The following is a 113,816-nucleotide window of genomic DNA, read 5'->3' as shown; positions in this document are numbered from 1 at the left end:
ATACGGCCTGAGTTTGTGAAAGATGAAGTGAATATTCTCTTATCACACAACCCAGATGTACATCATTTGATGAGTGAAGAAGAGGGAATCGACCTTGTTCTGAGCGGTCATACGCATGGAGGTCAGATCCGAATCGGAAAATTTGGTCCGTATGAAAAAGGAAGAACAGGTCAGGTCAAAGGCGCGTTTTTTCTCATTAGTAATGGCTATGGAACAACAAAGATTCCAATGCGTCTCGGGGCAGAACCAGAAACCCATCTGATCTATTTAATGCCTGTAAAAACGCGATGACTTGCTGCACCCTCAATATTTTCCATAAAAGTCACCGTAAGCATAGCTTCATGCTTGTCTTCCGTCTTGACACAGTGTAAACTGAATACAAAATTAAGAACCTATGACTCATCATCTCATATACTACAGTATGATGTGTGTTTAGAAGAGGCAGGAGGGAACGTTATGCGACTGGAGCGTCTGAATTATAATAAAATCAAAATTTTTCTCACACTAGATGACCTGACAGACCGGGGTCTTACGAAAGAAGACCTTTGGAAAGATTCGTTCAAAGTCCATCAGCTGTTTAAAGACATGATGAACGAGGCGAATCAGGAGCTCGGTTTTGAAGCGAGTGGACCGATTGCTGTTGAAGTATTTTCTCTTCAGGCGCAGGGGATGGTCGTCATTGTCACAAAGAGTCAGCAGGAAGATGCTGATGATGATGAGTTTGATGAAGATTACATTGAGATGCAAGTCAAGCTCGACGAGAGTAATCATGTGCTCTATCAATTTGCCTCGTTTGAAGATGTGATTCAACTGTCCCATAGTTTAAGTCGTATTGGGCTTTTAGGGGGTACAGTTTACCATTATGAAGGTCAATATTTTCTCAGCTTAGATGATTTTGAAGAACTGTCTGCTGATACAGTCATTTCCATTTTAGCGGAGTTTGGTTCTCCTACGACATTAACGATTCATCGGCTAAAAGAATATGGAAAAGTGATCATGCAAGATGATGCAGTGAAAACGATTCAAATGTATTTTTAATCACTTTTTTCTATTATATTTAATACTGTTGTGATGAAACAACAGTATTTTTTATATCCTTTTTTATATTTATAAACACTGATATTTTATTTTGATAAAAAACGTTTTTTACCTTTGCTTTACCAGTACGAAGGTGTATACTATTGCTTGAAAGGGAGCAGTAGATCATGAAAGATTTCTAGGGGGTTTATTTTAATGGCAGCCGATCAAAACGCCGCTCATAACGCAGAAGATAAGCTAGATGTTTTAAAGTCAACTCAAACCGTCATACATAAAGCGCTAGACAAATTAGGGTATCCGCAAGAAGTGTATGAATTGCTGAAGGAGCCAATTCGTCTATTAACGGTCAAAATTCCAGTACGGATGGATGATGGATCAGTGAAAATTTTCACTGGTTACCGTGCACAGCACAATGATGCTGTCGGACCGACAAAAGGCGGCATTCGTTTCCACCCAAACGTTACTGAAAAAGAAGTAAAAGCGCTTTCAATTTGGATGAGTTTAAAATGTGGTATTGTGGATCTTCCTTATGGCGGAGGAAAAGGCGGTATTATCTGTGATCCAAGAGAAATGTCATTTAGAGAGCTTGAAAAGCTAAGCCGCGGCTATGTTCGCGCAATCAGTCAAATCGTTGGTCCAACAAAAGATGTACCAGCACCAGATGTGTTTACAAACTCTCAAATTATGGCATGGATGATGGACGAATATTCTAGAATTGATGAATTTAACTCGCCAGGATTTATTACAGGAAAACCAATTGTTCTTGGAGGGTCACACGGACGTGATACTGCAACTGCAAAAGGTGTGACGATCTGCATCAAAGAAGCGGCGAAGAAAAAAGGAATTGACATCAACGGGGCTCGTGTTGTCGTACAGGGATTCGGAAATGCAGGAAGCTACTTGGCTAAATTCATGTATGATGCCGGAGCAAAAATCGTAGGGATTTCAGATGCTTATGGCGGATTATACGATGAAGATGGTCTTGATATTGACTACTTGCTAGACCGGCGTGACAGCTTTGGAACCGTGACTAAATTATTTAACGATACCATTACAAACCAAGAGCTGCTTGAGCTTGATTGTGATATCTTAGTACCTGCAGCCATTGAGAACCAAATCACTGAAGATAACGCGGCAAACATTAAAGCCAAAATTGTCGTAGAAGCAGCAAATGGTCCAACGACACTTGAAGGAACAAAAATTCTTTCAGATCGTGGAGTACTGCTTGTCCCAGACGTACTTGCGAGTGCGGGTGGTGTAACGGTTTCTTACTTTGAATGGGTGCAGAATAACCAAGGGTTCTACTGGACTGAAGAGGAAGTCGAAACTCGTTTAGAAGATATGATGGTGAAATCATTTAATAATATTTATGAAATGGCGCAAAACCGTCGCATCGATATGCGTCTTGCTGCATATATGGTCGGCGTACGTAAAATGGCTGAAGCTTCTCGATTCAGAGGCTGGATTTAAGCGGCTTATTTGCATCGCGCCTTAAAATCTCCTATCCTTAAATAGGAGATTTTTTTATGGAATGGAACAAATCATCAAACAGCTAGCAGTTGTTATTGTATTGAAACGACAGGAGTGGAACAAATGAAACAAGAAAAAGCGATCATAATAGGAGGCGGCCCATGCGGGCTATCAGCTGCCATCGCGTTCAAGCAAATCGGAATTGATGCACTTGTCATTGAAAAGGGGAATGTCGTCAACAGTATTTATCATTACCCAACACATCAAACCTTTTTCAGTACAAGTGAAAAGCTTGAGATTGGTGATGTCGCTTTTATTACTGAAAATCGCAAGCCCGTTCGTATCCAGGCGCTTTCTTATTACCGAGAAGTAGTCAGACGAAAAAGCCTGCGTGTGCATGCCTTTGAAAAAGTAACCGCTGTGACGAAAAAAGATGGCTGTTTTACCGTGAGCACATCAAAAGACGACTATTCATGTGATTACGTCGTGATTGCTACTGGTTACTATGATCATCCAAACTATATGAACGTCAAAGGAGAAGACCTTCCTCATGTGTATCATTATTTTAAAGAAGGACACCCTTACTTTGATAAAGATGTGACGGTGATCGGCGGGAAAAACTCAAGTGTCGATGCAGCGCTAGAACTTGTGAAATGCGGAAGCAGAGTCACTGTGCTGTATCGAGGAACTGAATATTCGTCTAGCATCAAACCTTGGATTTTACCAGAGTTTGAAGCGCTTGTGCGGAATGGAACCATCCGAATGGAGTTTGGAGCGCAGGTGAAGGAAATCACAGAAGAAGAGGTGATTTTTACAAACCAGCAAGATCAAACGGAGCGAGTGAAAAGTGATTATGTTTTTGCCATGACAGGCTATCATCCAGATCATTCTTTCTTAGAAAAAATGGGTGTGACAATTGATCAAGAATCAGGCCGTCCAGCATTTGATGAACAGACGATGGAGACAAACGTAGAAGGTATTTTCATTGCAGGAGTCATTGCAGCTGGAAATAATGCCAATGAAATTTTCATTGAAAATGGAAGGTTTCATGGGGGGCTTATTGCAGAAGAAATCAACAAAAGAATGAACGGATAAAAAAAGAACTGGATCCTTACAAGGGATTCGGTTCTTTTTGATATAAAATGGGATTATATAGAAGAATATTTTCATAAAAATGGGCTCGAGTCATATAAAAAAAGGGTAAATCATGGTACGATAATGAAGGATAATGTAGGGAAAGAGGTCTGGTTATGATCGCAATCATCTCAGCAGGTTTAGCTCCCGGCATCGCACTTTTAAGTTATTTTTATTTGAAAGATCAGTACGACAATGAGCCGGTTCACATGGTCATCAGATCTTTTATGCTAGGTGTCATACTTGTGTTTCCAACCATGTTTATTCAATATGTCCTTCAAGAGGAAAATATCGCAACGAACCCTATCTTGATTTCATTTGTGACGTCGGGCTTTTTAGAGGAATCATTAAAATGGTTTATTTTAATGGTCAGCGTCTATGCGCATGCCCAGTTTGACGAACACTATGATGGGATTGTGTATGGAACAAGTGTCTCACTTGGTTTTGCAACATTAGAAAATATTCTTTACTTGGTCGGACATGGGGTTGAATATGCGTTTACCCGTGCTTTATTACCCGTCTCAAGTCATGCTTTATTCGGTGTTGTGATGGGGTTTTATATTGGGAAAGCCCGTTTCTCTGCAAAAAAAGAGCAAGTGAAATGGTTGATCCTATCTTTAACGCTGCCAGTACTTTTTCACGGCTTATATGATTTTATTCTTCTTGGTATGAGAAATTGGGGATATATTATGCTGCCATTCATGATTTTTTTATGGTGGTTTGGCCTGCGGAAAGCAAAAAAGGCCCGTTCAGTGAAAATGGTGCAAATTTAATGTGGAAAACGTCCTATCAGTTGATAGGGCGTTTTTTTTGTCTTTTCATCCAATTCACTCCTGTGATGAATGTATAAAAATAGGGATCGGAAGAAATATATATTCAAACATCAAAAGTACAGGAGGATCAAATATGGACAAAGCTCGTTTCATGAAACAAATCGTCCTTATCTTCTCAATTGTTCTACTCGCAGCTTCACTGATGTCAGCTGAAAAAAGTGAAGCCTTCACCAGTCAAGTCATCCAGCGAGGTGCAACAGGAGAAGATGTAGTCGAGCTGCAAGCACGGCTCCAATATAATGGCTTTTACAATGGCAAAATTGATGGTGTATATGGCTGGGGGACGTACTGGGCCGTTCGCAACTTTCAAAGCCGATATGGTGTAAAGAAGGTCGATGGACTTGTAGGTAAACAAACAAAAAGCCTATTAGTTCAAAAGACAAAATACTATAAAGACTTTGTTCAGCAGCAGCTGCAAAAGGGGAATGAGTTTACCCATTATGGCGGGAAACCTCTTGATCAGCAAACAAAAGCTTCTGCGAAAAGAAGCTCACAAAAAAAGACAGCTCAAGGGGCAAAAGAGAATCAAAAAAGTCAAAGCGGAGGAAGCGGGACATCTGGAAAGACTGGGAATCAGTCAGGCAATCAGCAAGCAAACCAAACACCGAAACAAACGGCAGCCAACATGCCAGGTGGTTTTTCTAGTAATGATATTCAGCTCTTATCACAAGCTGTTTATAGCGAAGCAAGAGGCGAGCCATATGAAGGTCAGGTGGCGATCGCTGCCGTTATCTTAAATCGATTGAACAACCCGACTTTTCCAAATACGATCGCAGGTGTTATTTTTGAACCGCTTGCATTTACAGCTGTGGCGGATGGTCAATTTTATATGTCGCCAAATGACACTGCTAAAAAGGCTGTGTTTGATGCCATTAACGGCTGGGACCCGTCTGAGAGCGCCGTCTATTACTTTAATCCTGATACAGCAACAAGTCCATGGATTTGGGGAAGACCACAAATTAAACGAATCGGGAAACATATTTTCTGCGAATAAAAAGAGGTGTAAATAAATGATCAGAGGAATATTGATTGCCATTTTAGGAATTGCTGTCATCTCAACAGGTTATTGGGGCTATAAAGAGCATCAAGAAAAAGACGCAGTGCTGCTGCACGCAGAGAACAACTATCAAAGGGCTTTTCACGATTTAACGTACCAAGTGGATCAGCTGCACGACAAACTTGGGGCAACGCTTGCGATGAACAGCCAAACGTCGATTTCACCAGCACTTGCAGATGTATGGAGAATGTCATCAGAAGCACATAACAATGTGAGTCAGCTTCCACTCACATTAATGCCTTTTAACAAAACGGAAGAATTTTTGGCGAATGTCGGAGACTTTAGCTACAAATCATCAGTCAAATCCTTATCAGATGAACCATTAAACAAAAATACGCATAAAACCATTACGTCTTTATATCATCAAGCGGCTGATATCCAAAACGAACTGAGACAAGTACAGCACCTTGTCCTCAATAAAAATTTAAAATGGATGGATGTTGAAATGGCGCTTGCTGATGGCGACCGAAAGAATGATAACACCATCATTGACGGGTTGAAAACAGTCGAGAGAAATGCAGATGCATTTGCGGATGTCAATCTCGGTCCGACAAATGTGTCGACAGAATCAGAAACACATGGCTACAATCATTTAAAAGGGAAAAAGATCTCAAAGAAAGAAGCGATACGCATTGCCCAGCAATTCGCACCTGATCATAATCAACATTTTAAGGTCAGAAAAAGCGGAAGCAAAACCAATCGAGATGTGTACAGCTTATCGATGTCAGATCCTGATAGTAAAGCGAATTTCTATTTAGACTTGACTGAAAAAGGAGGGCACCCAGTCTACCTTCTTCAAAATCGAGACGTAAAAAAACAGAAAATCAGTTTAAATGATGCATCAGAAAAAGCACTCAGCTTCTTAAAGAAGCAAGGATTTGATGCAGAGTCGTTCCATTTAGATGAAAGCGCGCAATTTGATAATATCGGTGTATTTACCTATGTACCTCTTCAAAAAAATGTACTGCTTTATCCAGACAGTATACGCATGAAGGTCGCATTAGATGATGGTGAGGTGGTTGGATTTTCAGCGAAAGACTATTTAACGAATCATAAAACAAGAGACATAAAAGCACCTAAAATCTCACAAAAAGAAGCGAAGAAAACATTGAATCAGCATGTAAAAATCGAAGATTCTCATGTAGCGATTGTTCAAAATGATATGTCAGAGGAAGTTTTGTGCTATGAGTTCCTCGGAACTATTAAGAACGATACGTACCGAATGTTCATTAATGCGGATACTGGAAAAGAAGAACGAGTAGATAAACTAAAAAACGCAGAACCTATATATAAAGACCTATAGAAAAGGAAGTGAGGAAAAGGCGACTAAGCCTTTTCCTTTTGTTTTATACATGGTTTAATATAGGAGAGGATATGATTTCACAGATGAAAAGAGTGATGAGGAATGTTACAAATAGGGGATGCAATCACAATTGAATACGTCAATGAGAACAAAGAAGTGAAAATTGCAAAATCGAAAGTTTTGGAAAATAATAACGATGATATTTGCATTAATTATCCAGCTGATAAAGAAACGGGCCGCACGATCTATTTAAACCAGCAAACAGAAATCACCGTTTTCTTTTTCGATGAAAATCAAATTCCATACAAATGTACAAGCGAAGTCATCGGAAAGAGGAAAGAAGATATTCCGATGATTGTCATTTCCATTCCGCCAAAAGAAGAAATGATTCGGCTTCAGCGCAGAGAATACCTGAGAGTCGATACAATGGTCAAAGCGGCGATCACGCCAACGGATGAAGAAGCCTTTGACACGTTTATTGTCAATATGAGTGCTGGCGGCTTAGCAATTGCTGTTCCTGAAGGTGTCTCATTGAAAGAATACGGAGAAGTGGTCACAGAGTTTGAACTTCCGCTGAAAGAGCCTGTGAAAATTAAAGCGGTTGCAGAGATGAATCGAGTATATCAAGATGAGCAGACTGGCAAAACAAGAGCGATCATGGAGTTTTCTGAGATTACAAATGACCACCAGCAGCACATTATGAAGTACTGCTTCCAGCAGCAGCTTTTAACACGGGTAAAAAAAGCATAAGAATAAAGGATGTTAAAAGCTTCCATACTAGAGGTGAAAGAATCTAGCGTGGAGGCTTTTTGTATGAAGACAATGGAAAGATGGTTATTGAAAGCGGTGCTCATTCAGCTTGTCTTATTATTAGCCGTTCAGATCACACTTCATTTGACAAAAGGAGAACTCTTTTTGTCAAAAGTCGTGCAATACGAGGGTGTAAATAACATGAGCATTGAAGATTGGATCGAAACGTTTAAGCAGAAGGATTGATAGAAAATTCCCCCGTTTGAGCGGTGATCGTGTTACAATTCATAAGGGAGATTCAATCAAGGAGAGGTATTATGAAAAAGAAATTATCTATCGCAATTGACGGTCCTGCTGCAGCAGGAAAAAGCACTGTGGCAAAAATTGTCGCAGCAAAAAAATCATATATTTATATCGATACAGGTGCCATGTACCGCGCGATTACACTTGCGGCACTTAATCATGGTGTAGACCTTGAGGACGAAACAGCACTTGATGCATTACTAAAAAAAACTGTGATTGATCTGGTCTCAACGGACGAGGGACAAAAAGTTCATCTAGACAATACCGATGTCACAGAGGATATTCGCACAGACCGCGTGAGCAACCAAGTATCGGTTGTCGCAAAGCACAGAGCTGTTCGGGAAGAAATGGTCCGCAGGCAGCAAGAGCTTGGTCAAAAAGGCGGTGTCGTTATGGACGGAAGAGACATAGGTACGCACGTTCTTCCAGATGCCGAAGTGAAAATTTTCTTGCTTGCATCAGTAGAAGAAAGAGCAAAACGCCGTTTTGAAGAGAATCAGAAAAAAGGCTACGATGTCAATTACGATCAGCTGATCGAAGAGATTGCAAGACGTGACAAACTTGATTCTGAGCGCGAAGTTTCGCCACTTAAGAAAGCGGATGACGCCATTGAAATTGACACAACTTCTCTTTCCATTCAAGAGGTAGCAGGTAAAATTTTAGATGCAGCAGACCGCGTGGAGAAACAGTAAGAAATTTTAGAAAACTTTAATAAGTTAGAGGTTTATCTCTTGACAAACAAGGTCTTTTATTAGAAGTTTATACTAATACTATTTTTATTGATCATTCAAGCAATTATGTTGATTTGAATGTTTCTTTAATACATATTCGGCTGGTAATCATCATGCTTAAGACACATATTCGCCCAGTCGTTTTAACTAAGCTGTGTAGGTTTGGACCAAGGAGGTTATCGAAATGACAGAGGAAATGAATCAAATCGATGTTCAGGTACCAGAGGTTGGAGATGTAGTGAAAGGGATTGTTTCTAAAGTTGAGGACAAGCATGTCAATGTAGATATCGTCAATGTGAAACAGCCTGGGATCATCCCAATCAGTGAATTATCAAGTCTTCACGTTGAAAAAGCATCAGATGTCGTGAAAGATGGCGACGAGTTAGAGCTTAAAGTAACAAAAGTCGAAGACGATGCTTTGATTTTATCGAAACGTGCTGTTGATGCAGACCGCGCTTGGGAAGACCTAGAGAAAAAGTTTGAGACAAAAGAAGTATTTGAAGCTGAAGTAAAAGACGTTGTAAAAGGTGGTCTTGTCGTAGATATTGGTGTGCGTGGATTTATTCCTGCATCTCTTGTAGAAGCGCACTATGTAGAGGACTTCTCAGACTACAAAGGTAAAACACTCTCACTTGTCGTGGTCGAACTTGACCGCGAAAAAAATCGTGTGATTCTCTCGCACCGTGCAGTAGTGGAGCAAGAGCAATTAGACAAAAAGCAAGACTTTCTGCAAAAGCTTGAAGTAGGCAGTGTGATTGATGGTAAAGTGCAGCGCCTTACTGATTTTGGTGCATTTGTAGACATTGGCGGCATTGATGGATTGGTTCACATTTCTCAACTATCCCATGCGCATGTTGAAAAGCCATCTGACGTAGTGGAAGAAGGCCAGGAAGTCCAGGTCAAAGTACTTGCTGTTGATCGTGATAACGAACGTATCTCACTATCTATTAAAGAAACATTACCAGGACCTTGGAGCCAGATTGGCGAAAAGGTAAAACAAGGTGATGTGCTTGAAGGAACTGTGCAACGTCTTGTGAGCTTTGGTGCATTTGTTGAAATTCTGCCAGGCGTCGAAGGACTTGTGCATATTTCCCAAATCTCTCATAAACATATCGGTACACCGCAAGAAGTCCTTGAAGAAGGGCAGACTGTGAAAGTGAAAGTGCTTGATGTGAATGAAGATGAAGAGCGCATTTCGTTAAGCATCCGTGATTTAGAAGAAAATCCTGAAAAACAAATCGAAGAGAATTATCGTCAATATCAGGCGAAAGAAGAAAACACAAGCGGATTCCAGCTTGGTGACCTGATCGGCGATAAGCTTAATAAATTAAAATAATTTGGTGATCAAAATTGACGAGAGCAGAAAGAAAGAAGCAGCATATTGAACATGCCTTGTCCACTGGACAGCATGCAGCAACAGGTTTAAAAGATGTTTCCTTCGTTCACGTCGGTCTACCAGATCTTGCGACATCACAAATTGATACACATACGACAATTGGCGGACTGACTTTCGGTTCGCCAATTTTTATCAATGCAATGACTGGCGGGGGCGGAAAGTCGACCTATGAGATCAACCGCTCTTTATCGATCGCAGCGAAGGAAACGAATATTCCGGTGGCAGTTGGATCACAAATGGCTGCACTGAAAGATAAAGAAGAAAGACGTACGTATGAAGTTGTTCGAAAAGTCAATCCGGATGGAATTGTGTTTGCGAACTTAGGCAGTGAAGCAACGATTAAGCAAGCGAAGGAAGCAGTCGAGATGCTGGAGGCCAATATGCTCCAGATTCATTTAAATGTGATCCAAGAGATCGTCATGCCTGAAGGAGACCGTGATTTCAGGGGGGCGCTTGAGCGCATCGCAGCCATCGCTGAATCAGTTGGTGTGCCTGTTGTCGTAAAAGAAGTCGGATTTGGCATGAGCAAGGAAACGGCAAAAAAGTTATTTCATGCTGGAGTTGCGGCCGTTGATGTAGGAGGATTTGGTGGTACGAACTTTTCAAAGATCGAAAATCTTCGCCGCCAAAAAGCGCTTCATTATTTTGACCAGTGGGGAATTCCAACAGCAGCGAGTCTTGCTGAAGTACATACAAGTTTTCCAGATCAAACGGTTTTAGCCTCCGGAGGTATACAAGACGCCCTTGATGTAACAAAATCAATTGCTCTTGGCGCATCCGCTGCTGGTCTAGCTGGCTTTTTCTTAAAATCACTGACTGGCGGAGGGGAGAGCGGCCTCATCGCTGATATCATAGATCTTCAAGAAGATGTGAAGATAATGATGACAGTGCTTGGCGTGAAGACCATTGAAGAACTGAGAAAAACCCAGGTTGTCATTTCCGGGGAAACAAGTCATTGGCTCAAAGAAAGAGGCATCGACACAACGTACTATAGTTTAAGATCAAAGAAGAAAAAGGACTAAAATCAAGTTTAGCCCCTAAACATCTAAGGCATGTGGTCATCACATGCCTTTTTTATTGATTTCTTCTTCGTGCGCTATCTGGACCTTCTAATGCTGTTGCCCCTTTATGATGAATGGATTGATCACGGTCAGATTCCACTCTTTTTGATGCCTTTAAGCGTTTTTCCTGTCTATCTTTTCCCATCATGCATCCCTCCTCAATTATTAGAGTGTCACCTCTTGTTTATTTTCATACAATGTCCAAAGCGATCCCTTACGTTTAAAAATTGGGGATTTTCCCATAATGTAATTGAGGTGATGAGACGTTGGAGGCTTTGTACTATTATTGGTCCATATGGTTCGTTTGGATTATGGTGACATTTATTATGGAAAAAAGCTCATGGCGCAGTATGCTAGGCGTTTGTGTCCTCGTCCATATTATATGTAGTCATTTCATGGTATCCATGTTTGATATGAGCCTCAATGCGGGGTACTTGATGACCTTTTTATATGCATGTGCAGGTTTCGTTATATTCCGGTCTGGCCATCAAATGATGAGAATCATGCAATTAGGCTCTATGGTGAGCGCATATGCCTTTTTTATGATTTTTGCATTATATGACCCGGTTTGGTTCACGCTAATAAAAGTGGATTGGGTCGTATTTGCCTTGCTGATCTTGATGTCTTTGACATATGGACATCATTTCACAGAACGAGTCACCCTATGGATGATGTCTGTATGTCTTGGCGAAGCCCTTTATGCGCTGACGATTCACCGCCTGACATCATCGATTGTCATAGGAGATCTCTCTTTTCTGTCCCTTGTTGTTCAAGGGTCCATCTTCCTATTAGGTGTCGATCAGCTTGAAAAGCTCTTGAACGCCCGTTCATCAAGAAAACCAGTAAAAGGGGCTGCAAAATCAACATGACGGATTATACGTTTCCTGTGATTATTGGTGTCATCTTTGGGATGGCGGCCAGACTTTATATGTTAAGAACAGATTACCGGCAATACCCCACGTATATTCATGGACAAGTGATTCATATTGCGCTTGGTTTTATCGCTTCAGGACTTGGTGCGATCATTATGCCTGCACTCATTCAGGAGGAATTTACGGCGATTACCTTTCTCACGCTGGCGGCCACGCAATTCCGAGATGTCCGCAATATGGAAAGAAATACGTTAACTCAAATGGATTCATATGAGCTAGTCTCAAGAGGCAGTACATATATAGAAGGCATTGCCATTGCCTTTGAAAGCCGGAATTATATTGCGATTCTCACGGCACTGATTACGACCACAGCCTGTATTTTCTTCTCGCTCGTTATTGGGACAGTGGTCGGTATTCTTTGTTTTTTCTTGGCAAAGCTATTAATGTCTGGCAGCCAATTAAAGGATATTGTCAATATACAAAAAGGAGAGCTTCGCTTTGATGGGGCAGGGCTTTATGTGAATGATATTTACATCATGAATATCGGACTGCCCGAAAAGCAAAAGCTCATTTTAGAGCATGGGATGGGCTTTATTTTGACGCCGAAAAATTTCAACTCAGCCACAACGATTGCCAATCTTGGGCAGCGGCAAGCCATTTTATTTGATTTATCCAACGTACTTGGTGTGTATCGCGACTCTGGTGAACCATCGCTCTGTCCGCTCGCAAAACGTGATCTAAATAACGGCACACTTGGCGTGTTCATTTTACCGCAATGGTATCGTGAAGATTTGGCTGTCCGTGTATTGGAAGAAGTGCCTATTTTAGAAAATGCCATCAGAATGCCGACAGAGTTCATAAAAAAGAAAGTGAGGTAATAGAGCATGGCGAACACCATTGAACAATTTATACTCGCTGTGGCTACAACAAATAAAGAGCGGGTCATGGGCGGAACAGCCGTTTTTTTCTGTGAAAATAAAGAAGAACTCGACATGTACGCCATGAATTTAGAGGCCATTTTAGATGGAATTGCACACGGAATTGGAGAAGATCTTTACTTGATTGTCAAACATTTTTAAGTTATTCATTGTGGTCTGATTAAAAATTGATATAATATATAAGTTGAACCCTTCATGTTTGAAGGGTTTATTTCATAAAACTGAATGAAAATTTTAAATCCCGGTTGAAACATGATGATGAACATATTGAATCGCGGCTGGATTGAAAGGAAGGGTACTATGGGTAAACCTGTCGTAGCCATTGTTGGAAGGCCCAACGTTGGAAAATCTACAATTTTTAATCGAATCGCAGGCGAAAGAATATCGATTGTAGAAGACACACCTGGTGTAACAAGAGATCGAATCTATAGCTCTGCTGAATGGTTAAATTATGACTTTAACTTAATAGATACTGGTGGAATTGATATTGGAGATGAGCCATTTTTAGCTCAAATTCGCCATCAGGCAGAAATTGCAATGGATGAAGCGGATGTCATTATCTTTATGGTGAATGGCCGAGATGGTGTTACATCTGCGGACGAAGAAGTCGCAAAAATTTTATATCGGACGAAAAAGCCAGTTGTACTTGCTGTCAATAAACTGGACAACCCTGAAATGAGAAGTGACGTGTATGACTTTTATGCACTAGGGTTTGGCGAACCGTATCCGATTTCTGGAACGCACGGATTAGGTCTAGGTGATTTACTTGATGCTGTCGCAGAACACTTCAAAAACTTACCGGATACACAGTATGCGGAAGAAGTTGTTCAGTTCTGCTTAATTGGCCGCCCGAATGTAGGGAAATCTTCTTTAGTGAATGCAATGCTTGGAGAAGACCGGGTCATTGTGAGCAACATCGCTGGTACGACAAGAGATGCTGTGGATACGATGTTTACGTACAATCAGCGTGACTTTGTCATTGTCGATACAGCAGGTATGAGGAAAAAAGGAAAAGTATATGAAACAACAGAGAAATACAGTGTGCTTCGTGCATTAAAAGCCATTGATCGTTCTGATGTTGTCGCTGTTGTTCTAGACGGTGAAGAAGGCATTATTGAGCAGGATAAACGTATTGCAGGCTATGCACACGAAGCTGGTAAAGCTGTTGTGATCGTTGTGAACAAATGGGACGCTGTTGAAAAAGATGAGCGTACAATGAAGGAATTTGAGCAAAACATTCGCGAGCATTTTCAATTCCTGGATTATGCACCTGTCTTGTTTATGTCTGCTCTCACGAAAAAGAGAATTCATACGTTAATGCCATCCATTATTACAGCTAGTGAAAATCATGCGATGCGCGTTCAAACGAATATTTTGAACGATATCATCATGGATGCAGTGGCAATGAATCCAACACCGACTCATAATGGACAGCGTCTGAAAATTTACTATGCGACACAGGTGGCTATTAAGCCTCCGTCCTTTGTGGTGTTTGTAAATGATCCAGAGCTTATGCACTTTTCTTATGAACGTTTCCTAGAAAACCGCATTCGAGATGCATTTGGTTTTGAAGGAACACCGATTAAAATATTTGCGAGAGCGAGAAAATAAAAAGGGTGAGCAGGATGAAGAAAATTTCAGTACTTGGAGCAGGCAGCTGGGGAACAGCTCTTGCGCTTGTATTAGCTGATAATCATCATGATGTACACATGTGGGGACATAGACAAGAGCTTATTGATCAAATCAATGAGAAACATGAAAATCATGATTACTTGCCTAATGTCGAACTGCCAGCGTCTATTCAGGCGACGACAGATATGAAGCAGGCGTTAGAGGGGACAGACGCTATTATTGTCGCTGTGCCAACAAAGGCCATTCGCGAAGTATTAAAGCAGGCAAATGAGCTGATCACATCGAAAGTGCCGTTTGTCCATGTAAGTAAAGGGATTGAACCAGATACACTTCTTAGAATTTCTCAAATGATTGAACAAGAAGTACCTGCTGAGAAAAGAGAAGCTGTTGTTGTCTTATCAGGGCCGAGCCATGCCGAAGAAGTAGGCTTGCGTCATCCGACAACTGTCACTGTCTCATCAGAAAATATTGAAGCGGCTCAATTTGTTCAAGATTTGTTCATGAACAACAACTTTAGAGTATACACAAACCCTGATGTGATTGGTGTAGAAATAGGCGGAGCACTGAAAAATATCATTGCTCTTGCGGCAGGGATCACAGACGGACTTGGATATGGTGACAATGCGAAAGCGGCGCTCATCACTAGAGGACTCGCTGAAATCGCACGTCTCGGTACAAAAATGGGAGGAAATCCTCTGACATTTGCCGGATTAACAGGCGTGGGAGATTTGATCGTGACATGTACAAGTGTTCATTCGCGTAACTGGCGCTGCGGAAATCTGCTTGGTAAAGGGTATAAGCTTGAAGAAGTGCTTGAAAAAATGGGGATGGTTGTTGAAGGCGTCCGTACAACAAAAGGCGCTTATCAGCTCTCCAAAGAATACAAGGTCAGCATGCCGATTACAGAGGCGCTTTACCACGTCTTATTTGAAGGGAAAAAGGTCGACGATGCTGTAGAATCATTGATGGCACGTGTGAAAACACATGAAATGGAAGACCTTGTGAACATGTTTGAAAACCAAACAAAATAAATGGAAGACTGAACTTAGGCATGTAGAGGATGCAAGAAGGGGAAGACTTGCATAACATAGCAATGAAGTTTGAATAGAGCTTTGCCTCTACAGAATGAGGAAAAATAGTCGATTTAATGACTGAAGCAGAGTCCCCCTCTTTGCTTCAGTTTTTTATGCGCTTTTTTCTGAATGATTGGAAAAATGATTGATATTTACCTTATTTTTGGTTTAGAATGAAATATAAACGCTTACAATTTGTTCGTTTTGAAGGGGGACAGGCACGATGAGTTTTGCTTTAATCAAGATGTGGTTTGCGCTTGGTTCCATGGGGCTCATGTTTTTAGCCGTAGTAACCATTTATTTCAGTCGATTTAAGCTGAAAAGCCGGTTTCTTAAAATAACAGCCTCGACCGTCGCATACAGCTTGATGCTTATATCAGGTATCATTGTGTTTTTAGTTGTATTTAGCGGGCCGGTCAATGAATAAAGAAAAAGGAAGAATGTGATGATCAAAGCAAAAGTCAGTGTCACGTTGTTAGCACTTATTTTACTAACAGGATGTCTGTATCCAGAAAATCGCAAAACTGAAAACCGTGTGCCATATGAAGAACAGCTGCAAAGCGTTCAGACAGCGATTGAGGAATTTCAAAAAGCAACAAATGGCCTTTTGCCGATTGAAACGAAAGAAGCAGATACGCCGGTTTATCAGAAGTACGTCATCGACTTTAAGCGCTTGTCACCAAGATATTTACACGATGTACCGTCTACATCTTTTGAAGGCGGGGGAGAATATATGTATGTCCTCACAGACGTCGAAAAAAAACCAACGGTGAAACTGCTTGATGTCAAAATGACGCAAACCATCAGTGAATTACGGCTTAGAATCAAAATATATCAAGATGAACATACATATCCGCCATATGGCAAAGTAGTATCAAGCAATTTATATACGTTAAATGAAAAAAAGCTAGGCTTAAAATCGCCGCCTACGGTCATGAGTCCGGTGACGGGGAATTCCCTCCCGTTACTGATTTCATCAAATGGCGAAATCTATGTGGACTACCGCAGTGATTTTGCTCATATTTTGAAGAATACGAAACAAAAGCTCAAACCAGGTGAAAACATTCAAGATATCTATTGGCAGGAAACCCCGTTTGTACCCGCGTTTTCTGTCCCATATACCATCAACAAAAAAGGTGAGCCTGACTTTTTAGAAAAAAAGACGTCATAAACAAGAATGAACCTTTTTCCTCTGCATATAAATGAGGAGAAAGGTTTTTTTATGGCTAAACATACTCTCAAAACAAAAAAGGTGTCATATTCAAATAGGACAACGTCATACACATATATTGTCCAGACACCTTTCAAGCACAGTTTGATTGAAGAATAGAGTATTTTATTTGAAAACGAGGATAGCAAGTCCGGGAGGGGATCACTTGGAAAAAGTCGATATTTTCAAGGATATCGCTGAACGAACAGGAGGCGATATATATTTAGGAGTCGTTGGCGCTGTTCGTACAGGGAAATCTACGTTTATTAAAAAGTTTATGGAGCTCGTGGTGCTCCCGAATATCAATAATGAGGCAGATCGTGCAAGAGCACAGGATGAATTGCCGCAAAGTGCAGCAGGAAAAACCATTATGACCACTGAGCCAAAATTTGTACCGAATCAAGCGGCATCGATCCATGTGAGTGACGGTCTTGATGTCAACATCAGGCTTGTTGATTGTGTCGGATACACAGTCCCTGGTGCGCGCGGGTATGAAGATGAAAATGGTCCAAGAATGATCAACACGCCGTGGTATGAAGAGCCAATCCCGTTCCATGAAGCAGCGGAAATTGGCACACGCAAGGTCATTCAAGAGCATTCAACCATCGGTGTTGTGATTACAACAGATGGTTCCATTGGAGAAATCCCAAGACATGATTATATTGAGTCTGAAGAACGTGTGATTGATGAGCTCAAAGAGGTTGGAAAGCCGTTTATTATGGTGATCAACTCTGTGAGGCCATATCACCCTGAAACAGAAGCGCTGCGGCAGGAACTCAGCCAAAAATATGATATTCCAGTACTCGCCATGAGTGTAGAAAGTATGAGAGAGCAAGACGTCCTTAGTGTGCTTCGTGAAGCATTATATGAATTCCCAGTCCTAGAGGTGAATGTGAACTTGCCAAGCTGGGTCATGGTGCTGAAAGAAGATCATTGGCTGAGAGAAAGTTATCAGGATTCAGTGAAGGAAACCGTAAAGGATATTAAAAGATTAAGAGATGTTGACCGTGTCGTTGGTCAATTCAGCGAATTTGACTTTATTGAAAGAGCGGGCTTAGCAGGGATTGAAATGGGTCAGGGGATTGCGGAGATTGACCTGTACGCCCCAGATGATCTATATGATCATATTCTAAAAGAAGTGGTTGGTGTGGAAATTAGAGGGAAAGACCATCTTCTAGAGCTCATGCAAGATTTTGCGCATGCGAAGACAGAATATGATCAAGTATCAGACGCATTAAAAATGGTGAAGCAGACGGGATACGGGATTGCGGCCCCGGCCTTGTCAGATATGAGTTTAGATGAGCCAGAAATCATTAGGCAGGGCTCGAGATTCGGCGTGAGATTAAAGGCGGTTGCGCCATCTATTCATATGATTAAGGTAGATGTAGAGAGTGAATTTGCACCGATTATTGGAACAGAGAAACAAAGTGAAGAGCTCGTCCGCTACTTAATGCAAGACTTTGAAGATGATCCGCTTTCGATTTGGAATTCTGATATATTTGGGCGCTCACTCAGCTCCCTTGTCAGAGAAGGTATTCAAGCAAAGCTGTCGCTGATGCCAGAAAATGCAAGATATAAGCTGAAAGAAACGCTTGAAAGAATCATCAACGAAGGATCAGGCGGTTTGATCGCCATTATTCTATAGCATGTGAGACCTCTCATTGACAGGGGTCTTTTTTTGCGTATTGAATGAGTCATAAAAAGACAATTGTATAAAGATTAGTCAGATTCAGGCTGAAATTAGGAATATTCGTTCGTAAAAGTGCCCTTAATCCTTGACGAATAAGGATTCTTCCCTTTAAAATGCTTGATATGGTATTTCATATGTGTTAATCTACTTACAGAAAATCTTCACTTTGTTGGACAAACATTCCTTCAAAGAGTTGTTTTCTAATGAATAGCCATGTATAACGCTTTCTAGACGCTCTTTTTTTCGAAAAAAGTGTATAGAAAGAAGATGAATTGTGAAGAAATGATAACAATCTACTGAATGCATATTTTTGGGAGGAGGTGAAAGGCATGAACAAGACAGAACTTATTAACGCGGTTGCTGAAGCAAGCGAGTTATCTAAAAAAGACGCGACAAAAGCAGTTGATTCTGTTTTTGATACAATTTTAGATGCACTTAAAAATGGTGACAAAATCCAACTTATCGGTTTTGGTAACTTTGAAGTACGTGAGCGTTCAGCTCGTAAAGGACGTAACCCACAAACTGGTGCAGAGATCGAAATCCCTGCAAGCAAAGTACCTGCTTTCAAACCAGGTAAAGCACTTAAAGACGCGGTGGCAGGTAAATAATCGTTATGTGTAATGATCCTATTGCAGGAGTTATACATATACAGTTTCACACTGGTCTAGAAAAGCCCCTTTCATAAGGGGCTTTTCCTTTTGAATCAAAAGGTTCGTTTAGAACGCTCTCCTTTGCTTTTAGGATCTGAAGTGTGCTAGAATCTGATTGAAATGTAATCGCCTTTGGAGGATATAATACATGAGTGAAATAAATAAAGAACTAATTGAACACGCAGTACGCGATATATTAAAAGCCATCGGAGAAGATCCAGATCGTGAAGGACTTCTTGATACCCCAAAACGAGTAGCAAAAATGTATGAAGAAGTGTTCTCGGGATTAAATGAAGATCCAAAAGAACATTTTAAAACCATTTTTGGTGAAGACCACGAAGAACTCGTTCTTGTAAAAGATATTGCTTTCCATTCAATGTGTGAACACCACCTTGTACCTTTTTACGGAAAAGCCCATGTCGCTTATATTCCGCGCGGCGGAAAAGTAACGGGACTTAGCAAACTTGCAAGAGCTGTAGAGGCTGTTGCCAAACGCCCGCAGCTTCAGGAACGCATTACATCAACCATTGCAGATAGTATGGTGGAAACACTCAATCCGCATGGCGTGATGATTGTCGTTGAAGCAGAACATATGTGTATGACGATGCGCGGAGTGAAAAAGCCAGGTGCTAAAACCGTGACATCAGCAGTACGCGGTACATTTGCAAATGATACGGCGGCAAGAGCAGAAGTGCTTTCCTTTATTAAAAACGACTAATTCAATAGATGGAAGGTGAACAGATTGAGTGAAAATAAAGCATCTGATTTTGTAGTGATTAAAGCCATTGATAATGGTGTAAATGTCATCGGCTTAACTAGAGGCTCTGATACAAGATTTCACCATTCCGAAAAGCTCGATAAAGGTGAAGTCATCATTGCACAATTTACTGAGCATACGTCAGCGATCAAAGTAAGAGGCGATGCTGTCATTCAAACAAGCTTCGGTGAAATTCAAAGCGAAGCAAAGAAATAAGCACTTGAATGCACTTGATAGCATAAAAGTGAGAGCTGATATGGTATAATAAATCTCTATACAATGTGCAGGGCTACATATGAAACTGTAATTTTTGGGACAAGGGTGATATCTTTGCAAGACATCTACGGAATTTTATCTAATCTAAATATAAAATTAAATAAAAAGCTTTCTCATCCTTATTTGGCGAAGCATTTACGTGCGCCACTCATCGATGAAGATAAGCTCCTTCTTTTTCATGCAATGTTTGATGAAGCTCAAATTGATGCAGAGAAAAAAGAAAATTATATTTTAACGGCGATGCTTGTACAAATTGCCCTTGATACCCATGACGAAGTCACAACTGCTGCAGCCATCAAACAAGACGAATTCAAAAATCGTCAGCTGACCATCCTAGCAGGAGACTATTTCAGCGGTCTCTATTATTCTCTTCTCTCTGACATGAAAGACATCTACATGATTCGCACGCTCGCAACGGCGATCAAAGAGATCAATGAACATAAAATTAGACTGTATGATCGATCCATTCAAGATGCAGCGCACTTTTACAAAAGTGTAGCAACTGTTGAGTCTGCGTTATTCCAAAGGGTTTCTGAGCATTTTCAATTAACGCATTGGAATGAGATTGCAAGTCGTTTCCTTGTTTATAAGCGTTTCATGAAACAAGCAGAAGATGACAAACATTTAAAACTTTTTTTGAACGATAGCTATACGGACGCCTATACATGTTTTGACAACTTTGAGAAGGAAGGCTATGAAAAGGCCAAACGATCGATCAAGGAGCATCTTGTTTCATCTCCGGTCGTTCAAAAAGAGCTATTAAATCGCTTGGATCATATGAAAAATGAGCCTGCGTACCATCAGAAAGTGGAAGAAGGGTAAGTCATGCAGCAATCAAAAGAACAGCGAGTACACGGTGTATTTGAAAAAATTTATAAAAATTATGATCAAATGAACTCTGTCATCAGCTTTAAGCAGCATAAAAAGTGGCGCGATAAAACAATGAAACTCATGAATGTTCAAAAAGGAGCCATAGCATTGGATGTATGCTGCGGAACAGCCGATTGGACCATTGCGCTTGCTGATGCTGTAGGCGAAAAAGGCGAAGTCAAAGGCCTTGATTTTAGTAAAAATATGCTGAGTGTTGGAGAAACGAAGGTGAAAACTGGGGGCTATAATCAAATTGAACTGCTTCACGGCAATGCGATGGAGCTTCCTTTTGAGGATAACACATTTGATTATGTCACGATCGGTTTTGGCCTACGAAACGTCCCTGATTACTTAACGGTGCTAAAGGAAATGACAAGAGTCGTGAAGCCTGGTGGAATGGTTGTCTGTCTTGAGACATCACAGCCTGAAATGATTGGGTTTAAACAAGGTTACTATGTCTATTTCAAATACATCATGCCGCTCTTTGGTAAACTGTTTGCCAAAAGCTATCAGGAGTATTCATGGCTTCAAGAATCAGCCAAAGCGTTCCCTGGCATGAAAGAACTGGCGGCTCTTTTCGAAGAGGCGGGTCTGTCTGATGTCTCGTATCATCCATTTACAGGCGGTGTAGCAGCAACACATATCGGAAAGAAGCTTTGAATAAACGATATTTGGGTGAAAATAATGAAACTAAAAGCAATGATCTCTTTTTTAAATCATGATATCGATATTATTGAAAAAGAGCTTGAACAAACAGTTCGCTCTGATTATGCATTATTAAGTGAAGCAGGTCTTCATTTGCTGCAAGCGGGCGGAAAACGAATCCGCCCCGTTTTTGTTCTCCTTTCAGGCATGTTTGGCGACTATGACATTAATAAAATTAAATATGTTGCCGTTGCTCTTGAGCTGATTCATATGGCATCGCTCGTTCATGATGATGTCATTGATGATGCTGAGCTGAGAAGAGGCAAGCCAACGATTAAGGCAAAATGGGACAATCGAATTGCCATGTACACAGGAGATTATATGTTTGCAAGATCGCTTGAGTATATGACAAAGATCAATCACCCAATGGCGCATGAAATTTTGTCAAAGATGGTCGTCGAGCTCTGTCTTGGTGAAATCGAGCAAGTGAAAGACAAATACAATATGGATCAAAACCTGCGTACATACTTAAGAAGAATCAAACGAAAAACAGCCTTGCTCATTGCAGGCAGCTGCCAGTTAGGTGCGATAGCAGCAGGTACAGATGAGAAAACACATAAAGCCCTTTACTGGTTTGGCTATTATGTCGGTATGTCCTATCAGATCATTGATGATGTGCTTGATTTCACATCAACTGAAGAAGAGCTTGGTAAGCCTGTTGGGGGAGACCTTTTACAAGGAAATGTCACACTCCCGGTCTTATATGCACTGAAGAACCAGGCACTCGAAGGCCAATTAAAGCTGATTAATAGTGAAACAACGGAAATGCAGCTGAAGCCTGTGATTGAACATCTCAAACAAACAGATGCGATCGACCGCTCGATTCGAGTGAGTGAAATGTATTTGAAGAAGGCATTTGAACAGCTGGACAAACTTCCTCGAGGACGAGCGAAAACGTCACTCGCCTCCATTGCCAAATATATTGGAAAACGAAAATTCTAATCAACATGTTGTTGATTGGTTTTTTTGTGAAATTTTTTGTCAAAAATTGATTATTATAAAAAAAAATGATACGATCACTTTGTAACAATGTAAGCCTATACATACATAACGACGGGGTGGAGAACGTATATGGACAAAACATTTCTTATGGTCAAACCTGATGGTGTGGAAAGACAATTAATCGGTGAAATTGTGTCAAGATTCGAAAAAAAGGGGCTTCAGCTTGTTGGTGCAAAACTAATGAGTATTCCAAAAGAAGTAGCAGAAACACATTACGGAGAGCATAAAGAAAAACCATTTTTCGGGGAATTGGTTGACTTTATTACGTCAGGACCAGTATTTGCAATGGTATGGCAAGGTGAACAGGTAGTAGATGTAACAAGACAGATTATCGGCAAAACAAACCCGAAGGAAGCACTTCCAGGCACAATAAGAGGAGACTATGGATTGACGGTTGGAAAAAACATTATCCATGGCTCAGACTCACCAGAAAGTGCTGAAAGAGAAATCAACTTATTCTTCAAACAAGAAGAACTCACAAGCTGGGATCAAACCATCTCAAGCTGGATTTATTAAGGTTCAAGCCAAGGTGTTCATCAAATGAGCACCTTGGCTTTTTTTATATGAATATTTCTACACGAAATTTCGCATGAGAAGATACAAATTTTCGATAAAAACAGCTATACTAGGACAAAGATAGATGAGACAGGAGAGGACTTTGATGGATCAATATCAAGTATTTGTCGGAAAATGGAAAAAACTAACCGGGGTGGATCTGAATTTATATAAAGAAGCACAAATGAAACGAAGATTAACGTCACTTTATGATAAAAAAGGATATAGAGATTTTGAAGCATTCGCGGCTGCCCTTGAAAAGGATAGAGCACTATTAGATGAGACGATGGATCGAATGACGATCAATGTGTCAGAATTTTACCGAAACTATCAGCGCTGGGAAGTGCTTGACCAAAAAATTCTTCCGCTGCTTTCGAAAAACAGCGGCACCCTAAAAATATGGAGTGCAGCATGTTCGACAGGAGAGGAGCCGTATACACTCTCAATGCTTCTATCAAGCCATCCGCTCGTGAAGGACTTCCAAATTATTGCAACTGATATTGATGATAAAGTTCTGCAATCAGCTCAAAAAGGAAGATATCATGAACGATCATTGCAAGAGGTACCAGATCAAATCAAGCAAAAATATTTCACAAAAGAAGATTCTTCATTTTACACTGTGAAGGATGATGTGCGAAAGCACATTCAATTTAAGAAGCACAACCTTTTAGCAGATCCTTATGAAAAACAGCTTGATCTTATCGTGTGCCGAAATGTCCTCATTTACTTTACAGAAGAGGCAAAAGAAGAGATTTACTTGAAAATGAGCAGCAGTTTAAAACCAAATGGCGTATTATTTGTTGGTTCTACTGAACAAATTTTTCACCCAGAAAAGTTTGGACTGACATCTGCTGATACTTTCTTTTATCAAAAGAAGGGGTTGTAGCTGACTTTTTAGTAGTAAGTGTGTTATCATAGTTTTACTTAAAAGCGTTAATGCGATGAAGGGAGATCAAGTCATGAGATACTTAACAGCAGGTGAATCACATGGTCCACAATTGACCACAATTATTGAAGGCGTTCCAGCGGGACTTTACATAGAGCAGGATGACATCAATTATGAATTGGCTAGAAGACAAAAAGGTCATGGCCGCGGGCGAAGAATGCAGATTGAAAAAGACCAAGCGAAAGTGTTAAGTGGTGTTCGCCACGGGAAAACATTAGGTTCTCCTATTGCACTTGTCGTTGAAAACAACGACTGGAAGCATTGGACAAAGGTGATGGGGGCAGAGCCGATCACAGAAGAAGAAGAGAGTGAAATGAAGCGTCAAATTTCACGCCCTAGACCAGGACATGCGGATTTAAATGGTGCGATTAAATATGGACATCGTGATATGCGAAACGTATTAGAGCGTTCATCAGCCCGCGAGACAACCGTTCGCGTAGCAGCAGGCGCAGTCGCCAAACAAATCTTGGCTCATCTAGGAATCAAGGTAGCTGGCCACGTTCTTGAAATTGGCGGAGTGAAAGCAGCTCATACGACATATAAATCGATTGAAGATTTGCAAAAGGTAACGGAAGAGTCGCCTGTTCGCTGCTACGACAGTGAAGCAGGTCAAAAAATGATGGATGCCATTGATGAAGCGAAGAAAAACGGTGATTCAATTGGCGGAATTGTTGAAGTCATCGTTGAAGGAATGCCGGTTGGAGTCGGAAGCTATGTTCACTATGACCGCAAATTAGACAGCAAGCTTGCAGGTGCTGTTCTGAGTATCAACGCTTTTAAAGGGGTTGAATTCGGTATCGGCTTCGAGGCGGCTTCTAAAAATGGCAGTGAGGTCCATGATGAAATCATCTGGGATGAAGAAAAGGGCTATACGAGAAAAACAAATCGCTTAGGCGGTCTTGAAGGCGGAATGTCAACTGGTATGCCAATTGTCGTAAGAGGGGTCATGAAACCAATCCCAACGCTTTATAAACCGCTTCAAAGCGTTGACATTGAAACAAAAGAACCTTTCTCCGCAAGTATTGAACGTTCTGACAGCTGTGCTGTTCCTGCCGCAAGTGTTGTCGCAGAAGCAGTCGTGGCTTGGGAAATTGCCAATGCTGTTGTTGAGCAGTTTGGTCTTGATCAAATCGACCGCATTAAAGAAAATGTTGAAAAAATGCGCCAGCTTCAGAGGGAATTTTAATGAAAACACTGGAAGTTAAGACGTCTTCAGCCACTTATCCTGTATACATCGGTGATGGGATTAAACGCAATATCGTCGACTTGATGACTTCCACGGGGCATTCCTATACGAAGCTCCTAATCGTTACAGATACAGCTGTTGATGCCATTTACGGTGATGAAATGATTCGATTACTTGAACAGAAGTGGTCTGTGCATAAAGTGGTTGTGCCAAGCGGAGAGCAGTCGAAATCTTTTGTTGAGTTTGAGCATATTCATACGAAGGCCATTCAGTTTCAGCTGGATCGCTCCTCGTGCATCATTGCGCTGGGAGGAGGCGTAATTGGGGATTTGGCTGGCTTTGTTGCTGCTAGTTATATGAGAGGCGTTGATTTTATTCAAGTTCCGACGACGCTGCTGGCACATGACAGTGCAGTTGGCGGGAAAACAGGGATTAACCACCCGCTCGGTAAAAATTTAATCGGTGCATTTCATCAGCCGAAAGCTGTGATCTATGATACGAGTATGCTTGAGACACTATCTCAAATTGAATTGAGGTCAGGCTTTGCTGAGGTCATCAAACATGCCCTCATTTCAAGTGAAGACTTTTTATCAGAACTGATGTCCATTCGTTCTTTGGCGGAATGTTCAAAGAGCGAACTGGCACATATGCTGTATCAAGGGATTCAAGTCAAAGCGTCGATTGTTCAAAAAGACGAAAGAGAACAAGGCGTGCGTGCATTTTTGAATTTAGGTCATACACTTGGGCACGCCATTGAAGCAGAGTATGGATACGGCGTTATCACGCACGGAGATGCTATTGCAATCGGCATGCAGTTTGCGCTATATGTGAGCGAAAAGAAGCTGGGACTCAGCCTCAATCGGATGGAACTAAAAAATTGGATGAAAGAACTCGGATTCCCGGTACAAGTCACTCAAAACATTTCCACGAAAACATTTGTTGACCGAATGATTGGTGATAAAAAGGCAAGAGGCGGAACCGTTCAATTTGTTTTATTAAAACAGGTTGGAGACGCTGTCTTGCAGTCTTTCACAAAAGATGAGCTGCATCACTGGCTCGAAGAATGGAAACGGGAGGAGGGATGTCTATGATGTTTCGCGGGATACGTGGGGCTACAACTGTGACAGAAGATACAGAAACAGAAGTGTTAAACAAAACGAAACAGCTGCTAGAAGCGATTATTTCAAGAAATCAAGTAGATCCAGAACGTGTCGTGCAGATCTTAATTTCAGCTACACAAGATATTCACTCCGTTTTTCCGGCAAAAGCCCTTCGTCAGTTTGAAGGATGGACGTATGTGCCTGTTACTTGTATGCAGGAGCTGGACATTCAAGGCGGTCTAAAGCATTGCATTCGCGTTTTAATGACGGTCCAAACAGACACAAAGCAGGAAGATGTGCAGCATGTGTACTTGGAAGAAGCTGTGACGCTTCGCCCTGATTTACAGTTGACAAAAAACAAGGGATTATAATACGATATGAACAGCCGAAGTTTACACACAGGTGTAAACGGCATTGCAAGCTTAGAGAAGATGAGAATGAGACTAGGGTAGTTGAGATGAGTAGAGTTGAGCAGAGATACGATACGTCTATTTCATCATACTGCCTAAAAGAGCAACCCTCTTTTAGGCTTATTTCGTATACTCATACAAACCCTCTATATGTCCCCTCATTCTCCTTAATCCCATTTAAGGAGTGTGCTTATGAATTCCCAAACAAACCTGACCCAATTTTTAAGGGACAGCGAGTCCCACAAAACAATCCCGATTGTTGAAACCATTACAGTTGATACGCTCTCACCGATTCAAATTGTCGAAAAACTCAAGCAAGATATTGTGTATCTGCTAGAAAGCAGAGACGAGTCTTCTAGCTGGTCGAGATATTCCTTCATCGGATTACATCCTTTTTTAACCTTACATGATGACCAAAACCAATATATTGCACGTGACGCTGCAGGGCAGGAAGTCATGAAAAAGCAAGAACTGAAAGACTTACTAGACTGGATGAAAGAGCAATACCAAATCAAGACACCAGGTGTTGACATCCCATTTACAGGCGGGGCAGTTGGGTACTTAAGTTACGATCTTATTCCAAGCATTGAACCTTCTGTCAGGCCACACCTAAGCGCATCAACGACAGACAATTGTACTCTATTTGTCTGCCAAACGATGATTGCCTTTGATCATGAAACTAATCATGTTCATTTTATCCAATACGCCCAGCTGACCGGAAATGAAACAGAAGACGAAAAAATACAAGCTTATAAAGAAAATCAAAAGCGGCTTGAACAGATGATTCACAAGCTCCATACAAAGATTGATATGAAAGAACTGATTTTATCAGGGAATATGAACGAATCACCGTCCTTTGAACATGTGACGTCAACCTATGAAAAAGCGCAATTTTTAAAGGACGTAGAAAAAATCAAAGAATACATTCGAGCAGGTGATATTTTTCAAGGCGTCCTCTCACAGCGCTTTGATATCCCAGTGTCAGTGAGTTCATTTGAATTATACCGCGTGCTTCGCATTGTGAATCCATCTCCATACATGTATTTTATGAAATTAAAAGACCGCGATTTAGTCGGAAGCTCGCCAGAACGATTAATCCATGCCAAAAATGGGCACTTAGAAATTCACCCCATTGCAGGCACAAGAAAACGAGGAACAACAAAAGAAGAGGACGCTGCGCTTGCAAGAGAGCTGTTAGAGGATGAGAAAGAAAAAGCAGAACATTACATGTTAGTAGATCTAGCCAGAAATGATGTCGGCCGCGTAGCAGAATACGGCAGTGTGTCTGTACCGACCTTTACAAAAGTTGTGAACTTTTCACATGTCATGCACATCATCTCCATTGTGACAGGGAAGCTAAAGCAGGATACACACCCAGTCGATGCGCTCATGTCCGCTTTTCCTGCAGGCACATTAACAGGGGCACCGAAAATAAGAGCGATGCAATTATTAAATGAAATGGAGCCTGAGCCAAGGGAAACGTATGGCGGCTGTATTGCCTATATTGGGTTCGACGGCAATATCGACTCTTGTATTACCATTCGCACCATGAGCATCAAAGATCAGACCGCTTCCATACAAGCAGGCGCTGGCATTGTCGCAGATTCTGTTCCAGAAAATGAATGGGAAGAGACTTGTAACAAGGCAGGAGCGCTTCTGAAGGCCATTCAGCTTGCTGAACATATTTTCTCAGAAAAGGAGAGTGTGCAGGATGAATCAGCGACTTTCAGCTCTTGTTAACGGAGGCTTCCTATCAGAAAATGAAGCCCATAGGCTAATGCATGATATGATGAGCGGATCTTTAACAGATGCTGAAGTCGCTGCAAGTCTATCGATTTTAGCGCACAGAGGAGAAACCGCTGAAGAAATGACAGGCTTCGTGAGGGCCATGCGGCAAAAGGCAGCACCAGCGGAAAGATCGCTCGATGTCGTTGACACATGCGGTACAGGAGGCGATGGACTCTCTACATTTAATATATCAACTGCAGCTGCCATTGTGGCTTCCGCCGCTGGTGCTAAAATCGCAAAACACGGAAATCGTTCAGTCTCTTCTAAAAGCGGAAGTGCCGACGTGCTAGAGTGTCTTGGCATTCACATTCAATCCACTCCAGAAGAAACGAGAAGACAAATACAAGACAAAAACATGGGCTTTTTATTTGCACCACTGTACCATTCATCGATGAAACAAGTAGCAGCAGTCCGCAAGCAGCTCGGCTTCCGGACGGTATTTAATCTATTAGGACCGCTTTGCCACCCGATGCAAGCCAAAAAGCAAATCATCGGTGTGTACTCAAAGGAAAAGGCAAAATTAATGGCGGAAGCCCTTGCCCCATTAGAGCCAGAACATGTCCTGTTTGTGAGCGGGGAAGACGGGCTGGATGAATTAACGATTACAGCAAATTCATATGTGATTGAACTCAAAAAAGGTACCATGACAGAATATACGCTAAACCCGGAAGACTTTGGACTGGAAAAAGGAACCTTATCAGATATTCAGGTCCAATCACCGGAAGAGAGCGCGAAATTGATTCAGAATATATTGAATCATCAAACAGAAGGAGCGCCGCTTCATGTTACAGCTCTGAATGCCGGGGCAGCTTTATATGTCGCAGGCAAGTCAGAAAGCCTCATGGCAGGAACATTAAAAGCGTTAGAAACGATTAAAAACGGCACAGCCAAAGAACAATTGGCTCGTTTAAAACAAAAAAAGAAAGAGGAAGAGATCTATGCTTAATCAAATCATTGCACGCAAAAAAGAACATATTCAAACGTTGCAGTTACCTGTGGATGGAGACTTTGAAAGACGATCATTTAAAGAAGCGCTCATGAACCCTCACCGCTCGATTGGTCTAATTGCTGAGGTGAAAAAGGCATCTCCTTCCAAAGGAATCATTCAGCCGAATTTTGATCCTCTGCAAACAGCAAAAGCATACGAAAAATCAAATGCTGATTGCTTATCTGTCTTAACAGATGAACCATTTTTTCAAGGGAAGAACGAGTATCTTTCCTTAATTAAAGAACACGTCGCACGTCCAATTTTAAGAAAAGACTTTATCATCGACTCCATACAGATAGAAGAGTCAAGACGTATCGGTGCAGATGCCATTTTATTAATTGGAGAAGTACTTGAACCGCAACAGCTGCATGAGCTCTATGCTGAAGCGAAGGAAAAAGGACTAGATATTCTTGTCGAAGTTCATGCAGCAGATACACTGGAAAATATCTTAAACCTATTCACCCCTGAAATCATTGGAGTGAATAACCGAAATTTAAAGACATTTAAAACAACAGTTGAACAAACAAAAGAGATTGCACCACTTGTTCCAAAGGATGTCTTACTAGTGAGTGAAAGCGGTATTCAGACATTTGATGATCTGACCTTTGTCAAAAAACATGGAGCGAGTGCTGTCCTTGTAGGTGAATCATTAATGAGAGAACCATCACAAGAAAAAGCCGTTCAGACGTTATTTGGAGAATGAGGAAGATGAAGCCTTTTTTAAAATATTGCGGGGCGGTATCACAAGAAGATGTAGATTGCATTGCGCAATCTCAAGCAGATGCGATCGGGTTTATTTTTGCTCCAAGTAAAAGACAAGTCGATCCAGAACAAGTGAAACAATGGCTCACCGAGTCGCAGTGCGAGAAAAAGATTACTGGTGTATTTGTAAATGAAAAAATCCAAAAAGTGTGTGACATCACAAAGCATATTCCTTTAGATATCGTGCAGCTGCATGGAGATGAAACACGAGAGGATGCAAAAGAAATAAAACAACAAACAGGAGCGATTGTGTGGAAAGTCTTTCACCACGAGCCCGATGTAAAAGAAACACTCGATAAAATGACGGCATTTGCGCCGTTTGTCGATGGCTTCCTCATTGATGCGAAAGTAAAAGGGATGAGAGGTGGTTCTGGCACAGCTTTTACATGGGAAGCGGTACCTGTATACATTCAGCAGGCAAAACGACTGGAGAAAACATGCATCATTGCAGGCGGAATAACACCAGAAACGCTGCCAGAGCTGCTTGCCTATGGCCCAAAAGCGATCGATCTTTCAAGCGGCATAGAAGAAAACGGGAAGAAAAGCAGCGCTAAGATCAAAGCGCTCGAAGAAAGGATGTTAAACGATGTACGCATATCCAAATGAGATTGGCAGATATGGAGAATTCGGAGGGAAATTTGTTCCTGAGACGCTCATGCAGCCACTCAAAGAAATCGAACAAGCATTTAACGAATTAAAAGAAGACCCTGCTTTTGAGCAAGAATATCTTTCCCTTTTGCAAAACTATTCAGGCAGACCGACTGCGCTGACATATGCTGATCAATTATCAGCATACCTCGGCGGCGCAAAAATCTATTTAAAAAGAGAAGATTTAAACCATACAGGCGCTCATAAAATCAACAATGCACTTGGGCAGGCCCTGCTTGCGAAAAAAATGGGAAAATCAAACATCATCGCGGAAACAGGCGCTGGACAGCACGGAGTAGCAGCTGCAACGGTGGCCGCAAAGTTTGGATTATCCTGCACAGTATTTATGGGAAAAGAGGATGTGGAAAGACAATCACTCAATGTATTCCGAATGAAGCTCCTTGGCGCTGAGGTCATACCTGTCACAAGCGGGAACGGCACATTAAAAGATGCAACCAACGAAGCGATTCGTTACTGGGTCCAGCACTGCAGTGATCATTTCTATATGATCGGCTCAGTTGTAGGACCTCACCCGTATCCCCAAATCGTCAGTGAGTTCCAGCGGATGATTGGTGATGAAGCAAAAGAGCAGATACTTAAAAAAGAAGGCAGGCTCCCACATAAAGTCATTGCTTGTGTCGGCGGCGGAAGTAATGCCATTGGAATGTACCGAGCATTTTTAGATGAAGAGATTGATATTATTGGTGTAGAAGCCGCTGGAAAAGGAATCGATACGCCGCTTCATGCAGCAACCATTACGAAGGGGACAAAAGGGGTCATTCATGGATCTTTGACATATTTAATCCAAGACGAATTTGGCCAGATTATTGAGCCCTATTCCATTTCAGCTGGTTTAGATTATCCTGGGATCGGGCCAGAGCACGCATATTTACATGCGAGCGGCCGGGTTCAATATGTGAGTGCTACAGATCAAGAAGCACTGGATGCGCTAAAGCTGCTGACAGAAAAGGAAGGAATCCTGCCAGCGATTGAATCAGCACACGCTTTAGCCAAGGCGTTTGAGATGAGCAGGACGATGAATGAAGATGAAATCGTCCTTGTCTGCCTGTCAGGAAGAGGAGATAAGGATGTGCATACATTAATGAATGTGTTTGAAAGTGAGGGCAAAACCAAATGATCACATTTCAATTAGAGAAAGGCGAGAAATTATTCATCCCATTTATCACGGCAGGAGATCCGTCAGAAGAAGTCACGATTGATTTAGCTGTGTCCCTTCAAGCAGCCGGTGCACATGCGATTGAACTAGGTGTTCCTTATTCCGACCCGCTAGCGGACGGTCCTGTCATTCAAAGAGCCTCCAAAAGAGCTCTAAATCATGGCATGAATATCGTAAAAGCGATAGAATTAGCAGGGAAGATGAAAAAAAATGGTGTAAAAATTCCTGTAATTCTATTTACGTATTATAATCCTGTGTTACAATTAGACACAGAATACTTTTTCGCTTTACTGCGCAAAAATCATATTTCGGGACTCTTAACACCCGACTTGCCTTTTGAAGAGAGCAGTGAGCTGCAAAAGAACTGTCAAACATATGACATTTCATATATTTCGCTCGTTGCACCAACCAGCAAGGAACGATTAGTAAACATTGTAGAGCAGGCAGAAGGTTTTGTGTATTGTGTTTCATCTCTTGGTGTAACAGGTGTCAGACAAACCTTTGACGAATCGATTACTGATTTTATTCAACAAGTGAAACAGCTGAGTCACATACCGGTTGCGGTCGGTTTTGGCATCTCAACAAGAGAGCAGGTAGACTCAATGAATAAACTGAGTGACGGTGTCGTTGTAGGCAGTGCACTTGTGAAAAAAATTGAAGAACTTCAAGATCAATTGTTAGCAAGTGATACACGTCAAGAAGCTTTAAGAGAATTTGAAACCTATGCAAAAACATTTAGTCCCCTCTATTCATTCAAATGAGGTGAAACTTTTGCAAATCAAAGATCAATTAAAACAACTAAAACCGTATCAACCTGGGAAACCAATTGAAGAGGTCAAAAAAGAATATCAATTAGACAAGATTGTGAAATTGGCTTCAAATGAAAACCCTTTTGGATGTTCCTTACATGCAAGAGAGGCGATACAAGCTGAGCTCGAACATTTAGCGATCTATCCAGATGGATACAGCGCAAGTTTAAGAACGGAGCTTGCTGAGTTTCTTCAAGTAAATGAAAAACAATTAATATTCGGGAATGGCTCAGATGAACTTGTGCAAATTATTGCTAGGGCATTCCTTGACCAACATACAAATACCGTCATCCCAGCTCCATCTTTTCCGCAATACCGTCACAATGCCGTCATTGAGCAGGCAGAGATTCGAGAGGTGCCGCTTTTAGACGGAGGAGCTCACGATCTGAAGGGCATGCTGGATGCGATTGATGAGAACACGAAGGTCGTCTGGGTATGCAACCCGAATAACCCGACGGGAAATCATTTGTCAGAATCTGAGCTTGTGGCGTTTTTAGACCAAGTACCAGCTCATGTGCTTGTTGTACTAGATGAAGCATATGTCGAATACGTTCGTGCGGAAGACTTTCCGAACAGCTTATCTTTATTACACTCCTATCAAAATGTCATCGTACTCCGAACGTTTTCAAAAGCGTATGGACTGGCTGCACTTCGAGTAGGCTATGGCATTGCGTCGGAAGAGTTGATTACTGCGATTGAACCAGCGAGAGAGCCGTTTAATACGAGTCGTATCGCTCAGGCAGCTGCACGTGCAGCGATAAAAGATCAGGATTTCATTCAATCTTGCAGACAGAAAAATGAAGCAGGTCTCAAGCAATATCAAGAATTTGCTGACCGTTTTGGACTTTTTATTTATCCGTCTCAAACAAACTTCGTGCTGATTGATTTTAAGAGAGATGCAGATGAATTATTCAATGCATTATTGAAAAAAGGCTACATTGTTCGTTCTGGTAAAGCACTTGGTTTTCCGACTTCTTTACGTATTACGGTCGGAACAATGGAGCAAAATGCAGAAATTCTAAGTACACTTGCCGATTTAATGCAAGGCATTCGTGCGTAGCATAACCATAAAGTCATATCCTAAGGCAGGATATGGCTTTCATTGTACCAACCTCATATACATATAAGCTGTTGAAATGGCTTTTTTAATTTTCGTGAAAAAACAGGTGATGAACATGAATGATGCAAACGAAACAATATTAATCGCTGGACTTGGTTTAATTGGAGGTTCCATCGCACTGTCGATTAAAAAAGAGTATCCCCATAAAAAAATTGTAGGATACGATGTGTCCAAAGAACAAATGGTTGCGGCAACAAAGCTGGGTATCATTGATTTAGCAGCTGATTCATTTGCGGCAGGTTTGGATGAATCTGCGACTATTATATTGGCAACTCCAGTTCAGCAAACAGTCAAGATGCTTCGTGATATTGCAAACTCTGGAATTGAGAGAGAGCTCACAATTACCGATGTTGGCAGCACAAAGCAAAAGGTCGTCCATTTTGCTGAAAAAACGCTTCCTAAGCACTACCAATTTATTGGTGGACATCCGATGGCAGGCTCTCATAAGTCAGGAGTCATTGCAGCGAAAGACTTTTTATTTGAAAATGCATTCTACATTTTAACGCCGGCAAAGGAAACAAATCGCCAGGCTGTTGATCGTTTGAAGGACTTGTTAAAGGGGACAAATGCTCATTTCATTGAGATGACTCCAGAAGAACATGATGGTGTAACAAGTGTGATTAGTCATTTCCCTCATATTGTTGCAGCCAGCCTTGTGCATCAAGCACATCATTTTGAAGAACAATTCCCACTTGTCAAACGGTTTGCTGCTGGAGGCTTTCGTGACATTACACGTATTGCTTCAAGCAATCCTGCAATGTGGCGAGATATCCTTCTGCACAACAAAAACAAGATTTTAGACCGGTTCCATGAATGGAAAAAAGAGATCGACCGCATTGAGACCTTTGTACAGCAAGAAGACGCTGAAGGCTTGTTCTCTTATTTTCAAGAGGCAAAGGAATATCGCGATGGACTTCCTCTTAGGAAAAAAGGTGCCATTCCTGCTTTTTATGACCTTTATGTGGATGTTCCAGATCACCCTGGGGTCATTTCGGAGATTACAGGGCATTTAGCAAATGAAAACATCAGTATTACGAATATCCGTATTATTGAAACGCGAGAAGACATTAATGGGATTTTGCGCATTAGTTTTCAAACAGATGACGACCGTAAGCGTGCAGAGATCTGTATAAAAAATAGAGCGAATTACGATACATTTTATGCTGACTGAGGTGACAAACATGAAAATTCATAAAAATGCTCCTATGAATGGAGTCATTCATATTCCAGGTGATAAATCCATTTCTCATAGATCAGTGATGTTTGGTGCAATTGCTGATGGGACTACAGTGGTGAAAAACTTTCTTCCTGGAGCCGATTGTTTAAGTACGATTGATTGCTTTAGAAAGATGGGCGTTGAAATTGAACAAAAAGGGACAGATGTTGTGATCCACGGTAAGGGACTGAAAGAGCTCAAGGAGCCGTCTGACGTCCTCGATGTTGGGAATTCTGGTACAACCATTCGATTAATGATGGGAATATTAGCTGGTTGTGAGTTTCACAGTACACTGATCGGTGATGAGAGTATTGCTAAAAGACCAATGCAACGAGTAACAGGTCCACTTAAACAACTGGGAGCGAAAATAGATGGCAGAGCAAACGGCGAGTATACGCCACTGTCTATTCGTGGCGGTCATTTAAAAGGTATCTCATATGAGTCTCCGGTGGCAAGTGCCCAAATTAAGTCCGCTGTCCTTTTAGCGGGGCTTCAAGCAGAGGGAACAACAACATTAACTGAACCGCATAAATCAAGAGATCATACAGAAAGAATGCTCTCTATGTTTGGTGTAAAACTAGACGAAGATGAACAAAGTGTTTCCATTGAAGGCGGTCAAACATTAAAAGCAACAGATATATTTGTTCCTGGAGACATCTCTTCAGCTGCATTTTTCCTTGTTGCTGGATCTATTGTTCCTAACAGCCGGATTGTGTTAAAAAATGTCGGGCTAAACAAAACAAGAACGGGTATTATCGATGTACTGAAACAAATGGGTGCGAATCTTGAGATCAAAGAAGGAGATGCAAAAGAAGGAGAACCGTATGGTGATTTAACGATTTCAACCTCTTCATTAAAAGGGATTGAAATTTCTGGTGACATGATTTCAAGACTCATCGACGAAATCCCGATTATAGCGCTTCTAGCGACACAAGCAGAAGGAACAACGATTATTAAAGATGCTGCTGAGTTAAAAGTAAAAGAGACCAATCGAATTGATACCGTCGTGTCAGAACTTAAAAAACTCGGTGCTGATATTGAAGCAACTGATGATGGTATGAAGATTCATGGTAAAACCACACTTCAAGGCGGCGTTGTCGTGTCAAGCTACGGAGATCACCGAATCGGTATGATGCTGGGGGTTGCTGCTTGCATCACAAAGCAAGCTGTTGAGATTGAAGATACAGATGCTGTTCGTGTATCATACCCGAATTTCTTTGAACACATTGAATACTTAACCAAAACAGTCTGAGGATGTCCTCAGGCTTTTTCTTTCCTTATGCATATTTGTAAGAAAGATAGCATAGCTTGTCTCAAGATGAAACCTGGAAAAAAATCATTTTATCCGATAAAAAAATGAATTTCAGGTGCTTGCAGTTTACAAAACTTCCGTTTCGTAAAGGATGAAATGAAAAACAGTCTTTAAAACAAAAAAATGGGTTCATTTTAAAAGAGCAACATATTTGCTGGATGAGTACCTGTCGATTATGATATGAAGTAACAATAGTTTAGGTTTTTGGAAACAGAAAGGAACGGTTTGATTTGAATAGTTCATTACAAGAAGCCATAAAATTAGTTGAGGCGGGTGAGACTGAAAAAGGACTCCAAACACTTGCTCAGGCAGAAAAGCATTTGCATGATGAAGAAAAGGCGCAGGCAGCTCAGTTATATTATGATTGGGGAGATATCGATAAAGCGCGGAATCTCATCAGTGATTTACATGATTTATATCCAGAGGAAACAGGGTTAACATGTTTTTATGCAGAGCTACTGATTGACTCTGATGAAGAAGAAAAGGCGATTTCGGTATTAGAGACGATTCCTGAAGATGATGATGCGTATCCAGAGAGTTTATTGTTAATGGCAGATTTGTATCAAATGCAAGGACTATTTGAAGTCAGTGAACAAAAGCTCTTAAAAGCGAAAGAAGTGCTTCCAAATGAAGCCATCATTGATTTTGCGTTAGGTGAATTGTATTTTTCACAAGGTCTTTCAAAGAAAGCCGCCGACTATTTCTACAAAGTCGCAGATCAACAACATGAGGTTGGCGGCGTCAATGTTTACCAGAGACTCGCTGAATCACTCAGCACCGCTGGAGAATTTGAAGATGCGCTTGAATGGTACGAAAAGGCAGTAAAAGATCAAACAGACCCGAATACACTTTTTGGCTACGGATTTACAGCGATGAGGGCCGGCAGAACGAAAACAGCCATTCAGCAGCTTTCAGAACTAAAAGATATTGATCCGTCTTATTCGTCTCTTTATATGCCTTTAGCGAAAAGTTATGAGGAAGAAGGACTATATCAGGAGGCTTTAGAGGTAGTAAAAGAGGGTATTAAAATTGATGAGTATAACAAAGAATTATATTTATATGGTGCAAAGATCGACTTGAAAAATGGGGATTCAGAAGATGCGAAAAAGCTGCTTCAAGAAGCACTTGCTCTTGATCCGGGATATATTGAAGCGGTTCAAACATTGCTCGCGATCTATTTAAATGAAGAGCTTTTTGATGAAATCCTGGATGTCATTAAAGAGGTTAAAAGCTTTGGGGAAGTTGATCCAAAATGGAATTGGTATGCTGCATCTGCTTCTGTTGGACGAGAGGAATACAAAGAAGCAGCCGATTACTTCAAGCTGGCTCTGCCTGATTTTGATGAGGAGCGTGACTTTTTATATGAATACGCTTCGTTCCTTTTAGAAGAAGGCAGACAAAAAGAAGCATTGCCGCTATTACGCAAAGTTCTTCAGAAAGATGGCACGAATGAAGAAATCGAAGAAACGATTTTAAGAATTGAAGACGAAATTTCCTTATAGTTTGCAGGAATGAAGAACTGGTTTGTTGAATAATTCATGTATAGCAATTTAATTTACGATAGAGGAGGGAATAACATGCAGACCCCTGTTTCTGTCAATGAAAAGAAGGAATTCATCCGGTGGTTTTTAAACCATTATCAGCTAAAACGAAGAGAGTGTGTTTGGATATTAAATTATTTAATGAGTCACGACTCTTTGATGGAAAAGGTTCATTTTGTAGAGCAAGCAGAATTTTGCCCAAGGGGAATCATTATGTCAACACACTGTGTGGATGAAGTTCCCTTTAGATTTTATAAAGAAAACATCATGACGACAGATGCTGAAAAGTCATTTCATGATATTCGTTTGAATAAACAGCAAGATTTGTTTATTCAATTGAATTTCCGTTCTGCTTATCGTTCGCCGGAATATGCAGCTGTGCTTGAAACAAATCCTCATATTCCAAAGGATCTTTATGAGAACGAAAAAGATAAGGATCTTGCGGAGAAAGTGCTTGAACACTCGATCGCAACGTTCCAAAAAGAACGGCTTATGAAAGAGATAGATGAGGCACTTGACCGTCATGATCAAGAAACATTTAATAAGTTAGCAAAAGAATTAAGCCTATTGTCATAAACTGAACGAATAAGCCTTGCCCTATACAGGCAGGGCTTATGTCATGAAAGAGGGGAAATTGATGAAGTTTCAAGCGGAGGATGCGGATCGCTTTTTGCAATCTAAAGATTACATTGATACCGCTATCATTCCAATAGTTGGAATAGATGCGAATCAAATCAAACAAACTGTATCTTTAGGTGAGTTTACCATTCTTGTAGCAGAGGAACTTGAAAGGCAGCTGAAAGGGCGGGTCTTTCTTTTTCCACCACATACATATGTAGAGATCAATGATCGAAAACTAGAAGACATCTTCACGATGAAGCAGTCGCTAGAAGATCATTTTCAGCATGTCGTGTTGATCTCATCTGATCACCAATGGAAAGAGCATGCGGCGGTTAGTGAAGCGCTATTTTTGTTAAAGCCGGTTCCGCTCGAGCATTTAAAGGTAGAATTAAAGCAAAAAATCGTTCAAGACAGTGTAGAACAAATTTTGAACTTTTTGTTACAAAAGTGGAACCCTTCATAAAAACCCTTACATTTGCATTGTACATAGCTTTTTAGGCTGTTGACCTTGTGAATAGATTGATATATTATGAGGGTGTCCTAGTTTTATGAAATTTTTTCTAATTCAGTTATAAAGTAGCTGACGACCTGAGGGGGGGAGAAAAAAATGAGCGAGAAGAGACATGGAGTGTCCAGGCGTCAATTTTTGAATTACACGTTGACCGGCGTGGGGGGATTTATGGCCGCTGGAATGCTCATGCCTATGGTTCGCTTTGCGCTTGACCCTGTGCTAAAAGGAACAGAGGATCAGGATATGGTTCAAGTTGTCAGTGTAGATGAACTGACGAAGGAACCGAAGCGCTTTGACTTTAAAATTGATCAAGTAGATGCATGGTATGAGTCAAAGGAATCTAGGTCAGCATGGGTGTACAAAGAAGGGGATGAAATTGTCGCTTTATCGCCAATCTGTAAACATTTAGGATGTACAGTGAACTGGAACAGTGATCCGAAAAATCCAAACAAATTTTTCTGCCCATGCCACTATGGGCTGTACGACAAGGATGGTACAAACGTACCCGGAACTCCACCGCTTGCACCGCTTGACCATTATAAGCAGCAAGTGAAGGACGGATACCTCTATCTTGGAAAAGCTGTGCCGAAAGGGGAAGGGTAACGATGCTTAACAAGATTTATGATTGGGTAGATGAGCGGCTAGACATTACACCAATATGGAGAGATATTGCGGATCATGAGGTGCCAGAGCATGTCAATCCAGCACATCATTTCTCCGCTTTTGTGTACTGTTTTGGCGGTTTAACGTTTTTTGTGACAGTCATTCAAGTCCTTTCGGGCATGTTTTTAACGATGTATTATGTGCCGGATATTAAAAATGCCTGGGAATCTGTCTATTATTTGCAAAATGAAGTGGCATTTGGTCAGATTGTCAGAGGGATGCACCACTGGGGTGCGAGTCTAGTCATTGTCATGATGTTTTTACATACGCTAAGGGTCTTTTTCCAAGGGGCGTATAAAAAGCCTAGAGAGCTGAACTGGATTGTTGGTGTGCTCATTTTCTTTGTGATGCTTGGACTTGGTTTTACAGGATATCTCTTGCCATGGGATATGAAGGCGCTATTTGCGACGAAGGTTGGTCTTCAAATTGCAGAAGCCACACCATTCATTGGAAAAGAGATCAAAACGCTGCTTGCAGGTCATCCTGACATTGTAGGGGCACAAACGCTGACGAGATTTTTCGCTATCCATGTCTTTTTCTTGCCAGCGGCATTATTTGGGCTGATGGCTGCCCACTTTATTATGATTCGTAAGCAAGGAATTTCTGGACCGCTATAAAAAAAGTTGCGTTTGATGAATGTTCAATGAGGAGGGGATGACTTTGCATAGGGGAAAAGGGATGAAGTTTGTCGGAGACTCCAGAATTCCGGCAGAAAGAAAACCTAACATACCTAAAGACTATTCCGAATATCCGGGAAAAACAGAAGCCTTTTGGCCGAACTTTCTTTTAAAGGAATGGCTTGTAGGTGCCGTTTTTTTAATTGGATTTCTTGTCCTAACTGTTGTTCATGCACCTCCGCTTGAGCGGATGGCTGATCCAACAGATACCGGCTATATTCCGCTGCCAGACTGGTATTTCCTATTCTTGTACCAGTTATTAAAATATGAATTTGCTGCAGGAGGCTATACAGTAGTTGGCGCGATGATTATGCCTGGAATTGCGTTTGGTGCACTTTTGCTCGCACCATTTCTTGATTCTGGTCCTGAACGCAGACCGTATAGAAGACCGGTTGCAGTGGGGATGATGATCCTTGCAGTCGGCGCAGCAACATATTTAACGTGGGAGTCTGTTGCTACTCATGATTGGGAAGCAGCGGCGAAGCAAGGTGAAATTAAGAAAGAAGCAGAGATTGATACCTCAGCGGAAGAGTATAAAATTTATCAGGAGCAGACATGTATCTCCTGTCACGGGGATAACATGCAGGGCGGAGCAGCCGGACCGTCACTTGTTGACAACGGTCTTGCACCTGAGGAGATAGCTAAAATCGCTGTTGAAGGAAAAGGCAACATGCCTAAGGGTATCTTTAAAGGCAGCGATGAAGAACTTGAAAAGCTTTCTAAATATTTATCTGAAGTCAAATCTAAATAATTCAGTTGTTTAAATGCAAGTACAAGGATATACTCAAAAGAGAAAAAGCTGGCGCTGTCAGCTTTTTTCTGATTTTAACAGATCGTGAGTGAAGAGACGTATGAGATGGATTCAATATCTGCTAGCCACGCGCTACATGCTTGTGCTAGTCCTGATGATCAATTTCCTTGGCACTGTGTACGGCTACTATTGGTATATTCCTCAGCTTGTAGAGACGCCGGCTATCTTTTTAGCTTTTGTTCCAGACAGCCCAACGGCAAGCTTTTTCTTTTTATTTGTACTACTTGCGTTTTTGATGAAACGAAACGCTCCTTATTTTGAAGCACTTGCCCTTGTGACCTTGATTAAGTACGGGTTATGGGCTGTAGGAATGAATATCTTTGTGCTTTTATCTGTTGATGACTTTCCGTGGGAAGGATACATGCTGATTGGGTCTCACTTTGCGATGGCGGTTCAAGCTGTATTGTTTGCACCGTATTATCGTTTTAAAATGCGTCATTTGGTGGTAGCCGGCATATGGATTTTACATAACGATGTGATAGATTATGTATTTGGTATGATGCCGCGTTATTCTATGCTGTCTGCCTATTCAAACGAGATCGGCTATGTCACGTTTTGGTTAAGTATTGCCGTTCTTCTTGTTTCGTATTATCTCGTCCTATCGAAAAAATCGGTCAAGCTTGAACTCCCTTAACAATATTGGTCTAACCTTGTCCTTTTCTTCATACGCTGTATGGAGAAGGGCTAGGAGGGACTTGCATGAAACGAAAGCCAATCGCGATGATTCTATTATTTTTTCTCGTATTACAGCCACCTGTTGCCAAAGGCGAGGAAACAGCCGCTAACGTGCTGCAAGAATTAACGGAACTATCAGATTCAATCTTTCAATTAACGAGACAAGCTAAATATGATGAGGCGTTACAGGTCGCATTGTATGTTGAAAAGACATTTAAAGCTGAGAATTGGCGTGGTACTCTGACAAATACGCAGATTCGGCAAATTACACTTGGCTATCAAGATATCATAAAAGGGCTGCCGCAGGAAGAATTGAATGAGCGCGAAAAGCTTCGTTATGCCTCTCAGTTTAGAATGCTGCTTGATGCGATCCAGTCAGACTCTGAGCCTCTTTGGGGTTCGCTGGAGAAGCCCATTATGGGGTCTTTTCCTACTTTGAAAAAAGAAGTGAGGGATCCGGAGTCGACGACGTTTTATGAAACTTGGAATGAGCTGGTTTCTTTATACGATATGATCTACCCGAGTTTAACCATTGATGTTTCGCCTGAAAAGCTGCAAACGATTAAGCAGCATATGGAAGTGATTGAGCAAGGTGAATTTTTAAAAGCATCAAGTGGGACAAAGCTTGAGCGCCTCACGAAGCTCGAAGAGGATTTATCGAGTGTGTTTGCCCACGTTGATCAAGATGAGGCTGACCCATCGCTTTTATGGGTCATTTTAACAACAGGGAGCATCATTTTATTAACGTTAACGTATGTTGGGTTTCGGAAATACCGTGCTGAAAAAGAGAAGAAGCAAAAGCGTCAGGCTGATTATCCGAAATCATAAAAAAAGAAGCACCATTTTTGGGCTTCTTTTTTTAATGCGGATTAAGCGGCTCTTTGTGTTCATCTAATGTGAAGCCTTCACCAAGCACATCATGCACGTCACTGACAGATACAAATGCATGAGGATCGACTGAGGTCACGACGCTTTTGAGATGGACAAGCTCGTTTTTCGGGACGACGCAATAAAGGACGTTGCGCTCCTGTTTTGTATAGGAACCAACCCCTTTTAAAATGGTCACACCGCGCTCCATTTCCTCTGTGATTTTCTTTTGAATGATGTCATCTTTTTCAGAGATAATCATGGCGCCTTTGGCTGCGTAAGCGCCTTCTTGCATGAAGTCAATGACCTTTGCGGCAACAAACACTGCGACGAGTGTATACATGGCTTCTTTGTAATTTAAATAAGTAAGAGAAATCGTAATGACACATGCGTCGAAGATGAACATTGTTCGTCCCATGGCCACCTGATAATGCTTGTTGATGAGTCTTGCGATGATATCCACGCCGCCGGTTGTACCGCCGAACTTAAAGATGATCCCGAGGCCTGTTCCGATAAACACACCAGCAAAGAGCGCGGCTAGGGCCAAATCGTGCTGGAGAGGCATATGTATTTGAAAGCGCTGGAAGATGGCAAGAAAGACAGAAAGACTGACGGTTCCTACAATTGTATAAGTAAACATGGTTCTGCCGAGCATTTTCCAGCCGATAAAAAAGATCGGAATGTTTAAGACAAGGTTTGAAATGGATGGATCAATGTGGAATAGAAAATATAAAAGCAGTGTAATACCTGTAAATCCGCCTTCCGCCAAATTGTTCTGCATATTAAAATGAACAAGACCGAAAGAAAAAATCGCAGATCCTATTAAAATAAATACGATATTTTTAAGACGAATTTCTTTTAGCAAGAGACCACTCCTTTTTTTGCTTAGACAGCGATAATATTATATGGTATGGGAGAGAAACAAGCAAACTGAGTCTTAAACATTTGTCAAATATTTATGATTTCGCTAACATGTAAGAGATGGATAGGAGGATGAGCTTCATGACGAATGAAAAAACGCTGCGTCACGTGCAGCAAGAAGTAGATGATTACATAGGACAATTTAAAGAAGGCTATTTCAGCCCGCTTGCCATGATGGCCCGTCTGACAGAAGAATTAGGCGAGCTAGCAAGAGAGGTTAACCATTACTATGGAGAAAAGCCGAAAAAAACAACGGAAACAGAAAAAAGCATGGAAGAAGAAATTGGCGATGTTTTGTTTGTGTTAACATGCCTCGCTAATTCACTAGATATATCACTAGAGGAAGCACACGATCGTGTGATGCATAAATTCAATACAAGAGACAAAGACCGCTGGACGAAAAAAGAAGGGAAGTAGAGACGATGACGAACCAAACCATCAAAGTAGTAATCGCTGGAGCAAGAGGAAGAATGGGAATAGAGGCTGTGAAGCTGGCAGAAGAAACGAGCCATTTTGAGCTTGTGGCAGCCCTTGATCACGCGCACGAAGGAAAAAAATTATCTGATGTGATTCATACGACATCTGAGGCGCCAATTTATACAGATATTGATGTGTGTCTTTCAGAGACAGCACCTGATGTATTAATTGATTTGACGACACCAGAAATCGGGAAAGTACATACAAAAAAGGCACTTGAACATGGCGTCCGTCCAGTCGTAGGAACCACTGGATTTTCTGAAGCTGACCTGAAAGAGCTACAGCAATTAACAGAAGAAAAGGGCATAGGCTGTATTATTGCGCCAAACTTTGCTGTCGGTGCGGTCTTAATGATGAAGTTTGCCAAAATGGCAGCGAATTACTTCCCTGACGTTGAAATCATTGAGCTTCACCATGATAAAAAACTAGATGCTCCGAGCGGTACAGGGCTTAAAACAGCTGAAATGATTGCAGAAATCAGAGAAAGCAAAAAGCAGGGGCATCCAGAAGAGAAAGAATTAATCGAAGGTGCACGAGGCGCAGATTATGACGGTATCCGTCTGCACAGCGTAAGACTTCCGGGTATGATTGCACATCAAGAAGTACTGTTTGGAATGGACGGACAGACGCTCACCATTCGCCATGATTCTTATAACCGTGCATCATTTATGTCAGGTGTGAAGCTTTCAGTTGAACAGGTCATGCACATTGATCAGCTCGTCTATGGTTTAGAAAATATCATCGACTAATAAGGAGTGGATTCCTGATGAACATTGCTTTAATCGCTCACGATAAGAAAAAAAGTGACATGATCCAATTTGCCATTGCGTACCGTGATATATTGGCAGATCATACACTTTACGCAACAGGGACAACAGGTTTGAGAGTGAAAGAAGCGACGGGGCTTCCCATTCATCGTTTCCAGTCAGGACCACTTGGAGGAGATCAGCAGATTGGTGCTTTAATTGCTGATAATGCAATGGATCTTGTGCTCTTTTTTAGAGACCCGCTTACCGCGCAGCCGCATGAACCGGATGTATCTGCACTCATTCGGCTTTGTGATGTGTATACCATTCCACTAGCCACCAATATGGGGACCGCTGAAATTTTAGTCAGGAATTTAAATAAAGGCACGTTTGATTTTCGAGATGTAGTAAAAAACGGAGGAACAAATGAAACGACTTGATATCCTTGCATTCGGTGCCCACAGCGATGATGTTGAGATCGGTATGGGCGGAACGATTGCAAAATACGTAAAAAAAGGGGCGCGTGTCGGGATTTGCGACTTGACCCAGGCCGAATTATCTTCGAATGGAACGGTAGAGAGCCGTAAAGAGGAAGCAAAAGCTGCTGCCGCCATTTTAGGTGTGTCAACGCGAATCCAGCTCACACTGCCAGACAGAGGACTTTATCTAAATGACGAAGCGATGAAGGACATTGCAGGCGTGATTCGAACATACAAGCCAAAACTGATTTTTGCTCCGCATCACCAAGATCGGCATCCAGATCATGGTCATGCGGGCTCACTTGTAGAAGAGGCTGCTTTTTCGGCAGGTATACATAAATTTGAAGATTCATACAAGCAGCCAGCGCATAAAATAAGTCAGATGTATTATTACATGATTAACGGTCATCATCATCCAGATTTTGTGATTGATATTTCTGAGGAAATGCACCAAAAGATTGATAGCTTGCATGCGTATAAAAGCCAATTTGTTAAATCGGCGAATTCAGTTGAGACACCTCTTGTGAACGGTTATATTGATTTTGTCAAAATGAGAGAGTCTATGTATGGAAGGGAAGTCAATAAAGCTTATGCAGAAGGGTTTATCACAAAGAAACCACTTTTGATAGATGACGACTTACTTGGGGGGTAATTATGAAAAAACTGAAGGTCGGAATCACTTGTTATCCAAGTGTCGGCGGCTCGGGCATTATTGCTACGGAACTTGGAAAACGTTTAGCTGAAAAAGGGCACGATGTTCATTTCATTACCTCAAGTATTCCGTTTAGGCTCAATAAAGTGTATCCGAATATTTATTTTCACGAGGTGGATGTCAATCAATACGCTGTTTTTCAATACCCGCCTTATGACCTTGCATTAGCAAGTAAATTGGCAGAAGTTGCAAAACGAGAGAAGCTTGATATTATTCACGCGCATTATGCGGTTCCGCACGCCGTCTGTGCGTTCTTAGCGAAGCAGATGACGGGACACTCTGTGAAAGTCGTCACGACGCTTCATGGGACTGATATTACGGTATTAGGCTATGATCCATCACTAAAGGAAGTCATTCGATTTGCGATCGAATCATCAGACCGGGTAACGGCGGTATCGCATTCATTAGCTGCGCAGACGTATGACCTTATCAAACCAAATAAAAAGATCGAGACGATCCATAATTTTGTCGATGAACGGGTGTATTTGCGCGAAGATCACGAAGTGCTAAAGACACATTATGGTCTTTTACCGGACGATAAAGTCGTCATCCATGTATCAAATTTTCGAAAGGTCAAACGGGTGCATGATGTCGTTCATGTGTTTAAAAAGATCTCAGAACAGGTGCAGGCAAAGCTGCTGCTCATCGGTGATGGTCCTGAAAAATCGGTCGTATGCGAACTCGTGAAAAAACTGGGGCTGACAGACCGCGTGTTATTTTTAGGAAAGCAAGAGAAAGTAGAAGAGCTGTATTCCATCAGTGATTTGAAGCTGCTTCTTTCTGAGAAAGAGAGCTTCGGACTTGTGCTTCTTGAGGCGATGGCATGCGGTGTCCCATGTATTGGGACTGATGTTGGCGGGATTCCAGAGGTCATTACACATGGAGAAACAGGTTTCCTTGTCCCGCTCGGCGATATAGACGCGGCAGCTAAACACGCAGTCTCTATACTCAAAGACAAAGCGCTTCATGAACAAGTGTCTGCGTCGGCCCAGTCTAGTGTTCAGGCCCATTTCTCTTCTGAAAAAATTGTGAGTGAATATGAAGAGCTTTACCTAGAATTGATCGAAGGTGATGATGAACATGAATGAACCATTCACACATGCGATCCCTATTTTACATACACTGCACGAACATGGGCATCAGGCTTACTTTGTCGGCGGAGCAGTGAGAGATGTCCTTTTAGGCAGGGAAATCGGCGATATCGATATAGCAACAGATGCAACGCCTGATACGGTCGAATCCTTATTTGAAAAAACAGTTGATGTTGGCAAAGAGCATGGCACTGTCATCGTGTTACATGATGGGGTCAGCTATGAGGTGACGACGTTTCGAACTGAATCAGAATATGAAGATTTTCGCAGACCGAAAGAAGTGGCGTTTATCACATCATTGAAGGAAGATCTTTTAAGAAGAGATTTAACGATCAATGCGATGGCCATGGATATAAATGGGGAGATCATTGACCATGTAGGGGGCAAACAGGATATTGAGCGGAAACGAATTCAAACCGTAGGAGATCCTGCGTGCCGCTTTCAGGAAGACGCGCTTCGTATGATGAGAGCGGTCCGTTTTTTAAGCCAGCTTGGCTTTGAGCTCGCTGCAGAAACGGCTGAAGCGATGAAAAAAGATAAGCACCTGCTTGCCAACATATCAGTTGAACGCAAAAAGATTGAAATGGAGAAGCTTTTAAAAGGCCGTTATTGTGAGCGGGCGATTAAGATGCTCATTTCTACCAAATTGTATGAAGAATTGCCGGGTCTCAAAAAGGATGGTCTGCAAGAATCCTTTCAATCATTTCCGTATTATTTACTGGATGGACTAGAAGAAGTATGGGGGGCTGTTATCCATTTGCTTGGCTTAGATGAAGCGGAGGCTGTGCTCTTCTTAAAAGAATGGAAGCTGTCAACAAAGCTTTTGAAAGACGCGGTGACGATTAGCCAATACGTCGATTGTGACTGGGATGCGGAGAAGATGTTTGAGGCTGGTGAACACGTGCTCTTATCTAGCTTGAAGATCTCACAGCTAAAACACGAGCGCCGCATTTTCTTTGACGAGCTTGAGGCAGCGAAGCGTTCTTATGATGCCCTTCCGATTAAAACGCTTCAAGATCTCGCTGTTTCAGGAAAAGATTTAATGGCCTTTCGGCAAAAGACATCAGGAAAATGGATCGCAGAGGAGCTCGATTTGGTGAAAAAAGCCGTTCTGCAAAATCATTTGGAAAACCGAAAAGAAGCCATAGAGGAGTGGCTTACAGCATGCGATCAGCAATTAGAAAACGATTAATCGAACTATTTACAGCATCAAGTGAGGACTTTGTCTCAAGTCAGCAAATATGTGATGAGCTTGGCTGTTCTCGAACAGCTGTCTGGAAGCATATAGAGGGCCTCAGAAAAGAGGGCTATGAGGTAGAAGCCGTCAGAAGAAAGGGGTACCGCCTGCTTCGTAAACCGGACAAAATTAGTGAGGATGAAATTCTGTTTGGTCTAGAAACAGAGAGCTTTGGCAGGCACATTTATTTTCAGAAAGAAGTCGCCTCCACACAGCTGATTGCCCATGATCTTGTAAATGAAGGTGCGCCCCACGGTACGCTTGTTGTCAGTGATCATCAGACAAATGGGAAAGGCCGTCTTCAAAGAACGTGGCATTCACCAAATGGGACAGGCATCTGGATGAGTCTCGTTCTACGGCCTGAAATTCCGCTGCACAAAGCGCCGCAGATGACGCTTTTAGCATCTGTAGCCATCGCAGAAGCCATTGCAGAGCAAACAGGACTCAGTCCATCCATTAAATGGCCAAACGATATTTTGTTAAACGGGAAAAAGGTCGTTGGCATTCTAACCGAATTAAAAGCAGAGGCGGACCAGGTTCATGCGGTGATAATTGGCCCGGGCATTAATGTGAACCAAACGGCTGATGACTTTCCGGATGAACTAAAGGATGTCGCCACAAGCCTGCGAATGGAACTGAATGAAAAAGTGGACCGTGCTGCGCTCATACAACAGATCATGTCCACCTTTGAAAAAAGGTATGACGATTATATGAAGCATGGATTTACACCGATTAAACAATTATGGGAATCGTTTGCGATGACGATCGGTCAGCATATTGTTGCCCGCACCGTCAATGGGCAATACACTGGAAAAGCGCTCGGAATCAATGAAGAAGGTGTTTTATTGCTTGAAACGGAGGAAGGTATTCAAAAAATCTACTCCGCAGACATCGAGATAAAGTCAACTTAAGTGGAACACCCGGCACATTTTTGATATACTTCGTGTGGGCAGTATCTGAAAAAGAGCTGTACCTGTATAAACAAAAATTTGATAAATTTCTGCCTTGATCCTAAGGGACTTGGACAGAGGGATGATTCGCCGCGCATGAGAAATCAAAACATGTGATGTGAGGCAAGCCATCTCCTCTCCAGAATGAGGAGGAACAAATGAAGACAAAGCTAGATTTTTTCAAAATGAAAGAACAAAACGAACCGATTGTGATGCTGACAGCATACGACTATCCATCTGCAAAGCAAGCAGAAAAAGCGGAAGTCGACATGATCTTAGTTGGTGATTCACTTGGGATGGTTGTACTTGGACTCGATTCGACAGTACAAGTCACGATGGATGATATGATTCATCACACAAAAGCAGTGAAAAGAGGCGCAAAAGACACATTTATTGTGACGGATATGCCATTTATGTCTTACCATTATTCATTAGCAGAAACATTGAAAAACGCAGCACGCATCATGCAAGAAAGCGGTGCGGATGCTTTAAAGCTAGAAGGCGGAGATGGCGTATTTGAATCCATTCAAGCTCTCACAAGAGGCGGGATTCCTGTCGTCAGTCATTTAGGCCTCACACCTCAGTCAGTTGGAGTACTTGGCGGATATAAAGTGCAAGGAAAAGACCACGAAAGTGCGCAGAAATTGATTGAAGACAGCTTAAAATGTGAGGAAGCTGGTGCGATTGCACTTGTGCTTGAATGCGTCCCTGGTGAACTGACAAAACGAATTACCGACATGCTGAAAATTCCTGTCATCGGGATTGGTGCAGGAGCTGAGGCAGACGGACAAGTTCTCGTTTACCATGATGTGGTAGGATACGGGGTGTCTAGAACACCTAAGTTTGTGAAACAATACGCGCAAATTGATACTGTACTAGAAGAAGCGCTTATTCAATATACGAAAGAAGTAAAAGCACACACATTTCCAGAAGACAAGCATACATTTCATATCAAAGAAGAAGTCCTTAATGGTTTATATGGGGGTATGAAAAAATGAACGTTGTCACCCATATTCACGAGCTGAAAGAATGGATCAAGCAGCATCAAGAAAAACAGCATTCCATCGGCTTTGTCCCAACGATGGGCTTTCTTCATGAAGGACATCTGACGCTCGCGAAAGAAGCAAGGGATCAAAATGACATTGTGGTAATGAGCATCTTTGTCAATCCTTTGCAATTTGGACCGAACGAGGACTTTGAATCCTATCCAAGGGATATGGAAAGAGATCAGCGCCTTGCAGAAGAAGCAGGTGTGGATATTTTATTTACACCTGATGTGAAAGAAATGTATCCAAATGAGCCATCTATCACGATGACGGTTCAAAAGCGGACTGATGTCTTATGCGGGAAAAAACGTCCAGGACATTTCGACGGCGTTGTTACTGTGCTTACAAAGCTATTTCATCTTGTAGCACCAACAAATGTATACTTTGGTCTAAAGGATGCACAGCAAGTCGCTGTGATCGATGTGATGATCAAGGATTTCTTCTTTGATCTTCACCTTGTATCTGTGCCGACAGTTAGAGAAGAAAACGGTTTAGCGAAAAGTTCAAGAAATGTGTACTTATCTGAAAAAGAAAGACAAGAAGCACCTGCTTTGTACCGCGCATTGAAAAAAGGACAGTCAGCGGTTGAAAAAGGTGAACGTGACGTCAGTCGTATTTATCAGTTGGTAGAAGAGGAAATTCTTCAAACGAGCGGGGAAATCGATTATATTGAGATCTACTCCTATCCAGAGCTTGAGCCGCTTCAGCAGTTGGCAGGTCAGGTCATCATTGCGATTGCGGTGAAATTCTCACGGGCAAGACTGATTGATAATGTGATATTCCATGTTCCTGAAAGCGGTGAAAAACATGTATAGAACCTTTATGACCTCTAAACTTCATAAAGCGACGGTAACAGAAGCAAACTTACATTATGTAGGAAGTATCACCATTGACGAAGATTTACTTGATGCGGCAGGCATGATGGCAAATGAGAAAGTACAGATTGTCAATAATCACAATGGCGCGAGACTTGAAACATATATTATTCCTGGTGAAAGAAAGAGCGGTGTCATTTGTCTAAATGGCGCGGCAGCAAGATTGGTTCAGCCGGGGGATGAAGTGATTATTATCGCTTATGGGATGCTCTCAGAAGAAGAAGCAAAGACACATACACCAAAAGTGGTCGTATTAAATAAACAAAATCAAATTGAACAAATGATTGGGCAAGAGCCTGCGAGAACGATTTTATAACGCATGCTGCAAGGAAACAGAACAGTTTTAAGAAAAGAAGCTGTTCTGTTTCAGCTATTTTGCCCAGAGCGTGTTTCACTTCGAGTGAAACGAGGAATTGAGGTGTCCATTTTATGGCCGATCAAAGGTTTGTTGTCGTTGATATTGAAACCACCGGAAATTCACCCAAAAAGGGTGATAAAATCATTCAAATTGCTGCGGTGGTCATTGAAAATGGACAAATTGTCGAACGGTATTCAAAATATGTGAACCCGGGAAAAGCGATCCCTGGATTTATTGAACAGCTGACAGGTATTCAGCAGCACATGGTTAACGATGCAGTGTTTTTTGAGGACATTGCCCAAGAGGTGTATGATCTTATTCAAGGCGCTTATTTTGTTGCGCACAATGTTCATTTTGACTTGAATTTTTTAAATGATGAACTAAAAGCATGCGGGAAAAATGAGCTGGATGTGCTAGCGATTGATACAGTTGAGATTTCTAGAATTCTTTATCCAGAACTTGAAGGTTATAAGCTCACTGAATTAAGTGAAGAGCTCATGCTTCCACATGACCACCCGCACCGGGCGGATAGTGATGCGGAAGTTACTGCCATGTTATTTTTAACCTTATTACATCAATTAACACATACACCGCCAAATGTGCTAAAGCAGCTGCGCAGATTATCCTCTTATCTCTTAAGCGATATAGGACTTTTAATACAGCAGCTTGAAACGAGTCGTGCTAGCCGTGAAGATTCTTTGGTAGAAGTGGGCTCTTTTGCTGTAAAAGATGTCACCAATCCTGAAACGGATACGACAGATTCAGTAGGGGAAGACGATAAACAGCTGTTTGAGGAGATCAAAAAGAAGCTTCCCCAAACAGTGGAAGGCTATGAAGTAAGAGAAGGCCAGCTCACGATGATGAATAAAGTGAGAGATGTGTTTCATGAAAGGGCCTACGCTTTAATTGAAGCGGCACCAGGTATTGGAAAAACGCTGGCATACCTCATACCAGCTGCACTAGAGGCAAAGAAATCAGGAAAACCTGTCATTATTAGTACATATTCCATTCTTTTGCAGCAGCAAATGCTTCAGCGCGATGTGCCGATTCTAAATCAATTGCTTCCGTTTGAGCCAGCTGCCTGTGTATTCAAAGGACGGGCGCATTATATTTGCTTAGATAAGTTTGAGCATGTGCTGCATGAGGAAGATGATAACTATGATGTGGTCTTAACGAAGGCGCAAATATTAATGTGGCTTCTTGTCACAGAAACGGGTGATTTATCTGAACTGAATTTACCGTCAGGAGCTGCCAATATAAAAGACCGTATTTCGTGTGTGCACATGCCGTTTACATCAAAAAAGCGCCGCTTTAAAGAATACTGCTTTTATGAACGCGCCAAAAAAAGAGCCAAAACAGCCAATTTAATTTTAACAAATCATCGCCTGCTCTTATCACAAACGGAAGCATCGTCTATCTTTCAGCATGCAGACGTATATGTAATTGACGAGGCTCATCAATTTGAGAAAACAGCCAATGAAACACTAGGAGATAGTGCGTCGTATATCCAGCTTCATGCGAAATTAACGCAGCTTGGCTCCTTACAGGGCGGTCTTTTAAACAAGCTGAAAAAGAGATTTCACGGTGCAGGTTTACAGACGGACACCTTTATCGAAATGGATGAGTATCTTCATCAGCTTCAAATGGAAAGTGACGCCTTCTTTAGTACCGTTCATTCTTTTGTCAAAAGGACAAAACCAAAAGCAGACATCAATCGTCTCATTCATAGAGTACGTCATCATTCGAAGCATTCGCAGTGGAAACGGATTAAAGAGACGGCAAGTAAGCTTTGTTCCTTGTTAATTGCTTGTGAAAAGCTGTATGAGCAGCAAAAAAGCGAGCTTCTTCAAAAAAGTGATCAGCTGACAGAACACTTTGCGTTTGAAGCAGAGGAATACGATCAAGTGATGTCGTTTATGCATACATTTTGCAGTACGCTGTACCGGTTTATTTTTGAACCGAAAAATGATGAAACGGTTTGGATTGAGATTGATGCAAAGGGTGCCAAAAATGCTGTCTTTATGCATGCACAGCCGCTAGATACAGGAGAGCTTTTAGCTGATCGTTTTTTTATGAACAAAAAAAGTGTTGTTCTCACATCAGGAACACTCACAATCAATGGGCGCTTTGATTATTGCTTAGAACGATTTGGTCTGCAGGATTTTTATCCGCATCTTGTACAGATTGAGTCACCGTTTGAACTTGAAAAACAGCTCAAGGTGATTGTACCAGCTGATATGCCGCCGATTACGAACCGTGATGAGCGCGACTATGTAAAGCAAGCAGCACGGTACATTAAGGTGATGGAAAAGCAGCATCAAGCGAAGATATTGGTGTTGTTTAATTCACATGAGATGTTAAAAGCAGTGTATGAAGAGCTGAAAACAGAAGGGATGCAAGCCGCCCTTTTTGCTCAAGGTCTGACGGGCGGGAGCCCTGTTAAATTAACGAAAATGTTCAAATTAGCAAAACATGCGATTTTACTTGGTACGGGTAGTTTTTGGGAAGGTGTCGATTTTCCTGGATCAGAACTGACAACAGTCATTATGGCACGTCTCCCGTTCAGGCCGCCTGATTCACCGCTCATTGAAGCAAAATGTGATGCCGCTAAAAAACAGGGGAAGAATCCGTTTAAAGCCGTTGCTCTCCCAGAAGCTGTGCTAACCTTTAAACAAGGTGCAGGACGCTTGCTGCGCTCTGAAAAAGACATAGGTACATTGCTCATTTTAGACCGCCGAGTGAAAACCGCTTCATATGGAAAGCTATTTTTAGAATCACTCCCTCATGCGCCAGTCCACGAAATGTCAAAAGAATCACTTGAGGCGTATATAGAGAAGCTCAACAACGAAAAGCCGCTGTCATAAGCGGCCTTTAGCTGGTGTGGGTTTGGAGTTAATTTATCGTAACGGCTTTTTGTGTTCCGTTGTAAAAATAGTATCGGTTCCCGCGCCGAAAAGTATGACTAACAATATTTACGTACCGAGGAGGAATTAGAAGTGGAAAGTAAAATAGAGGTACTTTCAACTGTTCAAATTAAGCATTCAGAGGACCTGTATAAAATTGTTGACTTATTGAACAGAACGCTTAAAAGAGAAGATCTCATGTTTGGATTAGCATTAGATCAAGAAGATCAAAATCAAGCGATATTTACGATATATCGCACATAGGGGAAGCTTGACATGAAAAAAATAGTCTGGATCATTTCATCCGTTGTGGCTCTCGTTTTGCTCATTGGCATCATCAGTTTTACGTGGATTTATCAGATTGCCATGGGACAAAAAGAACAAGGTCATGAGGCGGCGATTGAACGAGCAAAAAAACAAGCAAACATCGTACAAGTGGAGCAAGTGGAAACCTTTGTCGGGAAAGAAAAACAATTTATTGTTGAAGGAAAAAACAAACAAAATGAAACAACCTATGTTTGGGTACCTGCCAGCAATAAAGAAAAAGTGATCGCAAAAAAAGCAAAAGAAGGCATTACCTCAAATCAAGCAGTACAAGCCGTTCAAAAGGAGAACACTGTATCTAAGCTAAAGGACGTTCAATTAGCAAGAGAAGGTGACGTACTCCTTTGGGAAGTGACGTACTTAAATGAGAACAATCAATACAGCTTCAGCTATGTCGACTTCTCGACAGGACACGTGGAAAAAAATGTAACGCCATAGTTTCTCCTGTCTTGCGTTGACCATGCTGATTTAGAACGGTTATAATAAAATGTATGAAAAAAGATTCACACCTGTCGAAAAGGTGAGTTTCTTTCTGGCTTTGGAGGGAATTATGTTGAAAACAACGATTAATCAAGTGTTCAAACATGTCGATGAAGATGTAACCATCGGCGCATGGATTGCCAATAAACGTTCAAGCGGTAAAATTGCATTCTTGCAGCTGCGTGACGGGACAGGCTTTATTCAAGGAGTCGTAGTAAAAGCAGAAGTGGAAGAGGAAGTCTTTAAGCTTGCGAAATCAGTCACTCAAGAAACATCTGTCTATGTGACAGGACAAGTGACAAAAGACGAGCGTTCACCTCTTGGTTTTGAATTGCAAGTGAAATCCATTGAAGTGATTCACGAAGCAACTGACTATCCAATTACACCAAAAGAGCATGGAACAGAATTCTTAATGGATCACCGTCATTTATGGCTTCGTTCTAAAAAGCAGCATGCCATTATGAAAATTCGTAACGAAATTATTCGTGCTACATATGAATTCTTCCATCAAGAAGGTTTCGTGAAAGTAGATCCGCCAATTTTAACTGGAAGTGCACCTGAGGGCACAACGGAGCTGTTTGCGACGAAATATTTTGATGAAGATGCGTACCTTTCTCAAAGTGGACAGCTTTACATGGAAGCTGCGGCAATGGCACTCGGAAAAGTATTCTCATTTGGCCCAACATTTAGAGCTGAAAAATCTAAAACAAAACGTCATTTAATTGAGTTTTGGATGATCGAGCCTGAGATGGCTTTTGTCGAATTTAATGAAAACCTTGAGTATCAAGAACATTATGTGACTCATGTTGTTCAAAGTGTACTTGAAAACTGTAAAGTTGAACTGCATACACTTGGCCGTGATACAGCAAAATTAGAAAACATCAAAGCACCATTCCCGCGCATCACTTACGATGAAGCGATTAAATTCTTGCAGGAAAAAGGCTTTGACGATATTGAATGGGGAGATGACTTCGGTGCGCCTCACGAAACAGCGATCGCTGAAAGCTACGATAAACCAGTGTTTATCACTCATTACCCAACATCATTAAAACCATTTTACATGCAGCCTGCACCGGATCGTGATGATGTCGTCCTTTGTGCAGACTTGATTGCACCAGAAGGCTACGGAGAGATCATTGGCGGTTCTGAGCGTGTGCATGATCTAGAGCTGCTTGAAGCAAGATTGAAAGAACATGGGCTAGATCAAGAAACTTACAAATGGTACACAGAATTAAGACAATATGGCTCTGTACCGCATTCAGGTTTTGGTCTTGGACTTGAACGTACAGTTGCTTGGATTAGTGGAGCGCCGCATGTGCGTGAAACCATTCCTTTCCCAAGATTATTAAACCGTTTATATCCTTAAGACATGAAAGCCTCCAACATATGGAGGCTTTTTCAAACGTTTTTTGGAGGGGCACGTGAAATAAAACGTGATATACTTAAAGTGAAGAGGTGTATCCGATGAATAGGCAGCAATTTATAAATATGCAGCAAATGGGTTCGACCAGTTTGCCTAATTTGCTGATTGCTCATTATGAGCAGTTAGGACTGAATGAATCACAAATGATGGTGATGCTTAAGATTAAAATGAATGAAGAACAAGGTGTTTTCTTTCAAACATTTGAAGAGCTGTCCCATGGCATGACCATTTCAGCTGAAGAGTGTGCGTATATGGTTCAGCATTTAATTCAAAAGGGATTTATTTCGATTCAGCCGTTTGAGGACGGGTCTGGTATTCAGCATGACCGATACTCAGTTGAGCCTTTATGGGGCGTACTGTATGACTTTTTAGAAGCAAAACAAGCGAAGGAAGGTCAAAAACTTCATGTGCAGGCTGAAAAGTCTTTATATGCTCTATTTGAAGATGAATTTGGCAGACCGCTGTCTCCTCTTGAAGGAGAAACACTCTCGATCTGGATGGATCAAGACCATCATGATGCTGAAATGATTCGCCTAGCGTTAAGAGAAGCGGTTTTATCAGGAAAATTAAATTTCCGTTATATCGACCGAATTCTGTTTGAGTGGAAAAAGAAAGGGCTGAAAACAGCGGAAGAAGCAAAAGAGCATAGCCAGCACTTCCGTTCTCAGCAAAAAGCGCCACCTTCAAAAGAAGAGACGTCAACATATAAACGACAAGTTCCTTTTTATAATTGGCTGGAACAATAACCAATAAAGGAGAAGTCATGTTATCAAAAAAACAAATCAATGAATGTTTAGATATTATAGGAGATATGTTTCCAGAGGCTGAGTGTGAGCTTGTTCATTCCAATCCATTTGAACTTGTGATCGCTGTGGCACTCTCTGCGCAGTGTACAGACGTGCTTGTCAACAAAGTCACCAAAACGTTATTTCAAAAATATCAAACACCAGAAGACTATTTAAGTGTACCGCTTGAAGAATTGCAGCAAGATATTCGTTCGATTGGCCTTTATCGAAATAAAGCCAAAAACATTCAAAAGTTGAGCAAAATGCTGATTGAAGAATATGGCGGTGAAGTGCCAAAGGATCGGGACGAGCTTGTGAAACTTCCTGGGGTGGGCCGGAAAACAGCAAATGTCGTCGTATCTGTCGCTTTTGGAGTGCCGGCCATTGCTGTCGATACACACGTAGAACGAGTCAGCAAGCGTCTTGGGATTTGCCGGTGGAAGGATTCTGTTCTTGAAGTAGAGCAAACCTTAATGAAAAAGGTGCCAGAAGAAGATTGGTCTGTGACGCATCACCGCCTCATCTTTTTTGGCAGATATCACTGCAAGGCGCAGCGGCCGCAGTGCGAGTCTTGTCCGCTTCTTGATATGTGTAGAGAAGGGCAGAAGAGGCTGAAAAAAGGATTGGTGAAGCTGGCATGAGCGGGGCAGCTGTTTTTACCTCATATGTCGAAAAGCTAAAAGGGAAAAAGGTAGAGGTGAAAGGCGATCGAGTAGACATACTTAGAGATCATCCACTCGCATATGATCTATCATCAGATCTTTTAACAGATGAGCTTCCATGGCAGAAAACAGAAGAGTTTGTTCCTGTGATGTTCGAACTGTGGAATGAATTAAAAGAAAAAATGCTTCCTCGTTTTCAAACAAGAAAGTCCCGGTGTGAAGAAGACGATATGCTGCAAGGTATTGTCAGTATGATTGCGATGTTTTACTGGATCAAAGGGGAGAGACTTCAAACGCTTGAATGGGAACATATTAAGCAAGAGACTTTTCCTGTTGCTCCGATTAACTGGACGGAACGTTTAGAGTTCATTTTGCTAAAACCAACTCAATATCATTGCTTTATTCAACTGGACGAGCTATACACGGAACTAAAAAAGCAGTATGGAAAACATGAAGCACTTAAAAAGATCAGACAAAACCGTTAAAAAAAGCACTTGCCATATGGGCAAGTGCTTTTTCATTATTCATTTTCTTTTCGACTAGGAGAATTTGATTGCGAATTTGAGCTTTGAGAGTTTGTTTTCGCATCATCTTTCTTTTTATCTTTATTGTCAGTTTGTGAGTTCCCATTTGTACTGTCTGAGCTATCATCGGAAGAACCATTATGTCCGTTTTCCGTATTTCCGCCTTGATCCTGATCCTTATCCTTATCTTGATCTTTTTTATCATCTGGCTTTTGCTCGTCAGTGCCTGGGGGTTGATTTTTGTTATCGTCAGTCTGGTCTGTCTGCTCGTCGTCAGGCTGCTGCGGTTCTTCTTCTTCTTTGTTCTCATCATCTGCTTTTTCTTCCTCATCTTCATCATCCTTGATGGTGAGGAAGGTAGAAGCTGCTTTACTTGTGACATCCTCTACAGTGGCTGTTACTTGGAATTTATAAGTAGAGCCAGGCTTCACATCAGAGATGACCGCTTCTTTAGCAGAACTGTTTTGAATCTCTTTATAGCCGCCGTTATCAACCGCTTGTTTTACATTAAATGTAGCATCTGCGTCGTCATCATAGCCCCAAGACAGTGTGATGGATTTTTTCTCTTCATCATACACCGCTTTTAAGTCAGAAGGCTTATCGGCTTCTTTTTTCTCATATGTGTCAGACACTTTTGTCGGAACCGTTCCTTTTACAAAGTATTCTGTTGTCTTCTTATCGCTCGGTGTATTTGGTCCGGCTAATTTCGCTGGATCCGATCCTTTTTCAACCGTAGCTTCAACGACACTGTCTGGTTTTTCAAATGAGCCGCTTCCATCATCAATTTGAGAAATTAATCGCTGGAAGACGAGTTTGGCAACACGCTGTTCATAATTTGTGAGCCATATTTTGCCGTCCGCATCTTTTGAGTTACCAATTCCAGTCCAAACGGCTGCTGTATATTGCGGCGTATAACCAACAAACCACGAATCTTTCGCACCGCCAGAAGGAATATTGTGTTTATTAATATCATCTTGTTCAAAGTTCGTTGTACCTGTTTTACCAGCTACTTGAACGTTTGGTACTTGTGCAAGTGTCCCAGTTCCAGATTGGACAGCAGTTTTTAGCATATCTGTGATCATAAATGCTGTGTAGTCACTCATAGCTGCTTTGGAATCTGGCGTAAGGTCAAGCTTTGTACCGTCATTAAATTCAACAGACGTGACAGCATGTGGTTCGTTATAGTATCCGTTATTACCGAATGCACTAAATGCTCCAGCCATCTTCAGGGAGGAGACACCATCGTCAAATCCACCGATTGAGTAAGACTCTTGAATGTCAGACGGTAAGTCCATACCTAAGTTATTAGCGAATTGAACAGCATTGTCTGTGCCAGCTTCTTGGAAAGCTTTTAGGGCAGGGATGTTTCGTGATTGTGCCAAAGCACTTCTCATCGACATTTTCCCTAAATGTCTTCTGTCAAAGTTATTAATTGGTGTACCGTTTGAGTACGTATAAGGCGCATCATCAATTTGCTGATACGTTGACCATTTTTTGCTTTCAATGACTGGGCCGTAATCTAAAATTGGTTTGATTGTTGAACCTGGCTGGCGTTTTGCATCAGTCGCATAGTTAAAGCCGCCGGCTGGTACATCACGTCCACCGCCAATAGCTCGGATTTCGCCATTTTTCGTATCAAGCAGGGTGACACCCGCCTGCATACCTTTCGTAAAACCAACTGAATCCCCATTGATAATATCATCTAGGTGATCCTGTGCTTTTCGATCGAGTGAAGTATAGATTTTTAATCCATCTGTTGATACATCCACTTTGGCTTTTTTCTGTACTTCTTCCATGACTTCTTCAATATAAGCAGAGTACTTACTTGAGTTCTGGCTCTTATATTTATCAGCTGAGACGACCGTCTTGCTGACAGGGGTAGCTTTTGCATCCTCATAGTCTTTCTCTGAAATGTAGCCTTGTTTTTTCATGAGGCCTAAAACGATATTACGGCGTTTTTCCGCTGCCTCGGGATTTTTCACTGGGTTATAGGCAGAAGGACTTTGCGGCATACCTGCAAGTGTAGCAGCCTGTGCAACAGTTAGTTTATTTAAATCTGTCACGCCGAAAAATTGTTCTGCCGCTTTCCCAACACCATAAGCATAAGGCGAGAAGAAAATACGGTTTAAATACATTTCTAAAATTTCATCTTTAGAGTATTTTTGCTCAAGCTGAATCGAGAGCCATACTTCCTGTACTTTACGTTTTAACGTTTTTTGATTGTTAAGTAGAGAGTTTTTCACAACTTGCTGTGTAATCGTACTTCCACCTTCAGCTCCAAAGCCGTCCTCGACGTTTGCGACAAGGGCACCGCCGATACGGATTGGATCAATCCCGTGGTGTTTATAAAAACGTGCATCTTCAGTTGCAATAAATGCTTCTTTTACCACATCGGGTATATCTTTAATCGAGACATACGTTCTTTTTTCCGCACCTACTTCTGCAAACACTTTCTTGTCTTTGTCATAAAGCTTTGAAGAATACGGTGTTTTGAGCTTACTATCATCAATAGAAGGAGCGCTTGATGCAAAAACGGCAAAAGTTGTGATTCCGGCAACTACACAAAGAAGACCGATCACGAGTAAAGATAAAAATATTTTTTTAAATAGACCTGCTTTCTTTTTGCCTTTTTTGTTCTTTTGCTTCTTATTGTTTTCTTGACTTGCTTTACGTCGCTGTTCACGACTTGTAAATTGATCAGACATCACATCTCAACCTTTCGTGTTAAACCTTTTTCGAACGTCATTGCTACTCACTTTCATCCGAAAAATGAAGTGTCTCCACTACTTTAATATAATCAATTCTTGGCGAATATCCAAGTGTCATTAAGTGGCCAGCTTCCATTAATTCGTCTTTGCTAATGGATTTCCGGCCGTTTTGCTGCTGCCGCTCCCAGAAGAAAAAGAGATCTGAAGCGGACAAATAATAAACGGAGCCAAATGCGGATATAATAACGAAACAAATACCGCCTTGCTTTTCTACCTGTTTCATATGCTCAATTTGATGATCGTGAAAATTTTTGAGTGGAAACGAGGTGGTGCTTTTGGTTTCCTTTGCTTCAAAATCGATATAGCGCCCTTTGTACACTCCATTATAGTCTGTTGTGGATGATTGTTTAAAATAGGCTTCTTTGATAACAGCAGCGCTTCTTTTTGGATAATCCACATTCACAATTTGAACGGGGGTAGGCTTTTTATGAATGACTGCGATCCCGTTGACCAAATAGTACTGGTTGGTTTCATTTAAGTCAGCCTCAAGCGTCATCCCGCGGTTACTATAAGAGGATTCGCCGCTGAATCTTTTTTTTGTCCCAATTTGTTGAATGGGCTGATACGATTTTCCGTTTGGATACCGAATCATCAAGTTTCAGCCTCCTTTTAATGCATTTTGTATTGGAGAGATTACTATGTTGTCACAAGAAGAGCACATCATCACTCAGTATATATTGCGTGAAACGAAAGCGAAAAATAAAGACAACCTGACGAGGACAAATGCTTACAAACGCTTTTATGACCGCCATCCAGAGATGAAATGGTCGCTGCTTGCTTCCTTTGTCTCGAGAAATGCTGGATGGTCTATGACGGATCTAAAGGGCGAGCTCTTTCATCCAGGTTTAACAGATCAGCAGGGGCACCTTTTTTTCACAGCGTATGAAAGAGCGAATTGGCTGATCTTTTCGGATGCTTACCCTCAGCTTCTTTTGTATGAATGGTCTAAGCGGTGCAGCAAACCCTTGTTCCATCTGCTTCCATATTTTTCTGTTTCTCGTTTTATGAGCACTGAGTGGGAACGTTTTTGGCTAAAGCGTGACACAGAGCGCCTGCTTTATGCACTCATCATAAATGAACAATATACTATACAATCTCCTATTATACAAAATCCTCTTCTGAAAAAGAATGTTTTTCACTCGATTCAATATCTGTTCAGCGAGTGGGGACATTTCCAAACCGTTGTTTTTCCAACGGTGGACGGGCATTTGTACGGGTTAACCATACGGAAGTTTTCCCGCGTAAAGGAGCGTATTACATTAGGAAAAAAACTAGCGAAACTATTATTTCGAGCCGATTTATTTTCGGATTTTTATCATTTTTTGCATACTGTTCCGCATACCGGATCACGGTTTGATTTTGAGCCGTTTTTAGGGATCGCTAGGAGGTCAACACCTTTTCTTCGAACAGTTTATCCGGTGATGGCACATTCATTAGACGATCAAAGGGACGATTGGTTTCAAAAGAAATTGAGCCCATCCTTATTTGATGCAGAGACGTTACCAAAACAAATTGAGCTGACCGACTGGTATTTTCATAAAAAAAGACAGCTTCGTTTTCTTTTCTCATTAGAGCACTATTTTTTGCATAAATAAAAAGCAGGGGGTACCTGCTTTTTTTACGTGGATGGTCGATTAGGACCGCCAAGCTTTTTATCAAGCTGATCTGTACTGTTTTCTTTCCCTTTTGGCTTTTGCTCTTTTGGTGCTGGCTGCTTTTTCATGAAATCTACCTCCTTTGTCCTTAGAATTTACACAATCGGACGCAATCATACAAAGAAGGACAAGCATATGTCGAAAAGGAAGAAATAGCGCTCATCTACACTTAGATTGGCGATTTGCTTCTAGTTTTGTCATGTGTGAAGGAGGGTGTGAAAGAAAAGAGAATGTAACGAGAGACGATAAAGGAGGAATCTGATGATGAGCGAATTTGTATCAAAAGAATCCATTATGCAGTTATTAGAGGAAATCGAGCGGAAAATTGATGCGGTGGAAGAAGAACTGTCTCTTGCTGTGAACCAAACAAAACGTGTAGCCATAGAGGAGCAAGAACAAATGATAGACCGGCTTGAATCAGAAGTAAAGGACTGTGAAGTGAAGATTCACGCGGCTGAGTATAAACTGGCGGCAAGACCGGCATATCACGCCGGATAGCTTTTCTATTTGAGCAATAAGTAAACGTTTGATAGGATGGTTCATAGAGGTGAACATTTTGGATAATCAAACATTACTTGAACATACACAAGATCTGAGAATATGGATCGAAGAGGCGTATGAGCAGTACCAAAAGGGAAAGGCTGAAGAGGAATACCCCGTATATGATTTTCACACGGACATTCAGCCGGCCGTTGAGACATTTGATCAGAAAATGGAAGAGTGGCTCACTGCTGCGATCTCGTTTATTCATCTGGTCAAACCTAGATATTTACACCAAGAACAGCTTGAAGCCGTCAAAGAAAATGGAAAAGAGGTTGTCCTGCAATCTTATTTTGGCAAACAGCATGCACCCCGTGTGAAAAATTTAGTTGAGTCAGTGATTTACACACTGAACCTTTTAATAGAAGAAATCAACAAGCGCAGCTGAAGACATATGCTGCGTTTTTCTTATGGCTGCTTTAGGCACATCTTCTGTTCTTGATCATAATATATGAGTGACATCACTATGTGTTGAGAGCGAGAGGAGCGAGATATATGATCCCTTATTCAAACCAGCAGCCTTATGAATTCAATCCATTCAATCGAGGGCCTTTTCCGTATCCAGATATGCAGCAGCAGCCTCCGCAGCCTCCAGAATATTTCATGCCGCCACATCAAGGTGGAATGAGCCAGGCACCATCTGCTGTCAATCAGCCGCCTTATGGATACCAAGAAAATGTGCCGCCTTTTCATCCGCCTGAAGCGATCAATCAACCCCTGATGCCGCCACCAGGCATGATGCCCATGCAGCAGCCTATGAACCCTTATCCTTTGCCAAGACCGCAAAAACAGCAATCATCTCAATTTAAAAGTGTGCTGTCACAATTCAAAAAAACGAATGGACAATACGACTTTAACAAAATGTTTGATACAGCTGGGCAAATGATGAGTACGATGAATCAAGTAGGTTCATTAGCGAAAGGATTTACAAGCATTTTTAAAGCATAGTTAAAACCCAATAGATGGACCTATTGGGTAGTTTGCTTTGGTGCCGTCACACGAAGCGTTTGATCTTTCCACACGCTCTTCATGTTCGTTTCATCTATTTTTGCCGGCATTAAAATGGTTTTGGTAAAGCTCGAATACGAGGAAGTTGTATCTGTTTTGATTGTTTCCTGCACGGATAAGTGTAAATATTGGGCTTTTACTTCTAGCGCGATATCCCCTTCGACAAAATGGTCGGGAAATTGGATCTCGATATACACAAACTGCTCATCCTCTGTCACATCGGTCGTAATCGATGCAAGTGAATGTGATGTGGTCATGAGCGCCTCCGCACTATTTAATATCTCGTGAAACGGGGAGGATGCGAAAAATTGTTCAATCGCTTCATTGAGAATATCTTCATTTGCCAGCAATTCATGTTTCTTTTCGCCTTCATGTTTCATTTGAATCACCTCTCATCTACAGCCTATGCAGAAAGGGCTCAGGCGGTTATCAATTGATGAGAGGAAAAAATTATGATTAAATAGTGTTGAATGAAGCAAGGTGTATGAGCGCAGCGTTTCATACGCGGAATAGAACTAGAAGCAAAGCTTGAAGGGAGCAATTGACATTGCTGAAAAAATTATTCGGTTTCGGAAAAAACCAAGATGATGTAAAGGAAGAAATCATTTATTCTCCAGCTGATGGAGAGTTAATGGATATGACGGATGTACCAGACCCTGTTTTTTCTCAAAAGATGATGGGAGACGGCGTAGCAGTAAAACCAAACAGTGGCACGATTGTGTCACCAGTAGAGGGTGAAATCATCCAGCTCTTCCATACAAAACATGCAATTGGCATTCGAACACTCTCAGGGCTTGAGCTTCTGATTCATATCGGGCTTGAAACAGTGGGATTAAATGGTGAAGGATTTGAAGCGCACATAAAAGAAGGGGATAAAGTGAAGATCGGTGACCCTCTCATTACGTGTGATTTAGAACTGATTGAAGAGAAAGCGGCAAGTACAGTGACTCCGATTGTCATTATGAATGGTGACTTGATCGAGCATCTTGATAAAGAACCAAAGGGACCTGTAGAAAAACAGACTTCTAAGCTTTTTACCGTTAAACTAAAATAATCAGGAATCACAAAAAAAACTACCCAATCGTATAAGGGTAGTTTTTTTGATGACATTAATCTTCCATCGGAACCCAGCCTTGACTCGCTTCCATGACAGACCACAATCCTTCTGGAATCAAATACTTATCTTTTTGGCTGCGTTTAATGACAGTTTCAATCTCGCTTTCTCTGCCTTCTTTAATCTTCTTTGCCCAATCTGGGTCGACGATCAGCTCTCGTGCGACAGCGATAAGTGGAATTTCTTGATTATAAGCACCTAGTGCATCTTCGGCTGTAATGACGCTGCCCACACCGATGAGTGGAAGGGTATCGCCGCAGCGTTCTTTTAGCAGCTCCATACGTGTCTTATGAGTATCTGCACCACGTCTTGCTTTAGAGTCAATCTCCATTAAAGAGATATGCAAATAATCGAGGTTTTTTGTTTTGAGAACATCCACTAAGGTAAACGTCTCTGTCATTGTTAAACCAGGTGTTTCTGGTTCTTCTGGGGATAATCGATATCCAAAGATAAACGGTTTTGTTGCATGCTTTTCGATTGCCTCTTTGACTGCATCCACAATAGCGATAGGGAAGGCTAGACGCTTTTCTTCATTTCCTCCCCACTGATCTGTCCGCTGATTGCTATGCGGAGAGTAAAATTGCTGTAATAGATAACCATTTGCACCGTGGATTTCCACGCCGTCAAACCCTGCTTGAACCGCTCGTCTTGCCGCTTCTTTAAAAGAGTCAATGATATGGACAATTTCCTCTTCTTTTAAAGCGCGTGCAATCTGCTTTCCATCTTTAAACACATCACTTGGCGCAACCACATCACCGTTTGGAACTAAGTGAGGGAGAGCCTGAGAGCCGCCGTGATGAATTTGAATGATGGCTTTTGTTCCCTTTGCCTGAATCGCAGAAGCAAGTTTTTTCAGGCCAGGTATATCTTCATCTCTTGCAATAGAAGGCTGTCCTTCAAATGCCTTACCATCTGGAGTCACGTTTGCACATGCTGTGATCACCATGCCCATATCACTAGATCTAGCTGTAATGAAATCAATTTCCTCTTTAGAAATGGTGCCATCCTCGTGAGAACCGAAGTGTGTCATTGGCGCAACGACTAACCGGCCATCAATAGACGCACCTCCTGGAAACGTAAATGGTTCAAATAAAGGCTTAAATTCGTTTTTCACTCTCATCATCTTCTTCCTTGATAAAATCATTTCACTATAGAAGTGTAATAGATACTGTTACAACACTTCAAAGTATTTGCTCATAGGCTGCGCATCAAAAAATTGCCGCCTAGTCATGCAAACAAATATTCGGTACACTATGTAAGAGAGGTGATGCGGTATGAAAAAGAAAACAATGAACGAACTCATAGAAGAATTAAAGAAAGACGAACAGGTAGAACATTGGCATGAAATTGATGCGAAGCCTGCACAGACCTCTCCGGTTCCTGAAAGAGTGAACGACAGGCTGAAAAAGGCGCTTGAGAAACGAGGCGTGAGCGAACTCTACATTCATCAAAAGGAAGCCTTTGAACGTGTGATGGATGGAGATCATGTGGTAACTGTCACACCAACAGCTTCAGGTAAAACGCTTTGCTACAATTTGCCTGTCCTTCAGTCGATCGCAGAAGATCAGACAAGCCGCTCCCTTTATTTATTCCCAACAAAAGCGCTCGCACAAGATCAAAAAAGTGAACTTAACGAGATCATCCATGAGATGGATGTTCCGATTCATAGTGAAACATATGACGGGGACACCTCTCCGGCCATTCGGCAGCGAGTCAGACAAGCAGGACATATTGTCATCACAAACCCGGATATGCTGCATTCAGCCATTTTGCCTCATCATACGAAATGGGTCAGCTTGTTTGAGAATTTGAAGTATATTGTCATTGATGAGCTTCATACATATCGAGGTGTATTTGGCAGTCATGTGGCCAATGTGATTCGCAGGTTAAAACGAATTTGTGCATTTTATGGAAGTGAACCGGTTTTTATTTGTACTTCTGCAACGATTGCAAATCCAAAAGAGCTAGCGCAGCAGCTAACGGGGAGCAAGGTGCATCTGATTGAACGAAACGGGGCACCTAGCGGTAAAAAGAATTTTGTGTTTTACAACCCGCCAGTTGTGAATAAACCATTAAATATTAGACAAAGTGCCGCCACTGTTGTCAATCAATTGGCAAAAACTTTTTTGAAAGAAAAAATCCAAACGATTGTTTTTGCTAGAAGCAGAGTAAGAGTTGAAGTGATTTTAAGCCATATTCAAGAGCTAGTGAAAAAAGAGATCGGCCCAAAATCGATTCGTGGATATCGCGGAGGCTATTTACCAAAAGAGCGGCGCGTGATTGAAAAAGGATTGAGAGAAGGAGACATTCTAGGTGTGGTCAGCACAAACGCACTAGAATTAGGGGTGGATATAGGTCAGCTAAAGGTCTGTATCATGACCGGGTATCCTGGCAGTGTAGCGAGTACATGGCAGCAGGCAGGACGAGCTGGAAGGCGTCACGAGGAAGCACTCATTATTATGGTGGCAAGCTCCTCACCTCTTGACCAATATATCGTCAGACACCCTGAATATTTCTTTAACAGGCCGCCTGAAGCTGCCAGAATCAACCCTGAAAACCTCATTATCTTAGTGGATCATTTAAAATGTGCATCCTACGAGCTTCCGTTTCGGGAGGATGAACAGTTTGGCGGCATGGACGTAGAAGAGATTTTGCAGTACTTACATGAGGAAGGCGTTCTTCATTTTAGCGGGAACCGGTATTATTGGTCAGATCAATCGTTCCCAGCACATGGCATCAGCCTCCGGTCTGCAAGCCAGGAAAATGTGGTGATTGTGGATCAATCAGATGTAGCGAATGTTCGGATTATTGGAGAGATGGATCGGTTCAGTGCGATGACGCTGCTTCATGATGAAGCCATTTATTTACACGAAGGGGTTCAGTATCAAGTGGAAAAGCTAGATTACGAGCATCTCAAGGCTTATGTGAAACAAGTAGATGTAGAATACTATACAGACGCGAATTTAGCTGTTCAACTTAAGGTGCTTGAAATCGATCAGACGACAGAGAAGGAAGCCGTATCTGTTCACTACGGTGATGTGACTGTCAACGCAATGCCGACGATTTTTAAAAAAATCCGGCTAAGTACCGGTGAAAATATCGGCTCTGGACCGATTCACTTGCCGGAAGAAGAAATTCATACGAGTGCTGCTTGGTTTGAATTACATGAAGCAGAGCGGAGATTTGAAGAGAAAACACTTGAACAGCTGCTGCTTGGCATCGCAAATGTTCTTCAGCACATTGTACCTGCTTTTGTGATGTGTGACCGTTCTGATATTCATGTTGTTTCACAAATTAAAGCGGCACATACCGGAAAACCGACGGTCTTTTTATATGACCACTACCCTGGCGGAATCGGCTTAAGCAAGGAAGTACAAGCTCGTTTCGATGAAATAGCAGGCGCAGCCATTCAGCTGATTGAGCGGTGCCGCTGTGAAAATGGCTGTCCATCCTGCATTGGCATGGAAATGAAAGAGGTGAGCGGAAAAAGCAGCATCGTTGAATTGATGTCCGTATTTTAAGGGAAAGGAGGGGGACACCTGCTCATGTCTTTAAAAGGGAAATTAAACAGAATGAAGAAGCACCTATCGCACAATCAGACACATGAAAACCGGCAGAAAACTTTAGAAGGACAACCACAGCCTGTGACTTCAGAAAATATCCCATTTTTAAAAGAATGGGAAACATTAGGTGTATCTCCTTATCACTTTGAGGATTCCTTTTGTCTGATTCGGGAAGTCACCTATTCATTAGAAGATCAGCATGGGCGCTATTCGTTTGCGGAACTGCCGAAGATCATCGAGGCATGGAACGAAAGCGGCATCAAGCATTCGCTATCGGCTAAAGGGTACGAGCCGCACGAGCTGTTTTTCTTTGATACAGAAACAACAGGATTATCTGGCGGTACGGGAAATATGATTTTCTTGCTTGGACATGCACGTGTCTTTTCCGACAAAGTGGTGGTGAAACAGCACCTGCTCACCAATCCAGGAAATGAAGCGGCTCTGTACAAAAGCTTTCTCGATGAAGTGAACGTAGAATCATTGGTTACATATAATGGTAAATCGTTCGACTGGCCGCAAGTGAAAACGAGACATACGCTCTTACGAGATCAAATCCCTGCACTTCCTGAATTCGGACATTTTGATCTTCTGCACGGATCTAGACGATTGTGGAAGCATAAATATGAACGAATGGCGCTATCCGTTGTGGAAAAAGAAGAGCTGCACGTGCATCGTGAAAACGACACGCCGGGGTTTTTGGCACCGATGATTTATTTTCATTTTTTAAAGGAACAAAATCCGAAGCTGATTGAAGGGATCTTGACTCATAATGAACTAGACGTCTTATCGTTAATCAGCCTCTACATTCATCTATCCAAAAAAATACTATCTGAGGATGCGGTAAAGGAACACAATGAGAAGTATGCGCTCGCCAGGTGGCATCTTGCTCATCGTGATGTACAGGAAGCAACGAAGCATTTGCAAAAATTAACGGATGCTGATTTTGAGCATGCGAATCAGGCGTCTTATGATCTTTCCTTACAATATAAACGACAAAACGAGTGGGATGAAGCGGTTCAAATATGGGAAAAATTATTTAAATCAAGTGATGTCCATTTAGCATTAAAAGCGGGTATAGAGCTTGCGAAGTGTAAAGAGCATCGTCAAAAAAATGCAAGGTCAGCTCTATCCATCACTGAATCGTTATTATCTTTCTCATCGTTAAGTCAGCGAGACACGGAAGAACTTGAGAAGCGAAAAAAACGGCTCTTGAGAAAAGCTGGGCAATGAACATTATTGCCCGGGAAAGCGCAAAACATGACAACGTTCGGCTCTCGGCCGAAAATAAAAATTGTTTAGCACTTTTATTGTAGAAAAGTCACGAATCCTGTAAAATAACGTTAGATATTGAATGAGGAGCGTAGAGCATGTATAAGGGTCTTTTCTACTTGTTTTTTCTTGTTGTCATTTTAGTCGCTTTTGTGTTTTCAAACTATAAGGATGTTTTTCTTGCAAACTTTTAAAATAGGTTAATGCATTAGTACATGTACACCTCTTAATTCATACATTGTTAATGTAAGAAAATTAAGGAGAGGGGAATGCTACATGTACCATCATCATCATCATTGCCAGCCGAATGTTACACAGCCAATTGTTCATCCGACGAATCATTGCTGTACACACAGCGATTCAACAACAATTGTGCCGCATATCCATCCGCAGCATGTGACAAATGTTCACCATCAAAATTTCAAACATGTTCACTATTTCCCGCATACGTTTTCTCAGGTGGACCCGGCAACACATCAACACTTTAACTGCGGTGGACCTTGCTGTAACAGATAAAGTGAAATGGGACTTTTAGAAGTCCCTTTTTTTAAAAGCAGGTGAAAAAATGAAAATTATTGCTGTCACAGGGTACAAGCCATTTGAGCTTGGGATATTCAAACAAGACGAGCCTGCACTTCAATACATAAAAGCAGAGCTTCAAAAAAGGCTGACAGCCCTGATTGAAGAAGGCCTGGAATGGGTTCTCATATCAGGCCAGCTTGGGGCAGAAATCTGGACTGCCGAAGTGGTATTTGAGCTTCAAGAGGAGTATCCAGCGTTAAAACTGGCCGTCATTACACCATTTTATGAACAGGAAGAGCGCTGGAATGAACAAAACAAAGAGTTGTATGAAGGGATTCTTGCACAGGCCGATTTTGTAGAAAGTGTCACGCATAGACCGTATGAAAGTCCGGCACAATTTAAACAAAAGAACCGTTTTTTTATTGAAAAAACAGATGGCCTTCTCGTCCTTTATGATCCTGAGCATGATGGCTCGCCAAAGTACATGATCAAAGAAGCGGAAACCTATACCGATTACCCCATTATGTACATCACAATGGATGATTTGAGAGCGCAAGTTGAGGCAGAAGATCCGTTTTTTGACTAAAAGCAAGAGAAAATTTGACAACGTCACGTATTTCTGAAAAAATATACTATGAATTCACGATATGAGGTGAAAAAGATGCTTGCTGATAAAGTAAAGCTTTCTGCGAAAGAAATTTTAGAAAAAGAATTTAAAACAGGTGTCAGAGGATACAAACAAGAAGAAGTCGATAAATTTTTAGATATGGTCATTAAAGACTATGAGACATTCAACCAAGAAATCGAAAAGCTTCAACAAGAAAACCTCCATTTGTCTAAACAGCTTGAAGAAGCCGTTGAGCAAGGAAAAAGACAGCCTGCACAGTCTAATACAACAAACTTTGATATTTTAAAAAGACTATCTAACCTTGAGAAACACGTTTTCGGCAGCAAACTTTATGATTGAGCCTTGCTGAAAAAAGCTTGTGCCTGATGTCATTGTCGTTTATAATAACGATTATTGATTAACGTTCGGGTAATCGCTGCAATGCTTTTAGACATTGCAGAGGAAAGTCCATGCTCGCACGGTGCTGAGATGCCCGTAGTGTTCGTGCCTGGCGAAAAAATAAGCCAGGGCAGCCTGGGAAAGGCTGACGGCAGGAAAAATGCCTACGTCCTTTTAGGATATGGCAAAGTATCCTTGAAAGTGCCACAGTGACGAAGTCTCACTAGAAATGGTGAGAGTGGAACGCGGTAAACCCCTCGAGCGAGAAACCCAAACTTGGTAGGGGAACTTTCTCAAAGGAACCAAACGGAGAGAAGGACAGAGTATTCTGTAGATAGATGATTACCACCTGAGTACGAGGCATTTGCCGTTTGCAGTACGATGGAACAAAACATGGCTTACAGAACGTTATATCCGTTATTATAAACATGATGAAAAACAAAGCTCTCCTATTTCAACATATGGAGAGCTTTTATCTTGAATACATAAAAGGACGAGAAAACAGGTGATAAAACAATGAAAACCTATACACTCATCGCAACAGCTCCAATGGGAATTGAAGCGATTGTTGCAAAAGAAGTAAGAGACCTTGGCTATGACTGCACAGTAGACAATGGAAAAGTGATTTTCGAGGGGGATGCTCTTGCGATTTGCCGTGCGAACCTTTGGCTGCGTACAGCAGACCGGATTAAGGTACAAGTAGCTGAATTTTCGGCAAAAACATTCGATGAGCTGTTTGAACGGACGAAGGCGATTGACTGGTCCTCTTTTTTACCGAAAAACAGCACGTTCCCTGTCATCGGTAAATCTGTGAAATCACAGCTTGCCAGTGTGCCGGATTGTCAGCGTATCGTCAAAAAGGCGATCGCGCAAAAGCTCATATCCTCTTACAACATACAGTCTGAATGGCTTGAAGAAACAGGACCTGAGTATAAAATTGAGGTTGCCCTTTTAAAAGATAAAGCTGTGCTCACGCTTGATACATCTGGTGTGGGTCTTCATAAACGAGGGTACCGTACGGATCAAGGCGGAGCACCTATTAAAGAAACCCTTGCGGCTGCACTCGTGCTATTAACAAACTGGACACCTGACCGTCCGTTTGTTGACCCTTTCTGCGGGTCAGGAACAATCGCTATTGAAGCGGCCATGATAGGACAAAACATTGCCCCAGGATTTAACCGGGAATTTGCGTCCGAGTCATGGGAATGGATTGGTGAAGACGTTTGGAACAAAGCGCGTCACGAAGTGGAAGAAAAAGCAAACTATGATCAGCCGCTCCACATTATTGCAAGTGATATCGACCATCGGATGGTAGACATTGCACAAATGAATGCTGAAGAAGCTGGTCTAAGTGAATTGATTCAATTTAAACAAATGCAAGTGAAAGACTTTCAAACGAAAGAAGAGTATGGTGTGATTGTCGGAAATCCGCCTTACGGAGAACGACTCAGTGATAAACCAGCTGTTGAAAAAATGTATCAAGGAATGGGCGAAGCATTTAAGAGCCTAGATACTTGGTCCATTTACATCTTAACGTCACACGAAAAGTTCGAAGAGTGCTTCGGCAGAAAAGCAACGAAAAAGAGAAAACTGTTTAATGGTTTTATTAAAACAGACTATTACCAATATTGGGGAAAACGCCCGCCTAGAAAACAGACAACTGAATCATAAAAAAATGGTCACACCTACAGAAGGTGTGGCTTTTTTTATCGCAGAAAGGTATAAACCTTCACGGGGCGGAATAAACTGAACTTGATTTTAAAAAAAGAGGTGTCTCCATGATACAATATGATCAATTTCAGTTAATCCAAAAAGCACTCGCTTCGACTGCTCAAAAAATTGAAGGGCAAGAAGGTGGACAATCTGCTCAGCTGACAGCAGCCATCGAAGATTTAGCGCTTGCTCAGGCTTACATAGAGCGTTCAGAGCATGCATTTTTAATGAAAGAAACCTATCAACATCGTTTGCGATCGTAAAAAAGATTGTCATTCCCCAGCATAAATGTTACTATTGAATGTCTGAATGATTCAAAAGTTGGGGGTTGAAGCAGGTGACAGCATCTCGTTTGCCTTTTTCATTATCAAAAGAACATAATTTTTACGAAGAACTGGGCAACTGGATTGGTGATGTGTTCTATGACATTTTGCCAGAAAAGGGCTTTGATCTTCGAGATGAACAAATATTTATGGCTTTTCAACTAGAAAGAGCCTTTAAAGAAAAAAGTGTGATGTTTGCCGAAGCTGGGGTAGGCACAGGCAAAACCATTGTCTATCTATTATTTGCGGTCACATATGCAAGGTATACAGGGAAACCTGCGATTATTGCATGTGCAGACGAAACGTTAATTGAACAGCTGGTGAAACAAGAGGGTGATATCTATAAAATTGCCAATCACCTTGATATTCAAATAGATGCGAGATTAAGTAAATCGCATGACCAATATTTATGCTTAAAGAAACTAGAGAAAACCATGCAGCGTGAAGATGATGAGAAGTGGCTCGATATTTATGAATCGCTTCCTTCATTTGTTCATGAATCACATGGTATGCAAAACTTTTATCCGTATGGTGATCGAAAAGAGTATCCAGAACTATCAAATGATGAATGGTCACGCATTGGCTATGACTCGTTTCAAGACTGCTTGACGTGCGATATGCGTCATCGCTGCGGTCTGAATTTATCAAGAGATCATTACCGGAAAGCAACCGATCTCATCATCTGTTCTCATGATTTTTACATGGAGCATGTGTGGACGAAGGAATCCCGCAAACGCGAGGGCCAGCTTCCGCTGCTTCCAGAACATAGCTCCGTCGTATTTGATGAAGGGCACCTTCTTGAATTTGCCGCACAAAAAGCACTGACGTACCGAGTGAAGCAATCAATGCTCGAAACATTTTTAGAGCGCCTGTTGCAAAACGATATACGTGAAGAGTTTGCCGAGCTCGTTGAAGATGCACTTGCCACAAACGATGAGTTCTTCTATCTCTTAAAAACACATGCCAAAGAAATCAAGGGCTCGCATCGACTTGAAATTGGACGTGTGGATGAAGTGAAGCGGTCTGCAAGTGAATTGTGTGATTTGCTTGAAAAAATCGGAGAAGCACTCGTGTTTGAATCAGAGATGTATACAATCGATCAATACGAATTGTCTGTTGTGGAAGAGTACATTGAACAAATGGCGTATTCTCTGTCGCTATATCAAAAAAATGCGATTAGCTGGCTTGAAAAGCAGGAGTTAGATACGACATTTGTTGTGATGCCAAAGACAGTCGCAGAGGTGCTTGGTGAAAAAGTATTCTCGCAAAAAAGACCATACATTTTCTCTTCTGCTACATTGTCTGAAAATCAATCCTTTGATTATTTAGCTGAAAGTCTTGGGATCAAAGATTATTTATCAATGAGTGTCGCTTCTCCGTATGATTACGATGAGCAAATGAAGATTTATTTCCACGGGATTCAGCAGCTTCAAGAGCAAGAGGCAAAAGGACAGCAAGTGATCACTCAGCTGAAAGAAAACGGAGGACGATCTCTGATTTTGTTCCCTTCATTTGATGAACTTCATTTCTTTAGAAAGCAGCTTGAGGCATCGGATGAATCACTGCCTTTCCACGTGTATTTTGAGGGAGACGAGGAAATCAGCACGATTGTTCAAAAGTTCCAAGCAGATGAGACATCCGTGTTATGCTCTGTTCACCTTTGGGAAGGGCTGGATATTCCAGGACAATCACTAACAAATGTGATCATCTGGGGACTTCCTTACCCGCCTCATGATCCGGTATTTGAGGCAAAACGGAATGAAGCAAAGGATGCTCGTGCTGAAGTTGACCTTCCGTATATGCTGCTGCGCTTGCGACAAGGTATTGGAAGGCTGATTCGGACAAGCCAAGATGCAGGAACCATTCATATTTATTTTGACCGTAAGGAAGATACAGAGCTTCAAAGTAAAATTGAATCCGTTCTGCCAGTCAAGCCAATCATCTAAATAACGCCCGAACGAGGAAAAGAGGAGGATACCATCTGAGTATCCTCCTTTTTCATTGACAAAAGAACATTCCTTGAAGTAGCCTTGAAACGTACATACATATTTTATTGATTGGGGGAACAAACGTATGAGTCTTGAAGCAAAAGAGAAAGCGTTTTATCAATTACTAGGAAAAATCGCCCATTATACGGAGGCGCTCCATTTACTTTATTGGGACTCTAGAACACAGGCGCCTAAAAAAAGCGCCGATTTCAGAGCTGAAACCATCGGTCAATTATCAAGTGATATTTTTAATATGAAGACTTCTGATGAAATGAGAGATCTTCTTCACGCATTAAACAAACATCGAGATGAGCTGTCAAAAGATACACAAAAGGCGCTCGAATTATCACAAAAAGAGTATGATGAAAACAGCAAAATTCCGAAAGAAGAATTTAAAGAATACTCGATTTTGCAATCAAAAGCAGAGCATGTCTGGGTAGAAGCAAGGGAGAAATCAGACTTTTCACTCTTTGCACCATACTTAAAACAGCTCATTGATTTTAACAAGCGCTTTATTCAATATTGGGGCGTGAAACAAACGCCATACGATGTGCTGCTCAATAACTATGAGCCAGATATGACAGTTGAACAGCTCGATCAAAAGTTTGGTGCACTTCGTGATGCCATTGTTCCTCTCGTGAAAAAAATCGAAGCCTCTCCTCATAAGCCGGATACTTCATTTTTATCGAAAAGTTTTCCGATCGACAAACAAAAGGAACTGAGTCTCTTCTTCTTAAAAGAATTGGGGTATGACTTTGACGCAGGACGTCTGGATACAACGGTTCATCCGTTTGCTGTGACATTGAGCAGAGGGGACGTTCGTGTGACGACCCGTTATGATGAGCATGATTTTCGGATGGCGATCTTTGGCACGATTCATGAGTGTGGTCATGCCATCTACGAGCAAAACATTGATGAGGCACTGAGCGGAACGCTATTATGTGATGGCACATCAATGGGGATCCATGAATCACAGTCTCTTTTCTTTGAGAATTTTATCGGCAGACATGAAGATTTCTGGAAAACGTATTATCATAAGCTGCAAGAAGCGTCTCCTGAGCAATTTAAAGATGTCTCTTTAGAAGACTTTGTGCATGCAGTGAATGAATCGAAGCCGACTTACATTCGAATTGAGGCAGATGAACTGACGTATCCGCTTCACATTATCATCCGCTATGAAATTGAAAAAGCGATTTTTAATGAAGAAGTAGCAGTTGAAGACCTGCCTGCACTGTGGAATGAAAAATATAAAGCGTATCTTGGCATTACGCCTCCTAATGATGCACTCGGCATTTTGCAGGATGTTCACTGGTCTGATGGAAGCTTTGGATATTTCCCTTCATATGCGCTTGGTTATATGTATGCGGCGCAACTAAAGCACCAAATGATCAAAGATTTACCGAATTTTGATGAGCTGATTCAAAATGGGTCTTTTGCACCGATAAAAGAATGGCTCACAGAACATGTCCACCAGCATGGAAAACGCAAAAAACCATCTGAAATCATTCAAGATGCGACTGGTGAGGAATTAAATGTGCAATATTTAATCGATTATTTAACAGATAAATATACGAAATTGTATTTATCTTAAATAAAAGGCACCCTTTGCTCAGAAGGGTGCTTTTTTGATGCTTGAATATTCTAAAAACGAACGTTTTGAACTGATCTATTATTTAAGTTCGGTATTTTTCTAGAAAAGTGCTTTCCAAGCGTCTGAAATCTTGTTATAATTTGAACACTATAACACTCATATAATCGCGTGATGATGGCACGCAAGTTTCTACCGGACACCGATACGGTCCGACTATGAGTGAGCAAAATGAAACAGTTCTTTCTTGTTTGAGCTGAAGATCCGTGGATCGTTTTCGCATTGCTTGCTCCTCATGGACAGCAATGCTTTTTTTATGCAAAAATTAAAATGTTTGCCAATATGCTGGGAGGAAGAATGATGGAATTGTTACGTCAAAAAATTGAGAACGAAGGAATCGTTCTGTCAAATCAAGTGTTAAAGGTAGATGCCTTTTTAAATCATCAAATTGATCCTGTGTTAATGCATGAGATCGGGCAAGAGTTTGCTAGATTATTCAAGCATGATGGCATTACAAAAATTGTCACAATCGAATCTTCTGGCATTGCACCTGCTGTGATGGCTGGACTAGCTCTTCAAGTACCAGTTGTCTTTGCTCGAAAACGTCAATCACTAACACTAACAGATAACCTATTAACAGCGAGTGTGTACTCTTTTACGAAAAAAGTAGAAAGCACGATCGCTGTTTCAAATACGCATCTCAGTGAAAAAGATTGTGTATTAATCATTGATGACTTTTTAGCGAACGGTGAAGCCGCTAAAGGGCTTGCTGCAATCGCAAAGCAGGCGAAGGCGAAAGTAGCCGGATTTGGCATTGTCATTGAAAAGTCATTTCAGCCCGGAAGGAATGCGCTTGTTCAAATGGGCTACCGCGTCGAGTCCCTTGCACGTATTGAATCACTTGAGGAAGGGAAAGTCACGTTTGTACGGGAGGTACAATCATGAGTGCCGCTAAAAAAGCCAAAACGCTCTCGCTAGGGATTCAGCATGTGCTGGCGATGTATGCAGGTGCCGTTCTTGTGCCGCTCATTGTGGGAGATGCGCTCGGCCTCACCCCTGCACAGCTGACTTACTTAATCTCGGCAGATATTTTCATGTGCGGGGCTGCCACGCTCCTTCAAGTTTGGAAAAACCGTTTCTTTGGTATCGGTCTGCCTGTTGTATTAGGCTGTACATTTACTGCGGTTTCTCCTATGATTGCGATTGGCTCTAAATACGGGATTTCGTCTATCTATGGAAGTATTATCGCTTCTGGGTGTATCATCATTCTTCTTTCCTTTTTCTTTGGGAAGCTTGTGAAATTTTTCCCGCCTGTTGTGACTGGGTCTGTCGTCACCATTATTGGCATTACCCTTATTCCGGTAGCGATGAACAATATGGCAGGTGGAGAAGGAAGTGCAGATTATGGTTCTTTTGAAAATCTAGGCCTCGCTTTCCTTGTGCTGTTTATCATTGTGCTGCTCTATCGATTCACAAAAGGCTTTATGAAGGCGATCGCCATTTTAATTGGTATTCTCCTTGGGACAGCAGTCGCTGCATTTATGGGGAAAGTGGAAACAGCTGAGGTGGCGAACGCTCAAGTTTTTCGTATAATTGAACCATTTTATTTCGGCATGCCTACCTTTGAATTTGCACCCATTATGACGATGACGTTAGTTGCGATTGTGTCATTAGTCGAATCAACAGGTGTTTATTTCGCATTAGGTGATTTAACAAACCGGTCATTAAAAGAGAAGGATTTAGCGAAAGGCTATCGCGCAGAGGGGATTGCTGTTTTATTAGGTGGTATTTTCAATGCCTTTCCTTACACAGCCTACTCGCAAAACGTTGGGTTGATCCAGTTGACAGGAGTCAAGAAAAATCAAGTCATCGTTGTGACAGGAGCATTGCTCATGTCATTTGGACTTTTTCCTAAAATTGCTGCATTTACGACGATTATTCCAAAGTCAGTTCTTGGCGGCGCAATGGTCGCCATGTTTGGGATGGTCATTGCCTACGGTATTAAAATGCTCTCGCGCGTAGATTTTGCCAAACAGGAAAACCTACTAATTGTTGCTTGCTCAGTTGGGATCGGCTTAGGTGTCACCGTCGTGCCGCAAATGTTTGAGCATTTGCCAGAATCAGTGAAATTATTAACAAGTAACGGAATCGTGGCCGGTAGCTTTACCGCTATTTTGCTTCATATTATTTATCACATGATTCCATTTAAAAAAGAAACAGGGCAGGACCTGATAGAAGAACCTAAGCAATCTGTTATGTAAACACCTCTCATTAAGAGGTGTTTTTTTGCATAAAAAAAGCAGGTTCGCTTGGCTTGGAACGAACCTGTGAAGGAGGAAAACTACATCATGTTTTCAACTATATTATCCAATATTTATCAATTGTCGTCAAGACAAAAAGTTAGACGGAGGAAAATGTTTTGACTGAATTGTGACGACTTGGCATGTATATCCTTTTTTCGATAGGGGATATTAACCGAAAAAAGAGGTGAAGCCGATGGCGTACATTCTTTCAGTTGGAACGAGTCTCCCAAAGCATCACGTGGATCAGAAAACAGCTGCTGAATTTGCTAGGTCTCAATTTAAACGATCGTTTAAAGATATTGATCGGCTGCTGAGAGCTTTTCAAAATGGAGAAATTGAGAGCAGGCAATTTGTACAGCCCATTGAATGGTATCAGACGCACCACTCTTTTGAAGAGAAAAACAATATCTATTTGGAGAAGGCACTGGCTCATGCAAAAGAAGCGATCTTACATTGTCTTCAAGAGAAGGCGTTTCTGAAAAAGCCGATCCCGGTTGAAGAGATCGATGCACTGTTTTTTATTTCAAGTACCGGCTTATCGACCCCAAGTCTTGATGCAAAGCTGATGAACGTACTTCCCTTTTCTCCTTATACGAAACGAGTACCGATCTGGGGGCTAGGGTGCGGGGGTGGTGCGTCAGGGCTGTCTCGGGCTTATGAATACATAAGGGCATATCCAGAAGCAAAGGTGCTCGTCGTTGCCTGTGAGCTGTGCAGTTTAACCTTTCAGCCGCAAGATCAATCAAAAAGCAATTTAATCGGCACCTCCTTATTTGGAGACGGGACGGCTGCGGCTCTTTTAGCTGGAGAAACGGCTGCACTAGAATATGCCCATTTAAAAACAGTCCCTAAAGTACTAAGCACACAATCCGTCACGATGAAGGATTCTGAGGATGTGATGGGCTGGGAATTTACAAGTGACGGCTTTCGGGTTATTTTCTCCCGTGACATACCGTCTATGATTTCAGGCTGGTTAAAAGAGCAGGTGGATCGATTTTTAGAGGAGCTTGGATGTTCAACTAAAGACTTATCCGTTTTTCTTGCCCATCCTGGAGGAAAAAAAGTGATTGATGCCTATGTTGAAAGTCTATCTTTACGAGAGGATCAGCTATTTTCTTCAAAAGAAGTACTCAAACAACACGGAAATATGTCCTCTGCCACAGTTTTGTATGTCATCAAGCATTTCCTTGAACATCAATCAGCTGAAGCGGGGGATATTGGCCTTTGCGGGGCGCTTGGTCCAGGCTTTTCCTCAGAGCTGCTGCTTATGAAATGGGAGGAGGTCTTGTCATGATCATTTGGCTTGTTATCGGTTTCTTCGTTTGTCAGCGGCTCATTGAAATGCTTGTGGCCAAAAGAAATGAAAGAAAAGTAAAAGCGATGGGTGCCATTGAATTTGGTGCTAGTCATTATCCCTATATGGTCGCTATGCATACGGCCTTTTTTCTCTCACTCATAGTTGAGATAGGGCTTTTACATAAGGGGCCGTCCCGGTATTTTCTTGTGCTGCTCCTTTTCCTGATGGCTACACAGGTCATTCGATACTGGGCATTATGCTCCCTTGGGACGTACTGGAATACAAAGATTTTAGTCGTGCCAAACGCAATGATTGTAAAAAAAGGGCCGTATCGTTGGTTGAAACACCCTAACTATGTAGTCGTGGCGATTGAACTTTTGCTGATCCCGCTATTGTTTGAGGCGTATGTCACTGCCATTTTGTTTACGTGTTTAAATGCATGGATGATGGCTGTAAGAATTCAAACAGAGGAGAAAGCGTTAAATCAGTATTTGCTAAATTAATATTGAAAATCATTATCAATTGTGCTACACTTTCATTAATGATAAGCATTCTCAATCATGAAGGATGGACGGTGATCACATGACAATGATTTTCTTACTCGGTACGGTGTGTATATACAGCCTATTAATTGGCTTCGTATTAAAAGGTGTCTCCAAAAAATCTGCTTCCTGATCTCAGTCAATTGCGACTGATCGGGCAGCAGATTTTTTTTATTTCCTGAGATCAGAAGAAAAATCTCTTTATTTTGTGTAAAATGGTATCACATACATAACTGACTTTTCTAAAAACAAAGGGGTTTATCGTCATGAAAGACTTGTCTATTCGAGATTCGCTCGTTCAAACTACAGGAGCTTTATATCAAAGCTTTCTCAAAAGGGATGATCATGAGCGCGCAGCCAAACTTGCATCGATTATCAAAAAGGAAGCAGAAGAAGAAGTGTATATCGCATTTACCGGCCACTATTCTGCTGGAAAGTCATCACTTGTGAATCATCTGCTTCATGATCACATTTTGCCAACGAGCCCAATCCCAACAAGTGCAAACTTGGTCGTCGTGAGGAAAGGCGAAAGTGAAGTGCAGCTTCACACCTCTGATGGCCGTTTTGCAAAAATGAGCGGCTCTTATGATAAAGAAGCAGTACAGCGTTTCTGTAAGGATGGAGAACAGATTGAGATGGTGGAAATTAGCGGTGACTATAGAGGACTGGAAGAAAAGGTGGCACTGATTGATACGCCAGGAATTGATTCAACGGATCATGCACACTTTTTGTCTGCTGCCTCTATTCTTCATCAAGCAGATGCTCTTTTTTATGTTGTTCACTACAACCATGTTCATTCTGAAGAAAACATTCGTTTTATTCGCTCCATTAAAGAGAAAGTGCCAAATCTTTATTTCATCGTGAATCAAGTGGACCGGCATGATGAGCATGAGACAGCATTTGAAGACTACAAAAATCAAGTGGTAGACATGCTCCTTAAAGAGGGCATTGAAGAAGATCATCTATACTTTACATCTGTAACCGATGAGACGCACCCAAGAAATGAAATGATTCGTTTAATCGAAAAACTACAAGAATTACAGACGTTGCCGAAAGCATCACTTCGGGCTTATACGGAGCAGAAAATTGAGCATGTCTTAAAAGAACACATTGACTCGTTAAAAGAAGAGCTGCAAGGTGAAGAGCTTGATTCACAGCTCCAAGAAAAAAGAAAAGAAGTAAAGGAGTTTGAAGCGAAAAACTACTTCATTGAAAATGGAGCCAAACAGTTAGAAGATGAAGTATCTTCTGAAGTCGAGAGCATCTTAAAAAATGCCAACCTAACTCCATTTAAAATGAGGGAACTCGCAAGCGACTATATTGAATCAAAAGCACCTGGCTTTAAAGTGGGGCTGCTTTTTGCTAAAAACAAAACTGAGCAAGAAAAAGAAAAACGGGCAACCGACTTCTTAGCAGATGTCAAAGCGAGGATGAAAGCAGAAGTGGACTGGCATATTGCTGAGCTGCTTAAAAAAGAAGTCAAGAAGCATCAGCTTGGTGAAGAGTTATTAAATCAAGTGATGGCATTTGAAACACCTGTGCAAGAAGCACTCCTTGAAAGTGTGATTCATCATGGTGCGACGTTCTCCAATGAATACGTACTGCAATATGCAAAAGATGCTGGCGATGCCTTGAGAAGACAGGCAAAACAGAAAGCGATGACACTGATTGAACAAATGTCTGAGTCGCTGAAAGCCCAGCTTATGAAAGATAAAGCAAAACATCAAGAAAAATGGGCCCAGGCTGCAAAAGAACTCCAAACGCTCGAGCAGTGCATCGAAAAAAATGAACAAATCAAACGAGATATTCAGCATGTATGGGATATATGGCAAAACGGAACGGATGAACAGATCGAAGAAGATTGGTTTTATGCGAAAAAGAGGCGGATGCAGCATGACCAGCTAAAGCAGGATCACGCGCCCATTCATCCCGAAGAGAGCGAGCAAGAAAAAGCGCAGAAGCAGATAGAGCAACATCAAATGCGTCAGTCACAGCATGTCACGACGGCACAGTCAATTGACCAGTTTGAACAGCTTTCTCAGATTTTATTGCCATTAGACGCTCTCAAATCTCAAAGAAAGTCCTTTGAAAAACGAACAAAACGGCTGCAAGCGAAAGAATTCACACTCGCTTTATTTGGGGCTTTTAGTTCGGGGAAATCTTCCTTTGCAAATGCCCTTGTTGGGAGAAAGGTACTGCCATCCTCTCCCACGCCAACAACGGCAACGATTAATAAGCTGACGCGACCGACGGAAGATCACCCGCATGAAAGTGTAAAAGTGGTGTTCAAAACAGAACAGGATATATTAGAGGAGCTCAATCAGATCCTCGGACTTTCGATCTCAGAAGAAAAGGGAGAGACGTTTACATCCAAGCTCGAACGAACGCTGAAAAAAAGACAGCTTGAACAAGATCACCGCATCATTGTTGAACATTTTTTACAAGCGCATACACGTTTCCTTCATCACATTACTAAGCAAACGCCGCTTCATGTCACTCTTCAAGAACTGAGGCCATATGTGGCAGAAGAAGCTGTTTCTTGTGTGGTGAAGGAAGTGACGGTGTATTTGAGTACACCTTTAACAGATAAAGGGCTGACTATTGTTGATACGCCAGGCGCCAGCAGTATGAATAAGCGCCATACAGAGATTGCCTTTCAATATATGAAGGACGCAGATGCTCTTCTTTATTTAACTTACTACCAGCACTCTTTCTCGAAGGCAGATCGGTCATTTTTACGTAAGCTTGGGCTTGTAAAAGATTCATTTAGCATGGATAAAATGTTCTTTATTATCAATGCAGCTGACCTCGCAAAGGATCAAGCAGAGCTTGACACCGTCTTTGACTATGTGAAAAATGAGCTCACAAAAGAAGGCATCCGAAACCCAAACCTTCATCATGTGTCCAGTAAGGAAGAAATCGAAGGAAAGGGAGAGACAGCTTATAATCAATATGCAAAGCTTAGAAAACAGCTCGACTATTTTATTGAGAAAGAATTAACGAAAGATGCGATCGAGCTTTTGTATTTTGAAGCCGGAAGGTTATGTAGCACAGTCGACAAGCTGCATGCGACACTGCATCAATCAGAAGATGAGAAGCAAGCGGAAAAGAAAAAGATAGACACATCCTATGAAGCGATTCTTGATCAAATGAGTCATATCAAACAATCTAAGCTAGTGACAGAAAGTGTGAAAAAGGACTTACATGAACAGCTCTATCATATTGTGCAGCGCCTATCACTATTTGCGAATGATCTGTTAAAGACAGCCTTTTACCCTGGAATATCTCAAGGAGACTTCAGGCAGCAGTTGAAAAAAGCGCTTGAGCAGGCACTGAAGGATTATGAATTTGAATTTGTACAGGAGTTAAAGGCGCTTGATATCCGAATGGAATCGTTTATTCATCAATATTTCCAAGAGGAGTGGGAGAAAGGATTGCAGGCGGCAAGTGCAGAAGACCCCTACTTTTCTCTCACACTCTCGCCGCCAGAAGAGAAAAATGCTGAGCTGAAACAAATTGAAGTCGAAGCTGAACTGACGCCATTCGAACCGCTCTTAAAGAAGCAAAAATCAGCGAAAGTTTTCTTTGAACAGAATGGAAAGGCTGCGTTCATTGAAGCGATTCGAGATATTCTTCATCAGTTAACCACGAAATGGGCAGATAAAGAAAAAGAAGAATTACTGAGCAGGTACGACACAATGGTGAAGACCTTTACTGAAAGATATGAAACAGAAGCGCTCGAGCAGCTAAGTGAACAAAAACAAACATTTATCACGAGCCTAACGACAGATGCCAAAGAACAGGCGGTAATTGAACAAGTATATGAACAAACAAACGAATGGAAGAACCAGTTGAAAACCATTTGATTCATGGTAGACTAAATAAAAAAGAAAGCAGTTGATAGAAAATGACGAGCGTACACAAAGAGATTTCCGCACACTCACAAAAGCAGCATGCTCATATTCAGTCCTTTCTTGAGCTTGAACAGAAAAGAGAACAAGCAATAGAGACTGCTGTATTCAAATGTGAGCAAAACGAGCCATTTACAACAGACGACATCAATGCCATTACGTCGAAGATGAATGAGCTTGCACGAGGCGGTATTGTTCCGCTGCGTAAGCATGTGACGAATGATATGGTCAGGGAGTATGTCAAGCGGAAACAGAAGTAAAGAGTAACTTTCTCTTTTTTGGTCATCTTAATGAATGTACCGAGAAAGGGGAATGATCATGAAAAAAAAGCAACAGACAAAGCAGCAGGATGAGCGTGACCCTAAACAAAAAGACATGCCGTCCTATGCAGAAGCAGAGTCGAAAAAAATGCAATACGGTCAAAAGTAAACAGGGTGCCTCTTCTTTTCTAAAAGAAGAAGGCGCCTTTTTTATGTCGAATTTTGTGTTCTGTGATAGAATAGGAGTATTGTTTTGAAAAAGGGAGTTTATAAGAATGAATAAACACGTACTGCTTGTAGATGGAATGGCGCTTTTGTTCAGATCGTTTTATGCAACGGCTGTACATCGCAATTTTATGATAAATGATCACGGTGTGCCGACAAATGGAGTCAATGGCTATTTGAAGCACTTATTAACGGCTGTACAGACATTTGAGCCAACGCATATTGTTTGCTGCTGGGATATGGGAAGCCAAACATACCGAAACGAATTGTTTCAAGATTATAAAGCAAATCGGGGAGAGGCGCCTGTCGAGCTCATTCCGCAATTCGATTTAGCAAAAGAAGCTACAGAAGAACTGGGAATTGTAAACATTGGTTTAAAGGGCTTTGAAGCAGATGATTGTATCGGTACTCTTGCTGCGCTCTACCAAAAAGAAGCACGGGTGACTGTCCTAACTGGAGACAAAGATTTGCTGCAAATTTTGAATGAACAAGTCACTGTTGCCTTGATGCAAAAAGGAATTGGCAATTATAAGCATTATACAAAAGTCTTATTCGAAGAGGAAATGGGAATCTCTCCAAAGGCGCTGATCGATATGAAAGCGCTCATGGGTGATGCAAGTGATAATTATCCAGGTGTCAAAGGAATCGGAGAAAAAACCGCATTAAAATTTATCCAAACATATGAAACGATTGACGGTTTGTTAGAAAATGTCCATGAACTAACGGCTGCACAGCAAAAGAAAATGCAAGCAGGATTAGAAGATCTGAAGCTTTCTCGTCTATTGGCAGAGATCAAATGTGATGTCCCGCTCAGCTGTCCAATTGATGAGACGAAAATGAACATCAATCAAGAACGTGCTGCTGCTATGCTGAGGTACCATCAAATCAAAGGAATCGAACCGATGATGAATCGTTTAAGTACAATAGAGATCAGCTAAAGCCGATCTCTCAGGTTCATCTTTTTGTATTGCTTTTCTTCGCTCTATTTTCCAGCTGAGATAGTGGCTGTTTATCTTTTGTTTGCGCATCACCTTGTGGGGTTGTCCCATTTGTGACACGACCTTTATTTTCTTTATCCAATCAGTATCACCTCACACACATTAGCATAACCGAAAAAAAGCGATTCATCCTTTAGAAAGGTGAATCGCTTTTCTAGCGAGTTGATCCGCTATTTGATTTTCCTTACTCGGAATCCATTTAATGAAAAATAAATCAAACTGGCTTTGAAGTTCGATCATCTCTTTGATAAAATGCTGAAAGGCTGGATTTTTAGCAAATCCTGCATTGGCTGCGCGGTCAACTACTTGTGAATCTGTTCGAAATGAAACGGTACGCAATCCTTTTTCCGCGCATATTTTCATCCCCTCGATCAGAGCGGAAAATTCTGCTTCGTGATTGCTCATTGATCTAAGAGGAATGGAGAAGGATTCAGCCTTTCCATCATATTTAATGAAAATGCCGATGCCAGAGGGACCTGGATTACCTGCACTTGCACCATCAATGTATATTTCAGCTGGCACATTATTTCACCCTTTCATCAAGCGGAACCATTTTTTTCGCTGCATACGCGTAAGGTGTCGCAATCGCAGCTACGATAAATTTAATGACATATGTCGTGATGAAGATTTCAATCCATACATGAAATGGATACGTGCCAAGAAAGGCAATGGTCGTGAAAATCAGTGTATCAAGAAGCTGGCTAATCATCGTACTTCCGGCGTTGCGCACCCAGAGCGCACCATCGGAAGGAAATATCCGGCGAATAAACGAATATACATAAACATCTAGCATTTGACTGATGATATAAGCAGCAAGACTGCCAAGTGCAACCCTTGGCATAAAGCCAAATATCGTTTCCAGCGATGATTGTGAGATATCAGATGGAGCGGGATGGAAAAGCAAAGCCTCCTGCATGACAACAGTTAGTGTTAAAAGGGTGGCAAAGCCAATCCAGACAGCTTTTCTCGCTTCATTTTGTCCATATTTTTCATTTAATACGTCCGTTGCAAAGAACACACTGCCATATAAAATATTTCCAAGTGTTGCCGTTAAGCCAAATAATTCAACGGTTTTGACAACTTGTAAATTTGCGGCAGCCGTCGCAAAGCCAATCCAGACAAAAAGGCCCATCTTGCCAAATCCTTTATAAAATAGAAGAACAATGATAAAATTAATGATCGCAAATAAGATCCAAATACCTTCATTAAACAAGTGACATGAACTTCCTTTCTCATTGTAAAATGTAACTTTTTGATTATAGCATAACGTATGTTTACCTTAAAAGCACGGGAAGGCGATGTGATCAATGAAATTAAGAGCACACTACACAATGAAAGTGAAATCAATTGGGTCCATTGCTTTTTACCAAGAAGATTGGTTGGAGCTAAAAGAGGCCTTGAGGTTAGCAAAATATATCGACAAAAAAGAACCACAGTCACTCCTGTCATTTGAAGATGAAAAAGGGGCCGTGTGGTTCATAAAAGAGCTTGAAAAGCTAAATGAAGAACTAAAGCTTGAACCTGATCAGCTTCAAGTCTATTTTGATGCAAGTTTTCATAAAGAAATAGGCGACTCTGGTCTTGGAGTTGTCGTCTACTATAAGCTGGGAAAAGACGCTTATCGATTGAGAAAAAATCAGCCTTTCCAAGGGAGCACCAATAATGAAGCAGAGTATGCGGCTTTATTTGAGGCAGTAAAAGCTTTAAAAGACCTAGGGGCAAGCAGAAATTCTGTCACGATTAGAGGAGATTCACTTGTTGTCATGAATCAGTTAAAAGGAGAATGGCCTTGTTATGATGATGTACATAACAAATGGCTTGACCGAATTGAAGCAGCTTTAAAAGAGCTGAAGCTGACGCCAACCTATGAAGTCATCGATCGGAAACAAAATGCAGAAGCGGATCAGCTTGCAAGACAGATTCTTGCAGACGTCCCAATCGAAAGTACATTGAAATTAGAAGCAGACGGAGCTGAATAATGTGGATAAAAAAACAGCAGTACAAGAATTGACCGATCTTCAAGACACGTATTGTTCAGATTGTTTGATTAAGAAGCATTTTCGGAAAGAATTTGGCAAAAAATATGCCCATTCCTTTTGTATACAGCAATGCACCGTTGGAGAGAAAATAAAAGAATATGGACAGACGCTGCTCAAAAAGTAAGCGGACGCACCGGTTTTCCCTGCTCAAACATCCGTTCATGAAAAAAAACGGATAGAATGTGTAAAAAAAGAACATATTCTGAAAAATGAGCCGATATAACTATAGAAAGTTTTGGTTGAGTTACTTTTTGACTAAGTGACGGATATTAGAGGAAAAGGGGAAGGCCGGTATGAATAATAAGGAGTTCGAAACGGTATTACATCGAACATTTCAAGAGGTGTACAGCGATCTAGAGCAACTAGTAGATGTAGCAAAGAAGGGAAGACCTTTTCTCGAAAAAGATATCTCTGAAATTGAACAACGACTGAAGCAAAATATTTTAGCGATTGAAATTCAGCTGAAAATCAAATAAGAGAGGCATAGGCCTCTCTTTATTTTGTCTTTACATCATTGATTTAGTTGATTAGATTTTTGTTACGTTTGCAGCTTGAGGTCCACGATTACCTTCAACGATTTCAAAAGAAACTTCTTGTCCTTCTTCTAAAGACTTGTAGCCGTCACCTTCGATAGCTGTGAAGTGAACGAATACATCGTCTCCGCCTTCAACTTCAATGAAGCCGAAACCTTTTTCATTATTGAACCATTTTACTTTACCGTTTTGCATATTGCTTTTTCCTCCTAGTACTGTAGCATACCTTTTGGCATACTAAAAAAAATTTTCATCACCTAACGACTTTGCAGTTGTTAAATGATGGTTCCACTATACACCATCAAAAGTAAAGCGTCAAGCGGAAGAGCCAAATTTTGAGCAGAATATTTGATTTTTTTTGGCGAATAACAATAATAGCTAAAACGTCCCCATTTTCTGAAACTTTATGCACACCTTGTCCGTATATAAAAAAAATACAGGAAGAGGTGCTATCATGAATCGTTATACACTTGAAGAATTTGTTCAGAATACGCAGCAGGAAGATAAAGGAGAAGGGGTCTTCGAACTTGAAACATCAAGACTTTTAGAAATTAATTTGACTGATACCATTTGGGCAAAAACAGGTTCCATGGTTTCGTACCGAGGCAAAATCAAGTTTGAACGCGAGGGCGTTTTTGAACATGGCGTCTCAAAGATGTTCAAAAAAATGCTGTCAGGAGAAGGCACTTCACTCATGAAGGCAACAGGTGATGGGAAATTATATGTGGCAGATCAAGGTAAAAAAATCTCAATTCTTCGTTTGGCTCAAGGGGATTCCATTTTTGTGAATGGGAATGATCTGCTCGCATTTGAACCGTCAGTGCGCTGGGATATCAAATTGATGAAAAAAGTGTCGGGCATGCTTGCAGGCGGTTTATTTAATGTCAAATTAGAAGGACCAGGCCTTGTTGCGATTACCAGTCATTATGAGCCCCTCACATTGATTATTCAGCCGGGTGACTCTGTCTATACAGATCCGAACGCGACAGTTGCATGGTCAGGGGATTTAAAAACTGAATTTGTGACAGATGTTTCATTCAAAACCTTTATTGGCAGAGGAAGCGGAGAGTCTATTCAAATGAAATTTAGCGGAAGCGGTTTTGTTGTCGTGCAGCCGTTTGAAGAAGTGTACACAACAAATGGAAATCAAGGATAAAGAAAAAGGTGTCCGTCATTGACGGACACCTTTTTATGATAATGCACGAGCATACGTTTTGTTATTCGTGATGAGATTTGATTGCTCAACGATATCTTCCAAAATGGTTTGAGAAGAATGCTTTAAGTGCAGTTTTTTAATGTTTTGTTTCATGACTTCTAACTTTTCTTCATCTTGCAGCAAGTTGGTCACAGATTCTAAAATGTCTTCATGTCTGTTGATGACGATGGCCGCACCATAATCTTCAAAGAAATGAGCATTTTCCTTTTCTTGTCCAGGGACAGGCTTGTAAAGAATGACCGGGACACCGATTGCTGTTGCTTCTGTTAAAGTAATGCCGCCTGGTTTTGTGATCATACAATCTGTTACTCTGAACAATTCATCAATTTGTTCCACATATCCAAGCGCCTTCAATTGATCTGGATGTGCTTGTTCAAGATCGCTCAGTGATTGTTTCAGCGCTGTGTTCTTTCCGCATACAACAACAATTTGTACTTCACTGTCGAGAAGCAGCGCTTCACATAATTCCTTGACATTTTTCAGTACACCATGAGCACCAGCCATAATCAGAAGAACTTTTTTGTTTGATGATAATCCATATTTTTTATAAATCTTCGATTTGGGCACGTCTGCTTCAAATTGTGGTCTAATAGGAATGCCTGTCACTTTGACATCGCTTGGATGTGTGCCGATTTCCACTAATTTTTGTTTCACATAATCGGTTGCAACATAGTATCGGTCGATGTTTTCATGTACCCAAATCTTATGAAGACAGAAATCTGTCATGACATTAAATGTCGGGATGACTTTGCCTGTTTTGTTCCGGTATTCTGGAACAACAATCATCGGGAATGTAATAATAATGATATCCGGATTGTGTAATTGAATGAGTTCATCAAGACGCTTATTTCCCATTTTTAAATAAATGTTAAATTTGCGTTTATTGTAAATTTTATCTACACCATAATAAAACAAGCGATAAAATTGTTTCCCAATGGAAAAGCTCTTCAAGTATAAATATTGAGTCACTTCCGACACAATGGGATTTGATTCTTGATACAAATTAGAAACTACAACATGTTCAAACCCTTGGGATTTGCATTCATCATACAGTGTTTTAGCCACCTGCATATGTCCATTTCCATAATTTGCGGTCAAGATTAATATTTTTTTATTGGTATTCAAGAATATTCACCTCAAATGTAATCAACAACAACAAAACTTCGTACGAAAACTATTAATCTCATAGGTCTACATATACATAAAGATAACATATAAACAGCCAGAGCATATCATTCGTTACGAAAGAATTAAACTAATTTTAAAAAACAACGAGACTAAATTGATAATGGAAGACAGAGCCATTTGTATTTTAACACATTTTGACCATTTATCATCAGACCACAGTCTATTTTATTCCCAAACGTATGGAGTTTCTTGATAAACATAATAATTGAGCCAATTCATAAACAGTAAAGTGGCATGGGCTTTCCAGCGATTCACTGGGACTAATGTGTCACCATCTTCTATAAAATAGTGGACAGGTTTTTGGACTGTATCATGCTTCAACAAATCTCTTTCATATTCCTGCTTCAATGTGTCCGTATCATATTCAGGATGTCCAGTTAAAAATACTTGTTTATCATCATCTGAAACAATTAAACAAACACCCGCTTCTTCAGAGATACTCAATACTTTCAAATTCGGCGTGTTTTTTAATTGTTCTGTATTAATATCTGTATGCCTCGAATGTGGGACATAGTATACTTCATCGAAACCTCTGACTAATCTTTCTTTTTTCTCTTTCACAAGATGCTCAAATACACCAAATTTTTTCTCGGGAAGCTTGATTTTTTCAATCCCATAATGGTGATATAGGCCTGCCTGTGCACCCCAGCAAATATGAAGGGTAGACGTCACATTGGTTTTACTCCAGTCCAAGATGTCCTGAAGCTCTTTCCAATAGGACACTTCTTCAAAAGCTAAATGCTCAATTGGTGCGCCGGTGATGATCATTCCATCAAATTTCTTATGGCGAATCGATTCAAAGGTCGTATAAAATTCATCTAGATGCTCTCTCGACGTATTCTTCGGTGTATGCGTACTTGGAATCAAAAACGTAAAGTACACTTGCAAAGGAGAATTTCCGAGCATTCTTAGCAGCTGCGTTTCAGTTTGTATTTTTTTTGGCATTAAATTTAAGATCACGATATTCAAAGGACGGATATCTTGCTTGAATGCCCTTGTCTCATCCATGACGAAAATGTTTTCGCTCTCTAGTATTTGTTTTGCCGGCAGATGAACTGGTATGTTAATAGGCAACTCGCCACCCCCTGAACCAAAGCTAATTTCATTTCATTATAGGAACTTTCTGGCGATATTTCAATGTTTCAATTATGTTACAATAAAAAACAGAGCAAAAACAAAGCTGTTTCTGGAAAAAAAGGAGGCCGTTTATTTATGATCACAAAGCATTTATCAGATATTGACATCGCCCAAAAGGCAAAGCTGAGACCTATTCAAGACATCGCAGCAAAGCTGCAAATACATGACGAAGAATTAGAATGCTATGGTTTCACAAAAGCGAAAATATCTTTGACTATTTTTGACCGTTTAAAAGAACAAAAAGAAGGACATGTGATTCTTGTCACATCGATCAATCCAACGCCAGCAGGTGAGGGGAAGTCCACCGTAACAGTCGGCCTCGGTCAAGCCTTCGAAAAAATTGGGAAAAAAGCAATCATTGCGATGCGCGAGCCTTCATTAGGTCCTACAATGGGCATAAAAGGCGGTGCAGCGGGTGGAGGATATTCACAAGTGCTGCCAATGGAAGAAATCAATCTTCATTTTACAGGAGATTTTCATGCCATTACTTCTGCACATAATGCCTTATCTGCGTTCATTGATAACCATATCCATCACGGAAATGAACTCGGCATCGACTCGCGCCGCATTGTATGGAAGCGAGTGCTTGATTTAAACGATCGTGCATTAAGACAGGTCGTTGTCGGACTTGGCGGTCAGTTAAATGGGTATCCTAGAGAAGACGGATTTGACATCACAGTTGCCTCCGAAATGATGGCCATCCTTTGTTTAGCAGAAGACTTAACCGATTTAAAAAAACGTCTTTCTTCTATTGTTGTTGCCTATAATCAAGATGGCGAGCCAGTCACAGTTGGAGCACTTGGATATGAAGGTGTTCTTACGTTACTTTTAAAAGACGCGCTCAAACCGAATCTTGTTCAAACGATTGAAGGAACTCCGGCCCTAGTACATGGCGGTCCTTTTGCCAATATTGCGCATGGATGTAATAGTTTAATTGCAACCAAAATGGCGGCGAAATTAGCCGATTATGTGGTAACAGAAGCTGGATTTGGAGCAGATCTTGGAGCAGAAAAGTTCCTGCACATTAAAACAAGAGCTGGTGATTTCAAGCCTGGTGCAGTTGTCATTGTGGCGACTGTCAGAGCATTAAAGATGCATGGCGGAATGAAGAAAACTGAACTCAAAGAAGAGAATGCACATGCCGTATTAGAAGGTATACATAATTTAGAAAAGCATATTGAAACTGTGCAAGCCTTCGGTCTTCCATACATCGTCGCAGTAAACAGGTTTATCACTGATACAAAAGAAGAGATTCAATCGATAGAAGATTGGTGCCACGCACATGGCCATCCAGTCAAAGCTGTGAATGTATGGGAAGAAGGAGGCGAAGGCGGGACAGCACTTGCCGAGGAACTCGCGACACTTATTGAAAAGAAGAAGAACCACTTTTCCTATTTGTATGAAGAAAATGATTCCATCGAAGAAAAGTTATCTAAAGTTGCCCAAGTGGTTTATGGAGCAGACGGGGTCACACTCACTTCAAAAGCAAGAAAGCAACTGGCAGCCATCGAGAAAAACGACTGGGGTCATTTACCGGTTTGTATGGCAAAAACGCAATATTCACTTTCGGATGATCCAGCTTTAATTGGGAGACCTAAGGGCTTTACCATTACGATTCGTGAGTTAAAACCATCTGTAGGAGCAGGCTTTATTGTTGCTTTAACCGGAAGCATTCTGACAATGCCTGGATTACCTAAAAAACCTGCGGCGCTCGAGATGGATTTATTAGAAGACGACAGTGTGACAGGGCTCTTTTAACAGGAGGCATAAAAAGCGATTTTATAAAAGAAGCATGTTACGATAGGAAAAAGTGAATCCTAGGAGGCTATGAGATGTCAATTTATGATATTCAGGTCAAGACCATTAACGGTCAGGAAAAATCAATGGCAGATTACAAAGGAAAAGTACTCATTATTGTCAACACAGCAAGTAAATGTGGACTGACTCCTCAATTCAAACAATTGCAAGAGCTATATGATCAATATCATGAAAAGGGCCTTGAAATTTTAGGATTTCCGTGCAACCAATTTATGAACCAGGAGCCAGAAGGGGAAGAAGCGATTCAGGAATTCTGTTCTTTGAATTATGGCGTAACCTTCCCTATGTTTGCGAAAGTAGATGTCAATGGTGACAATGCGCATCCGCTTTTCAAACATTTAACAAGTCATGCAAAAGGTGTACTTGGAACGAAAACAGTGAAATGGAATTTTACAAAATTTATCGTGGATCAAAACGGAGAAGTCACTGAGCGGTTCTCTCCGAAAACATCACCAAAAGAATTAGAAAGCTCCATCATCGCTCTTTTGGACAAATAAGGTGCTCACAGTCATGCAGAAAAAACAATTGGAGGCAGCTGCCTCCTTTGTTTCAGATCAGCTGAAATATGAACCGACTGGACACGATGCGGCTCATATTGATCGTGTGCGCCAGCTTGTCCGCCAGATTGCTAATCAGGAAGGCGGCTCTCTTTTTATTATTGAAATGGCGGCGATTGTTCATGATGTCATTGATGAAAAGCTGTCGAGTGAATGGAAGCTTTCACCGCAACAACTTGAGCATCAGCTCCTTTCTTGGGAAGTTAATACGCGGGATATTCGTTATATCATGGATATCATTACCACGATGTCTTTTCGTCATCGACATAAGCAGAATAGGCCTATGACGTTAGAAGGGGCCATTGTTCAAGACGCAGATAGACTCGATGCGATAGGAGCAAGCGGTATTGCAAGAGTGTTTACTTATGCAGGCGCAAAAGGGGAGCCCCACTATACAAAGAACATGCAGCAGGGCTCCGTGCTAAAGCATATGGAAGAAAAATTGCTCAAATTAAAAGACTTGATGAACACCTCTGCAGGAAAGCAGCTTGCTGAGGAACGGCATGAATTGATGAGCTTATTTATCAAGACGTGGAAAGAAGAATGCGGCCTTACAGATGAGTAGGGTCTTTATGTGTGTAAGGAGGATGTATAGATGAAAATAACAGCGATAGAACCGACGCCAAGTCCAAATACCATGAAGGTCATTTTGACAGAAGCACTTGCCGGCGGTAAAAGCAACAACTACAAAAAGGATCAAAAAGACGAAGCGCCAGAAATGATCAAGCGCATTTTGAACATTGAAGGTGTAAAAGGTGTTTATCATGTCGCAGATTTCTTAGCGGTCGAGCGTAATGCAAAGTTTGACTGGCAGGGCATTTTACAACAGGTGAGAGAAGCCTTTGGTCAAGAAACAGAAGGCCTTCAGGAAGGACCGCAGTCAGGCGGTGACACATTTGGCGAAGTCAAAGTGTTTGTCCAAATGTTTAATGGGATTCCGATGCAAGTCAAATTAACTGACGGCGAAAGAGAAGAGCGGTTCGGAATGCCTGAACGCTTCCAAGCAGCCATTTTAAAGCTCAGAAGCAGTTCAGACAATGTCGTATTTGAACGTGTGTGGAAAGAACATGGCGTTCGTTTTGGTGACTTTGCTGATATCGGCCAGGAAGTCACAGAAGAGCTGCAAGCAGCCTATGATGACGAGCGTTTAGCCCGCTTAACAGAGGCGGTCAAAGAAGGGCAAGAAGCCGTAGATAGACAGGTGAACCGAAAGGCATATGATGTAACAGAAGACATGCTGCGCGAGGAAGATTGGAAAAAGCGTTTTGCCCATTTAGAGCAAATGCAGCCAGAGCAAAAGGATATACCTGTTTTAATGAAAGCGATGGAGGACCCAAAAACATCCATTCGCAGACAAGCCGTTGTGAATGCTGGAATGATTGAAGATCCTGCTATACTGCCTATATTATATAAGGGCCTTAAAGACAAAACTGTGACGGTCCGCAGAACCGCTGGAGACTGTATTTCAGACCTTGGTGACCCTAGCGCTATGGAAGCAATGATCGAAGCATTAAAGGATCCGAGTAAACTTGTCCGCTGGCGTGCAGCTATGTTCCTCTATGAAGAAGGTGACGAAACAGCACTTGACGCATTAAAAGAAGCTGAGCAAGACCCTGAATTTGAAGTCAGCCTTCAAGTGAAAATGGCGATTGAGCGCATTGAGCACGGAGAAGAAGCGAAAGGCTCTGTATGGAAGCAAATGACAGAAAGTAGAAAAAATGCATCAGAATGATGAGAAATATGAGCAAGCTGCCAATGAAAGGCAGCTTGTTTTTCTTAAAGTGATAGACAGAAAAATTTTTTTAGAAAAATTATTTTGAATATTGTTGAAATATGCGAAAAAACTCTATATAGTAGTACCAATATAGAATATTGGAGGTCAGATTTTATGACACGAACCTTGCTGAGCGCTAGTTTCAGCAGACATGTTGGTCATCAGTCATTCATCGGTGGCTAAATAAACAGAAAATTTGTAAAATAAAATCAACTCAAAATCATGCAGTCAACAAGACTTGTAGTATAGGAGGCTTTTTAAACAGATGGCAGAACTACGCAGTAATATGATTAAACAAGGAATTGACAGAGCACCTCACCGAAGCTTACTAAGAGCGGCGGGGGTAAAGGATGAGGACTTCGGCAAGCCATTTATTGCCGTATGTAATTCCTATATTGATATTGTCCCAGGACATGTCCATCTTCAGGAATTCGGGAAAATTGTGAAAGAAGCCATTCGTGAAGCTGGCGGGGTCCCATTTGAATTCAATACGATTGGGGTCGATGATGGAATTGCGATGGGTCATATCGGGATGAGATATTCATTACCAAGCCGTGAAATCATTGCTGACTCTGTAGAAACCGTTGTATCTGCTCACTGGTTTGATGGAATGGTTTGTATTCCTAACTGCGATAAAATTACACCAGGGATGATGATGGCAGCGATGCGTGTCAATATTCCGACTGTCTTTGTCAGCGGTGGACCGATGGAAGCGGGTAGAACAAGTGATGGCAGAAAGATTTCTCTTTCTTCTGTATTTGAAGGCGTTGGTGCATACCAGTCAGGTAAAATTAACGAAGAGGAATTAAATGAATTAGAACAGTTTGGCTGTCCAACCTGCGGTTCTTGTTCAGGTATGTTTACAGCAAACTCAATGAACTGTTTAGCAGAGGCGCTTGGAATTGCTCTTCCTGGAAATGGAACGATTTTGGCGACATCACCAGAGCGAAGAGAATTTGCGAAAAAGTCAGCAAAACAACTGATGGAGCTCATTAAAAAGGATATTAAACCACGTGATATTGTTACTGAAAAAGCAATCGATAACGCATTTGCATTAGATATGGCACTTGGTGGTTCAACCAATACCGTTCTTCACACACTGGCGATCGCAAATGAAGCAGGTGTTGAATATTCACTTGAACGTATCAATGAAGTAGCTGAGCGTGTGCCTCATTTATCAAAACTTGCTCCAGCTTCGGATGTTTATATTGAGGATTTACATGAAGCAGGCGGCGTCACAGCTGCGCTAAATGAATTGTCCAAAAAAGAAGGCGCACTTCATTTAGATACAATGACCGTCACAGCGAAAACGCTTGGTGAGAACATTGCAGGACATGAGGTAAAAGACTATAACGTCATTTATCCAATCGATAAGCCATTTACTGAAAAGGGCGGCTTAGCCGTTTTATTTGGAAACCTTGCGCCAGATGGAGCCATCATTAAAACGGGCGGGGTACAAGATGGGATCACACGTCACGAAGGACCTGCGATCGTATTTGAATCCCAAGAAGAAGCTCTTGAAGGCATCATTAATAGAAAAGTAGAAGCAGGACATGTTGTCATTATTCGCTATGAAGGACCTAAAGGCGGACCTGGTATGCCAGAAATGCTTGCACCAACTTCACAAATTGTCGGCATGGGACTTGGGCCAAAGGTTGCTTTAATTACTGACGGACGTTTTTCCGGCGCTTCTCGTGGTTTGTCCATTGGACACGTCTCTCCAGAGGCAGCTGAAGGCGGCCCGCTCGCCTTTGTTGAAAATGGTGACCATGTCGTGGTTGATATTGAACAACGCATTTTAAGCGTCGATGTTCCAGAGGAAGAATGGGAAAAAAGAAAAGCAAACTGGAAAGGCTTTGAGCCAAAAGTGAAAACTGGCTATCTTGCTAGATATTCAAAACTTGTGACATCAGCCAATACAGGCGGAATCATGAAAATTTAATCTGATATGGAAGATTTGAAAATTGGCTCTCTCTATAGTATCCTTTATTCACAACATAAGGATTTTTAGAGGGGGCTTTTTTATGTCAATGGCATATGAAGAATATATGCGACAGCTCGTTGTGCCAATGCGCCAAGAGCTGACAAGTGCAGGATTTCAAGAACTTAAGACGGAAGAAGAAGTAGAACAAACCATGCAAGAAGCTGAAGGAACAACATTTGTTGTCATTAATTCTGTATGCGGATGTGCTGCCGGATTAGCACGCCCAGCAGCGACTCAAGCTGTGATGAAGGCAGAAAAAGCTCCAGACAGAATCGTCACAGTATTTGCTGGGCAGGATCGGGAAGCAACGGCAAAAATGAGAGAATACTTCACGGGTGAAGAGCCATCATCTCCTTCTATGGCCCTTTTAAAAGCAAATGAACTCGTTCATTTTATCCCGCGTGACGAAATTGAAGGTCATGAAATGGAAGATATCATGAAAAATGTCTTAACTGCATTCGAAAAACATTGCTAATACAAGTGTTGAAATGCCCTGTGATCAGATCAGGGCATTTTTTCTTGATCATGATGGAGGAACGATATGCTCATTACAACAAGCTTTAGAGCAAATGAACAAACGATTGAAACAGCGAAGGCGCTTGCAGAGGATTTACATGGTGAGTATGTAGAAAGACGCAAACAATCCGTCAAGCAGCTTGCGATGAAACGAGGAGATGTACTTGTTGTCGGGAAAGAAAGATTCGAATGGTATCAGCCCAATGGTGAAAAGTTCTTTTTTCATCCAAGCTCAGCGATGTTCAGGGTGAAACGGCTCTTGCGCGGAGAAAAGGATCCTTTAATCGAAGCAGCACAGCTAAAGCCGGGCGATTCCTTTTTAGATTGCACACTTGGCTTAGGGTCTGATGCTATTACTGCAAGCTGTGCGATAGGCAGGAATGGAAGGGCCGTCGGTATAGAAAAGAATCCCATTACGGCGTTACTAGTGCGAGAAGGACTGAACACATGGGAGACAGGGATAGAAGAAGCAGATGAAGCGATGAAACGGATATCTGTGATCAGTGGAGACAGTATCGAGCAGCTAAAGAAGTGTCCTGACCGTTCATTTGATATTGTCTATTTTGATCCGATGTTTGAGGAAACGATTCAAGAATCTGCAAGTATAGCGCCGCTGCGTCATGCGGCAGAGCACCACTTTGATCACGAAATAGCCGTGCAAGAGGCGTTAAGAGTGGCAAGAAAAAGAGTGGTTTTAAAAGATCATTGGAAAAGTACACGATTTACAGCGGAATCCTATCAATTTCACGTCATAAAACGAAAAACAGCCCAATTTCATTATGGTTATATTGAGAAAGAAAAAAGCCCTCACTAAGGGCTTTTAATCCGTAATCTCCATATAGACAAAATAAAACAGTGTCAGCAAGGAAGCTGTGATGAAAAACCCTTCAAGCATACCCATTCCTCCCAAATTTTAGTCGTCATTACTGTCATTGTAAACGTTTTATTATGAAAAAGAAAGTCTCAAATCAGTGACCAAATTGAATGACTGAAAATTCATTATATGCTAGAATAGCAGTATGATAACTTATGGAAGGAATTAGATATCATGAAGATGTGGATGAGAAAAACGCTTGTTGCGCTCTTTACAATTGCAACTTTTGGTTTGATCTCTCCTCCGTCGGCTTTGATGACAGACAAGCCATCTGAACTTTCTTCATCTGATAAAACGCCTTATACAGCGGTTTATGATACATCAGATGAATTGCGCAGCTGGGAACTATCGCAAGAGGACAACAAAGAGCAGGTAGACCCCTTTGAGCAATATAAGGAGGAGGTTCTATCAAGTGCAGAAAATCAATCCTTTCTCAAATTTGGCCGTAAAATCACACCTGTCATTGAAGACGAGTACAGAGAAGAGATTCAACCGAAAATTGAACAAGTGTTAACCGATGTTTTAACAAATTTCAAAGATGACGAAAAATTTCAAGATGTTGTGTTAACTGATCAGCCTTCAAGCGGAAATGGCGAAAAAATCTTCCACATCTACAACCGGAAGACTGGAGAAGATTTGCTCCGTTTTCATGTGAGAAGAGATCAGCCGCCACACAGCGGATATTGGTTTAACTTTCACTACCATACAGCAGAAGATGGATTCCAGACGCATCATGAACTCGGTAATATTTACTGGGACAAAAACACCCCGCCGAGCTGGATGAGCCACTAGAAGGAGATGTCATGCCAATTGAAAAAGTATACAATGAACGAAATGGTGCAGATTACAAAACAAATGTTAAACGAACGTGGAGTGAAAATTGAAGATATTGCACATATTGTGCTAAAGCTTCAAGAAAAATATCATCCAAACCTTCCACTTAGTGTCTGTATTGAAAATGTTGAAAAAGTGTTGAATAAAAGGGAAATTGTCCATGCGGTTTTAACAGGACTTGCCCTTGATCAGCTGGCTGAAAAAAAGCTATTGCCAGAACCATTGCAGCACTTAGTAGAAACAGACGAGCCGCTATATGGTATTGATGAAATTATTCCGCTTTCCATTGTCAATGTATATGGATCAATCGGTTTGACCAACTTCGGTTATTTAGATAAAGAGAAATTTGGTATTATTCGAGAATTAGATGAAGGTCGTCCAGGTGAAGTGCATACCTTCCTTGATGACCTTGTCGCCGCGCTTGCCGCAGCAGCAGCTAGCCGTATTGCTCACTCACACCAAGATATTAAGGACGAAGAGCAGGATCGAGTGAATCAAGTATAAAAAGAAAAACATGTCTGCTCATCATGCAGGCATGTTTTTTTGGTTTAAACAAAAGCAGAAATAAGGTAAACTACAACAAGAACATAAATAAAGGATGAAAAAAATGAAACAATACAAAGAGTTATGCCGTCATGTATTACAGCACGGGGATGAAAAAGGTGACAGAACGGGAACAGGCACAATCAGCACGTTCGGTTACCAGATGAGATTTGATTTGCAGGAAGGATTTCCTCTTTTAACAACAAAGAAATTGCACCTGAAATCAATTATTCATGAGTTACTGTGGTTTTTAAAAGGTGATACAAATGTCAAATATCTTCAGGAAAATGGCGTCCGGATTTGGAACGAATGGGCAGATGAAAATGGCGAACTGGGCCGTGTGTACGGAGCGCAGTGGCGATCTTGGGCTAGTGGGGACGGTGAGACTGTGGATCAGATCACAAAGCTGATCCACGATATCGAGCATAATCCGAATTCAAGAAGACTGATCGTCAGCGCTTGGAACCCGGGTGAAATTGATCAAATGGCGCTGCCACCATGTCATTGTCTGTTTCAATTTTACGTATCAAACGGGAAGCTTTCCTGCCAGCTTTATCAAAGATCGGCAGATATCTTTTTAGGCGTGCCATTTAATATTGCTTCATATGCCCTTCTCACGATGATGATTGCCAAAGTTACAAATCTTGAGCCAGGAGAGTTTATTCATACGCTAGGAGATGCTCATATTTATCAGAATCATCTTCCGCAGGTGAAAATGCAGCTAGAGCGCGAGGAACGCACGCTTCCGCAGCTTCGCATCACAAGAGATGTGAAAAGCATTTTTGATTTCACGTTCGATGATTTTGTACTTGAGAACTATGATCCACATCCGCATATCAAAGGAGAAGTCAGTGTATGATTTCAATGATTGTGGCGACAGGAAAAGACAGAGTCATTGGTCAAGATAATCAAATGCCTTGGCATTTACCAGCTGATTTAGCGTATTTTAAGAAGGTCACAGGCGGTCATACGATTGTCATGGGCAGAAAAACGTTTGAATCAATCGGACGAGCGCTTCCTAACCGCCGTAATATCGTTTTGACGACAAGTTCTTCTTTTGAAGCAGAAGGATGCGAGGTTGTCCATTCCATTGCTGATATTTTGGCAATCGGAGAGAACGAGACAGAGTTATTTATCATCGGCGGGTCTAAGCTGTATGAAGAAATGATGCCATATGCGGATCGTCTATATATCACGCATATTCACCATGCGTTTGAAGGAGACCGCTACTTTCCTGATTACAATGAAAACGAATGGACGGTTGTATCACGCGAAAAAGGCCATCGTGACGAAAAGAACCCCTACAATTATGAATTTGTCGTATATGACAAAAAAGGATAAATGAGTAGGAGGAGTACGGTTGTTTCGTTATTGGTTTTTAACGATTTATGTTGCCCTATCCATTTTTAAAAGTATGAGGCATTTGCATGCCCATGAATTAACTGATCCGCGCATTTCCTATACGAAACGAATGCATCTCATTCATGAGCATGCAAAAAGGTTTGCCCGGGGCTGTATTGATCAGTCAGGATCAGTCATGACCATTCACCAGCAAAAGAAGCTGCCAGATGGACCCGTTATTTATATCACACAGGCACTGAATCCAGTCACGACGACATTATTGATTGGTCACCTTGAGAAGCCATTTGCTTTCATGGCAAAGCCGAATCTTTTTCGATATCCCATTTTAAAACAATGGCTGAAGAAGATGGCGGTTATTCATCAGAATCAATCTGATGATGCCTTATTAGAAGAAGCAAAGGAAAGAATCTTATCTGGGCAGAGCGTATTGCTTTCAGAAGCACAGCGTCACATGGCAGAGGCACTTGCTGAAGATTGTGATTGTCCGCTTGTACCGATTGAAACAAGTGGAACGGATCGTCTATTAACTGGGAAAGTTGTGAAAAGGCTGCGCCCTGTTAATGTTGATATTCATATTAAAGCACCTGTCATGATGAGTGATTACGCCCAAAAGCGCGCATAGAAAAACCAGCATCCGAAAGTGGATGCTGGTTTTTTTCATGCAGCAGGAATGTTCACACAATAGAAGAGAATGCAGAAGAACATCGATGCACTGCCGCCGAGTACAAAGCTGTGCCAAATGGCATGATGATAGGGGATTTTCCGCCAAATATAAAAGATGGTTCCGACCGAATACAATAGACCGCCTAACAGTAAGAGGCCAAATCCTGCGCCCGTTAACCCAATGTAAAGTGGTTTGATGGCAATGATAATCATCCAGCCCATTAATAAATAAACGAGCGTGGACACAATGATAAACCTTTTGACGAAAAAGATTTTAAAGACAATTCCGCCAGCAGCAAGCGCCCATACAATCGCAAGAAGCGTATAGCCTAGTGCGCCTTTTAATGGTCCTAGTAAAAAGGGCGTATATGTACCAGCAATCAATACATAAATAGCCGAGTGGTCGAGGATTTCAAATACATCTTTTGTTTTTTTATGCCGTATGCTATGAAGCAAGGTTGAGCTTAAATAGAGCAGCAGCATGGATGCGCCAAATATCGAAAAGCTGATGATGTCTGTGACAGTGCCGTATTGAACAGCGAATAACACGAGAAAAACAATGGCTGGTATGGATAAAATAACGCCAATGCCATGTGTAATGGCGTTTGCAATTTCTTCTTTTACAGTAAACAATGAATAGCCTCCTTTTATTGAACCGGTATATAACCATCAAGTGACTTCAGGAATGAAAGACCTTCAAGTGTAATCTTCGTGCCAGCCCTGCCTTTTCCTTTCGTCACGTAAGCTTTTTTCTCAAGATCATCTAATCGGCTCCTCACCTGCTGAGGGGTCAGCGGAATGTCGCCTTGTTTGCTTAATTCAGACAAGATGCGTCTGCTGGCTGCTTCACCTTTCTCATTGAGAGACTTAATGGCTTCCAGCAGGAAAACAAACTCTTGTTTTTCCATTAGTGTGAGCTGGTGTTCTTCCTTTTTTCCTTTTACGTCCGGCGAAAGAGGTGTTAACACAAAAGGCGGCAGGTGGTGTAAAAATACCGTTTGCCCCTCGAGAATGACTGCAGCATAATGAACGATATTTTTGAGTTCCTGTACGTTTCCTTCAAACGGATACTCCTGCAAGGTTTCCCAAACACTTGGATCAATATCAGGCGTCATGCTCAGCTCCTGAAAGAAAGCAGTTGTTAACACAGGAATGTCTGTTTTTCGATCTGCTAATGACGGCAGGGGCAAATGAAAAACATTTAAACGATAAAACAGCTCAGGTAAAAAGGTAGATGACACCCTCAATGCCTCTATTGATAAAGACGAAGTGGCAATGATTTTTGTTGCAAAAGATGTTTCTAGAAAACGAATGACCTGATGCTGCATAGGAATACTTAATGCGGCGATTTCGTCTAAATAAAGAATTTGACGGGTCTTTTCCGTGAAGGCTTTCTGTAAGGTATCTTCATCTAAGACGGGGCAATATAGATGTGTCAGTGAAGCGTTTGGAGCAGCTGCATTTGCAATTTCCTGGGCAAATAGTGTTTTGCCTGTGCCAATTTCTCCTGTTATCAAGACCGGCTGCTCGTGTTTTGTGAATTGCTTTGCCAGATGAATGGCACGCTTCATTTCTTGATGCTCTCCATATATAGACGTAAACGAATGTGTGGTCATCGGGTGATTCCTTTCTTTGTGGTTCTAATTGGTTCAATTGTAACACCCAATAAAACCAAATGTACAGAAAAACGAAAAAGTTTATGAAATTTATGCTTGATCCATGATCTATTGGTTTATTTTTTGAATATTCATGTTATAATGACAAATTAAATAAGGTTAAAGAGAAAGGATCTTGTACATGAAACCGTTGCTCAAAGAAAACACGCTAATTCAAGTGAAAGACATTTTAAAGGCCCATCAAAATTTGAAGGATGTAGTGATTCATACACCTCTTCAAAAAAATGAGCGACTTTCTGAACGATATGAATGTAATGTCTACTTAAAAAGAGAGGATCTTCAAGTAGTTCGTTCCTTTAAATTAAGAGGCGCTTTTAATAAAATGAGCCAGCTTCCAAAAGATAAACTAGAAAACGGCATTGTCTGTGCAAGTGCAGGAAATCACGCACAGGGTGTTGCCTATTCTTGTAAATATTTAGAGATCCACGGGAAAATCTTTATGCCTGCCACGACACCAAGGCAAAAAGTATCTCAAGTGGAGCTTTTCGGAAAAGAATATGTTGAAATTATCTTAACCGGAGATACGTTTGATGATTCATATCATGAAGCAGTAAAATGCGGAGATGAAGAGAAGCGCGAGTTTATCCATCCGTTTGATGATTTGGATGTGATGGCAGGACAAGGAACGACTGCTGTAGAAATATTAAATGATATCGAAGTGGAGCCTCACTTTTTATTTGCAAGTGTTGGAGGTGGAGGTCTGTTATCTGGAGTTGGTACATATATCAAAAATATCGCCCCAGAAACCGAAATCATTGCAGTCGAACCGCTTGGCGCAGCTTCACTCCATGCTTCCCATGAAAAGGGCAAGGTTGTGACACTTGATTCAATTGATAAGTTTGTAGACGGAGCAGCGGTTCAGCGGATTGGCGAAAAGACGTTTACATCGCTTCAGTCCGTTGTCGATAAAATCAGTCTTGTACCTGAAGGAAAAGTATGTACAACCATTTTAGAGCTGTATAATCAATGTGCGATTGTAGCAGAGCCGGCAGGCGCACTGCCGATCGCAGCGCTGGATGCCCATCGCGAGGAGATTAAAGGGAAAAATGTTGTCTGTATTGTCAGTGGAGGAAATAATGACATTGGCAGAATGCAGGAAATCAAAGAACGGTCGATGATCTATGAAGGGCTTCAACATTATTTCATCGTCAATTTTCCGCAAAGAGCAGGAGCGCTTCGGGAATTTTTAGATGAAGTATTAGGACCAAATGATGATATCTCACGCTTTGAATATATGAAAAAGAATAACCGAAGCAAAGGCCCCGCGCTTGTTGGCATCGAATTGAAAGAAAGAGATGACTATGCGGCACTGATTGAACGGATGAATAAAAAAGGCTTCCATTATGTTGAAGTGAATAAAGATCAAGATTTATTCCACCTATTTATTTAGGCGTAAAAGAACATTGGAAAAGAGGATTGATCGTTTGTGCTGCTCAAAACAATATGTTTTAGACGGATGGATGGAGCTCAGATCAAGGTAACAGAAGTCCCTGTACTAAAGGGAGATGAGACGTATGGTTTCATGCTCACCTTTAGACTTGAAGCTTTCTTGAAAAAAGTCTATGTATCTAAAGGAAAGAGAGCTGTATACTCTTTCAGAGAGGATGTGAAACGTAACGTCAAGTGGAGCACATATGAGCAGATCTATCAGGAGCCTACACTGAAACACAATGCGTAAATAGAAATCTTTGTCAAGTGGAGTGAGCGGCCGTTTTGAAATGACAGCTGCTCAGCTTGGCAAGGATTTTTTTCATGAAAAGAAGAAAATGTGACAATTTCAAAAACGTCATGACAGTTGTTTTCAAGTATGCACGAAATAAGGTAATATCATAAGTAAAGACTAAGACAGCAAGGATGAGACGATAGTGAAACAAATTAAAATTGTAACAGATTCAACTGTGGACCTTCCGCAAGAAAAAATCAATGATCTTTCCATTCACGTGATTCCGCTCAATATCTCCATTTCTGGGGTTGATTATATTGACCGAGTGAATATACAGCCAGATGAATTTATTGAAAAAATGGAGGCCGCTGAGGAATTGCCGAAAACGTCTCAACCTGCGATCGGTCAATTCGTCGAATTATATGAAAAGCTCACGGCAGATGGAAGCGAAGTCATTAGTATCCATTTAACGGGTGGGATGAGTGGTACTGTTCAAACTGCTGAAAGCGCTTCGAAAATGGTAGACGGAAACATCACGGTGATTGATTCAAATTTTATTTCCTATGGATTAGGGTTTCAAGTCAGCAAAGCAGCAGAGCTTGCAAAAAATGGTGCAAGCCGTGAAGACATCATCAAAGAAATGGATAAAATCCGTCTTAAAACAAAGCTATTTGTCACAATCGATACATTAGAAAATCTCGTGAAAGGTGGAAGAATTGGAAGAGGAAAGGCGCTGATCGGCTCACTTCTTCATATCAAACCAATTGCCAGCTTAACGGATGGGGTATACACGCCGGAAGCGAATGTGAGAAGCTATTCTGCTCTTGTCCGCTATTTGACCAAACAGTATGTACAGGCCGTGAAAGGAAAAACAGTTCAAGCCATTGGGATAGCGCATGCAGATGCATTAGAACTCGCTGAAAAGCTCAAATCAGCGCTGCTTGATCACACACCTGAAGCACTTGTTGACATCGCCTACACAACACCGATTATTTCGTGTCACACTGGAAAAGGCGCAATAGGCTTTACTTTTTATACCGATTGATTGAAAAAGGGGATGGACGTACCATGCTTAAAAAAAGGGGAGCCTCACTTGGTACGCTTATGATCATAAGCGTGCTTCTTTTAGTCTCATGTTCAAATGGACAAATCAAAGATGCGTTAAATTATCAAATACAGCCGTTTGAGTATGAAAATCAGGATGGTCAAAAGGTGTCATTGGATGATTTGAAGGGGAAAGTATGGGTTGCAGATTTTATTTTCACAAGCTGTGAAACGATCTGTCCGCCGATGACTGCTCATATGACAGAGCTGCAAAAACGGTTAAAAGAAGAAAAATTGGATGCGCATATCATTTCCTTTAGCGTGGACCCGGAGGTAGACTCACCGAACAAGCTAAAAGAATTTGCAAAAGCATATCCATTGTCCTTTAAAAATTGGGATTTTCTCACTGGCTATTCACAGTCCGCAATCGAAAAATTCGCAATGAAAAGCTTTAAAACCATTGTGAAGAAACCTGAAGATGAAGACCAAGTGATTCATCAGTCATTGTTTTTCCTAGTTGATCAAGAAGGGAAAGTGATGAAAAATTATGATGGCGTACAAAATACACCTTATGATGAAATTATCAAGGACATCAAAACGCTGAATCGAAGCTAGCATAAGGATGTTCAAATGAGCGAAAACATGATACACTTTTTTAATCAGAAAAAGGAGGGACATCATCGTTTGAAGGCTCGTTTGATTTTGATTGTGATGTCTGTAGCTTTTGTTCTTTCTGCATGTTCCGCGCAAGAGGCTGGCATAAAGGATAAACTAGAAGACACACAAGACGTAAAAGAACATATTACGATCGCAGCGGTTGGAGATTCCTTAACAGAAGGAATCGGAGATCAACATAAAAAAGGATATGCAGGCATGACCCGTGACAAGTTAGAAGCGGTGGACGGCGTGCAATCTGTCACATTAAAAAATTATGCCATTAAAGGCAGTAGAACGGTAGATTTATTAAAAAGATTAAAAGAAAAAAAGGTGCAAGACGGACTGAAAGACGCTGACTATATTTTCTTTACGATCGGCGGCAATGACTTAATGCATGTTGTCCATCAAAATGTGCTCAATTTGACGTTTGCTCCTTTTCAAAAAGAGCAGGGTCCTTTTGAGGAGCGCTTTAAAACCATTCTTGCTCAATTGAGAAAGCACAATGATCATGCGAAGATCATGTATGTCAGCATGTACAATCCCTTTAAGTTCAGTTTGTCTGAGCTGCGAGATATTGATGAAGTCGTCAAAGATTGGAATGCCGCTGCCAAAAAGGAACTGAAAAAAGACGGCAACGCTGATATCATCAATGTAGCAGATTTATTTGAGGAAGATTCTGATGAAAAATTACTGGCAGATGATGATTTCCACCCAAACCAAAAGGGGTACTCTCTTATGGCAAATCGTTTATTCTCCAAAGTGAAAAAAGAAGGACTGCCGAAGGAATAGGGTGAACGTATGAAAAAGTGGAAAAGCTTATTTTTTATTTTACTTGCAATCAATCTATTGATTGTTCTAGCCTGCGGTATTTTGATGATGCTGCCAGGCGGTCAATCCGCTTCAACTAAAGAATTAAAAAGCGAGTATTCTTTTAATATATCTAGCTCAAAGGAATCGCTCACCAGCTTTATCAATGATTACTTGAAAAATCAAGGATCAAGTGATATGCCAGACTTTCATGTGGCGATCGATCAAGATGTGAAAGTAACAGGCGCAATTAAAGCTTTCTCTTCGACTATTGATGCAAACGTCTCATTTACGCCAACTGTCGAAGATAATGGTGATGTGCTGTTGAAAGTGGATGGCCTTTCAATTGGACAATTGAGCATTCCGATTAGTTTTGTTTTAAGCTACATGGGCCAGTTCTATGAACTGCCAGAATTCGTTCATGTGAAACCGGATCAAAAAACGGTTGAAGTACGCCTTTCAGAAATGCCACTGACGAATGATATGTATGTGAAAGCAAACAAAATTGATCTAGAGAACGATGAAATTGAGTTCTCATATTATCATCCAAAGCAATAGAAAGTGAGTCAGGAGTGAAATCATGAAGCGAGTCTATCAATATTTTAGTTTACTGTCGCTTTTATTTGCTGCGTACTTTGGCATTACAGCTGCCACTGATTTAAGAGCAGAAAATATCGATCAGTTTTACTTAAATATTGCCTATTGTGCATTATTTCTAGGTATCATGATTCTTGCTTTTGATTTTCAAAAGCAAGAAAAAGCTGAAGATGTCTCGTAAAGAGCCTTTTCCATTGAGGAAAGGCTCTTTTTTATATTTGCTGAGACAAGACCACCTTCGCCATAAGCTCTGGCTCTCCGTTAGCAAAGCCATGAAGCAGAATGAGGTATGCGCGATTTGCTTGCAGATGAACTTTTGGGATATCAAGCAGTACACTTTGAGTACCGGCGGCTTTCAATTCAAAATGATATTTATTCGGGGAGAAATGATGAATGTGAGTGCCGTTTACATAATGAAGCTCCTTTGATAACACCCCTTGATCACGTTCATATATATCAATGGAAGGAAGGTCTGGAGACAGATGGACAAATGTAAGGGCTGACAGGTCCTCGTGTTGAATCACAGGGTCTTGCCGCTCTGTCAGCAGCGCAAAACCTGCATGAGCACCTGTGATACATAGGGTGTAAATCTCGCTACGTTTAATCATCATGCAAGAATGAAGAACTCTTTCTTTTGTGGCCAGCTTGAACACTTCTATCTCATAAATTCCCTCATCCCACTCCATATAAGCTGTCAAATGACTGTAAGGCATTTTTTTCAAGACCTCATTCCGATTCACATATACAGCGAGCTCACTAAGATCTGGTGCAGCGTGAAAGAGCCGAATAAAGGCTTTGGATGAAAGGCTGCTTTGAGGGTGCTCGAAGCCCGCAGCGAGTGGCCGGTATGGAAAGTCATGATAAGAGAGCTGCTGCATGTCATCAATCCCTACTTTCTAATGCGATGGTGTTTTTTGTAGCGTATGCATGAAAAAGGCGATCTGTATAGGCAAAAGAAGCATAGAAAAAAGCCTGACGTTTTCCGTCAGGCAAGTTAAGAAGGAGAAGAATATTGATGATATTCAGCTAGCTTAATGAACGTTTTTTCATCCTCAATTAAACCACAAACGCCGCACTGGACTTTTATTTGAGGACCTTGATAGCTCACGTGAAAAGGAGAAAGCTGCTCTCCTTCGTATCTTTCGACAACTGCTCCGGTCGCAGGATCCAGCTTCACAGGTTCTGAAAGCTGCTCAATCAGATTAAAGCGCGTTCTGTTTGTTTTACAGTTTGGACAAAGATAAGGGCTTGTCATGGTTCATTCCACCTCTTTTTATCCGTAGCATGTCCAGAGCGCTAAAATCTATGCTTAATCCTTTTGACTTTTATCCAGCTTTTTAAATAATTTGATCATTGTTTTCAGTTCTTCGTCGTCGAATGACTCAAATCGCTCCATAAAGTATTCTGTTTTCTTTTTCTCAAAATGCTCAGTAATTTCCTTACCCTTATCGGTTAAGTGGATTTTGATGATGCGGCGATCCTCTTTAGAACGGATACGGGTAATCCAGCCCTTTTCTACGAGTGTGTCGGTCACAGCTGTGATATGGCTTGCTGACACCCCTAGAATGGACGCAAATTCCGTTACTTTTTTTGCACCTTGCTCACGAAGCAGATTTAAAATGAGAAATTCATTCCGAGATAATTCGTTTTCGAGCAGGCTGTTAATCTCATAACGGATCTGCTTAAATACGGTTCTCAGTAAAGAATCCATTTCATACATCATTTGTTTTCTTTGTTCCAATCATTAAACCCCCATTATATTTTAAGATACGACAGAATGCTTTCTTTTATTTTAGGTATACAAGTCGTATCATTTTCATTATTTTTCATCATGTTATAATATGATGATACCATTTTTTAAATGAAGGGGGCACTAATATGTCTGAAAAACAAGAATTAGCCACATTTGCAGGAGGCTGCTTCTGGTGTATGGTTAAACCTTTTGATGAACAGCCGGGCATTATCAAAGTTGAATCAGGGTATACTGGCGGACATACAGTGAATCCGACCTATGAGGAAGTATGTACAAATACAACGGGACATAGAGAAGCGGTTCAAATCACGTTTGATCCAGACGTTTTCCCGTATGAAAAGCTATTAGAACTGTATTGGCAGCAAATAGACCCAACAGATGATGGAGGGCAATTTGGTGATAGAGGAGAGTCCTACCGCACAGGTATTTATGTTCATCATGACGAGCAGAGAAAGCTTGCAGAAGCATCGAAAGAGAAGCTGAACGAAAGCGGCACTTTCCAAAAGCCAATTGTGACAGAAATTTTAGATGCTGGTCCTTTTTATCCCGCAGAGGAATATCATCAGCATTATTATAAAAAGAACAAAATGCACTACGAACGATATCATGTCGGTTCGGGCAGAGCGGGTTTTATTGAGTCCCATTGGAGTGATAAATCATGACAAACGAAAAAGAAAAGCGTCTGAAAGAATTAAACCGAATGCAGTACGAAGTCACGCAAAATAATGGCACTGAGCCGCCATTTCAAAATGAATTCTGGGATCACAAAGAAGAAGGCATTTATGTGGATATCATTTCAGGCAAGCCGCTTTTTTCATCTTTAGATAAGTTTGATGCCCATTGCGGCTGGCCGAGTTTCAC

Annotated in this window: 130 protein-coding genes, 1 other RNA gene and 1 riboswitch (2 of these 132 running past the window's edge); of the genes, 113 read left to right on the top strand and 18 right to left on the bottom strand. The window is 41.4% G+C overall.

Going from position 1 to position 113,816, the window contains the following annotated elements:
- The 12 genes from C6348_RS05985 to fni form a co-directional block, all read left to right on the top strand.
- On the top strand, positions 1-291 hold the 3' portion of the coding sequence (locus tag C6348_RS05985; RefSeq protein WP_034661982.1) for a metallophosphoesterase. 498 nt of this gene lie to the left of the window's left edge; only the last 291 of its 789 coding nucleotides appear in the window; its start codon lies off the left edge, out of view; its stop codon occupies positions 289-291.
- Positions 292-456: 165 nt separating this feature from the next.
- Positions 457-1,038, top strand: coding sequence for a genetic competence negative regulator (locus tag C6348_RS05980; RefSeq protein WP_034661102.1), 582 nt, complete (start codon positions 457-459; stop codon positions 1,036-1,038).
- 195 nt (positions 1,039-1,233) lie between these two features.
- Positions 1,234-2,508, top strand: a complete 1,275-nt coding sequence (locus C6348_RS05975) for a Glu/Leu/Phe/Val family dehydrogenase (RefSeq protein ID WP_007500982.1) — start codon at positions 1,234-1,236, stop codon at positions 2,506-2,508.
- 123 nt (positions 2,509-2,631) lie between these two features.
- On the top strand, positions 2,632-3,603 hold the full coding sequence (locus C6348_RS05970; protein ID WP_034661101.1) for a YpdA family putative bacillithiol disulfide reductase: 972 nt from the start codon (positions 2,632-2,634) through the stop codon (positions 3,601-3,603).
- Positions 3,604-3,758: 155 nt separating this feature from the next.
- Positions 3,759-4,415, top strand: coding sequence for a glutamic-type intramembrane protease PrsW (gene prsW, locus C6348_RS05965; RefSeq protein WP_034661098.1), 657 nt, complete (start codon positions 3,759-3,761; stop codon positions 4,413-4,415).
- A 133-nt stretch (positions 4,416-4,548) separates the two neighbouring features.
- Complete coding sequence (gene sleB, locus C6348_RS05960; RefSeq protein ID WP_106042288.1) at positions 4,549-5,469, top strand: spore cortex-lytic enzyme; 921 nt, start codon at positions 4,549-4,551, stop codon at positions 5,467-5,469.
- Between the two features lie 16 nt (positions 5,470-5,485).
- Entirely contained in the window at positions 5,486-6,835 is a 1,350-nt protein-coding gene (gene ypeB / locus C6348_RS05955) for a germination protein YpeB (RefSeq protein WP_106039213.1), read from the top strand.
- Between the two features lie 102 nt (positions 6,836-6,937).
- A complete protein-coding gene (locus tag C6348_RS05950; RefSeq protein WP_106042286.1) occupies positions 6,938-7,585 on the top strand; it encodes a flagellar brake protein in 648 nt (215 codons plus the stop codon).
- A gap of 63 nt (positions 7,586-7,648) precedes the next feature.
- Positions 7,649-7,831 (top strand): YpfB family protein, encoded by a 183-nt coding sequence (locus tag C6348_RS05945; protein ID WP_034661090.1) that lies wholly within the window; start codon positions 7,649-7,651, stop codon positions 7,829-7,831.
- 71 nt (positions 7,832-7,902) lie between these two features.
- Positions 7,903-8,580 (top strand): (d)CMP kinase, encoded by a 678-nt coding sequence (cmk, locus tag C6348_RS05940; RefSeq protein ID WP_034661088.1) that lies wholly within the window; start codon positions 7,903-7,905, stop codon positions 8,578-8,580.
- 223 nt (positions 8,581-8,803) lie between these two features.
- On the top strand, positions 8,804-9,955 hold the full coding sequence (gene rpsA, locus C6348_RS05935; RefSeq protein ID WP_034661087.1) for a 30S ribosomal protein S1: 1,152 nt from the start codon (positions 8,804-8,806) through the stop codon (positions 9,953-9,955).
- 14 nt (positions 9,956-9,969) lie between these two features.
- On the top strand, positions 9,970-11,037 hold the full coding sequence (gene fni, locus C6348_RS05930) for a type 2 isopentenyl-diphosphate Delta-isomerase (protein WP_106042284.1): 1,068 nt from the start codon (positions 9,970-9,972) through the stop codon (positions 11,035-11,037).
- A gap of 52 nt (positions 11,038-11,089) precedes the next feature.
- Here fni and C6348_RS05925 read toward each other — a convergent pair whose 3' ends face one another.
- Positions 11,090-11,221, bottom strand: coding sequence for a YpzI family protein (locus tag C6348_RS05925; RefSeq protein ID WP_066030721.1), 132 nt, complete (start codon positions 11,219-11,221; stop codon positions 11,090-11,092).
- Between the two features lie 121 nt (positions 11,222-11,342).
- Between C6348_RS05925 and C6348_RS05920 the strand changes: the two genes are divergently transcribed.
- The 36 genes from C6348_RS05920 to ypjB all read left to right on the top strand — a co-directional run bounded on the left by C6348_RS05920 (position 11,343) and on the right by ypjB (position 43,095).
- Positions 11,343-11,945, top strand: coding sequence for a YphA family membrane protein (locus tag C6348_RS05920; RefSeq protein ID WP_223249886.1), 603 nt, complete (start codon positions 11,343-11,345; stop codon positions 11,943-11,945).
- Positions 11,942-12,826, top strand: coding sequence for a YIEGIA family protein (locus C6348_RS05915; RefSeq protein WP_034661083.1), 885 nt, complete (start codon positions 11,942-11,944; stop codon positions 12,824-12,826). Before C6348_RS05920 ends, C6348_RS05915 begins: the two co-directional genes overlap by 4 nt.
- A gap of 6 nt (positions 12,827-12,832) precedes the next feature.
- Positions 12,833-13,027, top strand: coding sequence for a capping complex subunit for YIEGIA (locus C6348_RS05910; RefSeq protein ID WP_003215794.1), 195 nt, complete (start codon positions 12,833-12,835; stop codon positions 13,025-13,027).
- A gap of 159 nt (positions 13,028-13,186) precedes the next feature.
- Positions 13,187-14,497, top strand: a complete 1,311-nt coding sequence (gene der, locus C6348_RS05905; protein ID WP_034661082.1) for a ribosome biogenesis GTPase Der — start codon at positions 13,187-13,189, stop codon at positions 14,495-14,497.
- 14 nt (positions 14,498-14,511) lie between these two features.
- Positions 14,512-15,549: an NAD(P)H-dependent glycerol-3-phosphate dehydrogenase gene (locus C6348_RS05900; RefSeq protein WP_034661081.1), complete on the top strand. Its 1,038-nt coding sequence runs from the start codon at positions 14,512-14,514 to the stop codon at positions 15,547-15,549.
- Positions 15,550-15,814: 265 nt separating this feature from the next.
- Entirely contained in the window at positions 15,815-16,018 is a 204-nt protein-coding gene (locus C6348_RS05895; RefSeq protein WP_034318888.1) for a DUF2768 domain-containing protein, read from the top strand.
- An 18-nt stretch (positions 16,019-16,036) separates the two neighbouring features.
- Complete coding sequence (locus C6348_RS05890; protein WP_106042283.1) at positions 16,037-16,762, top strand: hypothetical protein; 726 nt, start codon at positions 16,037-16,039, stop codon at positions 16,760-16,762.
- Between the two features lie 205 nt (positions 16,763-16,967).
- On the top strand, positions 16,968-18,446 hold the full coding sequence (spoIVA, locus tag C6348_RS05885) for a stage IV sporulation protein A (protein ID WP_008344534.1): 1,479 nt from the start codon (positions 16,968-16,970) through the stop codon (positions 18,444-18,446).
- A 374-nt stretch (positions 18,447-18,820) separates the two neighbouring features.
- On the top strand, positions 18,821-19,099 hold the full coding sequence (hbs, locus tag C6348_RS05875; RefSeq protein ID WP_003215863.1) for a non-specific DNA-binding protein Hbs: 279 nt from the start codon (positions 18,821-18,823) through the stop codon (positions 19,097-19,099).
- A 190-nt stretch (positions 19,100-19,289) separates the two neighbouring features.
- Positions 19,290-19,859, top strand: a complete 570-nt coding sequence (folE, locus tag C6348_RS05870; protein ID WP_034661079.1) for a GTP cyclohydrolase I FolE — start codon at positions 19,290-19,292, stop codon at positions 19,857-19,859.
- 24 nt (positions 19,860-19,883) lie between these two features.
- On the top strand, positions 19,884-20,114 hold the full coding sequence (mtrB, locus tag C6348_RS05865) for a trp RNA-binding attenuation protein MtrB (RefSeq protein WP_008344541.1): 231 nt from the start codon (positions 19,884-19,886) through the stop codon (positions 20,112-20,114).
- Between the two features lie 114 nt (positions 20,115-20,228).
- Complete coding sequence (locus C6348_RS05860) at positions 20,229-20,996, top strand: heptaprenyl diphosphate synthase component 1 (protein WP_060596747.1); 768 nt, start codon at positions 20,229-20,231, stop codon at positions 20,994-20,996.
- Positions 20,997-20,999: 3 nt separating this feature from the next.
- On the top strand, positions 21,000-21,704 hold the full coding sequence (locus C6348_RS05855) for a demethylmenaquinone methyltransferase (RefSeq protein ID WP_066030724.1): 705 nt from the start codon (positions 21,000-21,002) through the stop codon (positions 21,702-21,704).
- Between the two features lie 24 nt (positions 21,705-21,728).
- Entirely contained in the window at positions 21,729-22,691 is a 963-nt protein-coding gene (gene hepT / locus C6348_RS05850) for a heptaprenyl diphosphate synthase component II (RefSeq protein WP_034661075.1), read from the top strand.
- A 129-nt stretch (positions 22,692-22,820) separates the two neighbouring features.
- Positions 22,821-23,267: a nucleoside-diphosphate kinase gene (gene ndk / locus C6348_RS05845; RefSeq protein WP_034661072.1), complete on the top strand. Its 447-nt coding sequence runs from the start codon at positions 22,821-22,823 to the stop codon at positions 23,265-23,267.
- Between the two features lie 145 nt (positions 23,268-23,412).
- Positions 23,413-24,192, top strand: a complete 780-nt coding sequence (locus C6348_RS05840) for a CheR family methyltransferase (RefSeq protein WP_066030725.1) — start codon at positions 23,413-23,415, stop codon at positions 24,190-24,192.
- Positions 24,193-24,265: 73 nt separating this feature from the next.
- On the top strand, positions 24,266-25,438 hold the full coding sequence (aroC, locus tag C6348_RS05835) for a chorismate synthase (RefSeq protein WP_060596745.1): 1,173 nt from the start codon (positions 24,266-24,268) through the stop codon (positions 25,436-25,438).
- Positions 25,438-26,529: a 3-dehydroquinate synthase gene (aroB, locus tag C6348_RS05830; protein WP_106042281.1), complete on the top strand. Its 1,092-nt coding sequence runs from the start codon at positions 25,438-25,440 to the stop codon at positions 26,527-26,529. The genes aroC and aroB overlap by 1 nt, the downstream gene beginning before the upstream one ends.
- Positions 26,526-26,909, top strand: coding sequence for a chorismate mutase (gene aroH / locus C6348_RS05825; protein WP_106042279.1), 384 nt, complete (start codon positions 26,526-26,528; stop codon positions 26,907-26,909). Before aroB ends, aroH begins: the two co-directional genes overlap by 4 nt.
- Before the next feature lie 231 nt (positions 26,910-27,140).
- Positions 27,141-28,688, top strand: a complete 1,548-nt coding sequence (gene trpE / locus C6348_RS05820; protein WP_106042277.1) for an anthranilate synthase component I — start codon at positions 27,141-27,143, stop codon at positions 28,686-28,688.
- Positions 28,660-29,682 carry an anthranilate phosphoribosyltransferase gene (gene trpD / locus C6348_RS05815; RefSeq protein WP_106042275.1) on the top strand — a complete coding sequence of 341 codons (1,023 nt, stop codon included), beginning with the start codon at positions 28,660-28,662 and terminating at the stop codon, positions 29,680-29,682. The genes trpE and trpD overlap by 29 nt, the downstream gene beginning before the upstream one ends.
- On the top strand, positions 29,675-30,427 hold the full coding sequence (gene trpC / locus C6348_RS05810) for an indole-3-glycerol phosphate synthase TrpC (protein ID WP_106042273.1): 753 nt from the start codon (positions 29,675-29,677) through the stop codon (positions 30,425-30,427). The genes trpD and trpC overlap by 8 nt, the downstream gene beginning before the upstream one ends.
- A 5-nt stretch (positions 30,428-30,432) precedes the next feature.
- Complete coding sequence (locus C6348_RS05805) at positions 30,433-31,092, top strand: phosphoribosylanthranilate isomerase (protein WP_106042271.1); 660 nt, start codon at positions 30,433-30,435, stop codon at positions 31,090-31,092.
- Positions 31,073-32,272: a tryptophan synthase subunit beta gene (gene trpB, locus C6348_RS05800; protein WP_106042269.1), complete on the top strand. Its 1,200-nt coding sequence runs from the start codon at positions 31,073-31,075 to the stop codon at positions 32,270-32,272. The genes C6348_RS05805 and trpB overlap by 20 nt, the downstream gene beginning before the upstream one ends.
- Positions 32,269-33,072 (top strand): tryptophan synthase subunit alpha, encoded by an 804-nt coding sequence (trpA, locus tag C6348_RS05795; RefSeq protein WP_060596738.1) that lies wholly within the window; start codon positions 32,269-32,271, stop codon positions 33,070-33,072. The genes trpB and trpA overlap by 4 nt, the downstream gene beginning before the upstream one ends.
- A gap of 10 nt (positions 33,073-33,082) precedes the next feature.
- Positions 33,083-34,180 (top strand): histidinol-phosphate transaminase, encoded by a 1,098-nt coding sequence (gene hisC, locus C6348_RS05790; protein ID WP_034661979.1) that lies wholly within the window; start codon positions 33,083-33,085, stop codon positions 34,178-34,180.
- A 115-nt stretch (positions 34,181-34,295) separates the two neighbouring features.
- Positions 34,296-35,411 carry a prephenate dehydrogenase gene (locus tag C6348_RS05785; RefSeq protein WP_034661976.1) on the top strand — a complete coding sequence of 372 codons (1,116 nt, stop codon included), beginning with the start codon at positions 34,296-34,298 and terminating at the stop codon, positions 35,409-35,411.
- A gap of 10 nt (positions 35,412-35,421) precedes the next feature.
- Entirely contained in the window at positions 35,422-36,708 is a 1,287-nt protein-coding gene (gene aroA / locus C6348_RS05780; protein ID WP_106042267.1) for a 3-phosphoshikimate 1-carboxyvinyltransferase, read from the top strand.
- A 290-nt stretch (positions 36,709-36,998) separates the two neighbouring features.
- Positions 36,999-38,270 carry a tetratricopeptide repeat protein gene (locus tag C6348_RS05775; RefSeq protein ID WP_106042265.1) on the top strand — a complete coding sequence of 424 codons (1,272 nt, stop codon included), beginning with the start codon at positions 36,999-37,001 and terminating at the stop codon, positions 38,268-38,270.
- Between the two features lie 75 nt (positions 38,271-38,345).
- A complete protein-coding gene (locus C6348_RS05770; protein WP_008344562.1) occupies positions 38,346-38,885 on the top strand; it encodes a ReoY family proteolytic degradation factor in 540 nt (179 codons plus the stop codon).
- A gap of 61 nt (positions 38,886-38,946) precedes the next feature.
- Positions 38,947-39,393, top strand: a complete 447-nt coding sequence (locus C6348_RS05765) for a YpiF family protein (RefSeq protein ID WP_034661055.1) — start codon at positions 38,947-38,949, stop codon at positions 39,391-39,393.
- A gap of 144 nt (positions 39,394-39,537) precedes the next feature.
- Complete coding sequence (locus C6348_RS05760) at positions 39,538-40,044, top strand: ubiquinol-cytochrome c reductase iron-sulfur subunit (protein WP_007500911.1); 507 nt, start codon at positions 39,538-39,540, stop codon at positions 40,042-40,044.
- 2 nt (positions 40,045-40,046) lie between these two features.
- Complete coding sequence (qcrB, locus tag C6348_RS05755; RefSeq protein WP_003215804.1) at positions 40,047-40,721, top strand: menaquinol-cytochrome c reductase cytochrome b subunit; 675 nt, start codon at positions 40,047-40,049, stop codon at positions 40,719-40,721.
- A 43-nt stretch (positions 40,722-40,764) separates the two neighbouring features.
- Positions 40,765-41,532, top strand: a complete 768-nt coding sequence (locus tag C6348_RS05750) for a menaquinol-cytochrome c reductase cytochrome b/c subunit (protein WP_003215888.1) — start codon at positions 40,765-40,767, stop codon at positions 41,530-41,532.
- 100 nt (positions 41,533-41,632) lie between these two features.
- Entirely contained in the window at positions 41,633-42,226 is a 594-nt protein-coding gene (gene lhaT / locus C6348_RS05745; protein WP_034661054.1) for a lipoprotein heptaprenylglyceryl N-acetyltransferase LhaT, read from the top strand.
- Positions 42,227-42,291: 65 nt separating this feature from the next.
- On the top strand, positions 42,292-43,095 hold the full coding sequence (gene ypjB, locus C6348_RS05740) for a sporulation protein YpjB (protein ID WP_106042263.1): 804 nt from the start codon (positions 42,292-42,294) through the stop codon (positions 43,093-43,095).
- Positions 43,096-43,126: 31 nt separating this feature from the next.
- On the opposite strand, the gene C6348_RS05735 is transcribed toward ypjB, so the two are convergent.
- Complete coding sequence (locus C6348_RS05735) at positions 43,127-43,999, bottom strand: YitT family protein (RefSeq protein ID WP_106042261.1); 873 nt, start codon at positions 43,997-43,999, stop codon at positions 43,127-43,129.
- Between the two features lie 137 nt (positions 44,000-44,136).
- Between C6348_RS05735 and C6348_RS05730 the strand changes: the two genes are divergently transcribed.
- From C6348_RS05730 to C6348_RS05650, 17 genes are all read left to right on the top strand, one after another.
- A complete protein-coding gene (locus tag C6348_RS05730) occupies positions 44,137-44,472 on the top strand; it encodes a nucleotide pyrophosphohydrolase (protein WP_003215805.1) in 336 nt (111 codons plus the stop codon).
- 5 nt (positions 44,473-44,477) lie between these two features.
- Positions 44,478-45,281, top strand: a complete 804-nt coding sequence (gene dapB / locus C6348_RS05725) for a 4-hydroxy-tetrahydrodipicolinate reductase (RefSeq protein WP_106042259.1) — start codon at positions 44,478-44,480, stop codon at positions 45,279-45,281.
- Positions 45,282-45,298: 17 nt separating this feature from the next.
- Positions 45,299-45,718: a methylglyoxal synthase gene (gene mgsA, locus C6348_RS05720; RefSeq protein ID WP_060596732.1), complete on the top strand. Its 420-nt coding sequence runs from the start codon at positions 45,299-45,301 to the stop codon at positions 45,716-45,718.
- Positions 45,705-46,409, top strand: coding sequence for a bacillithiol biosynthesis deacetylase BshB1 (gene bshB1, locus C6348_RS05715; RefSeq protein ID WP_106042257.1), 705 nt, complete (start codon positions 45,705-45,707; stop codon positions 46,407-46,409). Before mgsA ends, bshB1 begins: the two co-directional genes overlap by 14 nt.
- A 2-nt stretch (positions 46,410-46,411) precedes the next feature.
- On the top strand, positions 46,412-47,557 hold the full coding sequence (gene bshA / locus C6348_RS05710; RefSeq protein ID WP_066030734.1) for an N-acetyl-alpha-D-glucosaminyl L-malate synthase BshA: 1,146 nt from the start codon (positions 46,412-46,414) through the stop codon (positions 47,555-47,557).
- Positions 47,550-48,752, top strand: a complete 1,203-nt coding sequence (locus C6348_RS05705; protein WP_106042255.1) for a CCA tRNA nucleotidyltransferase — start codon at positions 47,550-47,552, stop codon at positions 48,750-48,752. Before bshA ends, C6348_RS05705 begins: the two co-directional genes overlap by 8 nt.
- The gene (locus C6348_RS05700) at positions 48,725-49,708 is read left to right on the top strand and encodes a biotin--[acetyl-CoA-carboxylase] ligase (protein WP_034661046.1); all 984 of its coding nucleotides are present in this window, start codon (positions 48,725-48,727) and stop codon (positions 49,706-49,708) included. Before C6348_RS05705 ends, C6348_RS05700 begins: the two co-directional genes overlap by 28 nt.
- 197 nt (positions 49,709-49,905) lie before the next feature.
- Complete coding sequence (gene panB / locus C6348_RS05695) at positions 49,906-50,745, top strand: 3-methyl-2-oxobutanoate hydroxymethyltransferase (protein ID WP_106042253.1); 840 nt, start codon at positions 49,906-49,908, stop codon at positions 50,743-50,745.
- Positions 50,742-51,608 carry a pantoate--beta-alanine ligase gene (gene panC, locus C6348_RS05690; protein ID WP_106042251.1) on the top strand — a complete coding sequence of 289 codons (867 nt, stop codon included), beginning with the start codon at positions 50,742-50,744 and terminating at the stop codon, positions 51,606-51,608. The genes panB and panC overlap by 4 nt, the downstream gene beginning before the upstream one ends.
- Positions 51,601-51,984 carry an aspartate 1-decarboxylase gene (gene panD, locus C6348_RS05685; protein ID WP_024422780.1) on the top strand — a complete coding sequence of 128 codons (384 nt, stop codon included), beginning with the start codon at positions 51,601-51,603 and terminating at the stop codon, positions 51,982-51,984. Before panC ends, panD begins: the two co-directional genes overlap by 8 nt.
- A 113-nt stretch (positions 51,985-52,097) precedes the next feature.
- Positions 52,098-54,890 carry an ATP-dependent DNA helicase DinG gene (gene dinG, locus C6348_RS05680; protein WP_106042249.1) on the top strand — a complete coding sequence of 931 codons (2,793 nt, stop codon included), beginning with the start codon at positions 52,098-52,100 and terminating at the stop codon, positions 54,888-54,890.
- 132 nt (positions 54,891-55,022) lie between these two features.
- A complete protein-coding gene (locus C6348_RS05675) occupies positions 55,023-55,193 on the top strand; it encodes a YpmA family protein (protein ID WP_008344594.1) in 171 nt (56 codons plus the stop codon).
- A gap of 12 nt (positions 55,194-55,205) precedes the next feature.
- Positions 55,206-55,691, top strand: coding sequence for a cell wall elongation/penicillin-binding protein regulator TseB (gene tseB, locus C6348_RS05670; protein ID WP_060596725.1), 486 nt, complete (start codon positions 55,206-55,208; stop codon positions 55,689-55,691).
- A 115-nt stretch (positions 55,692-55,806) separates the two neighbouring features.
- Positions 55,807-57,099: an asparagine--tRNA ligase gene (asnS, locus tag C6348_RS05665; RefSeq protein WP_095285348.1), complete on the top strand. Its 1,293-nt coding sequence runs from the start codon at positions 55,807-55,809 to the stop codon at positions 57,097-57,099.
- Between the two features lie 98 nt (positions 57,100-57,197).
- Positions 57,198-57,902, top strand: coding sequence for a DnaD domain-containing protein (locus tag C6348_RS05660; RefSeq protein WP_034661036.1), 705 nt, complete (start codon positions 57,198-57,200; stop codon positions 57,900-57,902).
- A 17-nt stretch (positions 57,903-57,919) separates the two neighbouring features.
- Entirely contained in the window at positions 57,920-58,582 is a 663-nt protein-coding gene (gene nth / locus C6348_RS05655; protein WP_034661035.1) for an endonuclease III, read from the top strand.
- Positions 58,579-59,088, top strand: coding sequence for a YpoC family protein (locus C6348_RS05650; protein WP_106042247.1), 510 nt, complete (start codon positions 58,579-58,581; stop codon positions 59,086-59,088). Before nth ends, C6348_RS05650 begins: the two co-directional genes overlap by 4 nt.
- A 35-nt stretch (positions 59,089-59,123) precedes the next feature.
- On the opposite strand, the gene C6348_RS05645 is transcribed toward C6348_RS05650, so the two are convergent.
- Positions 59,124-61,832: a PBP1A family penicillin-binding protein gene (locus tag C6348_RS05645; RefSeq protein ID WP_106042245.1), complete on the bottom strand. Its 2,709-nt coding sequence runs from the start codon at positions 61,830-61,832 to the stop codon at positions 59,124-59,126.
- Between the two features lie 43 nt (positions 61,833-61,875).
- Positions 61,876-62,487 carry a Holliday junction resolvase RecU gene (gene recU, locus C6348_RS05640; RefSeq protein WP_034661029.1) on the bottom strand — a complete coding sequence of 204 codons (612 nt, stop codon included), beginning with the start codon at positions 62,485-62,487 and terminating at the stop codon, positions 61,876-61,878.
- 46 nt (positions 62,488-62,533) lie between these two features.
- Between recU and C6348_RS05635 the strand changes: the two genes are divergently transcribed.
- The gene (locus C6348_RS05635; protein ID WP_106042243.1) at positions 62,534-63,490 is read left to right on the top strand and encodes a DUF2515 domain-containing protein; all 957 of its coding nucleotides are present in this window, start codon (positions 62,534-62,536) and stop codon (positions 63,488-63,490) included.
- A 23-nt stretch (positions 63,491-63,513) separates the two neighbouring features.
- Here the strand turns inward: C6348_RS05635 and sspM are convergent, their stop codons facing one another.
- Complete coding sequence (sspM, locus tag C6348_RS05630) at positions 63,514-63,618, bottom strand: acid-soluble spore protein SspM (RefSeq protein ID WP_012010346.1); 105 nt, start codon at positions 63,616-63,618, stop codon at positions 63,514-63,516.
- A gap of 196 nt (positions 63,619-63,814) precedes the next feature.
- On the opposite strand from sspM, the gene C6348_RS05625 reads away from it, so the two are divergent.
- The 3 genes from C6348_RS05625 (at position 63,815) to C6348_RS05615 (ending at position 65,038) form a co-directional block, all read left to right on the top strand.
- Entirely contained in the window at positions 63,815-64,048 is a 234-nt protein-coding gene (locus tag C6348_RS05625) for a DUF5446 family protein (RefSeq protein WP_223251517.1), read from the top strand.
- A 58-nt stretch (positions 64,049-64,106) separates the two neighbouring features.
- The gene (locus C6348_RS05620) at positions 64,107-64,478 is read left to right on the top strand and encodes a YppE family protein (protein ID WP_034661025.1); all 372 of its coding nucleotides are present in this window, start codon (positions 64,107-64,109) and stop codon (positions 64,476-64,478) included.
- Positions 64,479-64,585: 107 nt separating this feature from the next.
- Entirely contained in the window at positions 64,586-65,038 is a 453-nt protein-coding gene (locus C6348_RS05615; RefSeq protein ID WP_106042239.1) for a YppG family protein, read from the top strand.
- A gap of 20 nt (positions 65,039-65,058) precedes the next feature.
- Here C6348_RS05615 and C6348_RS05610 read toward each other — a convergent pair whose 3' ends face one another.
- Positions 65,059-65,478, bottom strand: coding sequence for an Hsp20/alpha crystallin family protein (locus C6348_RS05610; RefSeq protein WP_106042237.1), 420 nt, complete (start codon positions 65,476-65,478; stop codon positions 65,059-65,061).
- A gap of 167 nt (positions 65,479-65,645) precedes the next feature.
- Between C6348_RS05610 and C6348_RS05605 the strand changes: the two genes are divergently transcribed.
- Positions 65,646-66,152 (top strand): PTS sugar transporter subunit IIA, encoded by a 507-nt coding sequence (locus C6348_RS05605; protein WP_106042235.1) that lies wholly within the window; start codon positions 65,646-65,648, stop codon positions 66,150-66,152.
- 55 nt (positions 66,153-66,207) lie between these two features.
- On the opposite strand, the gene C6348_RS05600 is transcribed toward C6348_RS05605, so the two are convergent.
- On the bottom strand, positions 66,208-67,326 hold the full coding sequence (locus tag C6348_RS05600) for an NADH-dependent flavin oxidoreductase (protein ID WP_223251533.1): 1,119 nt from the start codon (positions 67,324-67,326) through the stop codon (positions 66,208-66,210).
- Positions 67,327-67,486: 160 nt separating this feature from the next.
- Between C6348_RS05600 and C6348_RS05595 the strand changes: the two genes are divergently transcribed.
- From C6348_RS05595 to C6348_RS05510, 18 genes are all read left to right on the top strand, one after another.
- Complete coding sequence (locus C6348_RS05595; RefSeq protein WP_106042231.1) at positions 67,487-69,733, top strand: DEAD/DEAH box helicase; 2,247 nt, start codon at positions 67,487-67,489, stop codon at positions 69,731-69,733.
- Between the two features lie 24 nt (positions 69,734-69,757).
- A complete protein-coding gene (locus tag C6348_RS05590; RefSeq protein WP_034661016.1) occupies positions 69,758-71,005 on the top strand; it encodes a ribonuclease H-like domain-containing protein in 1,248 nt (415 codons plus the stop codon).
- 315 nt (positions 71,006-71,320) lie between these two features.
- Positions 71,321-71,560, top strand: a complete 240-nt coding sequence (gene cotD, locus C6348_RS05585; protein WP_034661015.1) for a spore coat protein CotD — start codon at positions 71,321-71,323, stop codon at positions 71,558-71,560.
- 49 nt (positions 71,561-71,609) lie between these two features.
- Entirely contained in the window at positions 71,610-72,152 is a 543-nt protein-coding gene (locus tag C6348_RS05580) for an SLOG family protein (protein ID WP_170938393.1), read from the top strand.
- 75 nt (positions 72,153-72,227) lie between these two features.
- Positions 72,228-72,533: a cell division regulator GpsB gene (gpsB, locus tag C6348_RS05575; RefSeq protein ID WP_012010336.1), complete on the top strand. Its 306-nt coding sequence runs from the start codon at positions 72,228-72,230 to the stop codon at positions 72,531-72,533.
- Between the two features lie 61 nt (positions 72,534-72,594).
- Positions 72,595-72,978, top strand: an RNA gene (gene rnpB / locus C6348_RS05570) — RNase P RNA component class B.
- Positions 72,979-73,088: 110 nt separating this feature from the next.
- Positions 73,089-74,243, top strand: a complete 1,155-nt coding sequence (locus C6348_RS05565; protein ID WP_106042230.1) for a THUMP domain-containing class I SAM-dependent RNA methyltransferase — start codon at positions 73,089-73,091, stop codon at positions 74,241-74,243.
- 107 nt (positions 74,244-74,350) lie between these two features.
- Positions 74,351-74,548, top strand: a complete 198-nt coding sequence (locus C6348_RS05560; RefSeq protein WP_034661010.1) for a hypothetical protein — start codon at positions 74,351-74,353, stop codon at positions 74,546-74,548.
- 74 nt (positions 74,549-74,622) lie between these two features.
- A complete protein-coding gene (locus C6348_RS05555) occupies positions 74,623-76,554 on the top strand; it encodes an ATP-dependent DNA helicase (protein ID WP_034661009.1) in 1,932 nt (643 codons plus the stop codon).
- Between the two features lie 127 nt (positions 76,555-76,681).
- The gene (locus C6348_RS05550; RefSeq protein ID WP_034661008.1) at positions 76,682-78,187 is read left to right on the top strand and encodes a carboxypeptidase M32; all 1,506 of its coding nucleotides are present in this window, start codon (positions 76,682-76,684) and stop codon (positions 78,185-78,187) included.
- A 136-nt stretch (positions 78,188-78,323) separates the two neighbouring features.
- A riboswitch (purine riboswitch) is annotated at positions 78,324-78,423 on the top strand.
- A gap of 121 nt (positions 78,424-78,544) precedes the next feature.
- Positions 78,545-79,129 carry a xanthine phosphoribosyltransferase gene (xpt, locus tag C6348_RS05545; protein WP_034661972.1) on the top strand — a complete coding sequence of 195 codons (585 nt, stop codon included), beginning with the start codon at positions 78,545-78,547 and terminating at the stop codon, positions 79,127-79,129.
- The gene (pbuX, locus tag C6348_RS05540) at positions 79,126-80,445 is read left to right on the top strand and encodes a xanthine permease PbuX (protein ID WP_106042228.1); all 1,320 of its coding nucleotides are present in this window, start codon (positions 79,126-79,128) and stop codon (positions 80,443-80,445) included. The genes xpt and pbuX overlap by 4 nt, the downstream gene beginning before the upstream one ends.
- Before the next feature lie 235 nt (positions 80,446-80,680).
- A complete protein-coding gene (locus tag C6348_RS05535) occupies positions 80,681-81,781 on the top strand; it encodes a type III polyketide synthase (RefSeq protein WP_106042227.1) in 1,101 nt (366 codons plus the stop codon).
- Positions 81,778-82,287: an isoprenylcysteine carboxyl methyltransferase family protein gene (locus C6348_RS05530; protein WP_106042225.1), complete on the top strand. Its 510-nt coding sequence runs from the start codon at positions 81,778-81,780 to the stop codon at positions 82,285-82,287. Before C6348_RS05535 ends, C6348_RS05530 begins: the two co-directional genes overlap by 4 nt.
- 64 nt (positions 82,288-82,351) lie before the next feature.
- Entirely contained in the window at positions 82,352-82,459 is a 108-nt protein-coding gene (gene fbpC, locus C6348_RS05525; protein ID WP_309415589.1) for a Fur-regulated basic protein FbpC, read from the top strand.
- 133 nt (positions 82,460-82,592) lie between these two features.
- Positions 82,593-86,192 (top strand): dynamin GTPase, encoded by a 3,600-nt coding sequence (gene dynA / locus C6348_RS05520; RefSeq protein WP_106042223.1) that lies wholly within the window; start codon positions 82,593-82,595, stop codon positions 86,190-86,192.
- Positions 86,193-86,233: 41 nt separating this feature from the next.
- Positions 86,234-86,497 (top strand): YpbS family protein, encoded by a 264-nt coding sequence (locus C6348_RS05515; RefSeq protein WP_095285311.1) that lies wholly within the window; start codon positions 86,234-86,236, stop codon positions 86,495-86,497.
- Positions 86,498-86,772: 275 nt separating this feature from the next.
- Positions 86,773-87,660 carry a 5'-3' exonuclease gene (locus C6348_RS05510; protein ID WP_106042221.1) on the top strand — a complete coding sequence of 296 codons (888 nt, stop codon included), beginning with the start codon at positions 86,773-86,775 and terminating at the stop codon, positions 87,658-87,660.
- Between the two features lie 16 nt (positions 87,661-87,676).
- Here the strand turns inward: C6348_RS05510 and C6348_RS05505 are convergent, their stop codons facing one another.
- The 3 genes from C6348_RS05505 to C6348_RS05495 are packed head-to-tail and all read right to left on the bottom strand — an operon-like array spanning position 87,677 to position 88,933.
- On the bottom strand, positions 87,677-87,802 hold the full coding sequence (locus tag C6348_RS05505; protein ID WP_003215584.1) for a hypothetical protein: 126 nt from the start codon (positions 87,800-87,802) through the stop codon (positions 87,677-87,679).
- A gap of 44 nt (positions 87,803-87,846) precedes the next feature.
- Positions 87,847-88,242, bottom strand: a complete 396-nt coding sequence (locus tag C6348_RS05500) for a reverse transcriptase-like protein (RefSeq protein WP_034660999.1) — start codon at positions 88,240-88,242, stop codon at positions 87,847-87,849.
- 1 nt (position 88,243) lies between these two features.
- The gene (locus C6348_RS05495) at positions 88,244-88,933 is read right to left on the bottom strand and encodes a queuosine precursor transporter (protein ID WP_095285309.1); all 690 of its coding nucleotides are present in this window, start codon (positions 88,931-88,933) and stop codon (positions 88,244-88,246) included.
- 94 nt (positions 88,934-89,027) lie between these two features.
- Here C6348_RS05495 and C6348_RS05490 point away from each other — a divergent pair, with 94 nt between their 5' ends.
- The 3 genes from C6348_RS05490 (at position 89,028) to C6348_RS05480 (ending at position 90,235) form a co-directional block, all read left to right on the top strand.
- On the top strand, positions 89,028-89,699 hold the full coding sequence (locus tag C6348_RS05490; RefSeq protein WP_106042219.1) for a ribonuclease H family protein: 672 nt from the start codon (positions 89,028-89,030) through the stop codon (positions 89,697-89,699).
- Position 89,700: 1 nt separating this feature from the next.
- On the top strand, positions 89,701-89,883 hold the full coding sequence (locus C6348_RS05485) for a zinc-finger domain-containing protein (protein ID WP_003215998.1): 183 nt from the start codon (positions 89,701-89,703) through the stop codon (positions 89,881-89,883).
- 169 nt (positions 89,884-90,052) lie between these two features.
- Complete coding sequence (locus C6348_RS05480; RefSeq protein WP_003215507.1) at positions 90,053-90,235, top strand: hypothetical protein; 183 nt, start codon at positions 90,053-90,055, stop codon at positions 90,233-90,235.
- Between the two features lie 51 nt (positions 90,236-90,286).
- On the opposite strand, the gene cspD is transcribed toward C6348_RS05480, so the two are convergent.
- A complete protein-coding gene (cspD, locus tag C6348_RS05475; protein ID WP_003215784.1) occupies positions 90,287-90,487 on the bottom strand; it encodes a cold-shock protein CspD in 201 nt (66 codons plus the stop codon).
- A 259-nt stretch (positions 90,488-90,746) separates the two neighbouring features.
- Here cspD and C6348_RS05470 point away from each other — a divergent pair, with 259 nt between their 5' ends.
- Positions 90,747-91,448: an AIM24 family protein gene (locus tag C6348_RS05470; protein WP_106042217.1), complete on the top strand. Its 702-nt coding sequence runs from the start codon at positions 90,747-90,749 to the stop codon at positions 91,446-91,448.
- A 33-nt stretch (positions 91,449-91,481) separates the two neighbouring features.
- Here C6348_RS05470 and C6348_RS05465 read toward each other — a convergent pair whose 3' ends face one another.
- Positions 91,482-92,633, bottom strand: a complete 1,152-nt coding sequence (locus tag C6348_RS05465; RefSeq protein ID WP_106042215.1) for a diglucosyl diacylglycerol synthase — start codon at positions 92,631-92,633, stop codon at positions 91,482-91,484.
- 228 nt (positions 92,634-92,861) lie between these two features.
- Complete coding sequence (gene metA, locus C6348_RS05460) at positions 92,862-93,770, bottom strand: homoserine O-acetyltransferase MetA (protein WP_034660994.1); 909 nt, start codon at positions 93,768-93,770, stop codon at positions 92,862-92,864.
- Positions 93,771-93,908: 138 nt separating this feature from the next.
- Here metA and C6348_RS05455 point away from each other — a divergent pair, with 138 nt between their 5' ends.
- The 12 genes from C6348_RS05455 (at position 93,909) to C6348_RS05400 (ending at position 104,717) form a co-directional block, all read left to right on the top strand.
- Entirely contained in the window at positions 93,909-95,591 is a 1,683-nt protein-coding gene (locus tag C6348_RS05455; RefSeq protein WP_106042334.1) for a formate--tetrahydrofolate ligase, read from the top strand.
- Between the two features lie 74 nt (positions 95,592-95,665).
- The gene (locus C6348_RS05450) at positions 95,666-96,148 is read left to right on the top strand and encodes a glutathione peroxidase (protein ID WP_003216059.1); all 483 of its coding nucleotides are present in this window, start codon (positions 95,666-95,668) and stop codon (positions 96,146-96,148) included.
- A 13-nt stretch (positions 96,149-96,161) separates the two neighbouring features.
- Complete coding sequence (locus tag C6348_RS05445) at positions 96,162-96,773, top strand: HD domain-containing protein (protein ID WP_106042213.1); 612 nt, start codon at positions 96,162-96,164, stop codon at positions 96,771-96,773.
- Between the two features lie 30 nt (positions 96,774-96,803).
- Positions 96,804-97,940 carry a conserved virulence factor C family protein gene (locus C6348_RS05440; protein WP_034660989.1) on the top strand — a complete coding sequence of 379 codons (1,137 nt, stop codon included), beginning with the start codon at positions 96,804-96,806 and terminating at the stop codon, positions 97,938-97,940.
- Between the two features lie 307 nt (positions 97,941-98,247).
- Positions 98,248-99,924 carry a dihydroxy-acid dehydratase gene (gene ilvD / locus C6348_RS05435; RefSeq protein WP_012010311.1) on the top strand — a complete coding sequence of 559 codons (1,677 nt, stop codon included), beginning with the start codon at positions 98,248-98,250 and terminating at the stop codon, positions 99,922-99,924.
- A gap of 82 nt (positions 99,925-100,006) precedes the next feature.
- Positions 100,007-100,441 carry a BrxA/BrxB family bacilliredoxin gene (locus C6348_RS05430; protein WP_106042211.1) on the top strand — a complete coding sequence of 145 codons (435 nt, stop codon included), beginning with the start codon at positions 100,007-100,009 and terminating at the stop codon, positions 100,439-100,441.
- A 66-nt stretch (positions 100,442-100,507) separates the two neighbouring features.
- Positions 100,508-101,296 (top strand): class I SAM-dependent methyltransferase, encoded by a 789-nt coding sequence (locus C6348_RS05425; RefSeq protein ID WP_106042209.1) that lies wholly within the window; start codon positions 100,508-100,510, stop codon positions 101,294-101,296.
- Positions 101,297-101,530: 234 nt separating this feature from the next.
- Complete coding sequence (locus tag C6348_RS05420) at positions 101,531-102,148, top strand: YpjP family protein (protein ID WP_060596585.1); 618 nt, start codon at positions 101,531-101,533, stop codon at positions 102,146-102,148.
- An 18-nt stretch (positions 102,149-102,166) separates the two neighbouring features.
- The gene (locus C6348_RS05415; protein WP_034660983.1) at positions 102,167-102,694 is read left to right on the top strand and encodes a phosphatidylglycerophosphatase A family protein; all 528 of its coding nucleotides are present in this window, start codon (positions 102,167-102,169) and stop codon (positions 102,692-102,694) included.
- 103 nt (positions 102,695-102,797) lie between these two features.
- Entirely contained in the window at positions 102,798-103,592 is a 795-nt protein-coding gene (locus C6348_RS05410) for a thymidylate synthase (RefSeq protein WP_064497497.1), read from the top strand.
- On the top strand, positions 103,589-104,074 hold the full coding sequence (folA, locus tag C6348_RS05405) for a type 3 dihydrofolate reductase (RefSeq protein ID WP_060596580.1): 486 nt from the start codon (positions 103,589-103,591) through the stop codon (positions 104,072-104,074). The genes C6348_RS05410 and folA overlap by 4 nt, the downstream gene beginning before the upstream one ends.
- A 19-nt stretch (positions 104,075-104,093) precedes the next feature.
- Positions 104,094-104,717, top strand: a complete 624-nt coding sequence (locus tag C6348_RS05400) for a lysophospholipid acyltransferase family protein (protein ID WP_034660980.1) — start codon at positions 104,094-104,096, stop codon at positions 104,715-104,717.
- 35 nt (positions 104,718-104,752) lie between these two features.
- Here C6348_RS05400 and trhA read toward each other — a convergent pair whose 3' ends face one another.
- Complete coding sequence (gene trhA, locus C6348_RS05395; RefSeq protein WP_095285302.1) at positions 104,753-105,391, bottom strand: PAQR family membrane homeostasis protein TrhA; 639 nt, start codon at positions 105,389-105,391, stop codon at positions 104,753-104,755.
- 14 nt (positions 105,392-105,405) lie between these two features.
- Complete coding sequence (locus C6348_RS05390) at positions 105,406-106,374, bottom strand: sigma 54-interacting transcriptional regulator (RefSeq protein WP_106031074.1); 969 nt, start codon at positions 106,372-106,374, stop codon at positions 105,406-105,408.
- A 181-nt stretch (positions 106,375-106,555) separates the two neighbouring features.
- Between C6348_RS05390 and ilvA the strand changes: the two genes are divergently transcribed.
- The 7 genes from ilvA (at position 106,556) to ypmT (ending at position 111,383) form a co-directional block, all read left to right on the top strand.
- Positions 106,556-107,824 carry a threonine ammonia-lyase IlvA gene (ilvA, locus tag C6348_RS05385; protein ID WP_106042332.1) on the top strand — a complete coding sequence of 423 codons (1,269 nt, stop codon included), beginning with the start codon at positions 106,556-106,558 and terminating at the stop codon, positions 107,822-107,824.
- A 36-nt stretch (positions 107,825-107,860) separates the two neighbouring features.
- Complete coding sequence (locus C6348_RS05380; protein ID WP_034660976.1) at positions 107,861-108,112, top strand: YpmP family protein; 252 nt, start codon at positions 107,861-107,863, stop codon at positions 108,110-108,112.
- Positions 108,113-108,299: 187 nt separating this feature from the next.
- Positions 108,300-109,142 (top strand): DegV family protein, encoded by an 843-nt coding sequence (locus C6348_RS05375; protein ID WP_034660975.1) that lies wholly within the window; start codon positions 108,300-108,302, stop codon positions 109,140-109,142.
- 23 nt (positions 109,143-109,165) lie between these two features.
- Positions 109,166-109,756: an SCO family protein gene (locus tag C6348_RS05370; protein WP_106031076.1), complete on the top strand. Its 591-nt coding sequence runs from the start codon at positions 109,166-109,168 to the stop codon at positions 109,754-109,756.
- Positions 109,757-109,825: 69 nt separating this feature from the next.
- Positions 109,826-110,587 carry an SGNH/GDSL hydrolase family protein gene (locus tag C6348_RS05365; protein ID WP_223251476.1) on the top strand — a complete coding sequence of 254 codons (762 nt, stop codon included), beginning with the start codon at positions 109,826-109,828 and terminating at the stop codon, positions 110,585-110,587.
- A gap of 9 nt (positions 110,588-110,596) precedes the next feature.
- On the top strand, positions 110,597-111,163 hold the full coding sequence (locus tag C6348_RS05360; protein ID WP_034660973.1) for a YpmS family protein: 567 nt from the start codon (positions 110,597-110,599) through the stop codon (positions 111,161-111,163).
- 22 nt (positions 111,164-111,185) lie between these two features.
- Complete coding sequence (gene ypmT / locus C6348_RS05355; RefSeq protein ID WP_034660972.1) at positions 111,186-111,383, top strand: protein YpmT; 198 nt, start codon at positions 111,186-111,188, stop codon at positions 111,381-111,383.
- Positions 111,384-111,414: 31 nt separating this feature from the next.
- Here ypmT and C6348_RS05350 read toward each other — a convergent pair whose 3' ends face one another.
- From C6348_RS05350 to C6348_RS05340, 3 genes are all read right to left on the bottom strand, one after another.
- Positions 111,415-112,080, bottom strand: coding sequence for a DUF4397 domain-containing protein (locus C6348_RS05350; protein WP_106042207.1), 666 nt, complete (start codon positions 112,078-112,080; stop codon positions 111,415-111,417).
- A gap of 116 nt (positions 112,081-112,196) precedes the next feature.
- A complete protein-coding gene (locus C6348_RS05345; protein ID WP_034660970.1) occupies positions 112,197-112,457 on the bottom strand; it encodes a hypothetical protein in 261 nt (86 codons plus the stop codon).
- A gap of 54 nt (positions 112,458-112,511) precedes the next feature.
- Entirely contained in the window at positions 112,512-112,943 is a 432-nt protein-coding gene (locus C6348_RS05340; protein WP_034660968.1) for a MarR family transcriptional regulator, read from the bottom strand.
- Positions 112,944-113,080: 137 nt separating this feature from the next.
- Between C6348_RS05340 and msrA the strand changes: the two genes are divergently transcribed.
- Both msrA and msrB read left to right on the top strand, forming a co-directional pair.
- Positions 113,081-113,617 carry a peptide-methionine (S)-S-oxide reductase MsrA gene (gene msrA / locus C6348_RS05335; RefSeq protein ID WP_034660967.1) on the top strand — a complete coding sequence of 179 codons (537 nt, stop codon included), beginning with the start codon at positions 113,081-113,083 and terminating at the stop codon, positions 113,615-113,617.
- Positions 113,614-113,816, top strand: the start of a protein-coding gene (gene msrB, locus C6348_RS05330; protein ID WP_060596568.1) for a peptide-methionine (R)-S-oxide reductase MsrB. It continues 229 nt past the right edge of the window; only the first 203 of its 432 coding nucleotides appear in the window; it begins with the start codon at positions 113,614-113,616; its stop codon lies beyond the right edge, outside the window. Before msrA ends, msrB begins: the two co-directional genes overlap by 4 nt.

The organism is Bacillus sp. YBWC18, assembly GCF_002998775.1.
Taxonomy (GTDB): Bacteria; Bacillota; Bacilli; order Bacillales; family Bacillaceae; genus Bacillus.
The sequence above is the reverse complement of the archived record's forward strand: the minus strand, read 5'-3'. Positions and strand labels throughout refer to the sequence as shown.

What these genes read in the sequence shown, in the direction of transcription:
- C6348_RS05980 (WP_034661102.1), top strand. Translation starts at nt 457, where the DNA reads ATGCGACTGGAGCGTCTGAATTATAATAAAATCAAAATTTTTCTCACA.
- C6348_RS05975 (WP_007500982.1), top strand. Translation starts at nt 1,234, where the DNA reads ATGGCAGCCGATCAAAACGCCGCTCATAACGCAGAAGATAAGCTAGAT.
- C6348_RS05970 (WP_034661101.1), top strand. Translation starts at nt 2,632, where the DNA reads ATGAAACAAGAAAAAGCGATCATAATAGGAGGCGGCCCATGCGGGCTA.
- prsW (WP_034661098.1), top strand. Translation starts at nt 3,759, where the DNA reads ATGATCGCAATCATCTCAGCAGGTTTAGCTCCCGGCATCGCACTTTTA.
- sleB (WP_106042288.1), top strand. Translation starts at nt 4,549, where the DNA reads ATGGACAAAGCTCGTTTCATGAAACAAATCGTCCTTATCTTCTCAATT.
- ypeB (WP_106039213.1), top strand. Translation starts at nt 5,486, where the DNA reads ATGATCAGAGGAATATTGATTGCCATTTTAGGAATTGCTGTCATCTCA.
- C6348_RS05950 (WP_106042286.1), top strand. Translation starts at nt 6,938, where the DNA reads ATGTTACAAATAGGGGATGCAATCACAATTGAATACGTCAATGAGAAC.
- C6348_RS05945 (WP_034661090.1), top strand. Translation starts at nt 7,649, where the DNA reads ATGAAGACAATGGAAAGATGGTTATTGAAAGCGGTGCTCATTCAGCTT.
- cmk (WP_034661088.1), top strand. Translation starts at nt 7,903, where the DNA reads ATGAAAAAGAAATTATCTATCGCAATTGACGGTCCTGCTGCAGCAGGA.
- rpsA (WP_034661087.1), top strand. Translation starts at nt 8,804, where the DNA reads ATGACAGAGGAAATGAATCAAATCGATGTTCAGGTACCAGAGGTTGGA.
- C6348_RS05925 (WP_066030721.1), bottom strand. Translation starts at nt 11,221, where the DNA reads ATGGGAAAAGATAGACAGGAAAAACGCTTAAAGGCATCAAAAAGAGTG.
- C6348_RS05915 (WP_034661083.1), top strand. Translation starts at nt 11,942, where the DNA reads ATGACGGATTATACGTTTCCTGTGATTATTGGTGTCATCTTTGGGATG.
- C6348_RS05910 (WP_003215794.1), top strand. Translation starts at nt 12,833, where the DNA reads ATGGCGAACACCATTGAACAATTTATACTCGCTGTGGCTACAACAAAT.
- der (WP_034661082.1), top strand. Translation starts at nt 13,187, where the DNA reads ATGGGTAAACCTGTCGTAGCCATTGTTGGAAGGCCCAACGTTGGAAAA.
- C6348_RS05900 (WP_034661081.1), top strand. Translation starts at nt 14,512, where the DNA reads ATGAAGAAAATTTCAGTACTTGGAGCAGGCAGCTGGGGAACAGCTCTT.
- C6348_RS05895 (WP_034318888.1), top strand. Translation starts at nt 15,815, where the DNA reads ATGAGTTTTGCTTTAATCAAGATGTGGTTTGCGCTTGGTTCCATGGGG.
- C6348_RS05890 (WP_106042283.1), top strand. Translation starts at nt 16,037, where the DNA reads ATGATCAAAGCAAAAGTCAGTGTCACGTTGTTAGCACTTATTTTACTA.
- hbs (WP_003215863.1), top strand. Translation starts at nt 18,821, where the DNA reads ATGAACAAGACAGAACTTATTAACGCGGTTGCTGAAGCAAGCGAGTTA.
- folE (WP_034661079.1), top strand. Translation starts at nt 19,290, where the DNA reads ATGAGTGAAATAAATAAAGAACTAATTGAACACGCAGTACGCGATATA.
- C6348_RS05855 (WP_066030724.1), top strand. Translation starts at nt 21,000, where the DNA reads ATGCAGCAATCAAAAGAACAGCGAGTACACGGTGTATTTGAAAAAATT.
- hepT (WP_034661075.1), top strand. Translation starts at nt 21,729, where the DNA reads ATGAAACTAAAAGCAATGATCTCTTTTTTAAATCATGATATCGATATT.
- ndk (WP_034661072.1), top strand. Translation starts at nt 22,821, where the DNA reads ATGGACAAAACATTTCTTATGGTCAAACCTGATGGTGTGGAAAGACAA.
- C6348_RS05840 (WP_066030725.1), top strand. Translation starts at nt 23,413, where the DNA reads ATGGATCAATATCAAGTATTTGTCGGAAAATGGAAAAAACTAACCGGG.
- aroC (WP_060596745.1), top strand. Translation starts at nt 24,266, where the DNA reads ATGAGATACTTAACAGCAGGTGAATCACATGGTCCACAATTGACCACA.
- aroB (WP_106042281.1), top strand. Translation starts at nt 25,438, where the DNA reads ATGAAAACACTGGAAGTTAAGACGTCTTCAGCCACTTATCCTGTATAC.
- aroH (WP_106042279.1), top strand. Translation starts at nt 26,526, where the DNA reads ATGATGTTTCGCGGGATACGTGGGGCTACAACTGTGACAGAAGATACA.
- trpE (WP_106042277.1), top strand. Translation starts at nt 27,141, where the DNA reads ATGAATTCCCAAACAAACCTGACCCAATTTTTAAGGGACAGCGAGTCC.
- trpD (WP_106042275.1), top strand. Translation starts at nt 28,660, where the DNA reads ATGAATCAGCGACTTTCAGCTCTTGTTAACGGAGGCTTCCTATCAGAA.
- trpC (WP_106042273.1), top strand. Translation starts at nt 29,675, where the DNA reads ATGCTTAATCAAATCATTGCACGCAAAAAAGAACATATTCAAACGTTG.
- C6348_RS05805 (WP_106042271.1), top strand. Translation starts at nt 30,433, where the DNA reads ATGAAGCCTTTTTTAAAATATTGCGGGGCGGTATCACAAGAAGATGTA.
- trpB (WP_106042269.1), top strand. Translation starts at nt 31,073, where the DNA reads ATGTACGCATATCCAAATGAGATTGGCAGATATGGAGAATTCGGAGGG.
- trpA (WP_060596738.1), top strand. Translation starts at nt 32,269, where the DNA reads ATGATCACATTTCAATTAGAGAAAGGCGAGAAATTATTCATCCCATTT.
- C6348_RS05785 (WP_034661976.1), top strand. Translation starts at nt 34,296, where the DNA reads ATGAATGATGCAAACGAAACAATATTAATCGCTGGACTTGGTTTAATT.
- aroA (WP_106042267.1), top strand. Translation starts at nt 35,422, where the DNA reads ATGAAAATTCATAAAAATGCTCCTATGAATGGAGTCATTCATATTCCA.
- C6348_RS05770 (WP_008344562.1), top strand. Translation starts at nt 38,346, where the DNA reads ATGCAGACCCCTGTTTCTGTCAATGAAAAGAAGGAATTCATCCGGTGG.
- C6348_RS05765 (WP_034661055.1), top strand. Translation starts at nt 38,947, where the DNA reads ATGAAGTTTCAAGCGGAGGATGCGGATCGCTTTTTGCAATCTAAAGAT.
- C6348_RS05760 (WP_007500911.1), top strand. Translation starts at nt 39,538, where the DNA reads ATGAGCGAGAAGAGACATGGAGTGTCCAGGCGTCAATTTTTGAATTAC.
- qcrB (WP_003215804.1), top strand. Translation starts at nt 40,047, where the DNA reads ATGCTTAACAAGATTTATGATTGGGTAGATGAGCGGCTAGACATTACA.
- lhaT (WP_034661054.1), top strand. Translation starts at nt 41,633, where the DNA reads ATGAGATGGATTCAATATCTGCTAGCCACGCGCTACATGCTTGTGCTA.
- ypjB (WP_106042263.1), top strand. Translation starts at nt 42,292, where the DNA reads ATGAAACGAAAGCCAATCGCGATGATTCTATTATTTTTTCTCGTATTA.
- C6348_RS05730 (WP_003215805.1), top strand. Translation starts at nt 44,137, where the DNA reads ATGACGAATGAAAAAACGCTGCGTCACGTGCAGCAAGAAGTAGATGAT.
- dapB (WP_106042259.1), top strand. Translation starts at nt 44,478, where the DNA reads ATGACGAACCAAACCATCAAAGTAGTAATCGCTGGAGCAAGAGGAAGA.
- mgsA (WP_060596732.1), top strand. Translation starts at nt 45,299, where the DNA reads ATGAACATTGCTTTAATCGCTCACGATAAGAAAAAAAGTGACATGATC.
- bshB1 (WP_106042257.1), top strand. Translation starts at nt 45,705, where the DNA reads ATGAAACGACTTGATATCCTTGCATTCGGTGCCCACAGCGATGATGTT.
- bshA (WP_066030734.1), top strand. Translation starts at nt 46,412, where the DNA reads ATGAAAAAACTGAAGGTCGGAATCACTTGTTATCCAAGTGTCGGCGGC.
- C6348_RS05705 (WP_106042255.1), top strand. Translation starts at nt 47,550, where the DNA reads ATGAATGAACCATTCACACATGCGATCCCTATTTTACATACACTGCAC.
- C6348_RS05700 (WP_034661046.1), top strand. Translation starts at nt 48,725, where the DNA reads ATGCGATCAGCAATTAGAAAACGATTAATCGAACTATTTACAGCATCA.
- panB (WP_106042253.1), top strand. Translation starts at nt 49,906, where the DNA reads ATGAAGACAAAGCTAGATTTTTTCAAAATGAAAGAACAAAACGAACCG.
- panC (WP_106042251.1), top strand. Translation starts at nt 50,742, where the DNA reads ATGAACGTTGTCACCCATATTCACGAGCTGAAAGAATGGATCAAGCAG.
- panD (WP_024422780.1), top strand. Translation starts at nt 51,601, where the DNA reads ATGTATAGAACCTTTATGACCTCTAAACTTCATAAAGCGACGGTAACA.
- dinG (WP_106042249.1), top strand. Translation starts at nt 52,098, where the DNA reads ATGGCCGATCAAAGGTTTGTTGTCGTTGATATTGAAACCACCGGAAAT.
- tseB (WP_060596725.1), top strand. Translation starts at nt 55,206, where the DNA reads ATGAAAAAAATAGTCTGGATCATTTCATCCGTTGTGGCTCTCGTTTTG.
- C6348_RS05660 (WP_034661036.1), top strand. Translation starts at nt 57,198, where the DNA reads ATGAATAGGCAGCAATTTATAAATATGCAGCAAATGGGTTCGACCAGT.
- nth (WP_034661035.1), top strand. Translation starts at nt 57,920, where the DNA reads ATGTTATCAAAAAAACAAATCAATGAATGTTTAGATATTATAGGAGAT.
- C6348_RS05650 (WP_106042247.1), top strand. Translation starts at nt 58,579, where the DNA reads ATGAGCGGGGCAGCTGTTTTTACCTCATATGTCGAAAAGCTAAAAGGG.
- C6348_RS05645 (WP_106042245.1), bottom strand. Translation starts at nt 61,832, where the DNA reads ATGTCTGATCAATTTACAAGTCGTGAACAGCGACGTAAAGCAAGTCAA.
- recU (WP_034661029.1), bottom strand. Translation starts at nt 62,487, where the DNA reads ATGATTCGGTATCCAAACGGAAAATCGTATCAGCCCATTCAACAAATT.
- C6348_RS05635 (WP_106042243.1), top strand. Translation starts at nt 62,534, where the DNA reads ATGTTGTCACAAGAAGAGCACATCATCACTCAGTATATATTGCGTGAA.
- sspM (WP_012010346.1), bottom strand. Translation starts at nt 63,618, where the DNA reads ATGAAAAAGCAGCCAGCACCAAAAGAGCAAAAGCCAAAAGGGAAAGAA.
- C6348_RS05625 (WP_223251517.1), top strand. Translation starts at nt 63,815, where the DNA reads ATGAGCGAATTTGTATCAAAAGAATCCATTATGCAGTTATTAGAGGAA.
- C6348_RS05615 (WP_106042239.1), top strand. Translation starts at nt 64,586, where the DNA reads ATGATCCCTTATTCAAACCAGCAGCCTTATGAATTCAATCCATTCAAT.
- C6348_RS05610 (WP_106042237.1), bottom strand. Translation starts at nt 65,478, where the DNA reads ATGAAACATGAAGGCGAAAAGAAACATGAATTGCTGGCAAATGAAGAT.
- C6348_RS05595 (WP_106042231.1), top strand. Translation starts at nt 67,487, where the DNA reads ATGAAAAAGAAAACAATGAACGAACTCATAGAAGAATTAAAGAAAGAC.
- C6348_RS05590 (WP_034661016.1), top strand. Translation starts at nt 69,758, where the DNA reads ATGTCTTTAAAAGGGAAATTAAACAGAATGAAGAAGCACCTATCGCAC.
- cotD (WP_034661015.1), top strand. Translation starts at nt 71,321, where the DNA reads ATGTACCATCATCATCATCATTGCCAGCCGAATGTTACACAGCCAATT.
- C6348_RS05580 (WP_170938393.1), top strand. Translation starts at nt 71,610, where the DNA reads ATGAAAATTATTGCTGTCACAGGGTACAAGCCATTTGAGCTTGGGATA.
- gpsB (WP_012010336.1), top strand. Translation starts at nt 72,228, where the DNA reads ATGCTTGCTGATAAAGTAAAGCTTTCTGCGAAAGAAATTTTAGAAAAA.
- C6348_RS05565 (WP_106042230.1), top strand. Translation starts at nt 73,089, where the DNA reads ATGAAAACCTATACACTCATCGCAACAGCTCCAATGGGAATTGAAGCG.
- C6348_RS05560 (WP_034661010.1), top strand. Translation starts at nt 74,351, where the DNA reads ATGATACAATATGATCAATTTCAGTTAATCCAAAAAGCACTCGCTTCG.
- C6348_RS05550 (WP_034661008.1), top strand. Translation starts at nt 76,682, where the DNA reads ATGAGTCTTGAAGCAAAAGAGAAAGCGTTTTATCAATTACTAGGAAAA.
- xpt (WP_034661972.1), top strand. Translation starts at nt 78,545, where the DNA reads ATGGAATTGTTACGTCAAAAAATTGAGAACGAAGGAATCGTTCTGTCA.
- pbuX (WP_106042228.1), top strand. Translation starts at nt 79,126, where the DNA reads ATGAGTGCCGCTAAAAAAGCCAAAACGCTCTCGCTAGGGATTCAGCAT.
- C6348_RS05535 (WP_106042227.1), top strand. Translation starts at nt 80,681, where the DNA reads ATGGCGTACATTCTTTCAGTTGGAACGAGTCTCCCAAAGCATCACGTG.
- C6348_RS05530 (WP_106042225.1), top strand. Translation starts at nt 81,778, where the DNA reads ATGATCATTTGGCTTGTTATCGGTTTCTTCGTTTGTCAGCGGCTCATT.
- fbpC (WP_309415589.1), top strand. Translation starts at nt 82,352, where the DNA reads ATGGACGGTGATCACATGACAATGATTTTCTTACTCGGTACGGTGTGT.
- dynA (WP_106042223.1), top strand. Translation starts at nt 82,593, where the DNA reads ATGAAAGACTTGTCTATTCGAGATTCGCTCGTTCAAACTACAGGAGCT.
- C6348_RS05515 (WP_095285311.1), top strand. Translation starts at nt 86,234, where the DNA reads ATGACGAGCGTACACAAAGAGATTTCCGCACACTCACAAAAGCAGCAT.
- C6348_RS05510 (WP_106042221.1), top strand. Translation starts at nt 86,773, where the DNA reads ATGAATAAACACGTACTGCTTGTAGATGGAATGGCGCTTTTGTTCAGA.
- C6348_RS05490 (WP_106042219.1), top strand. Translation starts at nt 89,028, where the DNA reads ATGAAATTAAGAGCACACTACACAATGAAAGTGAAATCAATTGGGTCC.
- C6348_RS05480 (WP_003215507.1), top strand. Translation starts at nt 90,053, where the DNA reads ATGAATAATAAGGAGTTCGAAACGGTATTACATCGAACATTTCAAGAG.
- cspD (WP_003215784.1), bottom strand. Translation starts at nt 90,487, where the DNA reads ATGCAAAACGGTAAAGTAAAATGGTTCAATAATGAAAAAGGTTTCGGC.
- C6348_RS05470 (WP_106042217.1), top strand. Translation starts at nt 90,747, where the DNA reads ATGAATCGTTATACACTTGAAGAATTTGTTCAGAATACGCAGCAGGAA.
- C6348_RS05455 (WP_106042334.1), top strand. Translation starts at nt 93,909, where the DNA reads ATGATCACAAAGCATTTATCAGATATTGACATCGCCCAAAAGGCAAAG.
- C6348_RS05450 (WP_003216059.1), top strand. Translation starts at nt 95,666, where the DNA reads ATGTCAATTTATGATATTCAGGTCAAGACCATTAACGGTCAGGAAAAA.
- C6348_RS05445 (WP_106042213.1), top strand. Translation starts at nt 96,162, where the DNA reads ATGCAGAAAAAACAATTGGAGGCAGCTGCCTCCTTTGTTTCAGATCAG.
- C6348_RS05440 (WP_034660989.1), top strand. Translation starts at nt 96,804, where the DNA reads ATGAAAATAACAGCGATAGAACCGACGCCAAGTCCAAATACCATGAAG.
- ilvD (WP_012010311.1), top strand. Translation starts at nt 98,248, where the DNA reads ATGGCAGAACTACGCAGTAATATGATTAAACAAGGAATTGACAGAGCA.
- C6348_RS05430 (WP_106042211.1), top strand. Translation starts at nt 100,007, where the DNA reads ATGTCAATGGCATATGAAGAATATATGCGACAGCTCGTTGTGCCAATG.
- C6348_RS05425 (WP_106042209.1), top strand. Translation starts at nt 100,508, where the DNA reads ATGCTCATTACAACAAGCTTTAGAGCAAATGAACAAACGATTGAAACA.
- C6348_RS05420 (WP_060596585.1), top strand. Translation starts at nt 101,531, where the DNA reads ATGAAGATGTGGATGAGAAAAACGCTTGTTGCGCTCTTTACAATTGCA.
- C6348_RS05410 (WP_064497497.1), top strand. Translation starts at nt 102,798, where the DNA reads ATGAAACAATACAAAGAGTTATGCCGTCATGTATTACAGCACGGGGAT.
- folA (WP_060596580.1), top strand. Translation starts at nt 103,589, where the DNA reads ATGATTTCAATGATTGTGGCGACAGGAAAAGACAGAGTCATTGGTCAA.
- C6348_RS05390 (WP_106031074.1), bottom strand. Translation starts at nt 106,374, where the DNA reads ATGACCACACATTCGTTTACGTCTATATATGGAGAGCATCAAGAAATG.
- ilvA (WP_106042332.1), top strand. Translation starts at nt 106,556, where the DNA reads ATGAAACCGTTGCTCAAAGAAAACACGCTAATTCAAGTGAAAGACATT.
- C6348_RS05370 (WP_106031076.1), top strand. Translation starts at nt 109,166, where the DNA reads ATGCTTAAAAAAAGGGGAGCCTCACTTGGTACGCTTATGATCATAAGC.
- C6348_RS05360 (WP_034660973.1), top strand. Translation starts at nt 110,597, where the DNA reads ATGAAAAAGTGGAAAAGCTTATTTTTTATTTTACTTGCAATCAATCTA.
- ypmT (WP_034660972.1), top strand. Translation starts at nt 111,186, where the DNA reads ATGAAGCGAGTCTATCAATATTTTAGTTTACTGTCGCTTTTATTTGCT.
- C6348_RS05350 (WP_106042207.1), bottom strand. Translation starts at nt 112,080, where the DNA reads ATGCAGCAGCTCTCTTATCATGACTTTCCATACCGGCCACTCGCTGCG.
- C6348_RS05345 (WP_034660970.1), bottom strand. Translation starts at nt 112,457, where the DNA reads ATGACAAGCCCTTATCTTTGTCCAAACTGTAAAACAAACAGAACGCGC.
- msrA (WP_034660967.1), top strand. Translation starts at nt 113,081, where the DNA reads ATGTCTGAAAAACAAGAATTAGCCACATTTGCAGGAGGCTGCTTCTGG.